Consider the following 110,056-nt stretch of genomic DNA (forward strand, 5'->3'; position numbering starts at 1 on the left):
GGTCGCCCAGCGTGACGACCACGGCGCCGAGCACCACCGTCATCGGCAGGACCAGCGGGAAATGCCGCCCGGCCAGGAACCGCGCCAGATGCGGCACGACCAGCCCGACGAAGACGATCGGCCCGACCACGCCGACGGCACTTGCCGCGAGCGCGCAGGAGACCAGCAGCAATATCGAAAACTGCCGCCGATAGGAGAGACCGAAGGAGCGGGCGCTCGCTGCATCGAACTGCAGCAGCACCAGTGGGCGATAGATCAGCGGCAACACGGCCAGCCCCGCGATGGTGAAGGGCACCAGGAAAAGCGCATGGTCCCAGCTGCGCGCATAGAGGCTGCCGGAAATCCATTCGAGGATGATCTCGATGCGCGCTGATCCCCAGCCGGCGATCAGGCCGATGGCGATGGCATGGAGGACGGCGCCGATGGCGATGCCGCACAGCGTAATGCGCAGCGGGCTGAGCTCAAGCCGGAAGGCAAGCAGATAGATGATGCCGCCGGCCGCCATGCCGCCGGCCATGCCGGCCAGCGGCAGCCAGGCCACGGGAAGTTCGGCCACGGTGTTCGAGCCCGGATTGAAGATATAGACGGTGAACAGCAGGAAGATCGTCACCGTCAGCGTCGCACCCTGCGAAACCCCGATCAGCGATGGGTCGGCGAGCGGATTGCGCGTGATCGTCTGCAGGATCAGTCCGGCAACCGCCAGCTGGATGCCGGCAAGCATGCCGGTGACGATGCGCGGCAGCCGGATGTCGAGGATGATCGATCGCGCCTCCGGCGAACCGGCTCCTCTCAATACCGAGACGACATCGGCGGCGGGAATGTCAACCACGCCGAGCAGCACCGCAGCCGCCAGGGACAGCAGAACCGCGGCGATGGCGGCCGGCAGCAGCCAGGTGTTCGGTTTGCCGGATGCCCGGGAGACTGCCGTCATGACGGCTGTGCCCTGAAGTCGAGCCGGTCGCGCTGGATCAGGTAGATGAAGATCGGTCCGCCCAGCAGTGCCGTCATGATGCCGACCGGCAGTTCCTTCGGGATCGCGACGGTACGGCCGACGAGATCTGCGCAAGTGACGATCAGCGCGCCGAGGGCCGCCGTGAGGGCGATCTCCCAGACGGCGCCTCTTGGGTTCAGGAGCCGGGCGATGTGCGGGGCGGCGAGACCGACAAAGGCGACGGGACCGGCGATCGGGGCGACGCCGGCCACGGGCAGGATCGCAAGGATGAGCAGCACGGGTTTCCAGACATCGAGCTGAAGCCCCATGCCGGCGGCGGCGTGGTCGCTCAGCGCAAACATCGCGACCACCCTGTGCAGCGACAGCGCGCCGGCCACGCCGAGCACGACCCATGGCAGCATGTGGGCAAGCTGCGCCCAGCTTCGCCCCTGGAAGCCGCCCGACAGCCAGAACAGCAGCGCGGTGGATTGCGGCCCTGCCAGCAGCAGCACGTAGATGGTGACGGCGCCGAGGAACAGCGAGACGCTGAGGCCGCCCAGCGCCAGATGCAGCGGACGTCCGGTTCCGCCGCGGGCTACCCAGAAGGTCACCGTCGAAGCGGCAAGCCCGCCTGCAAGGCCAACGAACGGGTACCAGGCAGACGAAAGCCAGGGCAGGAAGACGAAGCAGGCCACGATCGGGGCGATCGCGCCGGCCGTGGCGCCGGTGATGCCGGGATCGGCGAGCGGATTGCGGGTCAGCGCCTGCAGCAGATAGCCCGAGACGGCCAGTCCGGCCCCCGCCACTGCAGCCGCGAGGCTTCGCGGCAGTCTGAGCGTCCAGACCAGGATGGATTCGATCTTGCCGTCGGGAGCCCACAGAACGCGCAGGGCATCATCGAAGGACAACATCCTGGCCCCAGGCATCAGGCCAAGCAGGATGACCAGCAGTGTCGCGACGACGACGAGGCCGATGGCCAGGGCGTTTCCGCCTTTCGCGGAAACGCGGGAATGCTCAATCTCTTTGCTGCGCAATTCCGGACGCAAAGCCGCTGCTCACTTCCGGGCCTCGGCCGGGATGATCTTGGCGGCTTCCGCCTTCACGTCGACCGCCGGGAACACATCGGGATAAAGATAGTGGGCCGCTTCGCGCAGCACGATCTCGCGGGCGATCGGACCGTTCGTCTCCACCCACTGGTCGCCGACATAGAAGACCCGCTTGTTCTTCACCGCCGAGAGCTCCTGCCAGATCGGATTGTTCTCATGCGGCCGGTCGGGACCGGAATCGTAGATGAACAGGACTTCCGGATCCTTCTCGAGCATGGTCTCGAGGCTGAGATCGATGCCGAATTCGCCGCCCGGCGTCATCTTGCCGGCAATGTTGTCGCCGCCGATCGCCGCCACGATGGATGCGGCCGTGTTCTCGGTGTGGAAGGCGAAGGGAGTTTCGCCGCCCCACATGATCGCGAAGCGCGGGTGCAGGTCCTTCGGCGCCTTGGCGGTGAATTCCGCCAAATGTTCGCGGAATTCCTTGTTCAACTGCGCCCCGCGCTCAGGCTTGCCCAAGATCTTCGACAGCTCGGCGATCTCGCGGTCGCTGCCGTCCAGCAGTTCCATATTGTAGGCGACGTAGGGCGCGATCTTTTCCAGCTGCGGCGCGTTGCCGACCGTATAGCGCCGGATGGCAACGATAAGGTCGGGCTTTGCCTCTGAGAGCAGTTCGAGGTTCGGCTTGGCGCGCTGGCCGATCTGCTTCATGTCCTTGGTCAGGCCAAGCAGGAAATCGGGCTCGCGCCCGGCCGTCATATAGGTGCTCGCCACCGGCTTGATGCCGAGCGCGAGGGCGACATCGTCCGCGAAATAGGAGATCGAGGCGATGCGCTTCGGCTGCGCCGGAACCTCCACCGTGACGCCGCGATCATCCGTGACCTTGACGCTATCCTGGGCGCCGGCTGGAGCTGCGGCCGCAATGGCCAGGCCGATCAAAGCAATTCCAGCAAAAGTGCGCAGCGGTTTTGCGTCCGGAATTGCGTAAAAAGAACGAGCAACTCCAGCAAAAGTGCGAAGCGGTTTTGCGTATGGAGTTGCGCTAAAACAAAAAGTCAGAGCGTTTCCGCGTTTGCGTGAAAAACGGAAACGCTCAAGCGTTGCTAATTTCAGTACGCTCACCATCGCGATGCCCTTCGCATGAAGACCGACATCGCTTTAGTTGTTAAAGAGGAGCGCTACAATCCACTTTCCGTGCGCTCGCACCGGTAAATCGAAAACGCTTGTCCGCCGGCGGGCAATCCTTGGGGGCTGCGCCGGCGGCTTTGGGGCCGTATCCGGACGGTCGGGCGAAGTTTACCTCGTCAACTCACGACCCCGTTGGCGGACGACGGTGACAGGCCCCAACGCTGCCACTCGTCCCCATCGAGCCCTCTTGAAGCCATGTCACGAAGTTGTTCGGGTTTCAGTCGGTCGAGACCGACGGTCGTCTGTTAGGCGGTCGGGACAGTGCCTCCGTCGATCACGTGCTCTGTGCCGGTGATGGACGACGCTCGGTCGGAAGCGAGGAACGCGATGAGGTCAGCAACTTCTCCAGGAGCAGCCGGTCGTCCGAGCGGGATGCCGCCGAGTGTGTCCATTATCACCTGCACCGCTTCCTCGTAACCGATGCCGGACTGTTCGGCGATGCGCAGCGCCAGACCGTTCTTGCCCGGATCGGCGATCCAGCCAGGAGACACCCGCACGACGCGGACGCCTTTTGGCGAGACCTCCTTGGAAAGGCTCTTGCTGTAGGTGTTGAGCGCGGCCTTGGCGGAGGCGTAGCCGGTCGTTGCCTGGGGCAGTGGCATTCGACCCTGGATTGAGGTCACATGAATGACGACGCCTTTTCCCTGAGCCAGCATGCCGGGGATGAGAGCACGATCCAGCCTGACCGCCGGGAAGAAGTTCAAGTTAAACTCCTTATCCCATTCGGCATCATCCAGTGCTGCGAAGCCGCCGGATGGTGCGGAGGAGCCGCCCAGGACATTGACGAGAATATCGAGCCCGCCCAGTTCTCGCTGAACTGCATCCACGACCGTTGCAGCACCATCCCTGGTGGTGAGATCCGCAGCGACGAATGCAGCGCCAGCGAAGTCTGCGGGCTTGGTACGCGCGGTGGTCAACACGCGCGCCCCGAGCTCTTGAAAGAGCGCCACGGTCGCAGCGCCGGCTCCCATCGTGCCACCGGTGATCAAGGCACGGCGGCCCTCAAGCGTCAGGAAGGGGCTCATACCGTGATCTCCAGACCGGCGATCTTGTCGCCCTTGAGAACGAAGAAGTACCGCAGATCGACCGGGCTTCCGGGAAAGTCACCGGACACATGTCCCGTCACAAGGGTCTTTCCGTTCTCGGTGGCGATGAGAAAGGGCTCGGTCAGGGTATACGAATACTTCTGATCGGTCTCGACCTTCCAGCGCCGGATGGATTCTCGGCCGGCGCGGATTTCGCCTGCGTCCCGGACGACAGCATCGTCGGTGAAGGCTGCGGCAACGGCGTCGGGGCTGCGGGCGTTGTCGGCGTCGAAGTAGGCTTGGATGCTCGGTGGCAACTTGATCGTCATCTTGATTCTCCTGTGTATCCCCAAGCCCTTCTCGCTTGGGTCAGCGCATGTGCGGCTGGCAGGAGATAATCTACGGCTCGACGAATGATCCGATAACTGGGATAGATAAGGACGAGGAATTGCGAAAAGAAGGACAATGACGCGCGATATCTTGTCTGACATCGATGCTGTGATCAGCATTGCCCGGCATGGATCGTTTCGCGCCGCGGCACTTGATCTTGGCATGTCGACGACCGCCCTGAGCAATGCCATCGCCAAGCTGGAGCAGCGCTTGGGCATTCGGCTCTTCAATCGGACGACACGGAGCGTTTCCCTCACCGACGCGGGGAGGGCCTTCGTCGAACGAGTCGGCCCGGCGATGACGGATATCCACGATGCCCTGTTGGCCGCGCAGTCGCTACAGCAGACACCATCCGGCACGCTCCGCATCAACGCTTTTGCGTCGGCAGCGCGTGAAGTGTTGGCACCCCTCATGCTTCCGTTTCTGCAGCGTTACCCGCAGGTTCACATCGATCTGGTGACCGAAGGAAAGCTTGTCGACATCGTCGCCGCCGGCTTCGACATTGGTCTGAGACCAGCTGACCTCGTGCCCATCGACATGATCGCCGTGCCCCTTGGGCTGCATCGTCAGCACGCGGTCGTGGCGTCACCGGAGTTTCTAGCCAAACACGGCAAACCGAACGTGCCGACCGACCTCTATCGCTTCCGCTGCCTCCGCGCCCGTCTTCCAAACCACGCCTTGTTCCGATGGCGTTTCGCGAAAGACGGCGACGCCGTCCAGATAGATGTCCAGGGCTCGCTCACCCTGGATGAGCCGAGCCTCGTTCGGATTGCCGCACAGAATGGCGTCGGGCTCGGTTATCTCATGGAAGCCGAAGTCCGAGAGGACATCGCGGCCGGCAGACTGGTTCAGGTTTTGGGAGATTGGACACCCAGCCTACCGCCGCTGGCGCTTTACTACCCAGGCCGAAAGAATCCGCCCGCCGCCTTCACAGCGTTCATCCAGGCCGCTCGTGAGTTTGCTTCTTCCGCGAAATAGGCCTCAGCGCACATTCCCCGTTACCATCTGCACGAGATTCTGTCGTTGCGAGACTCCTGAAAAATTCGGCACGACAGCTCCTTGATGGCTTTGGCGGCACGAATTGCGGGATTGCGATTCCCCGCCGCTTGAAAAGCTCTGCCAACTTGCCTTCGATCTTGCGGCATCCGCAGTTGCGGACGTGGTCCAGGTGCCAAGCGATGCGTTCGTCCTCGCTCGCATTCCTCGGCATTCTGTGCGCGACGTGCCATTTGCGATTGATCTTCCCCATCGGCGGAACCTCCTGCAAGGGATGTTCGCACAGGCGCGCACTTTCCACCTTGCGCGAGATCAACGTCCCTCGTCTGGAAAGCACCTATCCTCTTGCCCTCGTCAGGACAGGAGACCTTCGATGGATACCGCACTTCGGACCAAGATTCTTGAGCTGCTCGCCGAGCACCGCATACTCACTCTCGCCACGCTTCGTCCGGACGGCTGGCCGCAGGCGACGACGGTCGGCTATGTCAGCCGTGGGCTGAGGCTGTGGTTCATGACGGGCAAGGACACGCAGAAGGCTAGGAACCTAGCGCGCGACAACCGCGTCTCGCTCACCATCGATCATGACACGACCGACCCGATGGCCATAGGCGGGCTTTCGATGGCCGCCCGCGCCTTTCCTGTCGCTGAGGAAGCGACGATCCGGGAGATCCTGTTTGTGGAGCTTCCAAAGAAGTACCCTGAATACGTATCGATGATGACCGGCCTCGACATCTCCGGCGTCGCCGTCTTCGAGCTCCAGCCCCAGGTGATCTCGGTTCTCGACTATTCCAAGGGTTTCGCCCACACGGATGAGGTGACCGTCACCGAAGCGGACCGCGCAGCGGCGTGACACTGCAGGCAGTGTAAGACCTTGGAGCAAGAAGGGGCCCGGTTGGTTCTAATCGCTGCGAACGGGGAGAATGAAGGTGCAAAGCTGCCGCGCGTTGTGTGAACCAGGAACCGCGCAAAAAAATTCGACGGGACCGGCCGGCCCATGGTCCCGTGGTGGCGTTCTGCCCAGGCGGCCCGGATTGCCCTCGATTGACAGGGCCGCGGAGTGTTCACCTGCCCTCGTTCTACCCACCCACGGGAGAAGCTTCGGGCAGCCGCTTCTTCGTGGTTTCCCGCAGATGCCTGAGGAACGTGGCCAGCACCTTTGAGCGATTGCTGCGGTCCCAGACGGCGGAGATGGGCAGTTTTTCCGTCAGGTCGCTGAGCGGGCGCACCGCGACACCCTGCCGGGCCATGTTTCCGATGCAATTGGAATAGATGGCGACACCCGCGCCGACGATGACGAGGCCAAAGATCCCGTCGCTGTTGGTTGCTTCCAGGACGATATCGGGAAAAAAGCCTCGCGCCCGGCATTTGGCAAAGACCTGCTGACGAAAAACCACCCAACTGTCACCGGTGCCGAACACGAACTTCTCATCCTTGAGTTCGGCCAATGTCAGCGTCTCCTTCTTTGCCAGCGGATGGTCGGAGGGGAGCACCACCACATATTCGTTCTCATCGAAAACCAGGCTGCTCGTCGATTGATGATCGAACTCACCATACATGAAGCCGATGTCGATGGAGTTCTGCAGGATCGCGACATGCTGGCGAACGGTCGGCATGAAGATCAGATCCAGATGAATATCCGGATGCGCCAGGTTAAAGTCGCGCAGGAATTCGGGCAGCTTCCCATTGATCGCAAAGTCGGTATAGGCCACGCGCAATTCGCCCTGCAGGCCGCGGGCTGCCTTGCGGGTTCGTGCGATCGCCAGTTCGATCTGACCTGTTACGCCTGAAATCTCGGTCAGGAACACCTTGCCGGCTTCGGTCAGTTCCACCCGCCGCGTCGAACGGGTGAGCAAAGGCGCACCGATTTCGGCTTCGAGCTGCTGAATGGTCTTCGAGAGCGCCGGCTGGGCTATGCGCAGATTGTTGGCAGCCCGCCCGAAATGCAGCTCGTTTCCAACCATCTGGAACGCGCGCAAATGGCGCAGATCGAGTGCCACCGGCAGTCCTCCATTGATATTTCGGGGTTATCAATAAAGCACCCATCAATATTTTACAAACGCGCCCTTGGCCATGATCCTTGGTTGCGAGGAATTGCAGCGAAGTCGACTGGAATTCCTCCGCGCCCGCCATCCATACGCATGGCGGGTCAAGGGCTGAACGCGAACAGCGGCGCTCATACGAACACCGGGAGACGTCGAAAAGACGCGCCGGCGTTTCGGCAAACTGGTCAGGCCAGTATGCCGGTGGGGGCCAAAGATCCGCGCAGCTCACAGTGTCAGATTCGGGAGGATATCTGCATGACAGGGCAGCCAGACCCAAAGGTTTCGCCGAATACGCTCAAGAAAGTGATCGGTGCCGCCGCCATAGGCAATTTCGTGGAATGGTTCGATTTCGCGGTCTATGGCTTTCTTGCGACCATCATAGCGAACCAGTTCTTTCCAAGCTCCAGCGTCAGTCTGGGCCTGCTCAAGACGTTCGGCGTGTTTGCCGTCGCGTTCGCGATGCGGCCGCTGGGCGGGATATTCTTCGGCATCCTCGGTGACAAGGTCGGGCGCAAAAGCATCCTGTCGCTCACCATTCTCATGATGGCGGGCGCCACAACCCTGATGGGCCTTCTGCCGACCCATGCCAGCATCGGTGTGATGGCGCCGATACTGCTGACCGTTTTGCGATGCCTCCAGGGCTTCTCGGCAGGCGGCGAATATGCCGGCTCCGTCGCCTACGTGATGGAGCATTCTCCAAATCACCGCAGAGGCTGGTACGGAAGCTTCGTGCCGGTCTCGACGTTCACCGCTTTCGCCTGCGCCGCCCTTTTGGTCTTTGCGCTTGAGAACAGCCTTTCCAGCGAGGCGATGGCATCCTGGGGATGGCGTGTCCCGTTCGTCATCGCAGCGCCCTTGGGCATTGTCGGATTGTTCCTGCGGTGGCGGATGGCCGAGACCCCCGCTTTCAAAGCGATGGCCGCCGAAGAGAACCCGCACGTGCATTCGCCTCTGCGCGAAACACTGCGAAGCCAGGGAGGCGCCATCCTGCGGCTGGGAGCCTTCATTTCGCTCACGGCGCTGTCTTTCTATACGTTCACGACCTACTTCGCGACCTATCTGCAGGTCGTCGGAAACCTGACCAGGCCGCAATCGCTCCTCGTATCGACCGTGGCCCTGTTCTTTGCCGCTGCCGCCTGTCCTGTCGCCGGACTGATTTCGGACAGTATCGGACGGCGCAAATCGGTCGGCCTGATCTGTGTCTGGGTGATCGTAACGGTACTGCCCGCCTTCGGATTGGCGAGTTCCGGCTCGGTGCTGTATGCGGTCGGCGGGGTGCTCCTGCTCGCAGTGGGCGCGCTGGCCTGCGGCGTGGTGACGGCGACGTTGATGTCTGAATCGTTCCCGACCCGCACGCGTTACACAGCCTCGGCATTCACCTACAACATCTCCTACACGATCTTCGGGGGAACTGCTCCCTTGATGGCGACGTGGCTGATCGAGCGCACCGGAAACAACCTTTCTCCCGCATTCTATCTGATCGCGATCGCGGTGTTTGCGATGGCTGGAGGCCTGGCGCTTCGCGAGACATCGAGGATCTCCCTGTCTGGGGAGATGCGCGAGACGGCGAATGCCAACCGGATCCGGGGTTCGGAAAAACGCATGGCCTTGTGACGCGGCGGCTCGCGGCGGGGGTGGCGCTTTCGCGCCGTCCCATTCGACGACACATCAGCAAAGGTGAGGCATGAAGCCATCGGTAGACATCGACGTGGACGAAGAGAGCGGGATCTGGCAGACGGACGGTCTGCCCATGCTCTATATCCCCCGCCACTTCATGGTGAACGTTCACCGGGAGGTCGAACGCACACTGGGCTTGTCCGCTTATCGCCAGGTGCTGACCGAGGCGGGCGCAAAATCCGCCTATTACTGGTGCCAGAAACAGACCCAAACCTACGACATGTCGGGGCTGCGCGTCTTCGAGCACTACCTTGAACGCCTGACCGCACGCGGCTGGGGCCAGTTCAGGCTGGAGCGCATCGATGAAGACTTCGGCGGCGCGGAGATAACCCTGAAGAACTCCATCTATGCGCTGGAGAGCCGAGGCGCTGCCGATCATCCCACCTGCTACATGTTCGAGGGCTTTTTCATTGGCGGGCTCAGATACGTCGCCGAGGCGCGGGGCCTCAAGCCGCTCGATATCGAATGCCGGGAAGTCGAGTGTGAAGCGATGGGCTTCGACCGCTGCCGGTTCGAGATCAAAATCAACCATGGTGCCGGCACGCATTAGCTGCCGGCACGCGAAAAACCACTGAACTTGAGAGTATGAGCACGATGAACGCGTCCGCGAGACAAGTTTACGACAATTCCATCGTCATCGACGGCCTTATCATCTCCAATTGGAGCGGCGAGATCTTCCGGGAGATGCGTCAGGCGGGCCTCACGGCTGCAAACTGCACCTGCAGCGTCTGGGAGGGATTTGAGGCAACCATCCAGAACATCGCCAAATGGAATGGATGGTTCCGCCAATATCCGGACGACATCGTAAAGGCGCAGTCCGTCGAAGACATCGTTGCGGCAAAGAGCGCGGGGAAGACGGCAATCATCCTCGGCATGCAGAACACCACTGCCTTCGAAGACCAGATCGGCTACGTCGAAATACTGAAAAATCTCGGCATCGGCATCGCGCAGATGACCTACAATACCCAGAACTGGGTCGGAAGCGGATGCTATGAGGGCAGGGATTCCGGCCTCTCGGATTTCGGGCGCGAGATCGTCGCGGAAATGAACAGGGTGGGGATGCTGTGCGACCTCAGCCACGTCGGTCCCGCGACGTCGAGGGACGTCATCGATACATCCAAGAAACCGGTGGCCTATTCCCACTGCCTTCCGGCAGGCCTGAAAACGCATCCCCGCAACAAGACCGACGACGAGCTCCGCTATATCGTCGACAAGGGCGGATTTGTGGGCGTCACGATGTTCCCGCCCTTTCTTTCCAAGGGGGCCCAATCGAACATCGACGACTACATCTTCGCGATCGACTATGTGATCAATCTCGTGGGTGAGGATTCGGTCGGGATCGGCACCGATTTCACCCAGGGTTATGGCGACGATTTCTTCAGATGGATCACCCACGACAAAGGATTCGGGCGGAAACTGACCGACTTCGGCGAGGTCAAAAATCCCGATGGTATCCGGCGCATCAGTGATTTCCCGAATCTGGCGGACGCCATGTCGCGGTCGGGTTGGAGCAATTCAAAGATCGAAAAAGTGCTGGGCGGGAACTGGCTCGGCCTTCTCCAACGGGTCTGGTCGGCCTGAAGCTGGGAGCGGGGCATAGGCCGCTCCAGCAGTGAACCGTCCCCGAGTTCATGGCCGCATCCGATCGTGCGGCCCATGGCGCGCCTGCGATGCTATGGGGCTGATGCGTCGATGACGGCGTGTCTCCTCGACGACGCTTCTACGATCACATCGACTGGGCTGCCCCGCTTCAGGATGTTGTAACAGGGCCGCCACCGCTTTACGGCCACACCGAGAAGGCGCAGCGCCCGATAGCGTTCGGTCGTCGGGTTCTCATCCACCGATATAGGCCGCCAATTCGTCAGGTGTGCCTTTCGGAAAGGCTTCCTTCAAATAGTCGAGGAAGGCCGAGACGCGAGCGCTCAGCAGGCGCCGGGACGGATAGAGAGCCCACAGCGTGATATCCGGTCCGTCTATGTCGCCCCAGCGCGCCAATGTGCCTGCGGCGAGATCGTGACTCACAAGCGAGATCGGGAGGCGTCCGACGCCGACGCCCGCCCGGATGGCATCGCGGATCATCAGGAGCGACGAAAGGCGAAGGACCGGCTCGGCCGCAACACGCGATCGTCCGGTTGAGGTCACGATATTCCAGGCTGTGGTCCGGTCGCCCGTTCCCCTCACCACGGCCGGAACGGCGCGAGTGTCGGCCGGTCGAGCGAGGGCTGGGCTTGCAACGACGACCAACCGGTCACGCAAGAAGATCCGTCCGACAAGGTTTTCATCCGGATCCGGGTTGACCCGGATAACCAGGTCATAGCCTTCCTCCACCATGTCGACGGATCGGTCTTCCGTCGTCACCTCGAGCCGGACCTGCGGGTATCGCAGCGCGAAGCCGGCCGCGAGCTTGCCCATCGCGATCTGGGAAAACAGCAAAGGGGCGCTGATACGCAGCTGGCCTCGCGGCATGTGTCCGCCCGAAGCTATCGCCGTCGCTGTCTCATCGATTTCGGCCAGCAACGCGCCCGTCCGTTCGAAGAGCGTCCGTCCCTCCTCGGTGAGCTTGAGGGTGCGCCCTCCGCGCTCGAACAGACGCAGGTCCAGGGCGGCCTCCAGCTCCGCGACCCGGCGAGACAGGGTTGCCTTCGGGCGTCCCGCGGCGCGCGCCGCCTTTCCGAAGCCTGCATGCCGGGCAACGAGATTGAAATCAGCGAGCGCCAGAAGATCCATGTGTTCCACCAGTGAGACGGTATGTCTAAATCTAGCATCTATTGGTGCAGATGTGGATCACTAATTTATGGGTGTCTTTCTGATCTCAAACCGGAGTGAACCCCATGACCATCCTCGTTACCGGCGCAACCGGCAAAGTCGGCAGCCAGGTCGTCGACCAGCTTGTCAAGCGCGGCGCCGACGTCCGCGCCTTGGTCCGTGACCCCTCGAAGGCGAATTTCCCTTCGGGTGTTTCCGTTGTGCAGGGCGACTTGCTCGACGTCGATTCCTTGCGCAACGCCTTCTCTGGCATCTCCACCCTGTTCCTGCTCAACGCCGTCACGCCCGACGAATTCACCCAAGCCCTGATCGCACTCAACGTTGCCCGCGAGACAGGCATCGAGCGGATCGTCTACCTGTCGGTGATCCACGGGGAGCTTTACGTGAACGTGCCGCACTTCGCCGGCAAGCTCGCGGTCGAGCGGATGATCGAGCAGATGGGTCTCGGCGCGACCATCCTGCGTCCGGCCTATTTCATCGACAACGAGTTGATGATCAAGGACGTGATCCTCAGCCACGGCGTCTATCCGATGCCGATCGGTCAAAAGGGCCTCGCCATGGTCGACGTCCGCGATATTGCCGAGGTCGCGGCGATCGCATTGCTTCGCCGCGAGCAGGCCGACATCGCCCTTCCGCTCGACCGGATCAACCTCGTCGGTCCCGATACGCTGACCGGCACGGACGTCGCTGCAATCTGGAGCGAGGTCCTGGGTCGCCAGATCCTCTACCTCGGCGAAGACCTCACAGGCTTCGAGCAGAACCTGCGGCAGTTCATGCCCAACTGGATGGCGTTCGACATGCGCCTGATGGGCGAGCGCTTCGTCAGCGAGGGCATGGTTCCCGACGCTGGCGACGTCGACCGCCTGACCGGACTGCTGGGCCGTCCACTGCGCAGCTACCGCGACTTCGCCGCGGAACTCGCTGCTTCCGCCTGACGTCAGAGGCAGGCTGCCACATCAATCCAGACAACAAAGGATACGATCATGATCTATTCGACCGCCACAGTGCCGGTGAATCCGGAAGGCGAGACAAGGCTGACCCGCGCACAGGCATGGGCCGGGCTGGAATTGAAGGCCCGCGACGCCCGCGAGTTTCTTCCGGCGGGTCTCTGCACACGCTGCGATGTCGTGGAGGAAAGCGCGACGCATTTCGTGCGCGAGGCAACCATCGCAGGCGCAGATCTCCGTGAGATCATCACGCTCGAACCAGAGAGCAAAGTCACATTCTTTCAGGCCGCCGGGCCGCGCGAGGGAGCAATCATCAACGAACTGTTCGAGGGCGCCGATGGCACGCTTCATCTGCGCTTCTATTGCTATCTCGGCCTCCGTGGCAAAGTACCGGACGGCCCCGAGGAGCGAGCTGAAAAGGCGCAGTTCGACAGCGACCAAGGCTACAAGGCCGCCCTGCTGTCTACGCTGAAGCGCACCCGCGATCTGCTCGCGGAAGGCCGGCTCCGAACCTCATCATGAACGTCGAGCACCGCCTCTCAGACATCAGCGCTCAAGGGTCCGAGGGCGGTCCCCATCCGCGATATTGCTGCGCCAGAGGCGGGGAGATCCCAGCTCTCCCCCGCCATTTCACCCGATCCACATCGTCTCGGCCATCCTCACTGAAGTCGGTGGGTCAGGCGGCTACATTGCCTTCTATGCGTTTCGATGCCGGTTTCTTGACGGCATCGGTATTGATGGCAATCCGGCGCGGCTTCATCTCCTCGGGAATTTCCTTCTTGAGGTCGACGACCAGCAGCCCGTTTTCCAGCCGGGCGCCCGTGACGGTTACGTGATCGGCGAGTTCGAAACGGCGCGCGAACGGCCGCAACGCCAGCCCGTGATGAAGGTACTGGAGTTCCGTATCTTCGGACTTCGCGCCATTGATCACCAGCATGTTCGGTTCATGCGTGATGGTGAGTTCATTTTCCCCGAAGCCGGCCACGGCGATCACGATGCGATAGGCATCCTCGCCCAGCTTGACGATATCGTAAGGCGGCCAGTTGTCCCCATTCTGGGGCGCTCCGGCATTTTCGAGCAGGTTGAAGATGCGGTCGAAGCCGATGCTCGACCGGTAGAAGGGGGAAAAGTCCAGGTTCGTTCTCATAGCTACATCCTCCGCAGAGCAACATAGGTACAAGAGAGCGCCAAGAAGCTTGGCGCTCCCCGACAGATCGGCCCCGTTTCGGCGGCCGACTGAAATGAGTTGGGAATCGAATTGCGCGACGTCAAGAGGTGTCGCACTGCGCGTCGTGCCGCGGCGGCACGCGCCGGCATGAACGTGATCCCGCCCCCTTTTGGGGACCACGCTTTAGAACAGGCTGAGCGCCAGATAGGTCAGGCCGGCGATCGCCGCGGTGGCCGGCAAGGTCACCACCCAGGCGATGACGATGTTGCCGGCGATGCCCCAGCGCACGGCCGAGACGCGGCGCGCTGCGCCCACGCCGATGATCGCGCCGGTGATGGTGTGCGTGGTCGAGACCGGAATGCCGAGCCAAGTCGCCGCGAACAAGGTGATGGCGCCGCCTGTCTCGGCGCAGAAACCCTGCATCGGATTGAGCCGGGTGATCTTGGAGCCCATCGTGTGCACGATGCGCCAGCCGCCGAACAGCGTGCCGATGGCAAGCGCGCTCTGGCACGTGATGACCACCCAGAACGGGACATGGAAGGTGTCGCCCAGCATGCCTTGCGAATAGAGCAGCACCGCGATGATGCCCATGGTCTTCTGCGCATCGTTGCCACCATGGCCAAGCGAATAGAGCGAAGCCGAGAAGAATTGCAGCACGCGAAAGGAACTGTCGACGGCGAATGGCGTCTGCCGCACGAACGCCCAGGACACGATCAGCACCAGGATGAGCGCCAGCACGAAGCCGGTGAGCGGAGAAAGCACGATGGCGGCCACCGTCTTCAGGAGGCCGCTCCAGACGATGGCGCTGAAGCCGGTCTTGGCAAGGCCGGCGCCAACCAGCCCGCCGATCAGTGCATGCGAGGAGCTTGACGGGATGCCGGCGAGCCAGGTGACGATGTTCCACACGATCGCCCCGGTGAGCGCTGCGAAGATGACGCCCGGCGTGACGATGTCGGCGTCGACGATGCCCTTGCCGATGGTCTCTGCGACATGCAGGCCGAAGACCGTGAAAGCGATGAAATTGAAGAAGGCAGCCCAGAGCACGGCATATTGCGGCCGCAGCACTCGGGTCGAGACGATCGTGGCGATCGAGTTCGCGGCGTCGTGCAGGCCGTTCAGGAAATCGAAGAACAGCGCGACGCCGATCAGCGCGACCAGGATCGGAAAGGCGATGGTCGGGTCCATGTCGATCAGACGTTCTCGATCACGACGCCGCTGATCTCGTTGGCGACGTCCTCGAAACGGTCGACGACCTTCTCGAGCTGTCCATAGATCTCGGAACCGATCATGTAGGCCATCGGATCGGACTTGCCGTGGCGGTGGAAGAGATCCTTGAGGCCCTGCTCATGCAGGTCGTCGGCGCGGCCCTCGACGCGCATCACCTGCTCGGCGATGGCGTTGAGCCGCGTCGAATGCGTGCCGATCTTGTTCAGCAAGGGGATGGCCTCGGCCACCAGCTTCGCCGCTTCGACGATGACGGCGCCCATCTCCTGCATGAGGGGATCGAATTCGCGCTTTTCGAACAGCTTCACCGTCTTGACGGTCTTGTGCATCATGTCGATGGCATCATCCATCGACTGGATCAGGTCCTTGATGTCGCCGCGGTCGAAAGGGGTGATGAAGGAGCGGCGCACGGCCAGAAGCACCTCGGCGGTGATCGCATCCGCCTTGTGCTCGAGATCGACGATCTCCCTGCACCAGCGCTCGACATCGTTGCCGGCCAGAAGCTGCTGCAAGGCCTCCGCGCCACCGACGACGGTCCGGGAGTGCTGTTCGAAAAGATCGAAGAAACGGTCTTCCCGCGGCAGCAGCCGCCTGAACCAGCCCAGCATGATTTTTCTCTCCGCATCGTCTGAACGCCGACAAAGGCAATAGCGCCATTATGCCGGATAACGCAAACAGATAGCCGGCTACGGGACGGTATTTTCTCTATGGCGGCTCGACGGCTTGCTTCGAGACCGCGGTGAACCTGGCCCAAACCGGCAACTATCCTGGGACGGCGCCATCCCGGTTCGACCCGAGCCGCAGCCGCCCGTCGTCTTCACCTTGCCAACCCGGGCATGCCGGCATGACGACGGGCGCCGGCGCTACGCGCGGCCCGATTTCATTCGGGGATCGGAATCCGATAGATGGTCCCATCGCCCCAGGCGGCGGTGAGCAAAGAGGCGCCGTCGGGAGCGACCACTAGGCCGACCGGGCTTCGCAGCCCGTCCGCAACCGCTCGCGATTGGCCGTCCGGCAGGATTTCGCGCACGGTCGTTCCGCCATAATCGACGACGAACACGCGGCCGTCCTTCGTCATGGCCACGCCGGGACCGGGCGTGCCGAACGCCCCGCCGGCCTCGATGCGCGCCCCGTCCGGGCGCAGGATCGTGACACCGCCGCCGATGTTGGACACGACATAACCCTTGTCCGGCGTCTGCACCGCCCCGACTGGCGTTTGCAAACCCTCGATGACCGGTTCCAGGTCGCCATTCCCCGTCACGGTCAGGATCTGGTTGGTGCGGCGGTTGGCGATGAGCAGGCGGCCTGCCTTGTCGAAGCTCAGCCCGGCTGGGGTCGCAAGACCCGTCACATGCACGCTGCGTTCCCCGGTGGGCGTGAACCGATAGACTTCATCGCGTGAATAGGACGCGACGTAGATCGCGCCGTCTCGGCCAACCGCCAGTCCGGAAGGGCCGGAAAGCCCGTCGGCGAAAGTGCTGCGGTTTCCGGCAGGATCGATGCGTGAGACGCGGCCCGCGCCCCATTCCGCCACGAACAGGTTGCCCGCCGCGTCGAAGGCCATGCCGACCGGCGAACTGAAGCCGGCCCACAGGTTCTCAGGCATAGCGGGGCTTGCATATGCGGTGCCCGGCGTTGCAATCGCGGCGCTGGAGATCGCGGCGGCCGCAAGGACGCCGGCGGTGGCCAAGATGCGAAGCAAGGTCATCATGCCGCTGCCTCCTCGCCCGCGGGAAACCGTGCGGCGAACACGTCCCTGGCCGCGAACAGCCCGTTGAGCGCTGCGGGAAAGCCCGCATAGACCGCCATCTGCATGATGGTTTCGATGATTTCGTCCCTGGTCAGCCCGACATTCAGACCCGCTTCGATATGCACCTTCAGTTGCGGGGTTGCGTTTCCCATCGCGGTCAGCGCCGCGATGGTGGCGATTTCGCGCGAGCGCAGATCGAGGCCGGGGCGGCTGTAGATGTCGCCGAACGGGAATTCGAGCACATAGGTCGCGAAGTCCGGGGCGATGTCGGCCAGAGCGGCGATGACGTTTTCGCCGGCCTCGCCATCGATTTCAGCGAGCGCCCGCTTGCCGCGTTCGAGCCGGCTTTCGTTCGGAAAATGATGCGTCATACTCTTTCATCCTCTGTTTGCTGCCGGCATATCCGGCAATCTTGGTGTCGAGGACGAGAAGGCAGGCTTGCAGTTCGGCCACATGCGCACGGACACGCTCGCGGTGCTGTTCGAGCAACGCCTTGCGCGCCGCTTCCGTGCCGGCACCGCCGCCACGCAGGGCGGCATAGTGCAGCATTTCCCGAATAGGCATCCCGGTCGTTTTGAGGCGGTCGAGAAATTCGATCCAGGTCAGGATCGATGCGTCGTAGTCGCGTTGGCCCGACCGGTCCCTGTCGGCATGGGGAAGCAGCCCGATCCGTTCGTAGTAACGGATGGTATGGGCCGAAAGTCCCGAACGCTTTGCCAGTTCCCCGATCTTCATGAACGCCCTTCTTTCGTCACGACGCACGGGAAGCTACCGGTTAGAGCGCACTCTAAGTCAAGAGGCGATGTGCGCTGAAAGCGGATTGCCTTGCCGAGCCGTGCCGCGAGCCGGCGGCAGACATCGGGTCATAAAATGGTCAAGTTCCGTATGGCACCATCGCCGCGACACTGGAGGGCATGAAAGCGCTCCTGCGGCCATGTGACGGCAACTGGCCGCGCGAAGTGTCGATTGGCGAGGCATGCGCCTTCCTGGGCTATGGGGCTTATCAAGGAGATGAGATCCACCATGGCTTACATTCCCGGCACTGAAAAAGACGACCAACTGTACGGCACCAATGGCCGTGACCAGATCCTCGGCTTTGGCGGCAAGGACCGTCTGTTCGGCTTCGGCGGTGACGACGTCATCCAGGGTGGCGCCGGCGATGACCGGATCGAGGGCAACGAAGGCAATGACGGCTTGTGGGGCGATGCCGGACGTGACGAGCTTTATGGCGGCACCGGCAACGATACGCTGCACGCAGGCATCGGCGGCGACCATCTGGACGGCGGCGCCGGTATCGACACCGTCAATTATGCCGATGCCCAGGGCTACATAACGCTCAATCTCGAGTTGGGGCGCGGTGTCGGCGATCCGGCATATTACCCCGACAGGGCGCAGGATACCTATGTAAGCATCGAAAACGCCGACGGGTCGGCTTTTGACGATTCCATGGTCGGCAGCGCAGTGGCCAATGTGCTGCGCGGTGGCGGCGGCAACGACTTCCTGAGCGGCGAGGTCGGCAACGACACACTCGACGGCGGCACCGGCCGCGACAGGCTCTATGGCGGCGATGGCGACGACATGCTCGACGGCGGCGCCGGCGGCGACAAGATGTGGGGCGGCACCGGCAACGACACCTATGTCATCGACCATATCGAAGACCGGGTCGACGAAGCCGACGATGGCGGGATCCCTCCCGACGGGATCGACACGGTGAAGTCGAGCTATTCCGTCTCGCTTTCGAACACGACGATCTTCAAGGGCGACATCGAGAACTTGACCTTGACCGGCAGCGGCAATCTGAACGGTAGCGGCAACGATCTCGACAATGTGCTGACCGGCAACACCGGAGCCAACAGGTTGGATGGCCGCGCCGGCGACGACACGCTTGCCGGCGGTTTCGGCAATGACACGCTGGTCGGCGGGGCCGGCAGCGACGGTTTCCTGTTCGATACGGCCCTCAATCCCCGCAGCAATGTCGACAGCATCGCCGACTTTTCGGTTGCGGATGACACGATCCGGCTCGACAACGCCATATTCGCCGCGCTGACCACGCCCGGTACGCTCGACGAGGATGCCTTCTACATCGGGGCCGCGGCACATGATGCCGACGACCGCGTCATCTACGACCCGATCACCGGCCATCTCATCTACGATGCGAATGGCGACGCCGCAGGCGGCTTCACCGACTTCGCAGTGCTCGATCCGGGACTTGCGCTGACCAATTCGGATTTCATCGTGGTCTAGCCGACCAGCCATGGCGTCGGCGCGTTCGCGGGCTGACGCCCTCTCAAACTTGTCGAAGCGCCTGCCGGTTCGCAGCGTGCTTGGCGGGACGCTCACAGAGGGTTCAGCCCTCCCGAAATCCGGCCGACCGTCGGCATGGCCGATTTTTAGAAACAGTGAAAAGTATCAATAAGTGACAACAGTTGTTAATTCAGGCGTCGTGACCTATAGAGTTGGCAACAGGAGTTCAGATGCCATGGCAAGTTTTGCGCTCAACGAACACTACGAGACTTTCATCAAGAAGCAGCTTGAATCGGGCCGCTACAACAATGCCAGCGAGGTCGTCCGGGCTGGTCTGCGATTGCTGGAGGATATGGAGGAAGCCCGCGAACGTTGGCTGAATCAGGAAATTCCTGACCGCTATGCCGAACTGATGAAGGGCCCGTCCACGGCGGTTCCGTTCGAAACGGCCTTTGCCCGTTTCGAGGCGAAGCACAAAACCAATACGGCGAAAGCCAAGTAGGGCATGGTTCACCGCATTGCCTTCCATGCAGGCGCCGAAGCGGAAATTGATGAACTCTATGAGCTGCTTCTGGCCAAGGCCGGTGCCACCGTTGCCGGGCATTATGTCGGCGGTATCTACAATCTCATCGAAAGTCTGCGGACGTTTCCCGAGCGAGGGAGTTTGCGGGAAGGCAAAGTACCGGGACTTCGTATCATCGGATACCGTCACCGCGTAAGCATCGCCTTCACCGTGCAAAAGGATGTCGTCTACGTCCTTGGGGTCTTCTACGGCGGACGAGATGTCCAGACCCTGCTTGAGGATCGAACATAGCTCTCAGATGGGTGGAAGCCGAATGAAAGTACCCGCTCTTTCTTCTTACGGAAGCGCTGTGTCGTCTGCGAGCCAGGATAGCTCATACTTCGTCAAAGTTGGAACAATACCCGAGAAGCTCTGAGCGATTGGTTTTGCAGATTACGTAATAAATTCATTTAGATGCGGGTTATGCTGTCGATTCGACCGGCCAGCATGTAGTCCGCGACGCTGTGGCTGTGGCTCGCCTGATAGGCGTTCCGCCCCCGGTTCATATGTGTGAGGTTGAAGGTGCGGATGGCGCGCAGCGCGCGGCGATCCGCGAGGAATTTGCGGATCGAGGCCGCCCCGCGCACTTTGACGCCGAACATGTCGGCGCCACGCGGCACGAAATAGCTGACATCCTCGGGCCCCACGACGCTTTGTTCCAGAAAGGCTTGATCCACCTGACCGGGCGTCGCCGAACCGTCGATGGTGAAATCCGAAAGATGCACGATGAACCGGGCACGGATATCTTCGCCATCGGCATAAAGCGTGAAAAGCTCCATCCAGCTCGCATTGACGCGCACGAGCGGCTTGTCCGAGGTCGACGGCAGGCAGGAGACCGACCAGTAAAAACGCTCGGTCTGGCGCGGTATCGGGATGCAGTTCGGGCCGTACAGTCCGAGGATATCCAGCACCTCTTTTGCCTGTGGGCGGCGGAGCAGATTGTCGAACCGGGCGGCATACTTGAAGCGGTGTTCCATGGACTCCGAACGCTCTTCCGCGTCGGCCAGGTCTATCTTGCCCTCGATCCAGGCGCGCTGCTGCTCGGGATCGAGGAATTGCCGCACACCGGTCAGGCGAGGGGCCTTGGCCATATCATTTGTCCCTTTGCGATTCGTGCAGTCGTCATCGGCAGGGTTCGCACATGGGCGGTTATGCATCCAACAGCGACAGAACGCTGATTGGGCCACCCGGATGCCAAGGTCAAGTTGGCGCCGAGAGTGGCCGGTCCGGTTGCAGATGATGTTGCCCGAGGAGAGCTGCCATTTCCGGTGCCGGCTCAAATCCGCCGGTCAGAGCGGGGCCGGACGTGTTGGCAAGCCGGGTCTGGTCGCCGGGTTCACGGTCCGAGCGCAGCGGCGAGCACGTCGACCAAGCCACGGCCGGCGCTGCCGTCTTCATCGAGGCGCGGATTGTAGATAGTGATCTCGATGCCGACGGCTTTTCCGCTCGCCAGGGCGATCCGCAGCGCGGTCCCCAACTCGTCCCAAGACAATCCGCCCGGCACGCGGAAGTCGACCGCCGGCATGATGGCGTCGTCGAGACAGTCGGCGTCGAGGTGGATGAAGAAGCCGTCCAGCTCCGGTCGCGTCAGGTGGTCGACCGCTTCGCGGGCAGTGGCCTCGATGCCAGCCGCACGCACGGCGGGAAGGTCAAGCACCTTGAGCTCTTCGGGCAGCGGCTGGCCTCCATATTCCTCCTGGTCCTCGTGATCGCGATACGCGAACGCGACAGCGTCTTCAGGGCGCACCAGCGGGCCTCGTCCTTCGATGTCGGTCAGGAGCGACGGACCGTAGCCGGCGACGAAGGCGAGATCCATCGAGGCGCCCTCGCCATTGGGTTCAGCTTCGGGCTGGAAGAAGTCGGCGTTGCCGTCGATGAAGAACAGGCCGTAGCGACCGCGCCGTCGTAATGCGAGCATCGAGCCCAACAGGATCGTGCAATCGCCGCCCAGCACTACCGGAAATTCCCCGGCGTCCAGCACTGCTTCCACGGCATCGGCGAGCTCGGGCGACCACGCAGCGATTGCGCCGGCGTTCAGGATACCGGTCTCTGGATCGGGTGTCGGATCCTTCGGGAGCACGAACAGCCGCCCGGCACGGCGCGCATGGATGCGCTCGGCAAAACCGAGCTCCAGGAGTCGATCGGACAGGCGCTCGACACCGTCGGTGGCAAGGCCCAGTGTGGAAGGGGCTTCGAGAATTGCATAGGGAAGGGTCGGCACGGGCGCCTCCGTGGCGGCTGATCGCGGAGCAGGGCACGGCTTTGATCTGGGACGTCGGGACTGCGTCGAACGCCTCGCAACTGCGACATCGTGTTCGATTGCAGCCCCGGCGCGCCACCATCGGTGTCACTCCGGCTTTGCTTCGTAACGGCTGCTTGGGGTCATTGTTCCCGCAAGCCGGTCGGTCTGCGGCTGATCTCTTCGGCACCTCGGCCGGTTCGAAAGGCATCGCGACATTGCAAATGCGGTCACCGATTTTCTGCGGTCACGAGCTGGCCGGCAGATGATCCAGGGGGAGCGACGCCTGCGCCTTCACGGTCTGGATCGCGAAGTTGCTGCGGATATCGCTGACACCGGGCAGCTTGAGCAGGGTTCCAAGCAGGAAACGTTCATAGCCTGCGAGATCGGGGACGACGACCTGCAACAGGAAATCGGATTCTCCGGAGACCAGATGGCACGATATCACCTCGGGCAGCGCCTTCACCGCGTCCCTGAACGCCGCGGCCGGCTCTTCGTGGTGACGCTCGACCTTGACCCCGACAAAGACGGTCAGGCCAAGCCCCAGGCCACCGCGATCCAGGGCAGCGTGATAGCCGCCGATGATCCCCGATTTTTCCAGGATGCGCACCCGGCGCAGGCACGGGGACGGCGAAAGCCCGACCTCCTCCGCCAATTGCACATTGGTCAGGCGGGCATCCCGCTGCAAGGCGGCGAGAATCCGGCGGTCGATGGCGTCCAGCGTCAGTGTTGGCATTTTCCGTCACATTCCAACTTGATATTGGCAGAGTACGCCACCGATATCCCAATTTGAAGCACAGGACGCAAGGACATGCCAACAGCTTCCGCGTTAAGCTTGCAGCCACAAGTGAAGGGACTGGCACATGGCTGATTTATGGATGTTCGCCGGCGCGCTCGCCGTCGCCTATCTCGTTCCGGGCCCGGATATGGTACTTGTCCTGCAAACCGGCGCGCTCCACGGGAGGGCACGGGCCCTCTCCGTCGCGATCGGCCTTGCCTTTGCCCGCGCTGCTCATGTGTTCCTGGCCGCGATCGGACTGGCAGCGCTGCTCAAAGCAGCACCCTGGGCCTTCGAGATCGTGCGCCTTGCCGGCGCGGCCTATCTCCTCTGGCTCGGCGTCGGAATCCTGCGCACGCGCTCCCTTTCTCCAGGGGAAATTCCGGTTTCAGCGGAAAATGGCGACCGCTCCGGCTACGCCGACATTCGGCGAGGTTTTCTCACCAACCTTCTCAATCCCAAAGCGCTGCTGTTCTGCTCGGTTCTGCTGCCGCAATTCATCAGCCCCGAACAGGCGAATGTGCCAGGGCAGTTCTTGGCATTGGGCGCGATCCTCGTCGGCATCGGTCTCGCTTTCGACTTCGCCTATGCCGGTGCCGGCACGCAGCTCAACCGCTGGCTGGCCCGGCATCCGCTCGGCGAAGTCTTTCGGCGTTGGACCTTTGCGTCATTGCTTTTCGGCTTCGGCATGCACCTGGCCCTGTCGCAGCGCCTCTAGCAGGGCCGCGAGCCGGCCGTCGGGTTTGATCTGCTTCTTCTGCACGGCTGCCGTCAAACGTCTCTGCTGCAATCCACGAGACAAATGGGCCGGACGCTGGCGGTCTGTCCATGGGCTATTGTTGCAGAACCGGACGTTCGTTTTGGAGGCCCGAAAGCGGACCTTCGCGGTCAGGTCGTCGCTGCCCCGAGTCAGTCGGGGCGCAGATTCGAGATCAGTGCCCCGTCGCGCCACCGCTCGCCAAGCCACAGGATGAGCATCAGCAGGAAAGGATTCGCCAGTTGCAGCAGGACAAGCACGGCTAGGTTCAAACCAGAATTGAGGAACAGCAACAATGGTGCGGCCAGAAGGATGTGAGCGATGACCCCGCCAGCCACAAGAAGCGCGAGCGCGCCGTAGCTCATCCGGCCTGGACCGAAACAGGCGCGGACGATCCATACAGCCAGGGCCGCGAACAGCAGTGACGTGAAAAATCCTCCACCGAAGTTGCCGCCAAGCGCGGCCACGATATGGGGCAGGGCGTTCACCATCATGATGCCGTAGACAGAAAGTCCGACGAGCGGGTGCCGCCTGCTCAGCAAGGCTGCAATGGGAGCCGCGACCCAGAACGCGGTTACATTGACCGCAAGGAAAAACACCGGTGGGATGGGGCAGTTCGGATAAGGCGGAAGACCGAGCTGTGCGCAGATGATGTCCGGAAACGCATGGAACGTCCCACGCAGATCGATGCCGTATTCCTCGACATTGTGAAGCAGGTAGACTGCTACTCCGAGCCAGGACAACCACACCCGGTCATGCCACCGTGAACGGCCTGGATCGCTGCGAAGACGGTCCGTCGCAAAAAGCAGGATTGCCAAGACGATGGCCCCAACGCCGCCGATCCAGGGGAAGGCGATGTCGAACCAGTGCCAGTGATGCATGCCGCCCCCTTGGACAAATAGAACCGAACTCCAGCGATACTCGCCGCAGCTCGGACCGAAATTCGATCGGGTCAATATCTGACAGGTGTCTTGCGCTGCGGAAACCCCGCTTCACCCCAAGACACGGAACAGCGAACATATGCCGGGAGCCGAGGCGGTCACCCGCGATAGATCGCCTGACCGCTTTCAACTGCACCCCAGCCTGGGAGCCTTGGGCTCGTTGTCGGCAGCGGCTGGGACTTGCAGGCCGCATTCGTGCGGGATCGAGGCATACCCGATCGTGTAAGGACCTGCTTGCGCCTCGCCGCCCGTGACTGCACGCTGCCCTGCTGCTGTTCAGGCGGGAGCGATCATGAGTCCGCGCCGCTGGACGGTGACTTTGCATGCTCTGTCGAGCGGAGCGCCTGCAAGAGCAGATCCTGCATCAGCCGCTGGAGCGCGTCTGTCGCGTCACGCACATCAGCCATCGCTTTCGTCACATGCTGCTCATCGAATGGCGAGGAACTGGCGACCGACGCCAATTGACGACGCGCCTCTCTCAGCCTGCCGAGCGCCGCGACGGTTCGCGGTCTGTCGTTACGGAGCAGCCGCCTGAATTCCAAGCGGACCTCTTCAGGATAGGCTGAGAAGGCATTCTCGGCGAGGATGGACATCGCTGGCGCTTCACGCTGGCCCTTCAGCAGATAACCGAGCGAAAAGAAGTTCCCGGCCAGCGATGCTGCAAAGACGGCCAACAGAACCGTTCGCAACCACGAGACTCGTTTCACAGGCGGCCTCCTTCGTTTCGTGTGCCGGCGATCCCTTCGGCAAGCTCGGATGGAGGGACGCCCACGGCAAAGGCCAAGAGGGCTTCATCGGAGTTCTCCCTATCCGCCCCTCCAGCCAGATAGCCGCAGATCCCCGAAACAGTAAGAACAAAGGCCATACACGCGGCGGTCGCCGGCATGGACCAAGGTCCAAGAGCGATCGGCAGGCCCAGGGTTCGGTGCTTCGGCTGCGCGATCTTGGCCATCACACTGCGAGCAAGCGCACACTCGTCCGTCGGTGCGATCGTCGCCTCGAATATAAGATGTTCGAGCCTTTCGTCCTGGCTGGCGGGAGCGGACCGATCCGCCGCAAGGAACAACATCGCCTCGCGGCGAAAAGGTGCCGGCCAGGACGCGACGTCATCACCAAATCGAGCTTTCAAGCCTTCGAATTCACCCCTGTTCATCTCGTTTTCCTTTCATCTTGTGTCTCAGACGCCTCGGTCTCGAAAAGCTGGGCGCGCAGCGTCCGCCTGGCTCGGACAAGCAGTTGCTCTATTGATCCGGCACTCGCTCCCATCACGTCGGCAATTGCGGGGACGTCGAGATCGGCGATTGCTCGCAGAAGCAGCGCCATTCGTTGCCGTTCGGGCAGTTTGTCGAGGCCGGCGCGGACGATCGCCAACTCCTGCCGCGCGCCCATCCATGCATCGGCATCGGGGTCCAGCGAAGGGAACCGTTCATGCGCCTCTTCGAACCCGATGAATGTGCGGAACTTGCGCCAACGCCTTACATCGATGCAGCGATTTGCTGCGATACGGTAGATCCACGTGGTGGCGCGTCCTTTCGATCGATCGAAACGCTTTGCGTTTTTCCAGACCGAAATGAATACGTCCTGGACGACGTCCTCGGCTTCGTCCGAACCGCCAAGATAACGGCCGGCGAACAGGCGCAGGCCACGACCGTGCCGGTCTATCAGTCGTCGCAGGGCAAGCTGTTCGCCCTCAGCCACCTGCGCGAGCAGCGCCTCGTCGTCGAGGCGCTCCGGCGGTCTCGCGATGTCCTGGGCACGCGCCTGGCTCACGCGGGCTTACCTCCAGTGGCGGCGAAAGCCGACGCCGACATTTCCGCGCGGCCCGGTGTGGACACCGATGGACCGCACGCCGTGGCGGCCGCGTGCCGTTACGGTATTGCCGGAATAGCTGCGGCCGTTCGGGCCAATCGCGGAATAGCTGCGCCGACACCGGTCGACGAAACCATCACGACAGGTCGATTGCGACGTGTAGGTCGCGCCATTCGGTCCGACGCGCGTCGTCTGACCGGAATAGATGTTGCCATCTCTCGTCACGTTGCGGGTGATCTGTCCACCATTGCGTGTCTCGCGCATCCACTCGGCCGACATGGCCGGCGCCGGACCAATCAGTATGGCAATTGCAAGCGCGGTGCAGGTCCTTTTCCAGGCTGTGATCATCATGCACTCCTCGGTACCAGTTCAATTTTTGCTCGCAGCGCAGGTCAACCTCAGCGGTTGAACACGATGCTGCGGATGGCGAGAAATTCGGCGGCCGACAGCGTTCCGTCTCCATCCCGGTCGGCAAGGTCGAAGAAGAGCGCGCGAGCGCGAAACTCGTCTTGCGACACTTTTCCATCGCCGCTCGTGTCGAGCCGGCGCATCTGGTTTGCCAGACGCGCCTGCATCGCCGTTGCACGGTCCATGATCGCATCGCGGAGCCGTTCCGTTTCGTGTTCGTCGACCACGCCATCGCTGTTCGCATCAAGGCGAGCGAAGAGCTTGGCGCGCGCCGCAAGGATCTCGTCGCGAGAGACAGCACTGTCGTTGTTTGCGTCGAGCCGCTGGAGAACGGGCGATGCCGTTTGCGCCTGGACTGGGAGCGCGGGCAGGGCGAGAGCGGCGGCTAGCGCTGCCGCGAGTGAGGCCTGTTTCATGGATGGTCTTCCTTCAGTTCCCTGGTTGCGTCTGCCAAAGGGCAGCTACGTCGACCAATACGAACCGCTGGCTCATCTCCTACGCATCTGTTCACGGATTTCGATGGTTGGCGTCCAGCGGCCGACTGATGGCTTTTGAATAGAAAAAGCCAGTCGGCGCGTAGGAGCCATCATCCCTGTGCGTAGAAGCTCGCGTTGATGCCGATCCCAATCCGAGGAGAAAAGAATGAATCCGAAAATGCTGGCCTGCGTGATGGTTGTCCTCACGACTAGCAGCGCGTGTGCGGCGGACGGGCAAAGAGCGCGCCAGGCTTTCCGCCAAATCGATCAGAACGGCGACCGAGCGCTTCAGTTCGGCGAGATACAGGCAGCGCGCGGGGGCTTGTTTGACCGCCTGGACGCAAATCGAAACGGCGTGCTCGACAAGGGTGAGGCAGAAGCCGCCCTTCAGCGTGCGAGAGAGGGCGGCAAGCTGCAAATGGCAACGGCGGAAGGCTTGGGCACTCAGGCCCGCCGGATGGATTTGAACGGCGACGGCCGAATTACGAAGGCGGAATTCACTCAGTTCATTCCCGATCGGCTTTTGCGTGCCGACAGCAACGGCGACCGCGCACTTTCGCTTTCGGAACTCAGGACGCTCCGTCAGCGCTAAGCGTCGTCTTGGTTCGCAACTAAAGGAAACAAATCTCAATGAATAAGGCAATTGCCTCCTTCGGCGCTGCAATGCTCCTGCTTTTCAGCCTCGCCGCTCCTGCATCAGCGAATTCGCTCAGCCGTCCTTCGGTGGCCGCGGGGAATGATGGCTATGTTCAGGAAATCGCACATCGGCACGGCTTCTACGTGATCCGCGGCGCTCACTATTACAACGGATATCGTGGCATCGTCGTCGCGCGTCCCGGCTACCGCTTTTATCGAGGATACTGGTTTCCGCCCGCAGCTTTTGCTGCCGGCGTGATTGTCGGTCAAACGCATCCGGTGCCATCGGCTCGACGACTCAATGCGGCTCATGTCGAATGGTGCTTCGATCACTACCGGTCCTATCGTGCCTATGACAACACCTACCAGCCATATGACGGTCCGCGTGAAGAATGCTGGTCGCCCTATAATTGATGCAGGCATTCACGAATGCCATGGCTACCGATCGGCGGCGCATCGCCGTTGGTCCTTGGTCGGAGGGCAGGCTCGCTGACTCCTCAACCGCAAGAGCATCTTGCACCGCGACTGCCTGCTGATCGCGCAGGGCATGCGACGGCCTGAAACTGCTCAGACGAGGAAGAAGACTGACTTTCACTTCCTCAGCGGCTTGGAGAGCGGCATCCAACCTGCAGCGGACGGTCGCTGTCGCGGTCTGTTCTCGAACGGCCGGTCAGGCAGCTTTCGAACGCTTGCACTTTCCGCCAGTGCTCTTATACTGAACTACATGGTTCAGTATTTAGACTCCCCCCTCGACCGCTCGTTCGCAGCGCTGTCCGATGCGACCCGCCGCGGGATAATCGATCAGCTAGGCCGGGCGGACGCGTCGATCACCAGTCTCGCGGACACGTTCCAGATGACACTGACCGGCATGAAGAAACACGTCCAAGTTCTGGAGCGAGCCGGGCTCGTCATCACGCAGAAGGTCGGACGGGTCAGAACCTGCACGCTTGGGAAACGCGGCCTCGAGGCGGAGGCGGAGTGGATCGAGGCGCACCGCAAGCTCTTCGAGGCCCGCTTCGAGGCATTGGACGAAATCATCAGCGAAATGAAACAGGAAGAAAACGATGGATCGGCAAGCTAGCAGTGCAGGTGGTGCGCAGAATCGCATGTCAATCGAGCGCAGAGGGGATCGCGAACTCATCGTAACGCGGACATTCGACGCGCCGCCAAGCCTGGTTTACAGGGCGTGGAGCCGGCCCGAACTGTTCCAGCGCTGGTGGATGCCGAAATCGTTGTCCGGCGTCTCGCTCGTCTCTTGCGACATGGACGTCCGCACCGGCGGCAAATATCGGCTGGAATTCGGCACCGGCGGTTCGGAGACCATGGCCTTCTACGGCAAATATCTCGAAGTGGTGCCGAACGAGCGCATCGTCTGGACCAACGATGAAGGCGAAGAGGGCGCGATCACGACCGTGACCTTCCAAGACCAGGGCGGCAGCACGCTGGTGACTTTCCACGAGATCTATCCGTCCAAGGAAGCGCTTGAGGAAGCACTCCAGGGCTCGGCGGCCGGACTGCCGGAACAGCTGGATCAGCTCGCCGAATTGCTTTCCGGCCTAGGCGAGTAGCGCGGCCGGGAGCTTCACCGAGAACAGGGGGAAAACAATTTCAGGAGAAGTCCGAGACGGTTTCTGCTCGCAAACGCGTGAAAACAAGGGTTAGAGCATTTCCGGAAAGGAAACGCTCTAACTGCGGTTGAGATTGATCTCGGTGATGACGACGTTTTTTCCAGTCGCCGGGTCCTTGTCGGTGGTCGTCAAGCGCATCCGGTTGTTTGCAACCTTTTCCAGCCTAAGCTGGGCGGCACGGTCGCCATTGACTTCTTTTGCCCAGCGAATGGCCAAGATCAGTGCATTGTCCGCGCGCTTGCCACGCAGACCGGCGGGCCCGGTTCGGGAACCGGTGTACACGCCCGTATAGGTTTTCCCATCGGTTTTGACATCGGCGCCGATCGCCCGGGAGAAGACGACATATCCGGTGCATTTGCCATTGAACGACAACGAGGTGTCAGTCGCATCCGACGCAAATTTGCAGTTGATGCTGATGGGCTTGGACCCGCTCTCGACTTTGACGGTGCCCTTGCCCGCCCAGTTTCCGGCAAGCGATTGGAGAAACGCCGCGTCCGCGGCATGCGCAGGCCCTGCGATACAAAGCATTCCGGCCGCCAGCCAGCCAATGGGTCTTGTCATGATCAACACTCCTTCAGGTACGTGGAGCACTCCGACATTTGAAACCGTGGTTTGACCCGATCCGATGCGTTGGACAATTCAGGGTCATGCTCGAAAACGGGGCGGATACCGCATGGTTCCGCTAATTTGTCGAACGGCCACATGCCTGAATGATGAGATGTCCCCCGGTAATCGAGCGATTTCCACGATCGGGGCACCGCACTTGGTTGCGAGGTTGAAGGATCGAGGTGCCACCTCGGCACCAGCTGGAGCGTTTCCGTTTTTCACGGAAACGCTCCAGCTCTTTGTGTTACGCAATTCCGGACGGAAAACCGTTACACACTTTTCCTGGAATTGCTCTGGCCCGATCCGCGGAGCTTGATTTGCTTATGGCTACGCTTCCGTCGCCGCTACCGCTTTTTTCCGTGCCGAGCTCGCCGCACGCGACCGTCGGATGCTTCTCTGCCTCTTGGGCTTAACGTGACGGGGCTTTTCGTCTGATAGTGCCGCCACGACGCAGTCCACGAGACTGAACGCAACGAAATCGGCCTCCAATTGCTCGGCGAGTTGCTTCTGATCGAACGGCGGCTCGCTCCCGGGCGACGTCCACAGGACGAGACCGATGCGTGACTGAGGAGCCAGTCGCCTTAGACGGCGCACCGCGAACCTGGAGTATTTCAGGGAATCGGGGTTCAGAAAGCCGATCACGATGGAATTGCGCCCTTCCAGCGGCAGACTGCGTATTCTGGCTGGAACAAGGTCACGGTGGCCGGCCGCTTCGCATTCGGCACCCTCGACGGAAATGACCTGCGCCAGCATCAGGGCCGCAACGTCGTCCAGTTCGCCATGTCCGCCGATGCAGAGGACCGATTTGCCGGAACCATCTGGAAGATCAATATCGAACCCGTGCTCCCCCTCATCGTCGACCTGGCTTCCATTCTTGCTCTCTTTGCCGCCCTCCTGGTGATCTTGCTCGCCCTCGTCTTCCTCTTCCGCTGCGATCTCGTTCAGATTGGCCACGAGTTGGCGCGCATTCTCGGCAAGATCTGCCGATTGGCTTCTCGTGAGCGCTCCCCGAACGCGATCTTGCTCGCCGAGCAGCAGGGCAGGTATGCCAACGGCACCGTGATACTCGATCAGATATTTCTCCTCGAGCATCCCTTCAGCGTTGTCGGTAGCTTCATCGACGTCGTCCGCCAGGAGGCGCTGATAGAGGCGTTCGTGAGGATCGAGAACCGGCTCGTCCCCCAGCAGGATCTGAAGGAACTCGAACTGGGGCACGTGCCGGCCCAGCACGACCAGGCACACCGTAAGCGGCGTTGAAAGCACCAGTCCGATCGGACCCCACAGCCAGGCCCAGAATACCGCTGCAACGATGATCGCAAGGGGCGAGAGCCCGGTGCGGGAACCATACAACCATGGCTCGATGACATTGTTGCTCAAGAGCTCGAGCAGTACGAACAATCCCGCTGTCCAGATCAGCAACGACCAATCGGGAGCCACCGCGAAGGCGAGGAACAAGGGGATGACGGCTGCAATGACCGGCCCGATGTAAGGAACGAAGCGGAAAACGATGGCCAGCATGCCCCACAACAGGGCGTTTGGAATGCCGAGTAGCCACAGGCCTGCGGCCAGCGGTAGGCCATAGGCGATATTCACGACCAGCTGCATCAAAAGGTATTTGCCCACGCGGCTGCCTGCGTCCTGCAAAGCTTGCGTGGTTCGGTGAAGATCGCTGTAGCCGACGAGCCGAATAAAGCGATCGCGCAGCTCTTCCCGCTCGAGAAGCATGAAGATCACAATGACGATCACCAGTCCCGTCGTGGCCAAGGGGCCGATCAGCGGCTCTATGATGTTCCGCAGCGTTTCGATCGGGCGCTGGGGAGAGAATATCTGAACCAGCAACGGCTTCTGTTCGCCCTGGACACGCGCATTCGCCGCGGTTGCCGGAGAAGCCGATTCGTTGATTTCGTTGTTCACGCGCTCGAACACGCGTCCGAGGCGGCTGATGATGCCGTCTTCCGACCCGGTCTCTTTCAAGACCCGGATCTTCTCCACGATATTCGACTGGTACTTCGGAATGTCCCCCGCGACCTGGCTGACCTGGGCGGCGACGATGAGACTGAAGATCGACATGACGGCGAAGGCGAAGGCAACCGCTCCGATCACGGCCGCCAACCGCGGCAGCTTCATTTTCCTGAGGAAGGATACGATCGGAGCCAGTGCGAATGTCAGCAACACCGCGATTGCGAGAGGCAGCAGCAGCTCCTTGCCCACATAGAGAACGACAATCGCGGCGATCATCGTGGCGACGGTCGCCAGCCGGGCGGTGATCAGGGAAGAGGTCATCATGGGGTCAAGCTTCAAATCCGGTGCGGTGAGCCATTCTTACCCTGAATCGGCGCGCTGGCTGTATAGTGGATAGGACAACGTCAAATTTAGGCACTTGTATCCCGAAATCAGCGTGACAACCTACCGAGGGCCGCGACTGGAGTGCGGCAAAGCTTTGGTTGAGCGACAAGCGATCTGTCGGTAGACGCTCGCTCAATGCAATTGAGAGCCCCGGAAGCACTCCGCTTGCAGGACGGCCAACTGTGAAAAACTCTGCCGTGGCGCCAATGTCAGACGTTGAGTGACGGTTCAAAACGCGAAATACTGGAGCATCGGTTCGCGGGATTTGGATTGAGGCTCGATCGCCTCAAGAAAGATGCCGACGAGTCTTCGGGTTGAGTCGGCAAGCCGGAAAGCTGAACGTTTCGCGGGAAAGCCGCGACTTCACGTCCTGGCCACGAGGGGGCGGAACCATGGAAATTGTAACGCTCGGCCATTTCGCCGGCTGTGTCGGCAGTGCGTTCGACCTCGAGCTCGGCGAGAGTTCGGTCGCGCTTACCTTGGCAGAGGCTCGCCCTCTGCCGGAAACGGGCTTTCCCGGCATGCGGCGCTCGCCTTTCTCGCTGATGTTCCGAAGCGGTTCGCAAGTCGTCCTGCCTCAAAAACTCTACAAGCTGAAGAATTCCACGCTCGGCCAGATGGACATCTTTCTCGTTCCGGTCGCACGGGACAAGGAAGGCATCGTCTATCAGGCGATCTTCAATTAAGACGCGCTGGCGAAGCGAAAACTCAGACTTCCGACCATTGCATCTGGATGTGCGTGTCGCCGGCGTCGGTTTCACGAAAACGCAGTCGGCGATAAAGCGATTGGGCGCGGATATTTCGACGCTCGACATGGAGCTTTATGCCGGAAACCGAATGGGCTCTGGCCTTGCGCTGCATCGTCTTCAGAACGGCCTCGCCTTTGCCGAGGTTGCGCCACTGCGGCAGGAAACCAATATCGATGAGGTGCCATTGCTCGGCGCTGGAATCGACATAGAGGCGTCCGATCGGCTCACTGCCTTCCAGCAGGATCAGGAAGTCCGCACTTGAGAACCTGGCCACATAATAGCGATGTTGCAAGTCGAACTGCTGGTCGATGAACGCTCGTTTCACCTCCGGCGGCCACGGCACAGGGTCCATCTCCTCCATGCGGAAAGACCAATAGAGGCGCCGCAGGAATGCGACATCTTCAGGCGTGGCGGCTCGCGATGCGCCACGAGGCAGCTTCAGCCGCGAGTTTGCTCCGGAAGGGAATGCCGGCAATTGCTCCGCACCGATAAGCACCATCAGTCGAAGGTGGGGAAAACGCCCGACAGCGCTATGCAGTAATTCACCGCAAGGTAGGGCTGCCGGTTCTCGTGCGGCTGACTGCTGCCCGTGAAACCTATCATGTTGGGTATGAACTGGGCGCTCACCGGCGCGCCCGCGACAAAGGCGCTGGTGTTCGCCGGCGACGTCAAGGAATTGCCATCCGAGGGGGTCGCTGCTTTTTTAGCCGGATCGCTCTGATTGTAGATCGTAAGCTGATGCATGTGCGCGGGCATCTCGGTCACCGTCAGCGTCTCGCTGTTTTCGCCGAACGTTTCGCCGATGGTGCGGAGCGTCAGCCCTGGACTCTGACCTTGATTGCAGCCGGCGCGGTTGGTGAAATTGGGCAGCTGAAAGTTGGTCGTGCCATTGCCGCCGTAATTGACACCCAACAATGCGAATACCGCCGAATACTGCTGGATCGGAACAAGCGAACCATTGCAGAACGCCCAACCGCGCGGAGCGAAGTTGAAACCGAAAATCTGTATCTCACCGATGAATGGCGTGGTCATTGGGACATTCCTGCGATCTTCATGGCGAACCGGTTCCGTTGTGGCCTTGAGGCACGGCTTAGCCCTGCATCGGGTAAATTCCCGCCCAGGCAATGCAGAACTGTACCGTCAAGGTCGGCATCGTATTGTCGTGAGGTGAATTCCCCCCGCTGGGTTGTGTCGATTGGGGAGCGGTTATGAAGGATGTCGCCCCGGTTATATCGGTCACGTACATCGTGTCGCTCGTGACGGCGCCAAGCTGCACCGTCGTGCTGACGGACGTGGCATTGGCGCTCGAAGGTGTCGCGGTCATCGAATGATTGTGCTGCGGTATCTGTGTCGGCAGCAGGGTCACCGATTCAGTTCCCGCCATCTGGCCGATGACGTAACTCGATAGGCCAGTCGCGGTCCCCTGATGTATCGGCACGCGGCCGGAAAGCTGGGGAGTGGCGAACGTGACCACGCCGTCGCCACCATAGGTGGTCCCGATCAGGTTGAACAAAGCGTCGTATTGCGAAATCGCATACAGCCCTCCCGTACAGGGCAGCCAACCAGTGGGTACGCGAGGAAAACCGAACATCCGGATCTCGCCGACATAGGGCTCACTCATCGATGATCTCCCTGCAGGATTTGTGCTGGCTGGCGGAATTCAGGAGCGCGACGGATAGATACCGGCCATCGCGATGTTGTAGTTGATCGTTTCGTAAGGCTGGATGTTCGGGTGCGGCTGGGTGCCACCCACGGAAGTAACGGTCGGAGCCGCCAAGGTAACCACGCGGCCACCCGGTGCGGCATAGATGGGATTCGTGGTGGCACCATAGAGCGCGTTGTTGGGATTGCGGCCCGCGCCCGCCGTGGTGGCCGCGTTGCCAACATGGTTGTGTGCAGGCAGTTGCTGGACCAGCAAGGTGACATTCTCGGTCCCGCCGATATCTCCCACCGTATAGGGCGAAGGCTGCCATGCCGGATCGACCGACGGCCCGGCCCCGACCGGCGTGCGGCTTTGCAGATTGGGCAAGGCGAAATTCGTGGTGCCATTGCCGCCATACATCGTGCCGAGAAGCGAGAACAGCGCCTGGTTCTGGGCGATCGAAATCAGCGATCCATTGCAAAAGGCGAAACCCTTTTGCGGGAAAGCAAAACCCGTCATCATGATCTGCCCGAGGAAAACTTCGGCCATTGGTTCCCCCAACTCTTCAAATGCCCGATGTTACATTAGAGATTGCTCACGATCTAAAAATTGTGCAAGTGTGTTTTTCGCTTGAGATCGACATGAAGAAGAGTCGCGATCTACTTCATCGGGGAAGCCTGCACAGAAATCGTACCGGCATTGCGAAGTCAGCGATCCATTTGACAAAGTCGAATTCAGCTTTTCGGCACTAGAGCGTAAAAATTCCGGCATTGGGGGGCATGCATTGATCTGGGGGGCAAAGTATCGCGCTGTGCCTGCGCATGTACTGGCAAGCGGCATCGTGCTGTGGCTGGCTGTGCTAGCCCTTGCTGGCCTTGCAGCCCTGGCTCCATCCTCCGCGCAGGCCGCCCCATCGCTCGGCTGCCCCGCTCCCATCGCTATAACCGTAGCGTCTGGCGGCAGCAGGCAAATCGATGCGTCGTCTTGCGACCCGTTCGGAACCAACCCCCAGGACAAAGTGGTGCAGCCAGCCCACGGCCACGTCACCATCGACAACGCGTCCGCAGGCTTGCTGACCTATGTCAACAATGGGGACGGCGCCACAACGGACACCTTCACATTCGAGGATGCTTCCGCGGGTGTCGTGACGGTCAACGTGACCATCACGCCCGCCGCCTCGCCCATCACCGTCACTCCGGCGAACCTGCCAACGCCCCAGATCGGCGTTTTCTACGACCAGACACTGTCTTCCGCCGGTGGGGTCGCGCCCTATACCTATAGCGATGGTGGCGGCAGCTTGCCGCCCGGGCTGAGCCTTGCGGCAAACGGCAGGATTTCCGGTACGCCGACCGGCTCGGGTCCCTACAACTACACCGTTCACGTAACGGATTCGACCTCGCCTACGCCGCTCACGGCAGACAAGAGCTACGGCTTCATCGTTCCAGGGCCGACGCTGGTCGTCTCGCCGGCGAACCCGGACGGGGGCACCCAGGGGATTGCCTACAGCCAGCAATTCACCACCAGCGGAGGCACTGCGCCCTATACCTACACGGTTGAGACAGGGCCCTTGCCCCCGGGGTTGAGCCTGTCTGGCACCGGCCTGCTTTCAGGCACGCCGAGTGCTGTGGGCAGCTACACCTTCACGATAAGGGTGCAGGACAGCACCACGATCTCGACCGGCGGCGTCTGGTTGAAAACCCACACGGTAACCGTCGTCATCAGCGCCGCGCCCGCCATCGTCATTGCGCCGTCAACGCTGCCGAACGGCGCTGTCGGATCGGCTTACAGCACCAGCCTCAGCGCCAGCGGCGGCACGTCTCCCTATACATATTCCATCAGCGCCGGAGCGCTTCCGGCAGGACTGGCACTGTCCCCGGGGGGCGCACTGTCCGGTACGCCTACAGCCGGCGGAACATTCAACTTTACCGTGAGCGCAACAGATTCCAGCGGCGCGCCCGGACCTTACAGCGGGACCCAAGCCTATTCGCTGACGATCGCACCGCCGACCGTCTCATTGCCGACGACAACGCTTGCCAATGGCACGATAGGCGTTGCCTATTCGGCAGCGATCACCTCGGCAAACGGCGGCACGGCACCCTATACTTATTCAGTCACGGCGGGCGCTCTCCCTCCAGGGACCACGCTGTCGGCATCGACTGGTACCATCTCAGGCACGCCGACCGCTGCCGGCACTTTCAACTTCGCGGTTGTCGCGACAGACAGCAGCACCGGAAGCGGCCCCTATAACAGCGCGCCGCGCGGCTACAGTCTGGCAATCGACGACGTTCCCCCTGTCGCCAACCCGGTCTCGGCCACCGTCGCTTATGGCAGCGGCGCCAATCCGATCACGCTCAACATCACCGGCGGCGCCCCGACTTCCGTCGCTATCGGGACTGGGCCAGGCAACGGCACGGCCATTACAAGCGGAACTTCGGTCACCTATCAGCCCAATCCGGGCTTCCGCGGGCTGGATTCCTTCACGTACACGGCGACCAATTCCGCTGGCACCTCCGCCCCGGCCACCGCGAGCGTTACGGTCGGCGACCCCACAATAACCGTCAATGCGTCTGGCCCCTCGACGGCGCAGATCGGTGTTGCCTACACCCAGACCTTCACCGCATCCGGCGGTGCGGCGCCATACACGTTAACGGTGGGCGGCTTGCCTGCCGGACTTTCGATCACCGGCACGACTTCCAACAGTGTCACCGTATCCGGGACGCCGACCGAGGCCGGTAGTTTCAATCTCGTAGTCACCGGCACCGACAGCAGCACCGGAACCGGCCCTGTTCCGATTTCTCAGAACTTCCCCCATTCCGTCAGCGCGCCGACGCTTGCCCTGACCCCGCCCGCGGGAACACTCAATGCAACCTATGCCGCACCCTACAGCCAGCAATACACCGCCTCCGGGGGCACGGCGCCTTATACCTACAGCGTCAACGCCGGAGCGCTGCCGGCAGGCCTCTCGCTCGACGCTGCGACAGGCGTGCTCTCGGGGACGCCGTCCGCGACGGGATTTTTCACCTTCTCGGTAGGCGCCACGGACAGCAGCACCGGCACTGGTTCGCCCTTTTCCAGAACACAGAATTACGTGATGCAGGTCGCAACGTCCTCCATCGTGCTGGCGCCCACAACCTTGGCGAACGCCACCGCTGGTTCGCCATATTCGGCCACGATCACCGCATCCGGCGGCATCGCGCCATACACCTTCTCGACAAATCCGGCCGGCTTGCCTGCCGGAATGTCGCTTAGCGCGGGAGGCGTGCTCTCAGGCACGCCAACGCAGTCCGGCACCTTTGCTTTCACCGTCGTGGCCACCGATAGCAATGGCCAGACGGGGCCGCGTGCATATAATCTGACGGTCGACTCGCCGGGCTTGACCCTGGCGCCGACCAGTCTTCCAGCCGGTACCGCCGGAAATGCATACAGCCAGACATTGACGGCAAGCGGCGGCAATGCTCCCTACGGCTTTGCCATCACCGCGGGCGCACTGCCCGCCGGACTTACGCTTTCGCCGACGGGAGCGCTTGCCGGTATCCCGACTGCTGCCGGCAATTTCAACTTCACGGTGACGGCGACAGACAGCACCTCCGGCACCCCGGGCAGCGGAAGCGCGAGTTATTCGCTGACGATCGCCGCGCCAAGCATAACGCTTGCGCCGGCAACCCTTGCACAAGGTCAGTATGGTGTCGCCTACAGCCAGACACTTACAGCCAGCGGCGGGACGGGCCCCTACAGCTTTGCGGTCACCGGTGGCGCCCTGCCGCCCGGGATTTCACTTTCGCCGGCAGGCGCGCTTTCGGGAACGCCCACGACCGTCGGATCGTCCAGCTTCACCGTGACCGCGACAGACAGTTTTGGCTTCACCGGATCCATCGCCTACACGCTGGATGTTGGAAGCAATCCACCGATTGCCAATCCCGATACAGCCGATACGCTCAGTGGGCAGCCTGTTACCATCAACGTGCTCAGCAACGACACTGGAACGATCACCTCGGTTGCGATTTTCGGCGCACCGACGCACGGCACCGCCACGCTGAGCGGCACCGATATCGTTTACACGCCGGGGGCATCGTTCGCCGGGTCCGACCAATTGCAATATACGGCGACAGGCCCTGGCGGGACCACGGCTCCAGCCACGGTTACCATCAATGTCAGGCCGCGCCCGGTTGCGGTCGCGCAAAATGTCACGACGATATCGGGCAAGGCCGTGGTCGTTGATCTGACAAAGGACGCCAGCGGTGGGCCGTTCACCGGCGCAAGCCTGGTCTCGGTGCCTCCGTCCTCGTCAGGCACGACGTCGCTCAACGGCTATCAGATGACGTTCACACCGCCGACGACCTTTTCAGGTACCGTCATGGTGACGTTCACGCTGAGCAACGCCTATGCCACTTCGACGGTGACCGCGATCACGATCAATGTCGAGGCGCGTCCCGATCCCACCCAAGACAGCGAAGTCATGGGCATCCTCAACGCAGAGACGGCCGCGACACGCCGTTTCGCCACCTCGCAGATCGGCAATTTCCAGCAGCGGCTGGAAGGCCTGCATGACAGCAGCGCCGGCCAGGAACCCACCGACACGCTAGCCTTCGTCCAAGGCATCGTGCTTTCCTTTGCAAGCACGTGCGGCAAGGATGATCTGGTGCCCCACGGCGAAATCTGCGGCAGCCGCAAGGCGGCTGACCGCGACTTGCCGTTCAAATCCTTCCTCGATGACAACACCACGGCGAGCACGCCCGGCGGTCTCGGCACCGGCAGCTTCGGCCACAGCAAGGTGACGATCTGGACGGGCGGCTCGATCAACGTCGGCGACCGGGAGGGCGATGACGGCTACAAGTTCGAGACAACGGGGCTCAGCGGCGGCATCGACTACCGCTTCAGCCGCGCCTTCGCGCTGGGCCTCGGCGTAGGCTACGGTCGCGATGTCAGCGACATCGGTGACAATGGCAGCCGCAGTACCGGCAAGGCTTACACGGCAGGCCTTTATGCAAGCTACCATCCCGGCCAGAATTACTTCATCGACGGCCTGGTCGGATATCAATGGCTTTCATTCGACTCGAAGCGCTTCCTGACATCAGGCGGGGGCTTTGCCACGGGCGATCGCGATGGCGGCCAGTGGTTTGCCTCCGTTTCGGCAGGCGCAAAATATCAGGTCGAAAACTGGCAGATCTCGCCTTATGCGCGGCTGGACATGGCACGTGCGACGCTTGATGCCTTCACCGAAGACGGTGATCCGTCATCGGCGCTTCACTACGGTGAACAGGAGATAGATACCTTCACCGGGAATCTCGGCCTCCGGCTCGCTTACAAATTCCCCGTCAGCTTCGGCGTGATCTCGCCACAGCTGCGGCTGGAATATCAGCATGACTTCCAGGGCGAGAGCGGGATCACCATGAACTACGCCGATATGTTCGGCGGACCGTTCTACCATACCTCCATCGATGGATCGGCCCGCGATCGTTTCATGCTCGGCCTGGGGATGAACATTCAGACGACACAGGATTTCGGCGTGCGGCTCGAATATCGCGGCCTGTTCGGCAGCAATGGTGACACCGACAACGGCTTCCTGATCAATCTTGGCAAGACGTTCTGATCTGAGGCCGAGGGACGTATTGCGCACTCTGGCGGCGAAGGGATCGCGAACCGGCGAGTGATCCCGTCTGGGTAAGACGTGTCGATCGCGGCCCAAGCACTCTCGCAACCTTGAGCATCTTGGACAGCAAGCGGCCTAATCGCTCCCATGGGAACGAGCGCCGTCTTGGCGAAAGCAAGGGGTGCCTGCCACGATCTTGCGACTGGAGACTGTGCGGCATCGCCGCAGAAGCTAAGGCTGCCGCCGCCGATCTATGGCTGCAAACTCAGCGCTCGCCGCGCACCGCATTTCCGCTGCTATCAAAGATATGAAGGTTTTGCCGGCGAACCGTGAAACAAATGCCTTGCATGCGCTCGAAAGTACTCTGACCTCCCGCCTTCATCAGGAATTTCTCACGAATGTCGGGCAGATCAAGATAAAGGATCTGTACCTCGCCGAGATGTTCGACAAGATCGATGGAACCGGTGAATGCCAGATCGGTCGCAGTCCCGTCGTGAAGCTCCACATCTTCCGGACGAATCCCGACGCTGATCGCCTCGCCCTGGGAAAGCCTGCCCGGTTCCACCTCCGTCTCGAAAGAAACGCCGCAGTCGAGCAGGCAACGCGCCGACGTTTTCGAACGCTCGACGACTTTGCCCTTCAGGATGTTCATGGCTGGGGAGCCGATAAACTGGGCCACAAACAGGTTGGCAGGTTTCCGATAGAGATCGGTCGGCGTGCCCACCTGTTCGATGCGCCCATCGTTGAAGACGACAATGCGATCGGCAAGCGTCATCGCCTCGACCTGGTCATGGGTGACATAGATCATCGTCGTGTCGGGCATGCTTCGCTTCAGCTTTGCGATCTCGATGCGTGTTCCGACGCGAAGCGCCGCGTCGAGGTTGGAGAGCGGTTCGTCGAATAGGAAGACCCGCGGATTGCGAACGATGGCACGGCCGATCGCCACGCGCTGGCGCTGGCCACCCGAGAGCGCCTTGGGTTGGCGGTGCAGGTATTTGTCGAGCTGAAGGATTTCGGCGGCCCTACGCACCCGCTCATCGATCTCGCTCTTCGGCGTTCCCGCGATGCGCAGCCCGAAAGCCATATTTTCGAAGACGGTCATGTGCGGATAGAGCGCATAGGACTGGAACACCATGGAAATGCCGCGCTTGGACGGCGCGACGGCATTCATTCGTTCGTTGTCTATGATCAGATCGCCAGACGTGATGGTTTCGAGACCGGCGATCGAGCGCAGCAAGGTGGACTTCCCGCAGCCTGAAGGGCCGACGAAGACGATGAACTCGCCCGAGCTTATCTCGAGATCGATCCCATGCAGGACTTCGAAATCGGCATAGGCCTTGCGGATGTTTCTTAGCGACAGATCGGCCATGGTTTCGGTCCGTTGTTGATTGCGGGTTGCACGGTCAGGGGGCGAGCCCGGCCAGGAACCGCGTTATCGGATCCGGCCTCTTGTTGACGATTTCGAGATCGTTCTTGCGCCGGATGGCCTTCCGCACAACGCGGGCGCCGAGGTAGCGAAGTGGTTCGGGTGGCAGCCGGCTGCGCTTGTCGATGCCGACCAGGCCGCAACGGCTCCACGTGTCGTTGCGACCGAGAACAAGACTGGCCATGATGTGGCCGGCAACCGGCGCTTGCGCGATGCCGGTACCGTTGAATCCCATGGCATAGAAGATGTTTGCGTGATCCTTCAGGTGACCGAAAACCGGCAGATGCTGCGCCGTGCAGTCGATCGGGCCGCTCCAGTCGTACAGCACCGGCACATCCTTCAACTGCGGATAGACCCGGTGCAGTTCCCGCATGTTGTCCGCGCCACCATCGATGCCGCGGTTGAAACGGGCATCGATACGGTCGCCATAGGCGATGCCGCCGGTGCCCCGCCCGAAGATGACCACGCCCTCGGGGGTGCGTTGGTAGTAGAGGACGTGATGTTGAGCGTCGCAGATCGAGGCCCCGTCCGTCCAACCGATCCTGTCGAGAATGTCGGGCGCAGGAGCGGTCGCGATGACCTGACTGCTGACCACATAAAGATAGGGGTGCAGTTCCGGAATGGCAGAAAGCCAGGCATTGGCGGCAAGAACCACCTTGCCTGCGGTCAGCGAACCGCTCGCCGTGCGCAATTGTGGCCGCTCGCCTGGAGCGATTTCGAGGACCGGGCTGCGCTCGTGTATGACCACTCCTCGGGCGAGTGCGAGCTTGCGCAGACCGAGTGCCAGCTTGGCGGGCTGCACCGTTCCCGCCCTTTCTTCCACGATGCCGACATAAGAAGCATCGGATCCGGTGCGACGCAGGATGTCGGCGCGTTCGAGCAGCCAGAAGCGCTCCTCGCCGAGCCTGCGGCAGAGGTCTGCGGCGGCCGCCCATGCGCCTTCCTGGGCAGTCGAGCTCGCTGTCCAAAGCCAGCCGTCCAGCCTCAGCTCCATGTCGATGGTGCCAGCGGATTGCAGGCCGTTCAGCTCTTCGATGGCATCGGCCGTCGCCCGGCACAGCATCAGTGCCTCGTCCTGGCCGACAAGCGCGCTCAACAGATCGATCTCGGCGAACCAGCTATGGACCTGGCCGCCGTTCCGGCCCGAGGCACCTGAACCGCAAAAGTCCGCCTCGAGAATGGTGATGCGCGTCTGCGGTGACTGCTCCTTGATCCGAAGCGCCGTCCAAAGGCCGGCATATCCGCCGCCGACGATCGCAACATCGCAGTCGGCGCTGTCCTGCAAAGGCAATGTTTCGGCGTCGGCGCCGATGCTCTGGAGCCAGAAGGAACGGTCGCTTGGCGCTGCCGCAACAGGCGGCCTCATCGTTATCGTGTTCATGTTGCTGCCTCGCCTGCGGTGCGGATGACGTCGTCATATTTTTCCAGCAGCCATTGCGGGATCGCCCTGATGGGCTGGGGGAAGCCGCCGAGGTGGGTGCAGGTTTCGGATGCCCTGGCGGCGGCGCGCTCGAGAGCGGCCTGTGCGGACCGGCCCTCGAAGAAGCGCGACACGATGAACGTCGCGATGAAACTGTCGCCGGCGCCGCAGGTGTCGACGACGGCGACCGGTACCGACTGCGCGCTCACCACCTTGCCATCCATGCCATGGAAGGAACCGCGCTTGCCGCAGGTGACCACGACTTCATGCGCGCCCGCCGCCTCGAACCGTGCGATCAGTGGTTCGACCGCCTCGTCCGGGTCGTCCGGACCCGAGGCGAAAACCAGAGGAACACCATCGAGGGGCAGGTCGAAATGTCGGGTTGAGACATCGACGCTGAAGGGTATGCGATCGGCGACAAGCCGACGGACCAGCCGATCGCTCGCATTCGTGCCGAGATGCACCCAGTCCGCCTCCCGGAGCGCCTGGTAGCGTTCAAGGTTGGGGACGTAATCTTCCCCCACGCCGAGGGACTCCAGGAGAAAACGCCGCTCGCCGGCATCATCCGCCAGCAGCGTTACGGCCGATGCGCCCGGGCGTATTTCGATGTCGTTTCGGTCGAGGCCGGCCTCCGCGATGGCACCGAGCATGATCTCGGCTTCCGCATCTGGCCCGAGCGCGCCGAAATAGCGTGCATTCAAGCCCAGTCGCCGCCATTGCACGGCGACATTGAGCGCATTGCCGCCAACGGTGACGAAACCTTTGCCCAGATACGCGTCGAGGCAATTGTCCCCGACGGCAACCAGTTTGGGGCTGGCCTTCTTCATTCTTCGTCTGCCTGGGTGAAATGGGGCGCAGCCGCGTCGAGGCATCGCCGCCAGGCGGAGACGGGATCGAGTGCATAGGAGCCGTTTCCGAAGGGCTCGAAGGTCAATGTGCCCGCGAAGCCCTGTGCGCGAAGGTCTGCAAGATAACCGTCGAGCGGCAGGGTGCCGTCCCCCAAAGCCAGGTGGCCCGCCGGCGTCCCGTCGACGACATGGACGTGCGCGACGCGTTTTCCAAAACGCTCGAAATAGCCTCCTACGCTGTCGCCTGCGGTCGCCATGGCAACGAGGTCGAGAACGATATCGGTGTCGTCGCCGTCGATCGCGCGCCAGAAGGTGTGAAGCTCGTCCGCGTTGGTGACGATGTTGCTCTCGAGACGCTGGAGTGGCTCGAGCAGGCAGGAGACGCCGAGCGTTCTTGCATGCGCCGCGATCCGATTGATCGAGTCGACCGAATGCCGCCATGCGGTTTCCCGGCTTTCGCATTCGAACCCGCGCCCCGGCGTCAGGAACAGATATTTTGCTCCGAGTTCCGCGCAGATCTCGGCTGCCTGCATGAAGCGCTCTACGCTCGCCTCGCGATAGGCGGGGTCCCCCGAGGCGATGTTGATCGGGTACAGAACCTGCTCGGGCGTGAAGCAGCGGACGGAAAGGCCGTTGTCGTCGAGAACCGCCTTTACCTCGGCGAGCCGCGCCCGGTTGTCGTGGAAAAGATCGAGATGCGGTGCGATGCCCCACAGTTCCATCCGGTCGAACCCCATGGCGCGCAGGCGCTCGACGGTCCAGCGGAAGGGGTGGTGCTGAAAGGAAAAATTCGCACCGATGAGCTGTTTGCGTTTCAAGATCCTCGCCCTATTTTCCGATGCCTTCGGCGAGACCCCGGATGAAGAAGCGCTGGGCCGCGAAGAAGGTGATGACGATGGGAAGTGCCGAGAGCGTCATCGCGGCGAAGACGACGGCATAATTCGTGCCGTGCTTCGCCATGATGGAGGTGAGCCCCACGGGCAGCGTCTGCAGGTCCGCTCCGCTGGTGAAGATCATTGCGAAGAGATATTCGTTCCATGCGAACAGCACGTGCAGGATCACGCAGGACACCAGGATCGGCTTGCACAGCGGCAGCGTCACCTTCCAGAAAATCTGGCGTTCACTGGCGCCGTCCATGATGGCGGCTTCGTCGAGATCGCGCGGCAGACCGAGCATGTAGGCGCGGATGAGAAAGGTCGTGAAAGGAATGCGGAAAGCGGTGTAGAGGATAATCAGCGCCCAGTAGGTGTTGTAGAGACCGAGATCCTGCATCATGCGCACGAGCGGGATGACGGCGACCGTCGGGCTCAGCATGAGCCCGCCCAGCACGATGCCGACGAAGAACGGCTTTCCCGGCAGCTTCGATCGGGTGAGGCCATAAGCGGTCCAGGCGCTGATCAGCACGGTGCAGATGGCCGATCCGACCGTGACGATGACGCTCGTGGCGATGTAATTCCGGATGCCCTGGTTCCACGCCGAGATGTAGTTCGCGACACCGAAGCCGCTCGGCAGCGCGAACGGATTGCCGAAGATCTCGGCATTGGTCTTGAAGCCGTTCAGCGCCATCCAGAGCAGCGGATAAAGAACGACGATGCCAAGGCTCGTGAGGAAGGTGACGAGGCAGACTTTCGCCAGCACGGCGAGGAAGTCTGTACGCTCCGCTTCGGGAGCATGACGAGCGCCGTTCACAGCTCTACCCTCCGTCTTTTGGTGTACCAGAGCTGCGCGAAGCCGGTCATGAGTGTGATGACGAAGATGACCGAGGCGATGGCCGCTCCATAGCCGAAGTCGTTTTCGATGAAACCCTGCTGATAGAGCCAGGTGCCGAGAACCTGGCTGCTGTTGTTCGGCCCGCCGCCGGTCATCACCATGACCTCGTTGAAGACCTGGAACGCGCCGGTGATGGTGACGATCACCATGAGGCCGGTCATCTCGCGGGTAAGCGGGAAGGTGATGTTCCAGAGACGTCGCCAGATCCCGGCTCCGTCCATGATCGCCGCGTCGTAGAGTTCGCGAGGAATTTTCTGGATGGCGATGGCGAACAACAAGGTCGAATAGCCGAAACCCTGCCACTGGCTCATCGCGATGATGGCGTAGATGGCTGTCTGTTCCTCGCCGAGCCAGGCGCGCGACCAGTCCGAGAGCCCGATATGGGTCAACGCCGAATCCAGGAGGCCGATGTCGGGTTGATAGATGAAGTAGAAAAGCAGGCCGGTGACGGTGATCGAAATGGCAGAGGGCACAAAGTAGACGGCGCGCCAGAACCGGCGCCATCGCTCTTCGCTCAGCCCCTCGATGAGCGCCGCCAGCACGAAGGCGCCGAAAACCTGGAAGACGACGGAGATGACGGCATAGAGGGTGTTGTTGACGATCGCCGTCCAGACGACGGGATCGCCCTGCAGGCGGCGGTAGTTGTCGAGCCCGACAAAAGAGGTTTCGCCGGTGAAGATATCCTGGTTTTTCGTGCTGACGACGAAGTTGTCGATGATCGGATAGTAGACGAACCAGAGGATCAGGACGAAGGCGACCAGGATCCAGCGGAACGACAGGATCGCCGAGAGTGGGCCGAGCCGGTCCCATTGGGACCGGTCCGGCCGGGCAAGGCCCGTTTTGATGGCGTCGCCCTTTTGCGTTGTGACCGTCATCGAGGGGACCGTTACTTGGAGGAGGCCGCAGCTTCCTTGACCCGCTCCATGACCTCGTCCGGCGTCATCGAGCCGCCGACCAGCGCCTGGAGACCGGAGAGCCACGCTGCCGCCACGCGCGGGGGATTGGCCGTGTCGAGCCAGGGCATGAGATAGGAGGAATCCGCGATCACCTTCAGCCCGTCGACCACCGCCGGGTTCATGCTATCAGCCGAATAGCCGCCGACCGTGGCGCTCGGCTGGCCGTAGGGAGGCGCCGACAAGACCTTGCCGTTTTCAGCGGAGGTGACAAAGCGCATGAAATCGATGGCGAGCGGGATGTTCTTCGAGGCCGTGTTGATCATGTAGCCCTCTGGCGCGCCTTCGATGGCCTTGACATCGCCCTTGGCGTCCTTCGGCACCGGCAGCTTGAAGAAGCCGAAGTCCTCTCGCTTCAACGCGCCATCGGCGGTCGCCTGATCGAATTCGATGATCTCCTGGTAGTACATGGCGGATTTGCCATTGCTGAACTGCTGCAGGGCCGAGGCATAGGAGGCACCGTTCGTGCCCGATCCGTCCGAACATTCGTCGACGATCTGCTTGAACTGTTTCAGGCTGGCGACATAACCGGGATCGGTATATTCGGCCGTGGCCGGCACGAAGTCCTTTTCGAGGGTGGCTTGCGGTACGTTGTAGGCAAGCAGCTGCCCGGCATAGTGAACGCCCGGCCAGCCTTCCTTGTTGCCGAACGAAACCGGCGTGACACCGGACTTCTTGAGCGCCGCGCAGGCGCTCAGCAGATCCTCGAAGGTCTTGGGCTCGGCAACACCCGCTTTTTTGAACAGGCTCTTATTGTAGCCCATGAACTTGGCATCGAGATAAAGAGGAATGCCGTAGAGCTTGCCGCCATATTGGAAGGCAGAGACAGCGGCGGGAGCCAGGGTCTTGCCCCATTCGGTGTCAGGCCCGATCACCGGTGTAAGATCGACGGCGCGCTTGCCCCGCACGAAGTTCTCGCCCCAGCTTCCCGTCCAGGTAAAGTAGACGTCCGGCAGCGAATTGGATGCGACGAGCGCTTTCGTCTTGCCTTTCACGCTGTCGTCGCTCTCCTGGATGAGCTCGACCTTCACGCCGGGATGAAGCTTTTCATATTGCTTGGCCGCATCGGTGAAGAAGGGAGAGAGCTGCTGCAGGCCGAACTTCGTCAACACGCTGATCGTGCCCGAATAATCGACTTTCGCATCGGGATCGGCGACAGCCGGCTCCGCGGCAGACCCAGCACCAACGCTGCCCATGAGGAGCGCAGCGGCAATGAGCGAAGAAAGGCTCGTCGTGCTCAAGAACATAGTGGCTTTCATTTCTCGGGTTCCTCTCTGTTGTTTTCGTTTTTTGGCGTGGTTGGGATCGGTCCCGGCCCGGCGGCACCGGGACCGGAAACCTCAATATTCGACGCGCTTGTAGTATCGACGCGTCGTCAGCGGATGGTCGCGCAGGACCTCCAGATGGGCGCTCAGGCGCTCCAGCATCGTTGCCAGGATGATCGGCGAAATGAGGCTCCGCGTCCGGGAGGAGACGCCGGGAAGCGAGACCGCGGCGGCGTCCAGCACGCGCACTTTATCGGTATAGCGCTTGGCGAAATTCTCGACCCTGTCGGTCAGCGGCCGGAAGGCATCTTCGCCCTTGAAGACGAAGAGGCTGACACCTGGCTCCACCAGTTCCAGCGTGCCGTGGAAGAAGTCGGATGCATGCACGGGGCGGGTGCGGATCCATTGCATCTCCTCGAGGATGCACATGCCGTAATAGTGCGCTTCGGGCCATACCGAGCCTGCGCCCGTGAAGATGTGATAGGTCTCGTCCTTGATCTCCTTAGCCAAAGCGGCAGCGTCGGCTTCGTATTCCTGCTTCACCGAAACAAGCAATTCCGGCAACAGCTTCAGTTCTGCCACGGTCGCGTCGAAATCGGGGTACTCGCCACGTTCGGCCAGGAGGGCGAGCACGATGAGGAAGGTCTGGAGGTAGAAGGATTCCGACGATGTGTCGTCCTCGGCGAAGTTGGTGAAGTTGTAGTCGGCGTCGCTGCCGAGCGGTGTATCCTTATGCCCGGTCAGGGACAGCGTCTTGACGCCGCGTTCTTTCAGGAACGACAGAAGCTGCACGCTTTCCTTGGTGGTGCCCGAAAGTGAGGGCAACACGACCAGCGCCTTTTCGTCCAGGCCCGCTGGCGGCTCCAGAACGACCTGCGCCGAATAGGCGGCAGACACCGGAAACAGCGTCGCGTTGCGCGCCAACTCGATGGCCGGCTGTGTGAGGAACTGCACTCCGCCTGTGCCCATGAAGAAAATGCGTTCCAGGCCATTCGCCAGCAGATCGCGCATCAGATTACGCACGTCCGGCGCTATGGCGACTGCGCCGCTTTGTATCCTCACAAAGCGATCTCTATCGAAGTTGAGCATGTAGAACCTTCCCGTTTTGCGCTTCGCATAATCGCTTCCGAGGCGAGGTGGCGTCTTCGCGCAAATGATGAATGAGACAATGTGAGATCGATCTCACATATATCTAGCGCACAAGAATTCGGTGCTGGCAAGTAGGGTCGAAAAAAATTGTCGGGAGGGTATCTGCCGCTCAGGCGGAGCTGTGGCGGCTCACTGAACCACGAACTATCAGCTTGGTTTCAAAGCGGATTTTTTGCGGGGCGTCGATCTTGCCCGAGAGACGCTCGAACAAAAGCCGCGCTGCTGTCCGCCCGATTTCCGAAACCGGCTGTGAGACGACGGTGATTTGCGGGTCGGTGAATGTCGCAAGATTGAAGTCGTCGAATCCGATCAAGGACACGTCGTGGGGAATGGAAATACCCATGGAGCGGAAGGCGAGAAGCGCGCCCTGCGTCATCAGGCTGTCCACGGTGAACAGCGCGGTCGGCGGCGTCTTCTGGCTGAAAAGACGGATCGTCGCGTCGACAGCATGCTCCACCGTTGATTGCGATACGGAAACCAACCGATCATCGAGCGCAATGCCGCTGGCGCCGAGCGCGGTTTGGTAGCCGCTCATACGCTCGCGCGAAGTGAAGATGCGCATGTCATCCTGCAACAGCCCGATCCGGCGGTGGCCCATCGAGATCAGATATTCGACCGCCTTGCGTGCTCCACCCTCATTGTCGACGACCACGCTGTCGCAATCGGCGCCCTCCGCCACGCGGTCGATCAGCACGAGCGGCACGTTCTCGGCGATCAGACCTTTCAGATGCGCGTTGTTACTGGCGGAGGTCGGCGCGACGATGAAGCCTCGTATGGAGAGCGACCGCAAGCTCGCCAGGAGCGAGATCTCCTGTTCAAGTTCCTCTTCGCTGCTGCCGATGACGAGGTTATGGCCATACTCGCGGGCAAAGGCCTCGATATCGTGAGCGATCCGGGCGAAAAAGGGGTTCTGGATATCGCCGAGGATGCAACCGACGATCGGCAACTGTCCGTTGCGCAGCGCCTGTGCCAGGCGGTTGCCGCGATAACCAAGCCTTTCCGCCGCCGCATGAACTTTCTGGGCGGTCTCGTCACCGACGTAACCGTAGCTGTTCAAGGCACGGGCAGCGGTTGCACGCGACACATTCGCCAGCGCCGCCACATCTTTCAAAGTCGGCGATTTGGGAACCATGTCACCTTCATCACATATGTGGACTCTCGTGTGGCCCTTGTAACTTCGGGTTATCGGTTCGCATAGGCCCGCAATGGAAGGCCGCAGAACGGCGCCTTGCGGTGCCTGAGCGGGAAGAGCGGGACGCCGGGTGTTATTAATCGCGGCCGCGATGGCGGGCTATCTTTTCGCGATTTCCGCACACCCGCATGTTGCACCAGCGGCGCTTTCCGCCGCGCGAGGTGTCCACGAACAGCCATCCGCAGCGCGGGCATGCATGCAGCTTCGCGCGCGGCAGTGTGAAGAATGCCTCGATCGACAGATGTGCAAGGAATGCGGTGACCGGGGCAGGGTCCTTCCATTGCAGGGAAGCGAGATCGAACCGCGTTCCGTGCCAGTCGACCTGCCGGCCTTCCAGCCCGCTGGCGGTGTGTGAGAAGAGAAGGCCGAGCGGTTCCGACGGGGTTCCCTTGTCGGCAGCGATCGCGGCAAAGAGTGCGTAGGACGCCTCCCGGATGTCGCGAACGCCGCCGAGGAAGTGCCGGTCGCGTATTTCGGCGACCGCTGCCGCGTCAGTCTCATTGGCCAATCCGGCCGAGAACAGCCAGTTCCCGATGTCCGCAGCCGAGTTGAACAGCTCATTGTGCGGCGGCGGATTGCGCCGGTCGAACACGGCGTTCGCAAGGTCGAGCGCCGGATGGCCGCCGATGAAGTGCTCCGGTACCCAGGCCGTATGATCGACAAACAAGGAACGTAACCTCTTAAAGGCCATTATATGGTTACAGGTATGTAACCTGATAAAGCATCTTATTGGGTTTCGTGTGGAGTGGCAAACCGAGGAGGAACGGCCATGTTGAATATTCAGAAAGCCAGGCATCACACGGTCAAGGTGGATGGAGTCGACCTGTTCTATCGCGAAGCCGGGCGGCGTAGCGCGCCCGGCCTGCTGCTTCTGCATGGCCAACCGTGCTCGTCATACGGCTTCCGCCATGTCATCGGCCCCCTGGCCGAGGTGGCGCGGGTCGTTGCACCGGATCTGCCGGGTTTCGGCTTCACCGAGGCGCCGGACGATTACGAATACACCTTCGACGCCATGGCGCGGACCATCGATGTTTTGACGCGGAAGATCGGGATGGAGTGGTTCTTCCTCTACGTCCATGATTTCGGAGCGCCGGTCGCCTACTACCTGGCGATGGCGCGCCCCCAGCGCGTGCTCGGCCTCATCATCCAGAACGGCAATGCCCATCAGGAGGGCCTCGGCCCGGACTGGGATGCCAACAAGGCCTACTGGGCGGATCCTACGCCCGAGAACCGTAAGAAATTGCCGGAGTGGCTGAATTTCGAGGGCGTGCGCCATACCTATGTCGGCGCCATCCCGGAGCGCCTCAAGCCGCTGTTCGCGCCCGAGGGCTGGCATCTCGACTGGGAGCGGATGAGCCGGCCGGGCCTAGTCGACATCCAGTTCCGCATCTTCGAGGACTATGCGCGCTACGTCGCGCGTTTTCCCGACATCTCGGCCTATCATCGGAAACACCAGCCGCGCGCATTGCTGCTCTGGGCAGGCACGACCCCTATTTCGAGATCGAGGAGGTGCTTGCCTATGCCCGCGAGCTCGAGCAGATCGAGATGCATATCTACGACGCGGCGCATCTGCTTCTGGAGACGCATCATCAGGAATGCGCGGCGCTCATGCGCGAGTTCATTCTGGATGTACAATCGGGTGCGGAAGAGGTGGCTCCCGCATCGTAACTCCCCGGAGCTATTCTGGCGATCGAGCCTCAGCGCTCTCCTTTCGTGCGCTCCAAACCGATTGCGGAATAAGAGCAGTCGATTTAACTTAAGACCGATTGCATGGCGCAATCGGACTTTGACGCGCCCGGGGAGGAAAATGTAATGGCCAAGCTCGTGTTCGGAATGAACCAGTCCCTGGACGGTTACGTCGATCATATGAGGTTTGCGCCGGATCCTACGCTCTTTCGCCACTTCATTGGGGAGGCCCAGCGGCAGGCGGGCAGCGTGTATGGTCGCCGGATGTACGAGATTATGCGTTACTGGGACGACGACCATCCCGAGTGGGATGCCGAGCGGCGGGCCTACGCCGCCGCATGGCGAAACCAGCCGAAATGGGTCGTCTCGCGATCCATGAAGTCGGTCGGCCCCAACGCGATGCTCGTCGAGGGTGACCTTGGCAGCGCGATCCGCAAGCTTAAGGACGAGCGCGACGGGGAGATCGAAATTGCCGGCCCGAATCTGGCGCGAAGCCTGACCGAACTTGGCCTGATCGACGAGTATCGGGTCTACCTGCATCCCGTCGTGCTTGGCCATGGCACGCCATATTTTGCCGGACCCCGGCCGCCGCTGCGTCTTGTGACCCATGATCGGGTCGGCGAGGATGTCCTCAGGTTGAGCTACATTCCCGCCTGAACGCGCCAGAGCCACCGGTCACGGGTAGAGATCGTATTTCGCCCAATCCTCTTTGAGGACCTTGTCCCCGATGCGGTAGCGGAAGTTCAGCACCTCCATGTGATCGGGCGCTGTCTCGCATTTGAACTTCAGCCGGTACCACTCGCCACGGCTGCGGAAGGCAGCCACTTTGCTCTTGATCGAGTTATCCGTCATTTCCGGCTGGCCAAACGCATAGGCGACGACACGGTCGGCCTTGTAGTGCGGGTCGTCATGCGAGATCCGGTCGAGCACCTCTGCATCGCAGCGCTGTTCCAGCCGCGTCTGCGGGTCGAGTTTCAGCAATCCGGCTTTGAGGCGACTGTCGAGGGCGTGGGCTGTCGAACTCGCCGCCAGGATGGCGAGCGCGGTGAGCAAAGCTGTTCTCATGGCCGCGGAAGCCACCACATTTTGTCCGACTAATCAACCCGTGATGAATTCGGTCGCTGCGTCTGCAGGTCGCAATACGCGCCCCTGAGAGCGGAACTCACCGCCCCTTGATCTGGATCAGGGAGAAAAGATCCTTCTCGATATCGCCGCTGCGAGGCTTGGTGCCGGTGCCCGGGCGATAGCGGCCCTTGTCAAAGGTCAGATCGATCTTTGCCGTCTTTCCCGGCCGCTCGTCGGTCAAGCATTCATCTCCGACCATCTTCGACGTTTCGTGAGTCGCGGTCTGCTCCACGTTGAGATCGCGGTAGCCCTGCTTGCCTTTGCGGCCAAGTCCGATCGTGCGCTTCACCGTGGTGATTTCGCCTTCGCAGGCGCCGTTGTTTTCGCCATTGCTGCGCTCGACGATCAGACCGTCCAGCACGCGCTCGATGCGGCCTTTGTCGAAAGTGTAGAGCCACAGGGACCGCTCCATATAAGGGTTGACCCGCGAACTTCCATATTGCGCGGTGCGCAGGCCAAAGGCGCGCAGGCCGTCGCGGACATCGTAGCGTGCGGTATCGAGGCTCATCTCGCCGAACTGGATCGCGTCCGAGAACGCCATGCCCCGCTCCAGCCGCCGCGCCAGCGGCTTGCCGTCGGGATCGGTGACGAGGATCTCGACATCGCCCTTGGTCTCGTCCGCGGCGGCCGATTTCGTTTCGACCAACGGCACGGCGGCCAGCATCAGTTCGGGCCGCCAGGGCCACGGCTTGCACACCACGTCGCGCGGCTGGATCGTGCGACCACCGCCTTTGACCAGCACGCCGTTCTCGCTTTGCTGTCCGTTCGGATAGGCCTGGGCAAGCAAGGGTTCCGTTATGGCGCATTGGGCGAGCGCCTGGGCAGGCAGCAGGAGGGCTAGGGCGGCGAGGGCGAGCTTCATGAAATGGTGCTCCTGGAAGACGGTCCAAGTGGTGGCAGTGTTATTTGCTTAGGGTGGTGATGTCGATCATTGGTTCCGCCCTCATAGGGCACTTCTCACGGTGAAGGCGGAGAAGGGGGCCGACCGCGACGACGGTGCCCTTTCCGCAAAGGTGGCGATCGGCAATTCTTAGCGGCGGCCTTCCTCTTTCCGTTCACGCAGAGAGGGGGCCGACAAGCGGGTGGGGGCGGCACCAACGCTCGACATAAGAAACTCAGGATAAAGAGCGTAGTCGCTACGCCGTCTTCTGCCGCCTCGGCGCCTCGAACAAGGGCCGCAGGCTCTCCGCCCGCGCCGGCCGGCCGACGTGGAAACCCTGGGCGTGATCGATGTCGAGTCTGCGGAGCAGTTCCAACTGCTCCTCGCTTTCCACCCCTTCGACCAGGATCTTCGGACCGCGGTTGCGGAGCAGTTCGACAATGTCTTGGAACATGGCGCGTCCGCGCGGCGTGACGCAGTCGTGCAGGAATGAACGGTCGATCTTCACCGTGTCGAAATCGATCAGCCTGAGCCAGGAGAGGCCGGCGAAACCGGTGCCGAAATCGTCGAGCCAGACCTTGATGCCCAGCAGCTTCAGGTCGCTGATGCAGCGCAGCACGTCGGAGTGCATCTCCATCTCCAGCCCCTCGGTGATTTCGAGGGCGAGACGGTCGCCGGTCACGCCGGCCTCGCCGAGCGCGGCGGCCACGGAAGCGGCGAAACCCGGCGCCTTGAGCTGGACCGGGGAAACGTTGACGCTGATCGTGCGGATGTGCTCGCTGGACATCAGTTCGCGGCAGGCGGTGCGGATCGCCCAGCGGCCGAGTTCCAGGATCATCCCCGTGCGTTCCGCCACCGGGATGAACAGGCTCGGTGGCACCGCCGTGCCGTCCGGCATGGTCAGCCGCATCAGGGCTTCCATCGCCTCGATCTTGCCGGTGCGCATGTTGATGATGGGCTGGAAGACCAGCGAAATAAGCTCACGCTCGATGGCGATCTTCAAAAGCGCGGCGACATTCTCGCTCTCGTCGCTGGTCTGCGGATCGTTCGGGTCGAACAGATGCACGCAGTTGCGGCCGTCGGCCTTGGCCAGATACAGCGCCCGGTCCGCCTCCTGGATGATCTTCTCGAGCTTCGTGCCGGCCTCGTCGCGCGTGAAAGCGGCGCCGACCGACACCGTCACCACCTGTGTCCCGTCACGGCGCTCATTATGGGTGATCGCCAGCGCCTCCACCTCCTGGCGGATGTCCTCGGCTAGCGTGACGACGTCTTCATGTCTTTTCGCCTGCGCCAGAACGATGAATTCCTCGCCACCGTAGCGACCGATCGAGGCGTTGTGCTGCTCCACAAGGTGACGCAGGCTGTCGGCAACCTCCATCAGGCAGCGGTCGCCTTTCTGGTGGCCGTAATAGTCGTTGAAGCGCTTGAAGAAATCGACGTCGATAAGCAGCACCGCGAAGGTTCTGCCATGGCGCTGCCAACTGCCCCACAGATCGCGCAGCCGCTCGTCGACGGCGCGGCGGTTTTCCAGCCCGGTCAGCGGATCGGTGCGCGAAAGCTTCAGCAGCGCCTTTCCGCGCTCGGTGGCTTCCCTGTGCTGGTTGCGCGCTTCCAGTGCGTTCAGGAAGACGTTGTAGCGTTCCCTGTTCAGCTTCCAGTTGATGTAGGAGGTGAAGACGAAACAGGAGATGTAGAAGGCGCCGAAAACCAGCTTGTAGGTCAGCGTCGACGGCACGAAATAGTTCACCGCATAGAGGATCAGCAGGATGATCGTCGACGTGATGACGGAAAAGCTGAACTGGAACGTGAAGAACAGGTTCGCGCTCATCATGAATATGGTGCCGAAGACCATATAGTACGAAACGCTTTCATGATTGGCGCTGGCGGCCGTCGGCACCAGCCAGCCGATATAGCCGAGGATGATCGCGCCGGCGCAGGTAATGTCCAGCCATTTGGTGGGCGCGTCGAGGCGCAGCAGGGTCTCCAGCGTCACAAGCGCCGTCACGCCGACCGCGAAGCGCGCCGCGATGGTGTAGGCTGCGACATCCGGCACCAGCAGAATGTCGGTGGCGGCAAACAGCAGGTAGATGATGACGGCGATGTAGAGCCCTGGCCGTGCCGCCGAGCGGCGTGCCGCCTGGGATTCTTCATGAAACTGCGTGCGCAATTTGGCGGGGTCGGGCAGGGCTTGCGTCTGGATAGCCGGCTCTACGGGCGCAAGTTCAGCCACTGCCGACATCGCATAACTGCTCATCGCCGAGAGACCTCTCAGGAGGGGCTTTTGCAACCCGTTTGCTTCCGGCCTCAACGCAGACAACTCCACCGTGCGCAGGGCGATCTTTGGCGCCTCGCAGACATTACGGGGCAAGGCAAGAAGGTTGGGTTAATCGCTAATGTAACCGGGCCTGAAATACCCCGCCGAAATTAAACTCGGTAAATGATGCGTTAACGATAACATTAGAATGCTCTCCAACATCGCTTTGCAGGGAAGCTGCTTCGCGCTATTAAGCACGCGGGTTGTTAACGAGTTGTTAACCATAGGGGTTTCGGGTGGCTACTGTTCTCGACGGTAAGAGTCTCATCACGGAAGCGACGATCGCGGCAGGGCTCGGAAAAAAGCTCGACGATCGAAGCGAGGCCTTCGAGACGGCCCGCGCTGAACTCGTGCTCATCCTCGCCACTACGCAGCAGCAGATCGCCCTGAAGAAGGGGCCCGCCGAAATCATCAAGCCGCTGATGGCACGTCTCGAGGCGATGCGTCTCAGGCTGCATGCCGATACCTGGAATGCGCTGGCGCCCATCATCCAGAACCATCCGGTGCTCGACTATTTCCTGGAAGACCCGCTGACGCGCTGGTCGTTCGAGAAGCCGCGCGGCTATTCCGGCGATGCCGAACTGCTCGACTACATCTATTGCGATCCGCATGTCGCCGACGCCGTTGCCGACTCTTCGGACATCGGCAAGGCGCTCTACGCCTATACCCAGAACGTGCCCTCCTGCGTGGCCGCGCGCGAGCGGCGCGACCTGCTTGCCCGCTATGTCGACGAGATCGCTGAAAAGCGCGGGCCTGAAACCGAGGTGCTGGCTGTCGCGGCCGGCCACCTTCGCGAGGCAAATCTGTCGAAAGCCTTGCGCGAGAAGCGCCTGAAGCGCTGGGTCGCGCTCGACCAGGATCCGCTCAGCGTCGGTCTCATCGCCCGCGATTTCGCCGGCACTGCGGTAGAGACGATCGACGGTTCGGTGCGCACCTTGCTGACGCGGGGCCACAAGCTCGGCAAATACGACTTCATCTATGCTTCCGGCCTCTATGACTACCTGCAGGACAAGGTGGCGGTGAAGCTCACCAAGACCTGCATGCAGATGCTGAAGCCCGGCGGCACCTTCCTGTTCGCCAACTATGCCGAGGGCAACCCGGATGCGGGTTACCGCGAAACCTTCATGAACTGGGTGCTCCTGCTGCGCTCCGAAGCCGACATGTGGAACGTCGTCAACGCCAGCGTCGACCGCAACACCGTCGACGTGAAGGTGTTCTTCGGCGAAAACCGCAACGTGCTCTACGCAGTGATCGAAAAGCGCGACTGAGTTTTAGGGGCGGCCGATCCGGACGCTCTCGATCATGATGGGGCATCCAACTGCCCCGCGTTTGTGCTGCCCCTCATCGCCCTGCCGGGGCACTGTACCGGGGCGAGCCGCGGGTCTCGCCCGTCCTTCGGACCCCCGTAGACGGGGAGAAGGAGGCTGTCGTCGCGGCTTTCGCCAATCACCAGCGTTGCAGAACGAGCGCCTTCCTTGCGGTCGGCTTCTTCTCCCCGTCACTATACGGGGAGAAGTGCCCCGGCAGGGCGATGAGGGGCGCCGCCGGCATCGGGCGAAGGATACTCACCGGAAAGTCGGCCTCATCCCGGCGAAGCTGCTAAGAAGGATCTCCTCCTGATTCTTCATAGCCGCCCTGATGAACTCCGCCGCCCTCGAAATCCTCAAGACTGTCTATGGCTATGATGCCTTCAGAGGCCCGCAGGCGCGCATCGTCGAGCATGTGATTGCCGGCAACAACGCCTTCGTGCTGATGCCGACGGGCGGCGGCAAGTCGCTCTGCTACCAGATCCCCGCCATCGTGCGCCCCGGCATGGGGCTGGTCGTGTCGCCGCTGCTGGCGCTGATGGCCGACCAGGTCACGGCACTGCGCCAGGCTGGCGTCAAGGCCGCGGCGCTCAACTCTGATCTGGAGCTGGACCAGCGCCGCGCTTTGTGGCGCGACATCCGCAGCGGTGCGCTCGATCTGCTCTATGTCGCGCCCGAAACCCTGGCTCGGCCCGACGTGCTGGAACTGCTGGAAAGCCTGCAACTGTCGCTGATCGCCATCGACGAGGCCCACTGCCTGTCGCAATGGGGGCATGATTTCCGCCCCTCCTACCGCCAGCTCGATGCCGTCGTGGCGCGCTTTTCCGGTGTTCCGCGTATGGCGCTGACGGCCACAGCCGACGAGCCGACGCGAGAAGAAATCCTGGCGCATCTCGACATCGACGAGGCCGATGCCTTCATCGCCGGTTTCGACCGCCCCAACATCCGCTATGCCATCGAGGAAAAGGACAATCCGCGTGCGCAGCTCAAGGAATTCCTCAAGCGCTACGAGGGCGAGAGCGGCATCGTCTATTGCCTGTCGAAGCGACGCACCGAGGAGATCGCATCCTGGCTGCAGGGGCTCGGCTATGACGCGCTCGCCTACCACGCCGGCATGGACAAGGCGGCGCGCGAGGCCAACCAGATGCGCTTCCAGCATGGCGAGGCGGTCATCATGGTCGCCACCGTCGCCTTCGGCATGGGCATCGACAAGCCGGACGTGCGCTTCGTCGCCCATGTCGACCTGCCGGGCAGCATCGAGGCCTATTATCAGGAAACCGGCCGCGCCGGTCGCGATGGCCTGCCATCCGATACGCTGATGCTCTACGGCTCGGAGGATGTCGCGCTGCGCAGCCGCTTCATCGAGGAATCCGAGGCGCCCGACCAGCGCAAGCGCATGGAGCGGCAGAAGCTCGATGCGCTGCTCGGGCTTGCCGAGACGGCGCGCTGCCGCCGGCAGGTGCTGTTGTCCTATTTCGGCGATCATTGCGAGCCATGCGGCAATTGCGACACCTGTACGGAGCCGCCGAAGCTGTTCGACGGCGCGATCGCCGCGCAAAAGGCGCTGTCCTGCATCTACCGCACCGGCGAGCGGTTCGGTCAGGCTTATGTCGTGGACGTGCTGCTCGGTGCCGAGAACGACCGCATCGCCCAATTCGGCCATGACAAGATCTCTACATTCGGCATCGGCAAAGAGCACGACAACCGCACATGGCGGGCGATCCTGCGCCAGCTGATCGCGCTGCGCTTCATCGAAGTCGACCTCGCTGGCCATGGCGGCCTGTCGATCGCGCCTGCCGGCCGCGACTTCCTGCGCGAAAAGCCGCCTCTGATGCTGCGCCTGCCTTCGCCACCGCGCGCCCGGCGCGGCAAGGTCGCGCGCAGCAACACGCAATCCGCGATTCCGGAGGCCGACAACGACCTGTTCCAGGCGTTGCGCCGCAAGCGCACGGAAATCGCCCGCCTGCAGAACGTGCCGCCCTATGTCATCTTCCACGACAAGACGCTGATCGAACTGGCCGCCGCCCGCCCGTCTTCGCGCGGCGAGATGGCTGGCGTGCCGGGCGTCGGCGAAGCCAAGCTCGATCGTTACGGGCCGGCGTTTCTGTCGGTGATCGCGGAGTTCGGGTGAAAGCCGTTCAAATCGTCCGCGCCCTTCACCCGCCTGCCGGCATCCTCTTCCCGTAAACAGGGAGAGGGGGGCTCCCTGCCGCGGATTTTCGCCAATCCAGCACGAGCGCCGTCGTCGATGTCGGCCCGGCAGGGCGATGAGGGGCAGCGCCAACGGTCGAGACACTGTCGTTGCGGATTTCGCCCGACCCTGGTCTCTACTGCCGCTCGGCAGCACTTTCCTCGCGCACTTTCTTGAATTCCGAGCCGTCGTGCCAGTCCGGCCATTTGTCCGAGTTGGCGAGGTCGGATCCCATCCGGTAGACAAGATCGACATCCTCGGCGACGCCGGACAGGTCCCAGTCGGCGCTCCATTCGTCGGCCGGCTGGTGATAGCGCTCGGCGACATACGTCTTGTACCACGCTTCGCCGGCTTGCCTGCCACCCTTCACGAGGTCTCTCGCGCCATCCAGCCCGAAGGACATGGCCGGAACACCAGCCTTGGCGAAGGAGAAGTGATCGGAGCGGTAGAACAGCCCCGCTTCCGGCTTCGGGTCGGGCGTGAAGACGCGGCCTTCCGCCTTGGCGTAGCCTGCGACCTCGTCCTCCAGGCTGACATCGCCATTGCCGAACGGGCTGATGTTCTTGGCCCTGCCATTGGTGGTCAGCGCATCGAAGTTCAGCACGGCGGCGGTCTTCGGCAGCGGATAGAGCGGATTGGCGGCGTAATACATCGACCCAAGCAGGCCGGTCTCTTCCGAGGTGACCGAGAGGAAGACGACCGAGCGCGCCGGCGGCGAGGCTTTGGCCTGCAGGCGCGCCACTTCCAGAAGCGAAGCAAGGCCGGTGCCGTTGTCGACCGCGCCATTGTAGATCTTGTCACCTGTCGCATCCGGCTCGCCGACGCCGAGATGGTCCCAATGGGCGGAATAGATCACGGCCTCGTCCTGCCTCTGTTTCCCGGGGACGAAGCCGACCACATTGTGGGTGACGATCTTCTCGTGCTTCGCCTTGAAGGCGACAGAAAGCGTGGCGCCGTCCAGAGCGACGGGCGAGAAATCGCGTGTCTGTGCCTTGGCCGTCAGCGCGTCGAAATCCTGGCCTGCATTCTTGAACAGTTCGACGGCGACGTCGTGCTGGATCCAGCCCTTGAGCGGAACATGAACCTCGGCCTTGTTGTCGCGGATGATGTCGAACTGATCGTCGGTGAACGAGTTCTTGACCGTCGGCCATCCGTAAGCGGCCGGTGCGGTTTCGTGCACGATCAGCAGGCCGAGCGCGCCCTGGCGGGCAGCCTCCTCATATTTGTAGGTCCAGCGCCCGTAATAGGTCATGGCCTTGCCGCCGAAATCACCTTTTCCGGCTTCGAAATCCGGATCGTTGATGAGCACGACGCCGATCTTCCCCTTGAGATCGACACCCTTGAAATCGTCCCATTTGCGCTCTGGTGCGCTGACGCCATAGCCCAGGAAGACCAGCGGAGCGTTCTCGATGGCGATCGTGGTGTCGTCGGTCTGGGCGGGCAGGATCGCGATCTCCTCGCCTTGGCTCAGGGGCCGCGGCGGCTGTTTTCCCTGGCCAAGCGTCGCGGTTACCGTACCGTCGAAAGACGACTTGATCAGCGGCACGGCCTGTGTCCAGCCGCGCTGGCCATCGTCGCCCTTGTCGCCGCCCGGCTGCAGGCCGGCCGCCTTGAACTGTTCGGACAGATATTGAACGGTCTTCTTCTCGCCCTCGGTGGCGATGCCGCGTCCTTCGAATTCGTCCGACGCCAGGACCTTCACATGGTTGGAAAGGCGTTCCGCATCCACTTTTTCCTGTGCATGCGCATAGACTGTTGGGATGGGTGCAGACACCATCGCCAGCAGCAAAGCCGATCTTGCAATTTTCGACATGTCATCCTCGATGAGCTTCTCGCTCTCCAGCGCGCCGCCCACCGCAGGAAGTGCGGATGGTTTCATCTTCCTCCAGGTCAGTCGACAAGATAGGATTGGACCAGACGGCGGTAGGAAAGCTTCACCTCAGAATGAGGAACAACCCGCTGACGACGGCAAACATCAGCACACCCAGGCGTAGCGCCTTGGGGCTGATGATATGGTGCGTCCTGCGCGCCAGCGCGGTTCCGACCAGAACAGCCGGCATCAGATAGAGAGCCGCCAGGACCTGATGTGTCGCAATGCGGCCGGCAAGGGCGAGCACGACAAGCGACATCACTTCGCCGACAAAGAAACACACGGCGACCGTCGAGCGCAGGACCGGGCCCTTGGCATGCTGGTAGAGCAGGGCCAGCGGCGGGCCGCCGATGCCTGTCGCCGTTTCCGTCACACCGGTGAACAGTCCGGCGCCGAGCGCGCTGCGATAGTCCGGCGAGAAGGGCGGTGCGACCAGCGCCACGACGGCCGCCAGCAGCGTGAACCAGCCCACGGCCTGATCCAGTTGTCCGGCCGAAAGCGCAGCCAGGAGCCAAAGGCCGAAGAAAGTGCCCGCAAAGCGGCCGACCGTGATCCACTTCGCGCCGGGCCAGTCGACGGCGCTCTTCTCATGCCAGGCGACGAGGAAGTTCAGCGGCAGCATCAGGAGCAGCAGCGTCACCGGCAGCAGGTCGGGTTGCAGGATGCCCAGGACCGGCGCGATGATGAGCGCGAAGCCGATGCCGACCGCCCCTTGCAGGAAGGCGGCGGCGAATGTGATCGCGGCCACGATTGCGAACAGGCTAAGACTCATCGATAAAACCCCAGGGCCTGGTGTTCGTGCGACACCGCATGCACCCGCTGGATCGGCGCCTTGGCGATCGCTGCGGCCGCGACGTCACGCACTTCGGCGAGCAGTGCCTTGGCATCCCAATCCACCGGCCATCCCTGCCAGAGCCGCAGACGCCCGGCAGTGAACACCGCATCGATCTGGTCGCGGTTACCGTAGCGCACGAGTTCCCAGGTCAAGTCGTGTGATGGCGTGAATTCGGGACGGTCGAGATCGACGAGCAGGAAATCGGCTGCGAGCCCCTCCTGGATTGCGCCCGTCGTCGTTCCCAGGCCGGCCACGTCGGCCGCACCCCGCGTGGCCCGGTCGAGCCACAGCCAGCCGCCGCCGCAGGAGGAATCGCCGATGGCCAGCCCGAAACAGGCGCGCTGCAAACTCTCGGCCGCGTCTGCCAGCCTGAAGCCGTCGGCGCGGGTGCCGTCGGTGCCGAGGCCGAAGCGGATGCCGAGCGCCGCCATCTGTAGCGCCGGCGCGGCAGCATTGCCCTTCCAGAGGCTCGCCACCGGATTGTAGGCAACCGCCGTACCGCTGTCACGCAGCAGGTTGAGTTCGTGCGGCGTCACCAAAGTGGAATGCGCGATCAGCACATGCGGTCCGAGCGCGCCGACATGGGCGAGATGTTCGAGCGGCCGGCGTCCGTTCGCGACCAGCGAGCGTTCGACGGCGACCAGATGTTCGTTGACATGGGTCTGGAAGATGGCGCTCGCCTCTGCGGCCAGCAGGGAGACATCGGCCAGCATGCCGTCGCTGGCGACCTCGGGAATGGAGATGGCGAGCGCGGGATGGACGAGCCCGTCTGTCTCGTAAGCGGCAAGATGGCTGGCGGCATTCTTCAGGATCGCGGCGCGATCCGCGACCACGGCGGTGCCGCCGAGGTCGTTGCAGATGTAGCCGACGACGCTGCGCAGGCCGGTCTCGCGTGCGGCTTGCACCAGGGCGCCGATATGGCCGTCCGAACGCGTGCCGGCATCGACGGCCGTGGTGAAGCCGCCGCGCAGGCATTCGAGTGCCGAAAGCTTGGCCGACAGGTAGACCATGCGCTCGTCGAGACTGCCTTCGAGCGGCACCCAGATGCGGCGGAAGATTTCGGACGGTTCGCCGAAGACCAGGGACTTGCCGAGCGATTGCGTCAGATGCGTGTGGGCGTCGACGAAGCCTGGCATCAGAAGATGGTCGGGCAGGTCGACCGGCACAAGGCCCGGATTGCGCCGGCTTACGATCTCCAAGGCGTCGACTTCGGCGAAGCGCCCTTCGCGCACGACCACGGCCATGCCGCGCTTCGGCCCTTCGGGCAAGAGCACCTGCCCGGGCCGGAGCAGCAATTCGGTTCTGCCGTGGAGCGCATCGCGCAAGGCATCTGCTTGGGCAGTCACTTGGGTCTTCTCCTTCATTCCGCCAAGGCCTCGCGGCCGGCCTCTTTCGTTGAGGGCTCAGCCTGTCCCGACGTCGCCCCGGACGTCGCCCCGAACATGGCATTGACGATGACGGCGGTGATGGTGCCCGCGGCGAGCCCGTTGCCGAGGATCATCTGCGCCCATTGCGGGAACTGGCTGTAGACGCCGGGCACCAGGATCGGCAGCAAGCCCATCGAAAGTGCCGAGGCCAGCGTGACCATCGGCCCATGTTCGCGCAGGTCGACACGACGCAGGAGATCGATGCCGATCACGCCGATGATGGAGAACACGATCACGGCGGTTCCACCGACGACAGGGCCGGGCAGCGCCGTCGCCAGGCGGCCGACCGGCGCGAAAAGCGCCATGAGGACCAGGATGACGCCGGCGGCCGCGGTGACGTAGCGCGACTTCACGCCGGTGGCGCGCACGATGCCGACATTCTCGCCACTGGTGATGATGAGCGAGGTTCCGAACAGGCCGCCGAGCAACGAGGCGACGGCATCGCCACGGATGGTCGAAGGCACGATGGCGTGGGCGTCGCCGCGGCGCCCGACGATGTCGGCCGTCGCGATGGTCTGACCGGTGGCCTCGGCCATCGAGATGATGGAAAAGACGATCAGCGGCAGCGCGGCGTAGAGGTCGAATTTCGGCATGCCGAAAGGGAACAGCTGCGGCAGCGCGATGACCGGTCCGTCCAGGACGCCGCCGACGCTCATATGGCCGAGCGCGAAGGCGAGCAGCGAGCCGGCGATGAGGCCGAGCATGACTGCGATGCGGCGCAAGGTGCCGGTGAACACGCGTGCGAACACCACGGTGAGCCCGATCGTCGCCAGTGCCAGCCCGACATTGATCGGATCCGCGAAGCCCTCGCTGCCCGGCTTGCCGGTGATGGTGCCGCCATAGATCCTGACAAGATTGACCGAGACGAGCAGAAGCATCGTCCCGACCACCACGGGCGGGAAATAACGCAGCAGCCGCCGGAAGACAGGCAGGGCCAGGAAATAGAACACCGCGGTCAGGATCACTGCGCCGACGGCCGTCTGCACGTCCGTCGCCTGTGCGATCGCCAGGAAAATGGCGATCGGCGCGCCGCCGGGCACCATGATGAAAGGCAGCCGCGCGCCGAAGCCGGCGGGGCCGAAACTTTGCAGGATTGATCCCAGCCCGCAGACCAGAAACGTCGCGCAGATCAGCGACGTCGTCACCGCGTCGGAAAAGTTGAGCGCCTTGCTGACCAGGAAAACGGCTGTGATCGGCGAGGCCGCCATCACCAGCACGTGCTGGAAACCGAAAAGCAGAAGGCTGCGCGTCGGCAGCACCTCATCGACCGGATCGCCGGTCCAGGCATTTTTGCGTGTCATTTTGGCTCCTCCTCCCGGCACTCCCATACCGGCATGCAAATCGTTTTGCATGGCGTCTCATACCACGATTTTTCGATCGTGCAAATCGTTTTGCCTTTCGCGGAACCGGGTGGTATGTGCAGAAGGGTTCATGGGCAGGAGCAGAAACGGGAGCGCGATGCCAGCGAGGGGGCTGATATGACCAGGCCGACCATCGTCCAGTTGGCTCAGGCCGCGGGCGTGTCGCCCACCACCGTCTCACATGCTTTCAGCGGCCGACGCTATGTCGACCCCGACACGAAGGCGCGCATCGTTACGCTCGCGCAGGAAATGGGCTATCGGGCCAATCCCACCGCGCGCCGCCTGCGCAGCGGCGGCGGCGGCTCCATCGCGCTGGTGTCGTCAATGCCTTTCGCCGTCGCCGCAGGTCCGTCTCGTCTCGGCTTTCTCATGGAGATCGCCGCTGCAGCGGCGGTCACCGCGCTGTCGCGCAGCACGACCTTGTGCCTGGTGCCGCCATTGGAGCGCGGCTCGCAGCTCGAAGCGCTGGATGTGGACGGCGCCATCGTCGTGGAACCTGCGCTCGACGACAGCGTGCTGGATTTCTTCTTCGAAAGGGGCGTGCCGGTGGTCGCCATCGGTCACGCGCCCGGCAGGCCCGATCTGCCGGCCGTGGATCTGCGCAGCACCGAGACCGCTCGCCTGCTGCTCGACCATCTAGGCGGGGCAGGCTGGCGCGTCGGCCTCGTCACTGGCTTGCAGAGGCGCAACTCCTATATCGAGACGGAAGCAGCCTATGCTGCCTTCTGCGCGGAGAGGGGCTTGGCGTCGGCCGCCATACGCATCGACGAGCGCGGCGGCGAGGATGAAGCTGCCGTCGCTGTCGAGGCGTTTCTGCGTCAGAATCGGGATATCGGCGCGCTTTGCGTGCCGGTCGACGCCTTTGCTGCCGGCGCGTTGCGTGCTGCAGCCGCGCTCGGCCTTTCCGTTCCGGACGATCTCAGGCTCGCCACGCGCTATGACGGCATGCGTGCCAGGCTGGCCTCGCCGCAACTGACGGCGGTCAACCTGCATCTCGACCAGGTGGCCGAAACGGCCATCGACATGCTCACAGGCTTGATCGAGGGAAGGGCGGCATCACCGAAGCCGATTGCGCCGCCGCTGCTCGTCGAAAGGGCGTCGTCGGCTCGCTCATCCAGCTGAGCTCAAGCCGAACCGCGCATGATCAGCTTGGCTTCCAGCTGCTTGACTTCCGGTCTGCCGGCAGACGCATCCGGACCGCCGGCAATGCGCGTGAAAAGCATGTCGACGCCGGCAGCGGCGATGCCTTGGTAGTCCTGTGCCACCGTGGTCAGCGGCGGGCAAGTGAAGCGGCTGAGCGGATGGTCGTCATGACCGGCGACGCGCAGTTCGCAGCCTTCGTCACGTCCCACCTTGAGCTTGCGTTCGAAGGCCGCCGCAATCACGCCGAAGGCGAGGCGGTCGTTGGCGCACAGCACGGTGCGGGTCGGAAAGCCGCCATTGTCGAGGATGCGGCCGGCCTCGCGGTAGCCGAGTTCCTCGAACTCCCAGCCCTTGGCCGAGATCGGCAGCACGATGGGCTCGAAGCCGAGCCGTTCCATGGTGGCGACATAGGCAGTGCGCCGTTCCAGCGCATTCTGGTTCACTGCCGGCATCTCCAGGAAGCAGGGATGTTCGCCGGTGCGGCACAGGTATTCCGTGATCATGCCCATGCTCTGCCGGTTGTCGGTGCCGACGAAGGACTGATCGTTATTGACCCGGTTGTCGACGAAGACGATCGGCATGGTGCTGACGAGGCTGGCCAGCAGGGTGGCGTCGGTCTCGAAGCCGAGCGGCGCCATCAGCACGCCGGCGATGTTGAGCGACATCAGCGTGCGCATCGCGCGCGCCTCCAGTTTGCGCTCGCCATGCGAGGACAAAACGATCGCCCAATAGCCTTCGGCGAGACAGCGCATCTCGATCTGGCGCACGACCTCGGCATAGAAGGGATCGGAAATATGCGGCACGATCACGCCGATGTTTTTCGGCTGCTTGCGGTTCAGGCTGACCGCGAAGATGTTGGGCCGGTAGTCGTAGTCCTTGAGCGCCTTTTCGATGCGGGCCCTGGTCGACGGCTTCACATTTTCGGGATTGTCGAAGTATTTCGAAACCGTCGGGCGCGACAGGCCGGTCGCCGCCGCGAACTCTTCCATAGTCCGGATCTTCTGCTCGTTCATGCTCGGCTTCCTCGCCTGTGGCGGTGCGCCCCGAACGGGATAAATCGATTTATTTCCATGCGTAAATTTATTTTTTGACCGAGGCAAGCCGAAGCGCCATGCGGAGCCAGCGTTTCCTGTGCGTTGCGTTCCAATTGACACAATAGTTGCTGCATTTGTAGCGCATCGCAAGTTTTTATCGCGTGTAAAAAAATAAGTTGACACGCAGGAGGTAGTGCGTCATCTCAGTGACGGCTCGATATCGGGCCCAATTCCTGCCTTGGAGGTAGCGGCCGACAATGGTCCGCAAGGCGGGAGGCGCATCTTTCGCGTTCAGATCAACAACGGGCCGGGCAGCGCCGGCTTCACGGAGGAACTCATGTTTCGCAAAACGCTTGGCCGTATTCTCCTGTCGGGTGCCGCCCTTGCCATGATGGCCGGCATCGCTTCCGCCGAAGGCATCGGCGCATCGCTGCTCACGCAGCAGCATCCCTTCTACATCTCGCTCGCCGACGCGATGAAGAAGGAAGCCGAAGCCGAGAAGGTGCCGCTCGAGATCGCCATCGCCAACCAGGATCTCTCCAAGCAACTCGCCGATGTCGAGGACTTCATCACCAAGGGCGTGAGCGTCATCATCATCTCGCCGGTGGATTCCAAGGGCGTGAAGGCAGCCATCAACAAGGCCGAGAAGGCCGGCATCAAGGTCATCACCGTCGACGTGCCCGCCAACAATGTCGACGTCACCTCCTTCGTAGGCACCGACAATTTCGCCGGCGGCGAGAAGGCTGCGGAACTGATGGCCAAGTCCATCGGCGGCAAGGGCAATGTCGCGGTCATCGACTACCCGACCGTGCAGTCGGTGGTGGATCGCGTCGAGGGCTTCAAGAAGGGTCTGGAGAAGCATCCCGACGTCAAGATCGTGGCGATCCAGCCGGGCATCACCCGTCCCGAGGCGCTCGCCGCCGCGCAGAACATCCTACAGGCCAATCCCGACATCGTCGGCATCTTCGGCTTCGGCGACGATGCCGCCCTTGCCGCGGCCGCTGCGGTCAAGGCCGCCAAGCTCGACTCGCAGGTCAAGGTGATTGGCTTCGACGGCATGGAAGAGGCCCGCAATGCGGTGAAGAACGACCCGGTGATGGTGGGCGTGATCGCCCAGTATCCTGACCAGATGGGCAAGGTCGCGGTCGAGACCGCTGCCAAGGTCATCAAGGGCGAGACGGTCGAGGCCAAGCAGCCGATCGTCCCGGGCGTCGTCACCAAGGACGGTGAAACCAAATAGTCCGTCCAGGACGGTGGCGGGAGGGCGTCGCCGTCCTTCTTTGGGGCGAGTTGGAGCGCAACCCGCCCTGAAGACAGGCAAGCGTCTCGCCCGCCACCATCTGACATCTTGGTGGGCGGATCGCATGGTCAGGAGGAAAAATCCGTGACAGCCACCGCGCAGTCAGCCACCACCCGGGCAGTCGAGACCGCCGCCGCCGGCGACGTGGTGCTCGAGATCCACGACATCGCGAAATCCTTCGGCCCGGTTGCCGCACTCAAGCGTATGAACCTCACTGTGCGGCGCGGCCGCGTGCACACGCTGCTCGGCGAGAACGGGGCCGGCAAATCCACTTTGATGAAGATCCTGGCCGGTGTGTTCACGCCGACCGCGGGCAGCATCGTTCTGAACGGCAAGGCCTACGCGCCGCGCAATCCGCGCGACGCGCGTGCGCACGGCATCTCCATTGTCTTCCAGGAGCTCAGCCTCAGCCGCAACCTGTCGGTGGCCGAGAACATCTTCGCCAGCCATGAGCCAAGCCGTTTCGGCTTCATCCGCGACCGTGCGCTGAATGAAGCGGCAGAACGGCTGATCCGCGAACTCGGCCTGCCGGTGGATGTGCGCGCCAAGGTCGGCGACCTGTCGATCGCGCAGCGCCAGCTGGTCGAGATCGCCAAGGGTCTCAGCCTGCCGGCCGACGTGGTCATCCTCGACGAGCCGACCTCGTCGCTGTCCGACAGCGAAGCCGAAATCCTGTTTGCGATCATCGAGCGGCTGAAGAGCCAGGGCAAAGCGGTGATCTACATCTCCCACCGCATGGAAGAGATCATGCGGCTTTCCGACGACATCACCGTCATGCGCGATGGCGAATATGTCACGACGACCGAGAAGAGCGAGACCAGCATCGACAGGCTGATCACGCTGATGGTCGGCCGCGCCATGAACGACATCTATCCGCCGCGCGAGGCGCCGCGCCCGTCGGCCGACACGCCGCCGGTGCTGGCGACGAAGAACCTCTCCTTCGCCGGCAAATTCCGCGACGTCTCCATCGACGTGAAGCCGGGCGAAGTCGTCGGCCTGTTCGGCCTCGTCGGCTCGGGCCGCTCCGACGTCATGAAGGCGCTGTTCGGCATGCTTGCGCCGCAGGGCGAAATCCTCCTCGACGGCAAGCCGGTCACCTTCCGCTCGGCCGCGCAGGCGATCCGCAGCGGCATCGCCTTCGTCACCGAAAACCGCAAGGAAGAAGGCCTGGTGCTGCTGCACAGCGTCGAGCGCAACATCAACATGGTCGGGCTCGGCCAGCTCACCGGGCCGCTCGGCCTGATGCGGGGCGGGGCCGAGCGGGAGGCGGCGAGGGCCGAGGTCAAGCGCCTTGCCATCAAGACCGCCTCGATCGACACCAGCGCCGGGTCCTTGAGCGGCGGCAACCAGCAGAAGATCGTGCTGGCCAAATGGCTGCAGATCAAGCCGCGCGTGCTGATCCTCGACGAGCCGACCCGCGGCGTCGATGTCGGCGCCAAATTCGAAATCTACCGCATCATCCGCGAGCTCGCCGCCAACGGCACGGCGATCCTGATGGTCTCCTCCGAGCTTCCGGAGGTGCTGGGCCTCAGCGACCGCGTCGTGGTGATGCACAACAAATCCGTTGCCGCCGTGCTCGATGCCGACGGCCTAACACCCGAAACCGTCATGACCTATGCAGCGGGGATACACGCATGAGCAATGTTCAGGACATCCAGAAGAAGGCCGCCGACGTCGAGGTCCGCCGCTCGTTCCTGGCCTCGCCGACGGTGCGCCAGTATGGCGGCATCATCATCTCGCTGGCGGTGCTGTGCGTCGTGTTCTCGGTGATGAGCCCGCGCTTCCTGGCCTTCAACAATTTCATGAACATCATGCAGCAGGTCGCCGTCATCGCGGTCGCCGCCTACGGCATGACGTATGTCATCCTGCTCGGCGACATCGATCTGTCGATCGGCTCCATCATCGCGGTCTCCGGCATGGTGGCGGCGCAGGCCTTCGCCATGGGCTTCGGCTTTGTGCCGGCGGTGGCGCTGACGCTGGCCGCCGGCGCGCTGATGGGCGCGCTCAACGGCGCACTTTCGGCCAAGCTGATGCTGCCGTCCTTCATCGTCACGGTGGCGACAATGGGCATCTATCGCGGCATGGTCAGCCTGCCGACCAACGGCGCGCCCGCCATGATCGAGAACGACACCTGGCTCGCCATCGGCGGCGAAAGCTTCCTCGGCATCCCGATCATCATCTGGATCATGGCCGTGCTGTTCGTGGTCAACCACATCATCCTGTCGAAGACGATCTTCGGGCGGCAGGTCTATCTCACCGGCGGCAACCGCGAAGCGGCGATCTATTCTGGCATCCGCGTCGACCGCATCAAGATCATTGTCTTCACCATTTCGGGCATGATGGCGGCGATCAGCGGCATGCTTTTGTCCTCGCGCCTGTCGTCGGCGCAGACCAATGCCGGCACGGGTTATGAACTCGACGCCATCGCCGCGGTAGTCCTCGGCGGCACCTCGCTCGCCGGCGGTGTCGGCACCATCGTCGGCACCATCCTTGGCGCGCTCATCATCGGCGTCATCAACAACGGCATGAACATGCTGTCGGTGCCGTATTTTTACCAGCTCATCGTCAAGGGCGTCGTCATCCTCGTCGCCGTCTGGCTCGACGTGCGCAGCAAATCGGCTCGGGCTTGATTGCGGGCATTGCAGTATGAGGCACTCTCCTACCTTGGCGCTGCCCCTCATCGCCCTGCCGGGCACTTCTCCCCGTATAGTGACGGGGAGAAGGACGCTGTCGCCCCGGATTTCGCCAATCGCCAACGTTGCAGAATGGACGCCAGCGTTGCGGCCAGCTTCCTTCTCCCCGTTCACGGGGAGAAGTGCCCGGCAGGGCGATGAGGGGCAGCGCAGACGGTCGCCATCCATCGGCCCCATCCCCATCGGCCCCATCCCTATCGGAATGCATTCATGAAAAAGATCATCACCATCGGCGAGATCGTCGTCGAGATCATGGCTGTCGAGCCGGGGCACGGGTTCACCAGCGCCATCCCGCTCATCGGTCCGTTCGCTTCCGGTGCGCCGGCGATCTTCATCGACCAGGTTGCCAAGCTCGGCCAGCCCTGCGGCATCGTCAGCGCCGTCGGCAATGACGACTTCGGCGTGCTCAATGTCGAGCGGCTGCGCCGCGACGGCGCCGATGTCTCGGCCATCGGCATCCATCCGACGGCGGCCACCGGCAGCGCCTTCGTGCGCTACCGGCCGGACGGCAACCGCGATTTCATCTACAACATCCGCCACAGCGCTTGCAGCGCCATCGGCTTGACGCCTGAGGCCGAAGCGCTCATCGACGGCGCCGACCACCTGCACATCATGGGCTCCGCGCTGTTCTTCGACGGCATCGTGTCGGCGATCTTCGCGGCGACGCGGCGCATCAAGGCCAAGGGCGGCACCGTCTCCTTCGATCCCAACATCCGCAAGGAGATGCTGGACCTGCCCGGCATGCGCGAAGCGCTCGCCCATGCGCTCGAAAACACCGACCTGTTCATGCCGAGCGGTCCGGAGATGTTCCTGTTCACCAAGGCAATCGACGAGCCGGCGGCGATCGCCGAACTGCTCGAGCGCGGCATCAAGGCTGTTGTCATCAAGCGCGGTGCCGACGGCGCCAGCTATTTCGACCGCAACGGCGAAATGTCCGCCCCAGCCTTCAAGGTCGAGGAGGTCGACCCGACCGGCGCCGGCGACAGCTTCGGCGCAGCCTTCGTCACCTGCTGGCTGCGCGGCATGGCGCCCGGCAAAGCGCTCACCGTCGCCAACGCTACCGGCGCGCGCGCCGTCAGCGTCAAGGGACCGATGGAGGGCACCTCCACCATGGCCGAGATCGAAACATTCCTGACCAGCCAAGGAGTTGCGGCATGAGCGCGACAAGCAGGTTAGCCGGCCTTCCGGCCCGCTTCGCGCGAGGCGAACGCGGTGGCATCACCTCGATCTGCTCGGCCCATCCAATTGTCATCGAGGCTGCCCTGCTGGAAGGCATCGCCACCGGCTGCGACGTGCTGATCGAAGCCACCTGCAACCAGGTCAATCAGGAAGGTGGTTATACCGGCATGACGCCGGCCGACTTCCGCCAGTTCGTCGAGGACATCGCAACGCGTCTCGGTTTCGACACCAGCCGCCTGATCCTCGGCGGCGATCATCTCGGTCCCAATCCGTGGAAACACTTGCCCGCCGACGAGGCGATGCAGCGCGCCGATGTCATGATGGACGCTTTCGTTCGCGCCGGCTTCACCAAGATTCACCTCGACACCTCGATGGGCTGTCTTGGCGAACCGGTGGCGCTGCCGGATGCGGTCACGGCGGAACGCGCCGCACGGCTTGCCAGGATCGCGGAACAGGCGGCGGTCGAGGCAGGCTACGACCTGCCGGTCTACATCATCGGCACCGAGGTGCCGATCCCGGGAGGCGCGATGGAAGCGCTCGACCATCTGGAGCTCACCAAGCCGGCTGCCGCCATCGAGACGGTCGAGGTCCATCGCCGCGCCTTCGCCGCACTCGGGCTTCAGGATGCTTTTTCCCGCGCCATCGGCGTGGTGGTGCAGCCGGGCGTCGAGTTCGGCAACGAGAATGTCGTCGTCTATGACAGCGCCAAGGCGACGGCGCTGAGCGGCGTGCTCAGGCAGATGCCGCAATTCGTCTTCGAGGCGCATTCGACCGACTACCAGCCGCAGCAGGCGCTGGCGGCTCTCGTCCATGACGGCTTCGCCATCCTCAAGGTCGGCCCCGGCCTCACCTTCGCGCTGCGCGAGGCGCTGTTCGGCCTCGACCAGATCGCTGCCTTCCTCGATCGCCTGCCGGAAGAGGAGACCTTGCGCGGCAAGATGGAGAAGCTGCTCCTGGCCGAGCCGAAGAACTGGGAGAAATATTATCATGGCGATGCCGACGACCTGCGTCTGCAGCGCCATTTCTCCTACAGCGACCGCATCCGTTATTACTGGCCGCATCCGCAAGCTTCGGCAGCCGTCGACGCCTTGCTGAAGCGACTGGAGGGCCGCACCATTCCCGAGACCCTGATCAGCCAGAACCTGGCGACGCTCTATCCCGCCGTGGCGGCCGGCAAGGTCAGCGCAACCCCTCACGCCTTGATGGTCGAGGCCGTGCGCAATGTCGTGCGCAGCTACAACCGCGCTGCTTTGTCGCTGCAGCCGGCGTGACCTCTCGTCATTCCACGGTCTGGAGCACTGCGGCTACGATCGTGTTGACTTCCGGGGGAACGCGCTCCGTTCGTCCGGGGTCGTAGAGGTCGAGGACAGTCACGGTGATCTCGCTCAATCCGTCGAGGTCGATGAGCCTGGGACCGGGCAGTATGTCGCTCAGCATCTGCTCAAGGACGTCCGCCTCGACCCGCTCTGCTTCGAGCTCAGCCGCCTTGACGTGCTCTCGCAGGCTGGGCACGCGTGGCTGGGACGCGAGCCACTGGTGGGACTTCATAGTGCGCCTTGCTTCCCGCAGAGGTAGTATAGCAGCTTCGCGCCAGATGCGGCAGTTCCGGTCGAATGCCTGGATTTGTTCCAGGCCCGGAACGCGACCGGAGACGCCGCCATGCAGCACCGCCAGCATTAGGGGAATGTCCAGCCCATGGGCTTCCTGCAATCGAAGGCACGCCGCGGCGATACCGGGACGCGCGTAGACGCTGAGCATGAATGGCCAGAGATCAAGCCGGGTTTTGTCTGTGTCGGCCTTTTCCATGGCTTGGGCCCCTGGCATATCGGGCTGGACGATTTCGTCCGGCCGCCGTTTTTCTCATTGCGCAAGCAGCGTGTCGCGAACGCTCTCCTTGAGCCCGCCCCATCGCTTGATAGCACCCGTATCGATGTCGAACAGGTCCAGCGCCCGCGCGATGGAGTGGCTGACGATGTCGTCGACACTCGCCGGCTTGGTGTAGAAGGCCGGGACGGGCGGCATGATGATCGCACCCATTTGCGTGAGGCGGACCATCGTTTCCAGATGCCCGAGATGAAGCGGGGTTTCGCGCACCATCAGGACAAGGCGTCGGCGTTCCTTGAGCACGACATCGGCGGAGCGGCTCATCAGGCTGGAGGTGATCCCGGTGCTGATCTCCGACATGGTCTTCACCGAACATGGAGCGACGAGCATTCCCATAGTGCGAAACGATCCCGAGGCGATGGTGGCGCCTACATCGGCCACCGGATGGATCACATCGGCGCGCCCCTCGAGGCCGGCCTTGTTCAGGCCGAGCTCCTGATGAAGCGTCAGCATGGCTGAGCGGGAGACCACGAGATGTGTCTCGACCCCGGCGGATCGCGCCATCTCCAGCGCCGCGAGGCCGTACGCTGCCCCCGATGCGCCGGAGATGCCGATGATGAGTCGCCGCGAGGTCACGGCTACCGGCCCGGGAACCAGTCTTCGGACCGCACCGTGTCAGCCAGCCGCAGGCGCTTGCGTTCAAACTCGGCTTCACGCCCCCAGGGCTTCGTTGCATCCACGAGCAGCCGGCCCCAATGGTCCTTCTGCTCGTCGCGATAGAAGGAAGGTGTTTCCGGGATGATCATCATGTCCTTGTCGGGGCGGCAGCGGGTCAGGATGGCCCATTGCACATCGTCCATGCTGTAGATGTTCACATCGGTGTCGACGACGGTGATCTGCTTGGCCCAGATCGGTTCTGCGCCGATCGTCGCCAGCATGACCTGGCGAGCATGGCCCTCGAACCGCGGCTCGATCTGCACGATTGCATGGTTGACGAAGGGCTGGCACGTCACATTGACGATTCCCGGCAGCGCGGCGCTGAGGCGCTGGTAGATATTGGCCGACACCGAAAGTTCCAGCGTCAGCACCTCCTCGGGCGAGCCGCAGAGGATCGAGTGGAACAATGCGTCCTTGCGCACGGTGACGCCCAACACTTCGAAGACGGCGTTGGGGCCAACCGGCACGTAGTAACCCATGAACTCGCCGAAAGGACCTTCCGGACGACGCTCGTTGGGCAGGAAGCGGCCTTCGATGACGACTTCGGTCTCGGCAGGCACCTCGAGATCGATGTGGTTGCATTTGCGCATCGCGATCGGCCGCCCGCGCAGGCGGGCTGCCACTTCGAGCTCGTCCACATCGTAAGGCAGCGGCGCCGCCGCGGTCAGGAAGGCGTGGGCAGGCGGACCGATGAGCATGGCAGCTTCAAGCGGCTTGCCCATCTTCTCGGCCTTCTCATGGTAGATGGTCAGATGATGACGCGGGGCGAGGCGGCAACGCAGCTCGCTGTCGTTGATATACATCGACCGGTGGTAAGACAGGTTGCCGACCCCGGTCTCGGGGTCCTTGGCGATGAACATGGCCGAGGTGAAGTAGGCAGCTCCGTCCTTGTCGGAATAGGTTATGAGCGGCAGGTCCGAAAGCTTGACTTGTTCGTAAGCAGGAAGCTCCGTTGCCGGAACGAGCGGCTCCTTTAACTCCGACGTGCCCAACGAGGCGAGCTTGCTCCATTGACGGCAGAAGTCGCCGGCATCGATGCCGATGACCTCGCCCAGCCGTTCGCGCGTGCTGTAGACATTGGTCACGACGGGGAACCGGGTTCCCTTCACATTGGTGAACAGCACCGGCTTGGCCCATTTTTTCTGGGCCAGCTGGGTGACCGCGGCAAGCTCATGGGCGGGATCGACCTCGCGATCGACCCGCAGGACATCCCCGCGCTCTTCAAGCTTGCGGACAAACTCTCTCATACCAACCTCCGAAATCAGCGACCCTTGCCTGGCGCGCTAAGAATGCGATTCGTTCGCGCTTCATGGGTCGAACGCAGGCGATAGCGGTCGCCGGGATAGATGAAGCGGCTGCGGGTGACCGGAATGCCGTCACGCCATGTTGAGCGATCGAGCAGCAGGCAGGGCTGGCTCGCGTCGATCTGCAGGAAGTTGCGCACGTCTTCATCCGGGCGGATCGCCCGGATGGTGTTGTCGATCGTCGTCACCGTGGTCTCGCGCAGCAGCCAGTTGTGCGGCGTGACGTTGGTGAAGTCCTGCTCGATGTAGCCGGGCGCTTCCGCCCCGTTGACGTAACGATCTTCGAGCTGGATCGGTGTCCCGTCTTCGAGGTGGATCAGTCGCGAGAAGAAGACCACGTCCTCGGGGGGCAGCTGCAGCATGTTGCGGCCGGGACTGTCCTTGCCGAGGATCGAGTGTTGCAGGACCCGGCAGCTGTGGGCTCCGCCGGATACCGAAATCTCCTCCGTGATGTCCGGCAGGCTGAATATCGCGCATTGCATGCGCGGCCCGATGACAAAGGTGCCACGGCCCTGAACGCGCACGAGCAGGCCATCGGCCTGCAGCTCGCGCAGCGCCCTTCGCACCGTCAGCCGGGAGGCTCCGAATTCCCCGGCGAGATCTCCCTCGGACGGAACCTGGAAGTTGGCGGGCCATTCCTCCGTTTCGATGCGGCGATCGATGGCTGTCTTGATCTGCTCGTAGAGGGGTTGGTCGTTGGTCACGCGCTTGTCCATAATGATATCATTATTCCTTCGATAACTCTCATATACACACCGCCAACATCAAGCCCAATTTTCGATCGATTTCGTCATGGCAACCCGACATAGCTCAAAATCGGCCACTTTCCATGCTTTTTTGCGAATTTCTGCCGTTTCCCATTATTTTTCGACCTTCATAATCTTGCCGGTTGACATCTAAAAAAATATCAGATCACTTTTAAAGTGATATCACTAATTGGCTGATTGCATCTGGCAATGGTGCCCGAAGCAATCCGCCGGCGCAGAAGTCAGTACCAAGGAGGGGTCATGCCGACCGAAAGCCTGCCAAAACTATCCATGTATATCGGCGGCGAATGGGTGGCCCCTGCCTCAGGGGCGTATATCGAAACCGTGGATCCTTTCACCGCGAAGCCATGGGCCCTGGTGCCGCGCGGCAATGCGGAGGACGCCGACCGAGCCGTCCGCGCCGCACACAAGGCATTTACTGAAGGTCCCTGGCGTACGATGCATCCGAGCTTGCGCGGCCGCATCATCCAGCGCTTCGCCGAGCTGATCGAGGAAAACGCCGACGCGCTTGCCGAGATCGAGGTTCGCGACAATGGCCGGCTGCTGGCCGAGATGCGGCACCAGATCCGTTATATCCCGCGCTGGTATCACTACTATGCAGGCCTTGCCGACAAGATCGAGGGTGCGGTCCATCCTTGCGACAAGAACGCGTTGAGTTTTTCGCGCCACGAACCGCTCGGCGTTTGCGTCGGCATCGTGCCGTGGAACGCGCCGCTCTTCCTCTTCTCTCTCAAGGCGGCGCCGGCTCTGGCTGCCGGCTGCACATTGGTTATGAAGCCGGCCGAATATACATCGGCAACCGCGATCAAGCTGATGGAACTGGTCGAGAAGGCGGGCTTTCCGGCGGGCGTGATCAACGTCGTCACCGGTTATGGATCGGAGGTTGGTGAGCCGCTGGTGACCCATGAACTCACACGCCATGTCGGCTTCACCGGCTCCACCAGGACAGGCGCGCATCTCTATTCGCTGGCGGCAAAGGACATCAAACGCGTCAGCCTGGAGCTCGGCGGCAAGTCTCCGAACATCGTTTTCGACGATGCCAATCTGGACAATGCCGTTCGTGGCGTCGTGGGCGGCATCTTCGGCGCAGTGGGTCAGACCTGCATCGCGGGCTCGCGCCTTCTGCTGCACCGCAAGGTCCATGACCAGTTCCTCGAGAAGCTTGCGGCCTTCACGAAGACAGCACGGATCGGCGATCCCAGGCACGCCGACACGCGCATCGGTCCGATCGCCAATTCTATGCAATATGAGAAGGTCCTCGGCTATATCGACATCGCCGTCCAGGAAGGCGCCCACCTGATCCTCGGAGGCAAGCGTCCCGACATCGCCGAATGTGAGGCCGGATACTTCGTGGAGCCGACGATCTTTGCCGGCGTCAACAACGACATGCGCATCGCGCGTGAGGAAGTCTTCGGTCCCGTCCTTGCGGCGATCCCGTTCGATGAGCCGGAAGAAGCCATCGCGGTCGCGAATGACAGCGAGTTCGGCCTGGCGGCCGGCGTCTGGACCGCGGACATGCGCCGCGCGATCCTGATGTCCGAGCGCCTGGAAGCCGGCAGCGTGTGGGTCAACACTTATCGGGACGTGTCCTACACCACCCCCTTTGGGGGCTACAAAAAGAGCGGTATCGGCCGCGAGAACGGCATCGAGGGGATCCGTGAGTTCTTGCAGACCAAAGCCGTCTGGCTCTCGACCGCGGAAGAGATCGCCAACCCCTTCGTCATCGGCTGATGGCGATGGGTCCGGCAGCCGCAGGCGGCCGGACAGAATGAAGCAGGTCCCGGCTGCGAACGGGCAGGCGGGGGCATAACAACAATGGGAGACTGGTAATGAAGAAGAGCAATGAATGTTGGCGCGGCAAAACCGCAGCCAGTTTCGCGATAGCCGTTTCGGGGTTGATGCTGGCAGCAGGCGCCGCCCAGGCCGAGAGCGTGGCCGACCTCCTGCCCAAGAAATATCGTGACGCCGGCGTCATCAACCTGGTGACGGACGCCAAGTATCCTCCGTTCCAGTATATCGACGACGCCGGCAAGATGGTCGGTTTCGAGGTCGATCTGTGGAACGCGATCGCGGAACGGCTGAAAGTGAAGATGAACGTGACGTCGGTGTCGTTCGACTCGATGATCCCGGGCGTCCAGTCCGGCCGCTGGGATATTTCCATGGAAGGAATCACCGACAACGCCGAGCGCCAGGCGGTCGTAAGCTTCGTCGACTACGGCTATACGACGTCGTCCGCCTATGTGCTGGAGACGAAAGGCGCCGACATCAACGACCATCTGGCACTGTGCGGCCTGAAGGGCGCGGCGCAGAGCGGAACCGAATGGGTGGGAATGATCACCGCGGAATTGGCGACGGCCTGCACCGAAGCCGGCAAGCCCGCGCCGACAGTTTCGGAATTCGGAACATCGGACGCGACGCTTCTCTCGGTCTATTCGGGCCGCACCGATTTCGTGCTGACTTCCGCGGCGTCCGCACAGGAGATCAAGAAGGCAGCACCGAACCCGGTCAAAGTCGTTCCGATGCCCATCCTGCCGCGCAAGCCGAGCGGGATCGCTTTCCGCAAGAATGAGGAAGATCTGGGCAAGGCGTTGCTGGCCGCGCTCAAGGAGGTCCGCGCCGACGGCACCTATGACAAGATCTATTCCACCTGGAGCGTCGATCCGATGAAGATGGAGCACGAGCCCGGTATCAACCTCGAGACCGTGCCGGCTAAATAGTGCCAGCGGGGCGGGAAGACCGCCCCTTTCCCGCACAATTGTTTGAGCGACCATGTCCATAGCCACGCAAGATGATCAAGCGCCCACCGGCTCCGGCCAGTCGGACGAACCAATGCTGACTTACGTGCCCGCCCGCGCCTGGGGAACCCGGGCGGCTGCGGTGCTGCTATCGTTGGCGGTAGTCTATTTCCTGGTTTCCATCGGAGGAAACGCCAACTTCGGCTGGTCTGTCGTCGGCGAATATCTCTTCGATGCCCGCATTCTTTCCGGGCTCTACCTCACCATCTGGCTCACCATCGTCACAATGGTAATCGGGGTCGTGCTGGGGACCATCTTCGCGGTCATGGCGATGTCCAGGAACATCGTGATCTCGACCGTGGCCGACGCCTATATCTGGTTCTTTCGCGGCACGCCGGTGCTGGTCCAGCTGATCTTCTGGTACAATCTGGGAGCTTTGTTTCCCGAACTCTCCATCGGCATACCCTTCACCTCATGGGGGATGTCGGTGCCCACCAACACGCTCATTTCGCCGATTACCGCAGCCGTGCTGGGGTTGGGCCTGAACGAGGGTGCCTACATGTCCGAGATCATCCGCAGCGGCCTGCTTTCGGTCGATCCAGGCCAGCGGCAGGCCGCGACCTCGCTGGGCATGACGTCGAGAAAGGCGCTGTGGCGCATCGTGCTGCCGCAAGCCATGCCCGTGATCATTCCGCCGACTGGAAACCAGACGATCGGCATGTTGAAAACGTCGTCGCTAGTCAGCGTGATTTCGCTCTCGGACCTGCTCTACTCGGCGCAGACGATCTACTCCCGCAACTTCCAGACCATTCCGCTGCTGATCGTCGCCTGCCTTTGGTACCTGCTGGCGACGACCATCCTCAGCTGGGTTCAGAACCGGATCGAACGGCACTTCGCCCGTTCGCGAAACGCCTCGACATGATGCACACCCCACCGGAAAACAGACCCGCCATGCGTGCTCCCATGATTGTGTTCGACCGGGTGTCCAAGAATTTCGGCGACCTGCCCGTTCTGCGCGACATCAATCTCACCGTGTCCGCGGGCGAAGTGATCAGCCTGATCGGGCCGTCCGGGTCGGGCAAGTCGACGCTTCTGCGCTGCGTCAATCACCTCGAGCGGATCGAAAGCGGCAGCATAACGGTCGATGGGGACCTGATCGGATACAGGCGCGTCGGCAATCTCGCCCACGAACTGCCCGAGAAGCTGATCGCAAGGCAGCGCGCGCGCATCGCGATGGTCTTCCAGAATTTCAACCTGTTCGGCCACAAGACCGCACTCGAGAATGTGATGGAAGCGCCCGTCCATGTGCTGCGCATTCCCCGCAAGGAGGCCGAAGAGCAGGCGGTCAAGCTCCTCACCCGCGTCGGGCTGTCGGATAAGATGAACAACTACCCCCGCATGCTTTCCGGTGGGCAGCAGCAACGCGTCGCCATTGCTCGCGCCTTGGCCATGAAGCCGAAAGTCATCCTTTTCGACGAACCGACCAGCGCTCTCGATCCGGAACTGGTCGGGGAAGTGCTCGATGTGATGCGCGATCTCGCTTCCGACGGCATGACGATGATGGTCGTCACGCACGAAATGTCGTTCGCGCGCGAGGTCTGCCACCGCATCGCCTTCATGGAAGGGGGCAGGATCGTCGAATGCGGCAAGCCTGCCGAGGTTCTCGACAGTCCGGCTTTCGAACGGACCCGGGCGTTCCTTTCCAGGGTGCAGTGACACGGCATGTCGATGGCAATGCAATCCACCCGCGACTGGGATGTGATCGTCATTGGCGGGGGTATCGTCGGATGTTCGGCGGCCTATTACGCAGCTGGGAAAGGCATGCGCGTTCTGCTTGTGGAGCGCGACGCGCCGGGATCGGCGCAGTCCGGCCGTAATCTGGGTTTTGTCCGCCAGCAGAACCGGGACTTCCGCGAGCTTTCGCTGATGATCGGCGCCTTGCGAATCTGGGAGGGCATCGAAGCAGAACTGGGACGCCCGGTCGGGTGGCGACAGGGCGGCAACCTGTCGCTGGCGTTCGATGAGGCCGACCTTATTTCCCGGCGCGATTGGCAACGGCGCGCGGTTGATGAGTTCGGGCTCGATACGCGCATGCTGTCGGCATCCGAAACCTATGCCCTGGTGCCTCAGCTGGCCACGGGTCGTGGCGTCGTCGGCGCGATGTACACGCCGACCGACGGGAAAGCCGAACCGGCGCGCGCGACCCGTGCGTTTTTCGATGCCGCACTCGGATTGGGCGTCTCTGTCAGCTTCGGCGACCCTGTGACCCGCATCGATGTGAGTGCCGGCAAAGTCTCCGGCGTTCAGATCGGTGATCGGCTGCACCGGGCAGGAATGGTGATCACCGCCGCCGGCGCCGGCAGCGCTGCCTTATTGCGAAAGATCGGACTGAACCTGCCGCAGGAGTTCATAAGGGCAACGGTCGCGCGGACGGTCGCCAGTCCCGGCGAGCGGGTCGCTGCCTGCGTATCAGGCCAGCAGACCGGGATCCGCCAGGACGTGAACGGAGCCTATGTGATTTCGGTGGCGGGCGGCGAATACGACCTGCGCCTGGATTCCTGGCGTCACATGCGCTGGTATCAGGCCACGCGAAAGTCCAATCCCGATGCGGCGCGTATAGATTATCTCGCTCCGGTGAAGCGGCTGCTGCCGCACAGGACAAACTCACCGCTGGCGGATTTCCCCCCAAGCCGGGATCATCCGCGGCCGGAGGCCTTTCGCGTCGAACAGGCGCGGCGCGAATTTGCCGAACTATTTCCGGTGCTGGCGGACCTGGAAATCGAAACGTCCTGGGCTGGGATCATCGACGTCATGCCGGATGTCATTCCGGTCCTGGGAGCTGTCGATGGCGTGTCGGGCCTGCTCGTCGCAACGGGGTTCAGCGGTCATGGCTTCGGCCCAGGTCCGATGGCTGGGAAGGTGCTCTCGGATCTGGCGGCGGGGCAGCAGTCGCCTGTCGACATAACGAGACTCTCGCCGATGCGCTTTGAGCGAAAATAGACCCTTCCGGCCTGTCGCCAGGCTGTGCCCAGGCCGTGAGCAGCCGGCTCATGCTCCCGCAGCGATCTTTCCGTCGACGATGTGGATGCGGCGGTCCATGCGTTCGGCCATGTCGAGATCGTGCGTCACCGCAACCACGCTCTTGCCGCGCTGGTGAACCAGTTTTTGCAGGATCGTGAAGACCTGTTCGGAGTTCTTGGAATCCAGGCTGCCCGTTGGTTCGTCGGCGAGGATCAGCGGCGGATCGTTGGCGAGCGAACGCGCCACGGCGACACGCTGCCGTTGTCCGCCTGAAAGCTGATCGGGCCGCTTGTCCAGATGGTCTCCAAGGCCGAGGGACGAGAGCAGTTCATCGGCGCGCCCACGCATCTCGGACCGCGTCAGCCGGCCAAGCTTGCGCATCGGGATCTCGACATTCTCCCGCGCCGTGAATTCGGGCAGGAGGAAGTGGAACTGAAACACGAAACCCAGCATAGAAAGACGCGTTCTCGCGCGCTCCCGTTCGTTCATCGGCTCGGCGGCGCGTCCGCCTATCTTAATCGTTCCCGTGGTCGGCTGGTCGAGCAGGCCCAGCAGATAGAGCAGGGAGGATTTGCCGGAGCCGGACGGGCCGGTGATCGCGACGAATTCCTTTTCCGCGATGGTGAGCGTCACATCCTTGACCAACGTCACCGGCACGGTCTCCGGCAGGACGCGGGTCAGCTTTTCCGTTTCGAGAAGGGCGCTCATGTCGCGCCTCGTATGATGTCGACGGGATTGAGGCGGGCGGCGCGCCTGGCCGGCAGATATCCGGCCACCGCCGCCGAACCCAGCGCGAAGGCTGAGGCGATGATGTAGTGGAGCAGGCTCCAGGCGATCGGCAGGTGCGTCATCTCCTGACCTGTCGCGGCGATTTCGAAACGCACCAGCGACAAGGCATAGATCATGGAGAAGCCGAGTGCCCAGCCGAGGGCCGAACCCGCGCCCCCGATCGCCAGGCCCTCCAGCAGGAACAGCCGGCGCATGTCGGCTTCGGGAAAGCCGAGCGATTTCATGATGGCGATGTCGCGCGCCTTCTCATGGGTGATGGTGGAAATGATGTTGTAGATGCCGAAGCCGGCGACAAGCATGATCGCGCCGACCACGGTGTACATGATGACGTTGCGCACCACGAGGGCCTGGAGGATCGATTCATTCGCCTCCTGCCAGGCGACGGCCTTGTAGCCGAGCTCCGCTTCGGCTCTGTGCGCCACCACCGGTGCACGGTTTGGATCGTCGAGCTTGATGCGGATCTCGTTGATGGCGTTCGGCCGGGCAGAAAGAATCTGGGCGTTCTTCAGCAGGACATAGGCTTCGCCTTCGTCACGCGCCGTCGTGCCGGTATGGAAAAGGCCGGCGATCTTGAAGTCGCGGGTCAGCCCTTCCGAGGACACTGCGGTGATGGTGTCGCCAAGCCCGGCGCCGAGCCGTCCGGCCATGGTGTCGCCGATCAGCACATTGTTGCCCCCGGCATTCAACGCCGCGAAGCTTCCCTTGACGAAATCCTCGACGATGGGCGACACGCCTCGCTCCCGCTCGGGTTCGACGCCGATGATCGCCGCGCCGACCTCGCGGCTGGAATAGCGGATCACGCCTTGCGTCTTCAGGCTCTCGGCGAAGCGGCCGGGGATCCAGCTCTCCAGCCAGGCTGTCGCAGCGGTGGGATTGATGATGCCGCGGCGGTCGTCGCGCGGCCTCAGTCCCGAGATGGCGACGGTCGAGAAGATGTCTTCCGCCGGCTGTCGCCGCGCCGTGCGCTGCTCGTCGGTGATGTCGACATGCGGCATGGTGTCGACGAGCTGCTTGACGAAGTCGTCCTGACCGCCCTGCATCAGTGCGGCCATCGCGATCGAAAAGCCGACGCCGACTGCGACGCCGATCACGGCCACGAGCGTCTGCCGGCCACGACCGGCGATATGGGTGACGGCGATGTCGAGAATGAGCGGCATCGTCGGCTCACTCCTTGTTGCCGGCTGCGATGGTGACCCGCGCCCCGTCGGCGAGATCGGCGGGATAAGGCGAGATGATCCGACTCTTCTCGTCGATGCCGGACAAGACCTCGATGCCGTTGAGGCCGCGAATGCCGGTGCGGATTTCACGCAGTCGTGCGGTTTCTCCATCAACCACGAAGACTTTGTTTCCGTCGGCCGCAGTGGATGGGATCTGAAGCGCGTTCCTGGAAACGCGGATGACGATGTTCACATCCGTCGACATGCCGATCCTGAGCGGCGTGTCGTCAGGAAGGCGGAAACGGACACGATAGGTCTTCGTTACGGGATCGCCCTTCGGCGTTATGCTGTCGACCACCGCTTCGAGGTTCCGGTCGGGGAAAGCATCGGCCTTCAAGACTGCACGTTGCCCTACCTCGACGCGCGGAATGTCCTCTTCATTGACCTCTGCCTCCACCAGCAGCGGTCGTGGCTCGCCGACCCAGAACAGGACGCTGCCGAGCTCGGCAACCTCGCCGACCTCGCCATCCTGCCTCAACACCACACCGGGGCTGGGAGCACCCAGCACATAGGTCTCGAGCCGCGCCTTCTGGGCGGCGTACAAGGCCTCGGTCTGGGAAAGCTCGCTGCGGGCACGATCGAGTGCCTGCTGGCTTGCTGCGTTCCTTTCAGCCAGCACGGAGCTGCGTTGGTATTCCTGCTCGGCAAGTGCCCGGCGTGCTGCCAGCTCGCTGAGGGCGGCCTTTGCCTCGCTGTCATCGAGGCGGGCGAGCACGTCGCCCTGCGCAACCCTCGATCCTTCGCAATTGCACTGCTCGACAATTCGCTCGCGCACCACGGGCGCCACTTTCGCCCAGATGCGAGGCTCGACCGAGCCGCTCGCATAGACGATTTCCGCGGCATCGCCGCGCGAGGGGACGACGACGGAAACCACACTCGGCCGCCACAGATACCAGGCGATGGCACCTGCCAGGACCAAGGCGATCGCGATGCCGACAATCCAACGGACCAGCCGCATGAAACGCTCCTCAAGGATTCGGGCGTGGTGAGCTATAACATCAGACCGACCGTCGGTCTATACGGTTGCGTGAGACGACCGTTCGTGCTCCTTTGTAGCAACGCCGCGCTGGGGCGTTTCGGCTTGCGGGAAAAGCGGAAACGCTCCAGCCAATTGTTTTCATTCAATTGCGGACGCAAAAGCGCTGTACGCTTTTACCGGAACGCTCGAGCGAGGGTCCTATTGTCTAAGCCGGTCAAGCAGCGGGTGATCAAGCAACCTGAGATACGGTTTGCGGAGCTTTTGAACTGCGCCCAGCGCCTCTTCTTCGAGCATGGCTACGAGGACACGACGGTCAACGACATCATCCGCGAGGCCGATCTCTCGAAAGGGGCATTCTATCATTACTTCGCTTCGAAAGAGGCGCTGCTCGAGGCGCTTGCGGCACGGGTGGCGCGCGACAGCCTGGCCGAACTCAGGCCGATGATCGAAGATCCGTCGCTCGACGCGATCGGCCGTATCAATGCGCTCTTCTCGAATGCTGGTCGGCTGAATGTCGAATTGGCGCCGCAGATGCGCAAGACGTTTTCGGTGCTTTTCCGGCCCGAGAACCTGATCCTGTTCCACCGTATCGAACAGTCGGTCCGCGAACTCGTCCGGCCGATGTTCACCGATCTTCTGAGGGAAGGAGTGGAAGAAGGGGTCCTCGACGTGCCGGACCCGGAAATCTTTGCAGACATGCTCCTGCAGTTCAGGGTGATCTTCCGCGAAGTCATGTACCAGGCCATGCGCAAGGCCGAGCAGGGACACGTCGACGAGGCGGTATCGATGCTCGAACAACGATTGGAACTCTATGGCGTCGCCTTTGAGCGGCTGCTGAAGCTTCCCGGCGGAACGATCCAAACCGTGCAGCCGGGCTTTGCCCGAGCCTTCCTGGAGACGGACCCGAAGGGTTAAACGAACTGCCGGCAAGCTGCCGGGTCTGGGCGCGCCCGGCAGCGGTTGGCAAGGTTTTCAAGCCGGTCGGTTTGAAGGCTGGATTTTCCTCGGCGGAAGGAGCTGGTCATGACCGAAAGATCCATTGAGACGGGACAGCACGTTGCGCGCGGTGACAGCGACGCCCGCATCGCATTCATCTATCAGGAGGCAGTCCGGGGCCTGACACAGCAACAGGGCGTCGTCGAGAACATGAACACGCGCGCCGGGAGCCTGATCTTCGCGACCGCCTTTGCGAGTTCACTGCTCGGCGGCCGTGCGCTGGCGGACGGCCTTGGCACTTGGGATTGGGTCGCCGTTGCTTTGCTGCTCGGCATCGGCGGCCTCATCGTCTTCTTGCTGTGGCCCTACCACAAATACACGTTCCGCTTCGATCCGGAGGAATTGTTCAGCCAGTATGTCGACGGGGACAAGGCGACGACCATGTCGGCGATGCACCGAGCGCTTGCCCTTCGCATCAAGGCCGACATGGCGGCCAACTGGCGTGTTATCCAGCGGCTCCGTGTCGCGCTGCAGATCGCGCTGGTTCTTCTGCTGCTGAATATCCTTGCCTGGCTCTTTGCGATCGTTCAAGCCGGCCGGTAGCCGGCGGCAATCAGCAGGCGTTCCGGCCGCGTTGAAGGCCGCTCTGCCGGCTCAACCGCGCGAGGTCAGTTCCCCGCTGCCATATCCGTCGCTGCCGCGACGATGGTTCGTCGCAGCCATATATGCCGGGGCGCATCCTGCTGGCGGGCATGCCAGGCAAGGCTCATCGTGAAGAGTCCGAGGTCGAGCGGCGGCGGCATCGCCACGAAGCGTCCCAATGTAACAGCCGCCTGCGCCAGGCTCGATGGCAGCGTCATGACGAGGTCGGACCGGGCGGCGATTTCGGCGGCGGCGAAGAAATTCGGCACGCGCAGCTTCACCCGCCGCGTCTGCCCCATCCGCGCCAGCGCCGTATCGACGGGTGCAGGTCCGAGACCGGTAACGCTCACCACGATATGTTCGAGCGCCAGGAAGCGTTCGAGCGTCAGCTTCCGGCCAAGCGCCGGGTGCTGCGCCCGCATCAGCGTCACCAGTTCTTCGTCATAGAGGCGGCGTCGCTGGATGCCGGCAGGCGCATCGTCGATCAGCGCCACCATCGCGTCCGCGCCGCCATGCTCCAGCGCCTCGAAACCGGTGGCGCCGAGTGCAGCGATGTCGAGATCGAGCAACGGCGCTTCGCGGGTGAGGCGGGCGAGCAGATGCGGCGCCAGCACGGCGGCTTGAAGGTCGGGCATCAGAAGCCGGATGCGCCCCGTCGCGGTGGCGGGGTCGAACGCATTGGCTTTCAGCATGTCCCCGACACCTGCCAGCAGGGTGGCGAGCTGCGGGCGCATCTCCTCGGCGCGGGCGGAGAGGATATAGCCACCCGGCGCATCCACCAGCAGCGCATCCGAAAACAGGGCGCGCAAGCGTGCCAGGGCGCGGCTCGCCGCCGGCTGGCTCATATTCAGCCGCTGCGCCGCCCGCGTGACGTTCTTCTCCTCCAGCAGTGCTTCCAGCGCCACCAGGAGGTTGAGATCGATTCGGCGTAAATCCACTTCGTGCATGGTAACCATATAAACCATGCATTGGACGCATGTAAGCCGGGCATCTATCCCTTTGCACGTCCACCAAAGGAGGCAATCATGTATGTCGTGCTTGGAGCAAATGGACGCGCCGGCGGCGAAGTCGCGCGCGCCCTCATCGAACGCGGCGAGGCCGTGCGTGTCGTCCTGCGCCGCAAGGAGCAGGCTGAAAACTGGAAGGCGCTCGGCGCAGAAGTGGCCATCGCCAGCATCGCGGATGGCGATGCAATGGTCGAGGCGCTGAGGGGGGCGTCGGCCGCCTTCCTGCTCAATCCGCCGCCGGTGAGCGGCGATCCTTATGCCGTGACGGAAGAACTCGGCGCGGCATTGGCCACGGCAGTGCGGCGGGCGCAGCTGCCCAAGGCCGTGGTGCTGTCGTCCATCGGCGCACAGCATACGGCCGGCACCGGCTTGATCGCCACCCTTAACCGGTTCGAGGCGCTGCTCGACGGTGCCGCCCCGACCATCGCGTTCCTGCGCTGCGGCTACTTCGTCGAGACCTGGGGCGAGGTGGCGGAAGCGGTCATGTCGGAAAACATCCTGCCGAGCTTCATCGAGCCTTCTCTGAAAATCCCGATGGTCAGCACCATCGATGTCGGGCGCATGGCGGCAAGCCTGCTGCGCGAAGAATGGATGGGCAGGCGCATCGTCGAGATAGCGCAGGATTGGAGCGCTGCCGACATCGCCTCGGCTTTTGGCGAGGTCCTCGGCCGTCAGGTGAGGCCGGTATTCGTACCGCGGGAAGATCGCGCTGCGCTGCTGGCCGACGAAGGCGTGCCGGAGGTGGTCGCGGAAGCACTGATCGGCATGTATGAAGGCATCGCCAACGGTCTGTTCACGCGTGAGCAAAACAACGAGCATCGCCGCGCCACGGTTCCGCTGACGACGGCGACCGGGCGGCTTGTCGCCACCATGGGCGCGCCTGATCGTCGGAGAGCCGCGTCGCTCGATCGGCGGTGGAGCGGCGCAGACCCTCTATCCCGCCGGCGCAGTTTCGACGTATCAGGCGAGAATAAAATCGTCGGGCGACGGGAGGATCCATGATCGTTACATCGCGCAGCGACACTGCCTTCGGCGGCAGGTCCGGAGCCTGGACTGTCTGGTCGCTCAGCGACGGATATGTCGATATGCCCGCCACCCTTGTCAGGGATAAGGACGACAACCCGGCGTCGCCGGCCCTGCAGGAGACGGTCCGGCTGTCCGTCAACTGCTATGCCGTCACCAGCCCGGACACCGGCACCATCCTGATCGATTGCGGAGCAGGCGGCAGTTGGGAGCCAACCATGGGGCATCTCAAGAAAGCCATGGCGCAGGCCGGTATCGATCCGGCATCGATTGCGGTCATGGCGCTTACCCACACCCACGCCGATCACGTCAATGGGCTTCTCACGCCCGATGGACGTGTCCTGCTTCCCAATCTGAAGTCGATCGTCATTTCGGCCGCGGCGGTCGACGGCTTTTTGAATGAAGCGCATCTCGAGCCGTTTCACGCGCTGCTGAATCCGGTTCGCGATGGGGACCAGATCGAGGGAGAGCTTCAGGCGGTCGACCTGCCAGGGCATGCCCTCGGCCACACAGGCTACGCGCTCGATACGGGCGAGGACCGTTTCCTGTTCTTCGGTGACGTCGTCCATGTCCCGGCGCTGCAGTTCGGCGACCCTACGGTGAGTTGGGGCTACGATCACGATCAACCGGCTGCGCGCGCGACCCGGCTGAAGGTTCTGGAGCGTGCCGCCAGGGAGGGATCGTGGATCGCCGGTGCGCATCTCGGCAGGCCGGGAATCGGACGCGTCGCCGCGAAGGAAGGCGCGTACGCCTATGAACCTGCGGCGTGATCGACGTCAGGCCGGGTAAAAAGCAGTCTGGGGATAAGGGGAGCGCCAGGCAGCTTGGTCCGGTGCCGTCGGTATGGCGCGCAACGAAACATATCGCCCCCGCCATACCATACATATGGCGCACAACCCTCTTGCTTCAAGGCCCCGACCACACTGTAGAAGACGAGCCCCTGTTGATTCCGAGAGGTGGCAAATGTCCGAACATGAGATCATCATTGCCGGTGGCGGCCCGACCGGCCTGATGCTGGCAGGCGAACTGGCGCTCGCCGGTGTCGATGCCGCGATCGTCGAGCAACGGCTGACCATGGACGTGCCTGGCAGGCGGGCGGGCGGGCTGCATGCGCGCTCGCTGGAAGTGCTCGACCAGCGCGGCATCGTCGACCGTTTCCTTGCCGAGGGGCAGGCCTATCCGAATGTCGGCTTTCACGTCGCGCTCGACATCACCGACTTCCCGACCCGGCACAACTATATGCTGGCGCTGCGCCAGGAACGCATCGAACGGCTGCTTGCCGACTGGGTCGAAGACCTGAAGGTGCCGGTCTATCGCGGCCGGGAAGTCTCGCGCGTCGCCGAAATCGAAGGCGGTGTCGAAGTCTCGACCACCCAAGGCGAAACCATGCGGGCCGGCTGGCTGGTCGGTTGCGATGGTGGCCGCAGCACGGTGCGCAAATCGGCCGGCGTCGGTTTCTCGGGCTGGGAGGCTTCGACGAGCTGGCTGATCGGCGAGGTAGGCATGAAGGAGCCGCCGCAACTCGGGTTTCGCGAGACCGCCTCGGGCCGCCACGCCATGACCATGCTGGAAGACGGCAAAAGGGTTGGCGTGGTATTGGCCGGACAGGATCCCCGCGCTGCCGGCGTGCCGTCGTTGCATGAATTTGCTGTTGCCCTGAAAGCGGCCTACGGCAGCGATTTCGGTGTGCATACGCCGGGTTTCCTGTCCCGCTTCAGCGATGCGGCGCGTCAGGCGGAAACCTACCGCAGGGGACGCATCCTGCTGGCCGGCGATGCTGCGCACATCCACTCGCCGATGGGTGGGCAGGGGCTCAATCTCGGCGTCCAGGATGCCGTCAATCTCGGCTGGAAGCTCGCGCGCGTCGCGAAGGGCCTGTCGCCGGAAGCGCTGCTCGACAGCTATCACGCCGAGCGCCACCCGGTGGCGGCGCGCGTGCTGCGCAACACCATCGCGCAAGGCGTGTTGCGCTATCCAGGCGAGCGTATCGCGGTGCTCGGCGACTTCGTCTCCGAACTGCTGGCGATGGCGGAGCCGCGCCGGCATTTCGCTGCGATGATGAGTGGCCTCGACATCCGCTACGCGCTCGGCGAGGGGCATCCGCTGCTCGGCCGCCGCATGCCCGATCTCGACATCGTCACCGCGGAAGGGCCGACCCGTGTCTTCGCGCTGCTCAACGAAGCGTGCCCGGTGCTGCTCAATTTCGGCGAGGCGCTTTCGCTGGATAAATGGGCCGATCGCATCAAAGCGGTCGACGCGACGTTCAACGGGGCGTGCGAACTTCCCGTCGTCGGTACGGTTCCGACCCCCGCTGCCGTCCTGATCCGGCCCGACGGACACGTGGCCTGGGTCGGTGACGGAAGTTCCCGAGGCCTGCCCGAAGCGCTTTCCCTCTGGTTCTAATTCATGCGTCGCACGTCGCCCCGGAAGTTTATGCAGGTCAGACTTCCGGGTTGGACAGCAGCCACGCCCTGACCGCCGCAACCGGCGATGGGAAACGCGGCTTGCGGGGCGTGACGACATAATAGGCGCGGTCGCTCTGCATCGTGACCCCAAATGCGTCCACCAGCCGCCCGGCGGCAAGGTCGGCCTCGACGAAAGCCCGGCTTGCCAGTGCGATCCCCTGGCCGCCGAGGGCCGCGTCGATTGCCAGCGCGGTCTGGTTGAAGTGCACGCTCCTGCTGCCACCGAGATCGAGGCGCCCGGATAGTGTCTCGATGAATTCCGGCCAACGACTGTGAGCGTCGTGAAGGAGGACGTAGCCATCGAGGCGGCCAGCCGATAGCGGTGCTTCTGCACCTGCCAGCAGCGATGGACTGCAGACGCCGACAAGTTCCTCCTTGAAGAGAAGGTCGGCCTCGAGCTGAGGTCCGGCCGGCTCCGGCCCATAACGAACGGCGATGTCTATGCCGTCAGGCTGGAAGCTGGAGATCCGGTCGGTGGCAACGATTCCGAGGCTCAGCTCGGGATGGAATGCCGAAAAGCCGGGCAGGCGCGGCAGCAGCCACTTCGAAGCGAAGGTCGGCGTGACGCTGATGGAAAGACGCACCGGCTGCGGCCGCAACGCGGCCGTGCCTTCGACAATGAGCTCGAAAGCGCGCCGGATGGTTCCCGCATAGCCTCGGCCCTGGTCGGTCAGCGCAAGTGTCCGCGGCAGCCGGTGGAACAGTTTCAGGCCAAGCGAATCCTCCAGCGCGCGCACCTGTTGCGCGACAGCGCCCTGCGTCACGCCGAGTTCCTCGGCGGCAAGCCGGAAGTTCAAATGGCGGGCGGACGCTTCGAAGGCCCGCACGGCGTTGAGTGAAGGAAGCTGGCCCGATTTCATTCAGTAGTTTTTCTATTGGCAAATCAAAAGGAAAATGGCTCGAACTATAGGAAATAAAAGCGTATCAGATGAGAGAGGGTTTCGGAAGGAAGCACAATGCCTGTAGAAAAAGTAGCAATCATCACCGCTGGCGGCAGCGGCATGGGCGCCGCTGCGGCCAAGCGCCTGGCAAAGGACGGTTATAAGGTCGCCATCCTATCGTCTTCCGGAAAGGGCGAGGCGCTCGCGGCCGAGCTCGGCGGCCTCGGTGTGACCGGCTCCAACCAGTCGAACGACGACCTCAAGCGGCTGGTGGATGCCACCGTCGCCAAATGGGGACGCGTCGACGTGCTGGTGAACAGCGCCGGTCATGGCCCACGTGCGCCAATCCTGGAAATCACCGACGAACAGTGGCACCAGGGCATCGATGTCTACTTCATGAACGTGGTCCGTCCGGTCCGCATAGTCGCGCCGATCATGAAGGCGCAGCGCAAAGGCTCGATCGTCAACATCTCGACCGCCTGGGTCAGCCAGCCGTCGGCGATGTTCCCGACGTCTGCGGTCGCCCGCGCCGGCCTTGCCGTCTACACCAAGATATTCACCGACACTTTCGCCGCCGACAATGTCCGCATGAACAATGTCCTGCCGGGCTGGATCGACAGCCTCCCGGCGACCGAGGAGCGCCGCGACAGCGTTCCCATGCAGCGCTACGGCACCAGCGACGAGATCGCCGCCGCGATCGCCTTCCTGGCGTCGGACGAAGCCTCCTACATCACCGGCCAAAGCCTCAGGGTCGATGGTGGCCTGATCCGGTCGGTATGACGCCGGCCGCTGCGTCCTAGTTCTCGCCGCTGGCCGGCCCGTTCGAGCCGCCAAGCCACAGGCTGAGATCGTGCTCGGCCTTTTCGAGGGCGCTGTAGTTGATGAGCTTGCGCAGCAAGGCCACCGTCACGGCGCGAGCCCGCAGATTGTAGCGGCCTTCGTCGTCGTCGCCGGGATTCTGGTAGACGTCCAGCTTTTCGTAAAGCTGCTGGAGGCGGTTCTGCACGCTGCGCAGCGACAGGTTGCGCCTGCGGGCGATCGTCCTGTCGGTCAGGCCGAGCGCTATGTCGATCAGGATTTCATATTCGGCGTCGGTAAAGCCCTTGATGCTGCCCATGCTTTTCTGCTGCAGGCCGCGCACCTCGCGGTCTATGACGCATTGCGCCTCGATGAAGATGCTGCGCAACGCCAGCCGCAGACGGTCGTCGGAGGCGGATTTGAGCACATAGCCATAGGCAGCGCCTTCCGGCACGATGCGGGAGACGCCGCGCACATAGGCCTCGTCGGCATAGTTGGACCAGAACAGGATGCGCGTATCCGGCCGCTCCTTCCAGATGGTTCGAGCCGCCTCGATGCCGTTGCGCTCATTCATCTGGAGATCCATGACGATATGGGCCGCGCGGTATTCGCGAGCCAGCCGTTCGCCGGCGCGGCCGTTCTCGGCTTCCACCACCATATCGCATTCCGGCAATGCCGCCCGGACCGCATCATGCAGGTAGGAGCGGTGAAGCGGGTCGTCTTCAACGATGAGAATTTCCATCCCGGTCCTCCGAATGGCGGGGCGGCACCGGTGTGCTGACCCGGATGCGCGTGCCTGAGCCGCCCTTGCCGCCGCTGATCTCGAAACGGGCCGATATCAGCCGTGCCCGCGTCTTCATGTTGTCGATGCCTTGTCCCATGCGGCCGCGGGGGCGATCGTAGCCGCTGCCGTCATCGACGACCTCGATCAGGAGATTGCCGTCGGCGATGAAGATGCGGACGCCGATGTTCTGCGGCTGCGCATGCCTGATCGCGTTGTTGATGGCCTCCTGCCCGATGCGGAAGAGGGCGGTTGCGATCGTCTGCGGCAGGCCGTCGGCTGCACCGTCCGTCTCGTCCGTCAGGCTCCAGGCGATCTGCTGACCGCTCTCGCGCACGGAGCGGTCCAGATGGTTTTCGATCGCCTGCGCTAATCCGAAAAGCTGCAGGACGGAAGGCTTTGCCTCCTCGATGATCTGGCGCAGGTCGTGCATGCATTGCTGGAGCGTCCGGAACAACGGCTCTATCGCCTCGGCGGCCATGTCCCGCCGCATATGCGTAAGTCGCTCCATTCGGCGCGACAGCCGCGTGAGATCAGCCAGTGTCTGGTCGTGCAGGTCCATGCCGATGCGCTGTCGCTCCGCTTCCAGCGCTTCCGTGAGCTTCAGGGCTCCGAGGCGCAGACCTTCCTCGCGCGCCCGCGCCTCGGCTTCGACGATTGCCGACTGCTTCGCCTGCTCGGCGGCGCGAATGGCGAAGAAATAGGGGGCCAGCAGGTCGGCGATCGAACGTGCGTTGGCAACATCCTGCAACGTGTAGCAGTCCGCGGTCTTGCTCGAACAGCTCAGCGCGCCGATGATATCGCCCTGTACCTTCAAGGGTACATGCAAGCGCCCACGCAGCGAAAGGGCGATGATCGGGCTGGAGAACGCCCCTTCGAAATGGAAGCGCTGGTCGGTGCAGGCATCCGCCGCGAGGAGATATTCTTCCTCGCCCGACAGCACGGCGCGGATGGGGCTTCCGGTCAACGGGGCAGGCGGCAAACGGCTCCACGCCGTCTCCTCTCCGCTTTCGTAGGCGATGTGGAACTTGCCATCCATGGTCTTGATGCAGACGTCCAGATGGTCGTGCGGGATGATGTGCTGGATCTTTGCCGCGACAGCCCGAATGATCGAATTGAAATCGAGCTGGCCGGCCAGCAGCCTGGATATGCCGAGATAGTGGTCGAAAAGCGAATTATGCGCCGCGTTCAGCATATGCGGCGTCCTCCCGGCGCCGGCAGGTTTGCGCGGAACCCATCAAACACCCCGCAACCGCGGTCATTAAGCGCCGCCCGGCTGCGTTAGTCTTGCGGGAACCCGCAAATTTTACACGGAAACCCGCAGCGTCTCTGCTGCGATGCGCCTGTGCAGCGGTTCTGTTCTTGGTCATTCTGGCTTTACTGGGAGAACAAACCTCAGTGCAACATGAATTTCCGGCAAGCCGTTGAGGAGCGGAACCGGATGCACATTCTGCTGGACTGTAACGGGAGGAAATCATGACTATCGGCAAGATGCTGCTGGCATCGGCAGCAATCGCATGTGTATTCGGCCCCGCCGCCGCGCTGGCGGATACTTCGGGCAAGAAGATCGCGCTTTCGAACAATTACGCCGGCAATTCGTGGCGCCAGGCTATGCTGACGAGCTGGGACAAGATCACCAAGGAAGCAGTGGCCAAGGGCGTCGTGGCCGCTGCCGACCCTTTCACCACGGCCGAGAACCAGGCGACCGAGCAGGCCGCGCAGATCCAGAACATGATCGTGCAGGGTTATGACGCTATCGTCGTCAACGCAGCGTCCCCGACCGCTCTCAACGGTGCGATCAAGGAAGCCTGCGATGCGGGCATCACAGTCGTATCCTTCGACGGCATCGTCACGGAACCGTGCGCCTGGCGCATAGCGGTCGATTTCAAGGGGATGGGCGAAAGCCAGATCGAATATCTCGCCAAGAAGATGCCGCAGGGCGGCAACCTGCTCGAGATCCGCGGGCTGGCCGGTGTTTCCGTCGACGACAACATCCATGCCGGCATCGTGGCCGGCGTTGAGAAGAACCCGCAGTTCAAGATCGTCGGTTCGGTCAATGGCGACTGGGCGCAGGATGTCGCGCAACGCGCCGTCGCAGGCATCCTCCCAAGCCTGCCCGACGTCGCCGCCGTCGTCACCCAGGGCGGTGACGGCTACGGCGCGGCGCAGGCCTTCGCCGCGGCCAAGCGGCCGACACCCACCATCATCATGGGCAATCGCGAGGACGAACTGGTCTGGTGGAAGCAGCAGAAGGACGCCAGCAATTACGAAACCATGTCGGTCTCGATCGCCCCGGGCGTTTCGACGCTCGCTTTCTGGGTGGCGCAGCAGATCCTCGACGGCAAGGAGGTCAAGAAGGACCTGACGGTGCCATTCCTGCGGATCGATCAGGATAATCTCGAGGCGAACCTCAAGACCACGCAGAAGGGTGGCGTCGCGAATGTGGAATATTCGCTGGAGGACGCTCAGAAAGTCATCGCGTCCGCAGACTGATCGAGGCGTATTCATGGCCGTCGCTTCGGCGGCGGCCGTTTTCCTTCAAGACGCCGATCCGGGGTTTCATGGCTGATGCAATGAGTGCGCAGACGATTGTTGCCGCCCGTGGCATCAAGATTCAATTCGGCGCCGTGAAGGCTCTCGACGGCGCCGACCTGGAGATCAGGCAAGGCGAGTGCATCGGCCTTGTCGGCCACAACGGCGCCGGGAAATCGACCATCGTCAATGTCATAAACGGCGGCTTGACACCTCACGCCGGCGACCTGGTCTATGGGTCGGGGCAAGGCCACGGCATCGCGCTGGCACGCCAGAACGGCGTACGCTGCGTCTTCCAGGAACTTTCGCTCTGCTCCAACCTGACCGTGGGTGAGAACGCGCGCATAATGAACCGCAATCTTGGCGGCTGGAACTGGCGCAGACGGGCGCTCGCACTCGTCAGGAACAAGCTGGACGAGATCTTTCCCGGCCATGGCATCGATTGTGGCAGCACGGTTGGCGATCTTTCCATCGCGCAGCGCCAGATGGTCGAGATCGCCATCAGCTTCACCGATGCCGAAACGCCTGCACGGCTGGTGATATTGGACGAACCGACCTCCTCGCTCGACTCCGGGCTGGCGGCGCAACTCATGGCCTATGTGCGGCGCTTCGCGGCCGGCGGCGGGGCGGTGCTGCTCATCTCGCACATATTGGGTGAAATCCTTTCGACCTCGAACCGCATCGTCGTGATGAAGGACGGAAAGGTCGTGGCGGATCGCCCGACCTCGGCTTTCACCACGCGCAGCCTCGTCGAGACGATGGGCAGCGTCGTCAAGGACCGGCAGCGCTCCACACGGCAGCATACGGGCGAGCGCCGGCTTTCGCTGCCTGCACGCAAAGGCGAAGGGCTCGCCTTCGAAGCTTTCGGCGGCGAGATCGTCGGCTTTGCCGGTCTCGGTGGGCACGGGCAGACGCAAGCGCTGCTCGATCTCTATCTCTCCGAGAACGGAAACTGGCTGCCGAACCGCTCCCCGGTCGCTTTCGTCGCGGGCGATCGCGGCTTGAACGGCATCTTTCCGCTCTGGAGCATCCTGCGCAATCTCAGCATCGCCTCACTCGGCGCGCTTTCGAAGCGCACGCTCGTCGATGATGGTCGCGAGGCCGAGCTTGGCGAATACTGGAAGAAGAAGATCGAAATCCGCACGCCCGATACCGGGAATTTCATCCTCTCCCTGTCGGGCGGCAACCAGCAGAAGGTGCTTTTCGCACGTGCACTGGCAACATCCGCCTCGATCGTGCTGATGGACGACCCGATGCGGGGCGTCGATGTCGGCACCAAGCAGGAGGTCTATGAAATCCTGCGCTCCGAGGCGGCGTCGGGCCGGACATTCGTCTGGTATTCGACCGAGATGGACGAGATCGAGCTTTGCGACAGGGTCTATGTGTTCCGCGACGGCGTCATCGTGGCTGAGCTTGCCGGCGACGAGATCACGGAGGAGAAGGTCCTGGCATCGTCCTTCGCCGGAGGAGAGCACTGATGCGCATCTCCGCAGAAACCTTCCGGCAGATCATTCCTGCCGTGTCGCTCGTGCTTCTGCTGGGCGCCGTCTTCTATATGCAGCCGCGCGCCATGAGCTATACGGGGCTCAACCTGTTGTTCAATCTCGCCGTTCCGATCGCGCTGGCCACGGTGGCGCAGATGCTCATCATGTCCGTCAACGATCTCGACCTTTCGATGGGCACCTTCGTCAGCTTCTCGGCCTGCGTGGCGGCAACCTATCTTCAATCCGCGCCCTTGATCGGGGTCGCGATCCTCCTGGCGGCAATCGCCGTCTACGCCACCATCGGCATGCTGATCCACATGCGCGAGCTGCCTTCCATAGTCGTCACGCTCGGCATGAGCTTCGTTTGGGGCGGGCTTGCCGTCCTGATGCTGCCGCAGCCGGGCGGTCAGGCGCCGGGCTGGGCGCGGTGGCTGATGACAGCCAAGCCGCCCCTCGTTCCGCTTGCGATCGTCGCCAGCGTCGTCATCGCCGTCGTCACCCATCTCATCGTCAGCCGCTCTTCTTTCGGCGTGCTGGTCCGCGGTATTGGGGGAAACACGCGGTCGGTCGCGCGTGCCGGCTGGTCGGTCCTGGGACTTCGTGCCGCCACCTATGCGCTGGCAGGCTTCTTCGCCATTCTCTCGGGCATCGCACTTGTCGGCCTGACGACATCGGCCGATGCGAACATCGCCTTGCGCTATACGCTGCTGTCGATCGCCGGCGTCATTCTCGGCGGAGGCGAATTCGTCGGCGGCCGCGTTTCGCCGGTCGGGGCCGTCATCGGCGCCCTGACGCTGACACTCGCCGGCTCGTTCCTGTCCTTTATGCGGATATCGCCCGACTGGCAGATCGGCGCGCAGGGGGCGATCCTGATCATCGTGCTGGGCCTGCGGCTGGCATTCAATCTTTTTGAGAAACGCCGGAGGACGCGGTGAACCGCCTGCATCTGGTTTTTGCGCGGCCATGGATCTGGTCGTTCATCGCAGCAGTGATCGTCTGGTTCGCGACGGTGCTGGTGACGGGCGGGGCAGGTGCGCTCGGGCTCTCCCACGCAGCACTCACCTTCGCCGCCTTTTCCGTCATCGTCGGCCTCGGCCAGATGTTCGTCATCACGCTCGGCCCGGGCAATATCGATCTTTCGGTTCCCGCAACGATGACGCTTGCCGGAACCGTTGCCCTGAAGCTGATGGATGTGCAGGACGGCATGATAATCGCCGGCCTTGTTATCGCGATCCTGCTCGGGATCGCCATCGGCATCGGCAACTATGCTCTCATCAAGCTGCTGCGCATCCCGCCGATCATCGCCACGCTGTCGATGAGCTTCATCGTGCAGTCCACCGCGATCTGGGCCAATCGCGGCCTGCGCATCAAGCCGCCGGACATGCTGGCGAGCTTCACCACATCGAGCTTCCTCGGTATTCCGAACATCGCCATCGTCGCTGTGCTGCTTTCCCTCGCTGCCTGGGTGCTGCTCGAACGCACGATCTACGGGCGCTGGATCTCGGCGATCGGCCAAAGCATCTTCGCCGCGCGCATGACCGGTATTCCGGTGGATGGGACGCGCCTGGTGACCTATACGCTGTGCGCCGTGCTGGCCGCCGTCTGCGGCTATCTCCTCGCCAGCTTCTCGGGCGGCGCCGCGCTCAACATGGGCGCTGAATATCTCTTGATGTCGATCGCCGTCGTGGTCATCGGCGGCACGGCGGTGGCGGGCGGTGACTCCAACATTCCAGGAATCTGGGGAGCGTCGCTGTTCATGTTCCTGGTCGTGTCGATGCTCAACACCTACGGATTCGGCGCCGGCGTGCGGTTGATCCTGACGGGCCTGATCATCCTGGCGGTCATCCTTGCCGCTGGAGGCCGGAAGGTCGTGCGATGAGCGCGTTCCATGCGTTTTCAATTCCCGACAGGACATGAGACATGCCGCACGAAACCCCTTCGATCTATGAAATCCACGACGAACGGTTTCGCCATCTGATCGTCGAAAGCGCCGCGCTCGAAGAACTCTATGCCGAGTGCCGCTGGGCCGAGGGACCGGTGTGGTTCGCCGATGCCAATTGCCTGCTGTGGAGCGACATTCCCAACCAGCGCATCCTGCGCTGGGCACCCGACAGCCTTGCCGGCAGCGTCTCGATCTATCGGGCGCTCTCCAATTTCACCAACGGCAACACGCGCGACCGCCAGGGCCGTCTGATTTCCTGCGAGCATGGCGGCCGGCGTGTCACCCGCACCGAAATCGACGGCACGATCACTGTTCTCGCCGACGGCTATGAAGGCAAACGCCTCAATTCCCCGAACGATGTGGTCGTCCGTTCCGACGGCAGCATATGGTTCACCGATCCAACCTACGGGATACTTTCCGACTATGAGGGCTTTCGCGCCGAACCGGAGCAGCAGTGTCGCAACGTCTACCGTCTCGACCCGGGCAGCGGCAAACTCGAGGCAGTCGCCGATGATTTCCGCCAGCCCAACGGATTGGCGTTCTCGCCGGACGAGAGCAAACTCTACATTGCGGATTCGGCCTACAGCCATGACCGTTCCGCGCCGCGCCATATCAGGGTCTTCGATGTCGTCGACGAAAGGCGGCTGGGCAACGGCCGCGTGTTCTGCGAAATCGATGCCGGTCTGCCCGACGGCTTGCGTGTCGATACCAACGGCAATGTCTGGACCAGTGCCGGCGACGGCGTCCACTGCTTCTCCCCGGAGGGAAAGCTGCTGGGCAAGATACGCGTGCCGCAGACCGTAGCGAACCTGACTTTCGGCGGCCCGCGCCGCAACAGGCTGTTCATCACCGCGACGAAATCGCTTTACGCCGTCTATGTCACCACCACCGGTCTTGGTGTTTGACCCTGAAGCAATTCCGAAGCGGATCGTCGCCGCCGTGAGCACCGCGCTGGAGCCGGTGCCGGGACTCTCAGCGGTGCGACAAGCGCACGTCTAGGTTTCAGCAGCAGTCGCCGGCGCCGTATAGCGACGCCGGATTGCATCGAGCACGATCTTGCGGCTTTCCTGTGCCGAGAGGGTTTCGTCCTTTTCCGCAGCCGCGGTCTCTTTCGCGAGGTCCTTGTCGCGGATCTGGTGACGGAACCATTTGGAGTAGTCACCGGCGCGCAAATGATGCTCCCAGGTCGCGTCGTCCACGCCCTCGGCCATCCGGGTGAAGATGATCAGGTTGTGCGCCCGCAAATGCATGGCCTTCTCGGGGCCGGTGAAATAGAAGCTGCCGGCCTCGTCCAGTTCGCCTTCCGCATATTTGCGGCTATGCCGCTTGAGCGACTGCTTTGGCTCGATCGCCTTGACGGTAATCGCTTTCTTCTTGTCGCGCGGGCGCCAGAACAGCACCTCGTCGTCGTCAGGCTTCGGCATGCTCTTCGGCGGCGGGATATCGGCCTCGCGGGCAAAAGCCTTCACCACGTTTTTCGCTTTTGGGCCGAGCGCGATAACGGCCGTCACGAGCTTCAGGGCGTCGGCGGAAATCGCTTCGGGATGCACGGTGATCATGACGGTTCCCGGCAGCTCCAGGGACAGGATCGTACCGGTACCTTCCCGACGCTGCGGCAGGAGATGATGGGCCTCGTCGATGATCAGCCAGTGGGGGCGCGCCGTCCGGTAGCGGGAATTGCCGAGATCGGGCAGCAGCTCGGCAAAATAGTCGGGCCGCTCATGAACGCGCAGGGCAAGTCCGTTGACCACGACATTGGTGTCGGGTTTCTCGATCAGATCGAAGATCTGTTCCTTGGTCGGGGCGTTCGAAGCATCGCCGACCCGCACGGCGCCCTGCAGCCCGTCATAATCGCCCTCGGGATCGAAAGCACAGAACTGGAAGCCGGATTCGACCATGCGTTCGGTGAGCGCCGTCGCCAAGGTGGACTTGCCGATGCCGGAACTGCCGGCAATGAGCACCGTATCCATCGGCGACAACCGGATCTCGTCTTTTCCCGACGTGCCGACCAGGATGCCCTGGCCACCTTTTCCGACAAGGGCACTGTCATGCTTGATGATCTTGCCGATCAATTCCCGCACGCCCTTGCCGCGGGCGCCGCGCGTGACAAGGTCGGCGGTGTCCTTGACCGCGGGGAGGGCATTGTCGACCGCAACGCTGCAGCCGCAGGCTTGCAGGAAGGCGTGGTCGTTCTCGGCATCGCCGACGGCCACGACATTGTGCGGTGACAGCTTCAAGTCCGCCAGCGCGGCATTCAGCCCCGTCGCCTTGTTCACGCCGCTCGGCAGCACCATCACCGCACCCTTGTTGAAGATGATTTCCAGGCCGAGGCCCAGTTGCTTGATCGTCTCCAGAACCGCGGCCTGATGCGGCTCCCATGTCGCCACGATGGAACGGCCGACCGACAGTGGCTTCACCCTGCGTTTTTTCAGCAGCGCTATGAAATCGGCGGATGGGGGCTCCGAGATCACGCGCTCGGCTTCGGCGGCGGGCGTATAGATCAACGCGCCGTTCTCGGCGACGATCTTGTCGAACAGTCCGAATTCGGGGAAACAGCGCTTGAGATCGGGCAACTCGCGGCCAGTCACCAGGATGAGCTTGCGGCCGGTTTTCTTGAACTTTTCCAGCGCGGAAAGCGTGCTTTTGGTGACCCGGCCATCCTCCGCCAGCGTCCCGTCATAGTCCGTCGCCAACGCGATGAAGAACATCTCGACCTCGCTTTTGGTTGCTCACGGCAAACGCACAGGCTCGGCAAAAGGCTCCGAAACAATGTGGCTCCTGGCCGGGCCTGCAACAGCCGCCGGCGGCTCCATCATCTTCAGGAGATCCCCTTCGCTTTGCCCGGCATGAAGTCGTTTTCGATGGCCGCCCAGTGCTCCATGCGCACGATCGTTTCGAATTCCGGCAGATCGACGCTGGCATCGGCGTCCAAGGGCTTGCCGGCGAGCAGATCGGCAAGGCCGAGCTGGATGGCACGCACGGCCCTGAACAGGACGGTCGTGGGGTAGAGGATCATGTCGTACCCCAAGGCGTGCATTTCCGCTGGCGGCATCCAGGGCGTCTTTCCACCCCTTTCCAGCAGGCTGGTCGCCAGCGGCACGTCCCTGAAGGCTTCGCCCACCCGCTGCAGTTCCTCGTTTGTGCGCGGGCCCTCGACATAGATGCCGTCGGCGCCCGCATCGAGATAGCGTTTGCCTCTTTCGATGGCGTCGTCCAACCCGTGCGGCTCGATGGCATCGGTGCGCGCCAGGATGAAGAAGTCCGGCGTGGATCGTGCAGCTGTCGCGGCCTTGATCTTGGCGACCATGAAATCGGCCGACACGACGATCTTTCCAGACATGTGACCGCAGCGTTTGGGCGGTTTCTGGTCCTCGATGAAGAGTGCGGACGCTCCGATCCGTTCATAGCCCTGGACGGTGCGGGTGACATTCTTGACGTCGCCATAGCCGTCGTCGCCATCGACGAGCACCGGCAGGTCGCAGGCCTGGATGATCTCGTCCAACTTCGTGTGGTTTTCGGCGAATTGCTCGAGGTCGATGTCTGGATATGCGTGCATGGCGGCAGTCAGGGCAAAGCCGCCGACCTGATAGGCGGGGAAGGCCGAAAGCTGGATCAGGCGCGCCGTCAATGCATCCGCGGCCGACGGTAGGATCAGCGGCTTGTACTGTTTTAACACGTCGCGCCACGGTGCTCTGGCAGTCATGGAAGCATCGCCTTGCAGTTCATTGGTGCGAAACGCCCCAGCTCCGACAGCGTTCCTCCAAACTCGCGCCTTCAGCGCCGTCGGCCTTGCCGGACGCAGCTCTCGATCGCTTGGCGATTGCGGCAGCCTTGGTCGATGTTTACTCCTCGGCCGCGGCGGCTCGAACGGGATGCCTGAGCCGGGTTGGCGTGACGCCGGTGTGCTGGCGGAACACCCGGCTGAAATGCCCGGCATTTTCGAAGCCGCAGCGATAGGCGATTTCCCCGATCTGCAAGTCGCTGCCTTCCAGCAAGGATTTCGCGTAATGCACCCGCAGCGCGAGATAGGCGGCCATCGGGCTGGTGCCCAGCTCCGTCGAAAAGAGACGCTCGAGCTGGCGCCTCGAGCAGTTCAGCCGGCTTGCGATCTCTTCGACCGGCACTTTCTGCTCCAGATTGCTTTCCATCAAAAGCAGGGCCCGCTTGACCGCGCGGCTTGACGCCTCGGGAAACAGGTCGCCGACGGGCTGCACGTCCCCGACATTGCGGATGCGATCGAGCACAAGGATCTTGGCGGCTTTCTCCGCCGCCTTCTGGCCGATGGATTGCGACACGAAATAGCCGGCGAGGTCGGCCGCACCGGTGCCGCCGGCGCAGGTCGCCCGGCCGCGGTCGACCGAAAACAGGCTGTCGGCATGCGCGTTCACATCCGGGAAGCGGGCGCGGAAATCCTTGATGTGGAACCAACTGACCACGGCGCTGTAGCCATCCAGCAATCCATAGCGTGCAAGCACGAAGCTGCCGGTGCAGAGCGCGGTTATCGGCACGCCTCTTTGTGCTGCCCGCAACAGGAATGCTTCCTTTTCCGAGCTCAGGCTGCGGTTGGTGTCGAGCAGGCCGCCGACCACCACGACATTGTCGAAGTCCTCCGGATTGCCGAGCGCCCTGGTCGGCAGCAATTCGACGCCGCAGCTTGCGCGGATCGGCAGGCCGCGTTCGCCGACGATCTGCCAATCGAATTCCACCCGTCGGCTGCGGTCGCCCTCGTCGCCCGCCAGCCGCAGCGTGTCGATGAAAAGCGACAGCGGCGACAGGGTGAAATCGTGGACGAGGAGGAACGCAAATTTCTTGGCCATTCTTTCCAGTACTGCCTTTCGCACCCTCCGGAACCGACGCCATCGGACCCGGCCGGTGGACGATCTCGGTGGAGCCACGTCTTTTATCGGAGCCCCGGTTCCACCGGAAGCGATTGCCTGGCCGCTAGAGCATTTTGTAGCCAAGTGGAATCACTTGGCGTTACGAAAATGCGACGAAAACAAAACCTTAGAGCGTCTCCGCTTTTCCGTGAAAAACGGAAACGCTCTAGGTGTCCAGATAGCGACGAAACGTACGATTTCGGCCCGGGTTTGCGCCAAGCCGGGAACTGCCCGTTCGCGATGGGCGAACACTGTGTCCGGCTCACCGTGCTTGGCGCCGTGGCGGCCGCATGCAAAGGTCGGCGCATGGCCACGAGGATTCCCATGCCGATGCATCGTCCCTTCACTCACCCTGCCTTGGCGGAACGCCCTGGGGGCCTGCGGCATGGATAACCCGCTTTCCGACGGCATCCACCACGTCACGCTGATCACGCGCGACGTGCAGGCCAATGTCGATTTCTACGTTGGCTTCCTCGGCCTCAGCCTGGTCAAACGCTCCGGCGGCTTTGAGGACGGACAGCAATTGCACCTTTTCTACGGTGACGCGCACGGCTCACCCGGCTCGCTCGTCACCTTCCTGGTCTGGCAGGACGGCGCGCCGGGTCGTGCCGGCCTCGGCCAGGTCTCGGAAATCGCCTTTGCCGTGCCGGCGGCTGATATCGGCGGTTGGCTGGTGCGAGCGCTTGACAAAGGGGTGCGGGTGGAAGGGCCCTTGCGCGAGTTCGGCGAACCGGTGCTCAGACTGAAGGACCCGGACGGCTTCATCGTCAAGCTGGTGGGCGTGACCGAAGGCGCGACCGGGTCCGAAAGCGCGGTCGGCCGGCTGCGCGCGGTCACCATCCTGACCGGCGACGCCGAAGAAACGGCGGCCTTCGTCCGCCGTTTCGGCTATAGGCCGGGGCCAGTCGCCGAAAACATCCAGCGCATGGTGTCGAAGGAAGATGCCGTCGATGTACGCAATGCCGCCGGCTACGTGCCCGGCCTGCCGGGAACCGGTACTGCCGATCATGTCGCGTTCCGGGCTGCGGATGTGGCGGCCCTGCAAGACGTCGAAGCCGCCCTGTCGCGTTTGAACTCGTCGCCGACAAACGTCCACGACCGGAAATATTTCACTTCGCTCTATGTCCGGGAGCCGGGCGGGACGCTGTTCGAGCTGGCGACGGACGGCCCAGGTTTCGCGATCGACGAAGCGCCCGGACATTTGGGAGAAACCCTGTTCGTGCCGCCGCATGATGCCGCGCGGGCCGAAGATCTGAAAGTGATGCTGCCGCAGTTCTCCATGCCCGGCGAACCACGCCCGCCGCGGCGCGACCTGCCTTTCGTGCATCGCTTTTTCTCACCGGAGGATCCGGACGGAAGCACTGTCATTCTGCTGCATGGGACGGGCGGCAGCGAGGCGGACCTGATGCCGCTGGCGCATCGCATCGCGCCGCGCGCCACCTTGCTGGGCGTTCGCGGACGCAGCCACGAGGAAGGCATCGCGCGCTGGTTCCTGCGCATGTCGATGAAGGTTTTCGACCAGGCCGATATCCGCTCCGAGGCGGAAGCCTTCGAGGCGTTCATGGAAGGGGCGATTTCGGGCTATGGCCTCGATCCGGCGCGGATCACCTTCCTCGGCTATTCGAACGGCGCGAACTTCGCCGCTGCCGTCATGGCCCTGCATCCGGCGGTGATCCGCCGCGCCATCCTGCTGCGCGCGGTACCCGTGCTCGACCAGTTGCCCGAGGCCGATCTGGCGGGAGCCGAAGTTCTCGTCGTCAGCGGTCAGCAGGACCCATTCGGCGACGACGCCTCTTTGCTCGTCGAATGGTTTCAAAAGCACGGCGCGGACACCGAGCACCGCGAGCTTGCCGTTGGGCATCAATTGACGGTCGATGACGAGACGGTCGCGCGGGGCTGGCTGGGAACAAGGATTCCCGTCGAGCACTGACGACCGGCGCGGTGGCAAAAAAGAGCCGTCTCCAAAGCCGTCAGCGGATAGCGCTGGTCGTTCAAACCTATCCTTGGTGCTTTTTCTCTTTGGGCGATTGCTGTACTTGCGGTGCTGAAGTGAAATGAATCCGCGTGAGGCAACCGCATAAATGGCCATCTCCGAAAGGGCGAGCCGGATCCTCTACGGTATAGAGTTTGTCATATTTGCCTTGATTCCCATATGCGCGCTCGCGGCATGGGCGCTCTTCTACGGAGCGGGTTCCATTTTGATGTTTCTGTTCGCGCTCATGATGTTGGTGAGCAGCAACGACTCGGCGTCATTGTTGGAAGCGCTCCGGAACCTGGCCATCTTCGCAGCAATCGTCGCTTTGACGGGTATGGGATTGATTGCAATCTGGAAATTTCTTCGTCTGTCGGCGGCATTCGGGAATCATGGCTCGAAGGCGCTGCAGGAATTGCGAGAAACCTATTGGCGTTGCCTCGCATGGGCGGCGCTTCCGCTTCTCGCTACCACCGCGTTGTTCCCATATGCCGATCCTGATTTCAGTGGCGGCCTGCTGTTGTTCAGCGGCGTGACGCTCTGCGTGCCATTGTTCCATCTCTGGCTCGAACTGCGGTACCGCGGAAATCAGGGCTGAGCTCGTCTCAGCTTTCGATGAATTCCGCGAAACCGGCCATGAAATCGCCGAGCCGTGCCAATGTCGCCTCGTCGGTCAGGTTGCCTTCGCGGTCGAACACCGTTCCGGCGCGCGCGACGAGCATGCGTCCGGCCGACCAGTGACGGGTCCCAAGCGTGCGTAGTACCGGCAGCCAGTCGTTCTGCGACAGCACCGTACCGAAGCCGCCCGGCGAGGCGCCGAGCAAAGCCACGGGCTTGCCGCCGAAATGGAGAGGGATGTCGCTGGCCGGCCGGCTCATCCAGTCGATGGCATTCTTGAAAACGCCCGGAATGCCGTTGTTGTACTCCGGCGTGACCAGGAGAAGGCCGTCTGCCGCCTGCAGGCTGGCCTTCAGCGCTTGCACCGCAGGCGGAATGCCGTGCGCGGCCTCGTCGTCGGCGTTGTAGAGCGGCACGTCGTGGATCGAGCCGATGACGACTGTCGTTGACGGCGGGGCGAGTTCGGCCGCCGCCCGGAGCAGGCCCGCATTGAACGAGGCCTTTCGCAGGCTGCCGGACAGTCCGAGGATGGTGGTCATGATCGGTCTTCTCCCAAGGGCAATCTCTCGCGGCATCGCCGCGAGAGATTGCTTCGACTGCAGTTTAATCCAATGGCTTCAGGTTAGCCTCGATCGAGGCACGCTTGCCTTCCAGGAAGGGCGGCAGCGAAAGACGCTCGCCGAGGCTTTCCAGAGGTTCGTCGGCGGTGAAGCCGGGACCATCGGTGGCGATCTCGAACAGATTGCCGCCGGGCTCGCGGAAATAGAGCGAGCGGAAATAATAACGCTCGACCTCGCCCGAACTCGGAATCCGGAACTCCGAAAGCCGTGCCGCCCAGTCACGGATTGCCGGGACATCGGGCGTGCGGAACGCGACGTGGTGGACCGCGCCGGCGCCCTGCCGCGCGATCGGAAGATCGGGCTGCACGGCGACATGCAGTTCGGCCGCCGGACCGCCGTCTCCCATGGCGTAGACATGGACGTCGCCCCGTCCGTCGGGGGAGGCGTAGACCCGTTCCTGCTTCATGTTCAGCACGCGCGTCAGTACCGCATCGGTCGGTCCGAGCGTCGGCACCGAGATGGTGATCGGGCCGAGACCGCGGATCTGGTTTGCGGCTGGCACCGGGCTGCGATCCCAGGCATGGGAATCGCCACGGCCGCCATCGTCGATCAGGCGGAAACGCTGCCCTTCAGGATCTTCGAATTCGATCGCGGCGCGACCGTCGATCGTCTTGATCGCATCGGCATTCACGCCTGCGTCGCTGAAGCGGGCCGCCCAGTAGTTCAGGCTTTCCTCGCCCGATACGCGCAGGCCCGTGCGGCTGATCGAATGCGTGCCGCGCCGCTCTGGCGAGACCGGCCAGTCGAAGAAGGTGAGGTCGGTGCCCGGCGTCGCTTCGCCGTCGGCATAGAACAGGTGGTAGGCGCTGGTGTCGTCCTGGTTGACGGTCTTCTTGACCAGCCGCAGGCCGAGCGTCTCGGTGTAGAAACGCTTGTTGGCGGGTGCGTTTGCTGTGATCGCCGTCAGGTGGTGGATGCCGGTCAGGTTCATCTCGGTCATTCCTTTTCAGTTGCGACCACAATGATCGCTTCGTTGCCGCCAATATGAGCGTCTTGAGCGGTGCTGTTTAGCCGCCATCCGGCGGACCCGGGGGGGGGGGGGGTGGGGGGGGCCCCCCCGCGGGGCGGGGGGGGGGGGGGGCGCGCGGCGCCGCGCCCCCCGCCGCCCCCCCCCCACCCCCCCCCCCCCCCCCCCCCCCCCCCCCCCCCCCCCCCCCCCCCCCCCCCTTGTTGGGGGGGCCCCCGAGACATTGATC

Annotated in this window: 108 protein-coding genes; 46 read left to right on the plus strand and 62 right to left on the minus strand. The window is 62.7% G+C overall.

Annotated elements, in window-relative coordinates; translation table 11 throughout:
• The 5 genes from L4923_RS17425 to L4923_RS17445 form a co-directional block, all read right to left on the minus strand.
• Window positions 1-931, minus strand: a 931-nt coding sequence (locus L4923_RS17425) for a FecCD family ABC transporter permease (protein WP_239367334.1), incomplete at its 3' end; no start/stop codon positions are given.
• A complete protein-coding gene (locus L4923_RS17430; protein WP_275448454.1) occupies window positions 928-1,965 on the minus strand; it encodes a FecCD family ABC transporter permease in 1,038 nt (345 codons plus the stop codon). The genes L4923_RS17430 and L4923_RS17425, both read right to left, overlap by 4 nt.
• A 21-nt stretch (window positions 1,966-1,986) precedes the next feature.
• Window positions 1,987-2,916: an ABC transporter substrate-binding protein gene (locus L4923_RS17435; protein WP_425530963.1), complete on the minus strand. Its 930-nt coding sequence runs from the start codon at window positions 2,914-2,916 to the stop codon at window positions 1,987-1,989.
• Between the two features lie 494 nt (window positions 2,917-3,410).
• The gene (locus L4923_RS17440) at window positions 3,411-4,190 is read right to left on the minus strand and encodes an SDR family oxidoreductase (RefSeq protein WP_239367336.1); all 780 of its coding nucleotides are present in this window, start codon (window positions 4,188-4,190) and stop codon (window positions 3,411-3,413) included.
• Window positions 4,187-4,519: a nuclear transport factor 2 family protein gene (locus L4923_RS17445; protein ID WP_239367338.1), complete on the minus strand. Its 333-nt coding sequence runs from the start codon at window positions 4,517-4,519 to the stop codon at window positions 4,187-4,189. Before L4923_RS17445 ends, L4923_RS17440 begins: the two co-directional genes overlap by 4 nt.
• 136 nt (window positions 4,520-4,655) lie before the next feature.
• Here L4923_RS17445 and L4923_RS17450 point away from each other — a divergent pair, with 136 nt between their 5' ends.
• Both L4923_RS17450 and L4923_RS17455 read left to right on the plus strand, forming a co-directional pair.
• Window positions 4,656-5,558 carry a LysR family transcriptional regulator gene (locus L4923_RS17450; RefSeq protein WP_239367340.1) on the plus strand — a complete coding sequence of 301 codons (903 nt, stop codon included), beginning with the start codon at window positions 4,656-4,658 and terminating at the stop codon, window positions 5,556-5,558.
• A 391-nt stretch (window positions 5,559-5,949) separates the two neighbouring features.
• Window positions 5,950-6,426 carry a pyridoxamine 5'-phosphate oxidase family protein gene (locus L4923_RS17455; protein WP_239367342.1) on the plus strand — a complete coding sequence of 159 codons (477 nt, stop codon included), beginning with the start codon at window positions 5,950-5,952 and terminating at the stop codon, window positions 6,424-6,426.
• Window positions 6,427-6,652: 226 nt separating this feature from the next.
• On the opposite strand, the gene L4923_RS17460 is transcribed toward L4923_RS17455, so the two are convergent.
• Window positions 6,653-7,573: a LysR family transcriptional regulator gene (locus L4923_RS17460; protein WP_239367344.1), complete on the minus strand. Its 921-nt coding sequence runs from the start codon at window positions 7,571-7,573 to the stop codon at window positions 6,653-6,655.
• A gap of 300 nt (window positions 7,574-7,873) precedes the next feature.
• Here L4923_RS17460 and L4923_RS17465 point away from each other — a divergent pair, with 300 nt between their 5' ends.
• From L4923_RS17465 to L4923_RS17475, 3 genes are all read left to right on the plus strand, one after another.
• A complete protein-coding gene (locus L4923_RS17465; RefSeq protein WP_239367346.1) occupies window positions 7,874-9,232 on the plus strand; it encodes an MFS transporter in 1,359 nt (452 codons plus the stop codon).
• Between the two features lie 70 nt (window positions 9,233-9,302).
• Window positions 9,303-9,845 carry a 4-vinyl reductase gene (locus L4923_RS17470; RefSeq protein ID WP_239367348.1) on the plus strand — a complete coding sequence of 181 codons (543 nt, stop codon included), beginning with the start codon at window positions 9,303-9,305 and terminating at the stop codon, window positions 9,843-9,845.
• 35 nt (window positions 9,846-9,880) lie between these two features.
• Entirely contained in the window at window positions 9,881-10,876 is a 996-nt protein-coding gene (locus L4923_RS17475; protein ID WP_239367350.1) for a dipeptidase, read from the plus strand.
• 252 nt (window positions 10,877-11,128) lie between these two features.
• On the opposite strand, the gene L4923_RS17480 is transcribed toward L4923_RS17475, so the two are convergent.
• Complete coding sequence (locus L4923_RS17480; protein ID WP_239367352.1) at window positions 11,129-12,022, minus strand: LysR family transcriptional regulator; 894 nt, start codon at window positions 12,020-12,022, stop codon at window positions 11,129-11,131.
• Window positions 12,023-12,126: 104 nt separating this feature from the next.
• Between L4923_RS17480 and L4923_RS17485 the strand changes: the two genes are divergently transcribed.
• Together L4923_RS17485 and L4923_RS17490 are read left to right on the plus strand one after the other, a co-directional pair.
• Entirely contained in the window at window positions 12,127-12,996 is an 870-nt protein-coding gene (locus L4923_RS17485) for an SDR family oxidoreductase (RefSeq protein ID WP_239367354.1), read from the plus strand.
• 48 nt (window positions 12,997-13,044) lie between these two features.
• Window positions 13,045-13,530 (plus strand): SRPBCC family protein, encoded by a 486-nt coding sequence (locus tag L4923_RS17490; RefSeq protein WP_239367356.1) that lies wholly within the window; start codon window positions 13,045-13,047, stop codon window positions 13,528-13,530.
• 154 nt (window positions 13,531-13,684) lie between these two features.
• Here L4923_RS17490 and L4923_RS17495 read toward each other — a convergent pair whose 3' ends face one another.
• The 6 genes from L4923_RS17495 to L4923_RS17520 all read right to left on the minus strand — a co-directional run bounded on the left by L4923_RS17495 (window position 13,685) and on the right by L4923_RS17520 (window position 17,885).
• On the minus strand, window positions 13,685-14,155 hold the full coding sequence (locus L4923_RS17495) for an Hsp20 family protein (protein ID WP_239367358.1): 471 nt from the start codon (window positions 14,153-14,155) through the stop codon (window positions 13,685-13,687).
• Between the two features lie 204 nt (window positions 14,156-14,359).
• A complete protein-coding gene (locus tag L4923_RS17500; RefSeq protein WP_239367360.1) occupies window positions 14,360-15,361 on the minus strand; it encodes an inorganic phosphate transporter in 1,002 nt (333 codons plus the stop codon).
• Between the two features lie 5 nt (window positions 15,362-15,366).
• On the minus strand, window positions 15,367-16,008 hold the full coding sequence (locus tag L4923_RS17505) for a DUF47 domain-containing protein (protein WP_239367362.1): 642 nt from the start codon (window positions 16,006-16,008) through the stop codon (window positions 15,367-15,369).
• Between the two features lie 272 nt (window positions 16,009-16,280).
• Entirely contained in the window at window positions 16,281-17,111 is an 831-nt protein-coding gene (locus tag L4923_RS17510; protein ID WP_239367364.1) for an NHL repeat-containing protein, read from the minus strand.
• Window positions 17,108-17,521, minus strand: coding sequence for a carboxymuconolactone decarboxylase family protein (locus L4923_RS17515; RefSeq protein WP_239367385.1), 414 nt, complete (start codon window positions 17,519-17,521; stop codon window positions 17,108-17,110). The genes L4923_RS17510 and L4923_RS17515 overlap by 4 nt, the downstream gene beginning before the upstream one ends.
• Complete coding sequence (locus tag L4923_RS17520) at window positions 17,463-17,885, minus strand: MerR family transcriptional regulator (protein WP_239367387.1); 423 nt, start codon at window positions 17,883-17,885, stop codon at window positions 17,463-17,465. The genes L4923_RS17515 and L4923_RS17520 overlap by 59 nt, the downstream gene beginning before the upstream one ends.
• Before the next feature lie 288 nt (window positions 17,886-18,173).
• On the opposite strand from L4923_RS17520, the gene L4923_RS17525 reads away from it, so the two are divergent.
• From L4923_RS17525 to L4923_RS17535, 3 genes are all read left to right on the plus strand, one after another.
• Complete coding sequence (locus tag L4923_RS17525; RefSeq protein ID WP_239367389.1) at window positions 18,174-19,394, plus strand: calcium-binding protein; 1,221 nt, start codon at window positions 18,174-18,176, stop codon at window positions 19,392-19,394.
• A 235-nt stretch (window positions 19,395-19,629) separates the two neighbouring features.
• Complete coding sequence (locus tag L4923_RS17530; RefSeq protein WP_239367391.1) at window positions 19,630-19,896, plus strand: type II toxin-antitoxin system ParD family antitoxin; 267 nt, start codon at window positions 19,630-19,632, stop codon at window positions 19,894-19,896.
• 3 nt (window positions 19,897-19,899) lie between these two features.
• Window positions 19,900-20,208, plus strand: coding sequence for a type II toxin-antitoxin system RelE/ParE family toxin (locus L4923_RS17535; protein WP_239367393.1), 309 nt, complete (start codon window positions 19,900-19,902; stop codon window positions 20,206-20,208).
• Window positions 20,209-20,366: 158 nt separating this feature from the next.
• Here the strand turns inward: L4923_RS17535 and L4923_RS17540 are convergent, their stop codons facing one another.
• The 3 genes from L4923_RS17540 to L4923_RS17550 all read right to left on the minus strand — a co-directional run bounded on the left by L4923_RS17540 (window position 20,367) and on the right by L4923_RS17550 (window position 22,931).
• On the minus strand, window positions 20,367-21,047 hold the full coding sequence (locus L4923_RS17540; protein ID WP_239367395.1) for a hypothetical protein: 681 nt from the start codon (window positions 21,045-21,047) through the stop codon (window positions 20,367-20,369).
• Window positions 21,048-21,292: 245 nt separating this feature from the next.
• Complete coding sequence (locus L4923_RS17545) at window positions 21,293-22,177, minus strand: arginase family protein (protein WP_239367397.1); 885 nt, start codon at window positions 22,175-22,177, stop codon at window positions 21,293-21,295.
• A 265-nt stretch (window positions 22,178-22,442) separates the two neighbouring features.
• A complete protein-coding gene (locus tag L4923_RS17550; RefSeq protein WP_239367399.1) occupies window positions 22,443-22,931 on the minus strand; it encodes an Lrp/AsnC family transcriptional regulator in 489 nt (162 codons plus the stop codon).
• A 127-nt stretch (window positions 22,932-23,058) separates the two neighbouring features.
• Between L4923_RS17550 and L4923_RS17555 the strand changes: the two genes are divergently transcribed.
• Complete coding sequence (locus L4923_RS17555) at window positions 23,059-23,691, plus strand: LysE family translocator (protein WP_239367401.1); 633 nt, start codon at window positions 23,059-23,061, stop codon at window positions 23,689-23,691.
• Between the two features lie 191 nt (window positions 23,692-23,882).
• Here the strand turns inward: L4923_RS17555 and L4923_RS17560 are convergent, their stop codons facing one another.
• The 6 genes from L4923_RS17560 to L4923_RS17585 all read right to left on the minus strand — a co-directional run bounded on the left by L4923_RS17560 (window position 23,883) and on the right by L4923_RS17585 (window position 27,304).
• On the minus strand, window positions 23,883-24,611 hold the full coding sequence (locus L4923_RS17560; RefSeq protein WP_239367403.1) for an HXXEE domain-containing protein: 729 nt from the start codon (window positions 24,609-24,611) through the stop codon (window positions 23,883-23,885).
• A 350-nt stretch (window positions 24,612-24,961) separates the two neighbouring features.
• The gene (locus L4923_RS17565) at window positions 24,962-25,378 is read right to left on the minus strand and encodes a periplasmic heavy metal sensor (protein ID WP_239367405.1); all 417 of its coding nucleotides are present in this window, start codon (window positions 25,376-25,378) and stop codon (window positions 24,962-24,964) included.
• A complete protein-coding gene (locus L4923_RS17570) occupies window positions 25,375-25,824 on the minus strand; it encodes a hypothetical protein (protein ID WP_239367407.1) in 450 nt (149 codons plus the stop codon). The genes L4923_RS17565 and L4923_RS17570 overlap by 4 nt, the downstream gene beginning before the upstream one ends.
• A complete protein-coding gene (locus L4923_RS17575) occupies window positions 25,821-26,441 on the minus strand; it encodes an RNA polymerase sigma factor (RefSeq protein ID WP_239367409.1) in 621 nt (206 codons plus the stop codon). The genes L4923_RS17570 and L4923_RS17575 overlap by 4 nt, the downstream gene beginning before the upstream one ends.
• 6 nt (window positions 26,442-26,447) lie before the next feature.
• A complete protein-coding gene (locus L4923_RS17580) occupies window positions 26,448-26,828 on the minus strand; it encodes a hypothetical protein (protein WP_239367411.1) in 381 nt (126 codons plus the stop codon).
• A 50-nt stretch (window positions 26,829-26,878) separates the two neighbouring features.
• Window positions 26,879-27,304 (minus strand): EF-hand domain-containing protein, encoded by a 426-nt coding sequence (locus tag L4923_RS17585; RefSeq protein WP_239367412.1) that lies wholly within the window; start codon window positions 27,302-27,304, stop codon window positions 26,879-26,881.
• 226 nt (window positions 27,305-27,530) lie between these two features.
• Between L4923_RS17585 and L4923_RS17590 the strand changes: the two genes are divergently transcribed.
• The 4 genes from L4923_RS17590 (at window position 27,531) to L4923_RS17605 (ending at window position 29,568) form a co-directional block, all read left to right on the plus strand.
• Window positions 27,531-27,956, plus strand: coding sequence for an EF-hand domain-containing protein (locus L4923_RS17590; protein ID WP_239367414.1), 426 nt, complete (start codon window positions 27,531-27,533; stop codon window positions 27,954-27,956).
• A 38-nt stretch (window positions 27,957-27,994) separates the two neighbouring features.
• Entirely contained in the window at window positions 27,995-28,414 is a 420-nt protein-coding gene (locus L4923_RS17595; RefSeq protein WP_239367416.1) for a BA14K family protein, read from the plus strand.
• Between the two features lie 310 nt (window positions 28,415-28,724).
• Window positions 28,725-29,081 (plus strand): ArsR/SmtB family transcription factor, encoded by a 357-nt coding sequence (locus L4923_RS17600; protein ID WP_239367560.1) that lies wholly within the window; start codon window positions 28,725-28,727, stop codon window positions 29,079-29,081.
• A complete protein-coding gene (locus L4923_RS17605; RefSeq protein WP_239367418.1) occupies window positions 29,065-29,568 on the plus strand; it encodes an SRPBCC family protein in 504 nt (167 codons plus the stop codon). Before L4923_RS17600 ends, L4923_RS17605 begins: the two co-directional genes overlap by 17 nt.
• 117 nt (window positions 29,569-29,685) lie before the next feature.
• On the opposite strand, the gene L4923_RS17610 is transcribed toward L4923_RS17605, so the two are convergent.
• Both L4923_RS17610 and L4923_RS17615 read right to left on the minus strand, forming a co-directional pair.
• Window positions 29,686-30,189, minus strand: a complete 504-nt coding sequence (locus L4923_RS17610; protein ID WP_239367420.1) for a hypothetical protein — start codon at window positions 30,187-30,189, stop codon at window positions 29,686-29,688.
• A 372-nt stretch (window positions 30,190-30,561) separates the two neighbouring features.
• Window positions 30,562-32,520, minus strand: coding sequence for an AI-2E family transporter (locus L4923_RS17615; RefSeq protein WP_239367422.1), 1,959 nt, complete (start codon window positions 32,518-32,520; stop codon window positions 30,562-30,564).
• A 452-nt stretch (window positions 32,521-32,972) separates the two neighbouring features.
• Here L4923_RS17615 and L4923_RS17620 point away from each other — a divergent pair, with 452 nt between their 5' ends.
• Window positions 32,973-33,266: a DUF6916 family protein gene (locus L4923_RS17620; RefSeq protein WP_239367424.1), complete on the plus strand. Its 294-nt coding sequence runs from the start codon at window positions 32,973-32,975 to the stop codon at window positions 33,264-33,266.
• A 22-nt stretch (window positions 33,267-33,288) separates the two neighbouring features.
• Here L4923_RS17620 and L4923_RS17625 read toward each other — a convergent pair whose 3' ends face one another.
• From L4923_RS17625 to L4923_RS17640, 4 genes are all read right to left on the minus strand, one after another.
• Window positions 33,289-33,672: a GNAT family N-acetyltransferase gene (locus tag L4923_RS17625; RefSeq protein WP_239367426.1), complete on the minus strand. Its 384-nt coding sequence runs from the start codon at window positions 33,670-33,672 to the stop codon at window positions 33,289-33,291.
• Between the two features lie 155 nt (window positions 33,673-33,827).
• The gene (locus L4923_RS17630) at window positions 33,828-34,361 is read right to left on the minus strand and encodes a phage tail protein (RefSeq protein WP_239367428.1); all 534 of its coding nucleotides are present in this window, start codon (window positions 34,359-34,361) and stop codon (window positions 33,828-33,830) included.
• Window positions 34,362-34,419: 58 nt separating this feature from the next.
• Window positions 34,420-34,950: a phage tail protein gene (locus L4923_RS17635; protein WP_239367430.1), complete on the minus strand. Its 531-nt coding sequence runs from the start codon at window positions 34,948-34,950 to the stop codon at window positions 34,420-34,422.
• A 39-nt stretch (window positions 34,951-34,989) separates the two neighbouring features.
• Window positions 34,990-35,520 (minus strand): phage tail protein, encoded by a 531-nt coding sequence (locus L4923_RS17640; RefSeq protein ID WP_239367432.1) that lies wholly within the window; start codon window positions 35,518-35,520, stop codon window positions 34,990-34,992.
• 235 nt (window positions 35,521-35,755) lie between these two features.
• On the opposite strand from L4923_RS17640, the gene L4923_RS17645 reads away from it, so the two are divergent.
• Entirely contained in the window at window positions 35,756-40,561 is a 4,806-nt protein-coding gene (locus tag L4923_RS17645) for a putative Ig domain-containing protein (RefSeq protein WP_239367434.1), read from the plus strand.
• A 265-nt stretch (window positions 40,562-40,826) separates the two neighbouring features.
• On the opposite strand, the gene L4923_RS17650 is transcribed toward L4923_RS17645, so the two are convergent.
• From L4923_RS17650 to L4923_RS17695, 10 genes are all read right to left on the minus strand, one after another.
• Entirely contained in the window at window positions 40,827-41,930 is a 1,104-nt protein-coding gene (locus L4923_RS17650) for an ABC transporter ATP-binding protein (protein ID WP_239367436.1), read from the minus strand.
• Between the two features lie 34 nt (window positions 41,931-41,964).
• Entirely contained in the window at window positions 41,965-43,368 is a 1,404-nt protein-coding gene (locus tag L4923_RS17655) for an NAD(P)/FAD-dependent oxidoreductase (RefSeq protein ID WP_239367438.1), read from the minus strand.
• Window positions 43,365-44,234, minus strand: a complete 870-nt coding sequence (locus L4923_RS17660; protein ID WP_239367440.1) for a PfkB family carbohydrate kinase — start codon at window positions 44,232-44,234, stop codon at window positions 43,365-43,367. Before L4923_RS17660 ends, L4923_RS17655 begins: the two co-directional genes overlap by 4 nt.
• A complete protein-coding gene (locus L4923_RS17665) occupies window positions 44,231-45,073 on the minus strand; it encodes a sugar phosphate isomerase/epimerase family protein (protein ID WP_239367442.1) in 843 nt (280 codons plus the stop codon). The genes L4923_RS17660 and L4923_RS17665 overlap by 4 nt, the downstream gene beginning before the upstream one ends.
• Window positions 45,074-45,083: 10 nt before the next feature.
• Window positions 45,084-45,944 (minus strand): carbohydrate ABC transporter permease, encoded by an 861-nt coding sequence (locus tag L4923_RS17670; protein WP_239367444.1) that lies wholly within the window; start codon window positions 45,942-45,944, stop codon window positions 45,084-45,086.
• Window positions 45,941-46,900, minus strand: coding sequence for a carbohydrate ABC transporter permease (locus L4923_RS17675; RefSeq protein ID WP_239367446.1), 960 nt, complete (start codon window positions 46,898-46,900; stop codon window positions 45,941-45,943). The genes L4923_RS17670 and L4923_RS17675 overlap by 4 nt, the downstream gene beginning before the upstream one ends.
• Before the next feature lie 11 nt (window positions 46,901-46,911).
• Window positions 46,912-48,237 (minus strand): ABC transporter substrate-binding protein, encoded by a 1,326-nt coding sequence (locus tag L4923_RS17680; RefSeq protein WP_239367448.1) that lies wholly within the window; start codon window positions 48,235-48,237, stop codon window positions 46,912-46,914.
• A gap of 81 nt (window positions 48,238-48,318) precedes the next feature.
• Window positions 48,319-49,332 carry an SIS domain-containing protein gene (locus L4923_RS17685; protein WP_239367450.1) on the minus strand — a complete coding sequence of 338 codons (1,014 nt, stop codon included), beginning with the start codon at window positions 49,330-49,332 and terminating at the stop codon, window positions 48,319-48,321.
• 169 nt (window positions 49,333-49,501) lie between these two features.
• Window positions 49,502-50,524, minus strand: coding sequence for a LacI family DNA-binding transcriptional regulator (locus L4923_RS17690; protein ID WP_239367452.1), 1,023 nt, complete (start codon window positions 50,522-50,524; stop codon window positions 49,502-49,504).
• Between the two features lie 136 nt (window positions 50,525-50,660).
• The gene (locus L4923_RS17695) at window positions 50,661-51,251 is read right to left on the minus strand and encodes a CGNR zinc finger domain-containing protein (RefSeq protein WP_239367454.1); all 591 of its coding nucleotides are present in this window, start codon (window positions 51,249-51,251) and stop codon (window positions 50,661-50,663) included.
• A 102-nt stretch (window positions 51,252-51,353) separates the two neighbouring features.
• On the opposite strand from L4923_RS17695, the gene L4923_RS17700 reads away from it, so the two are divergent.
• Together L4923_RS17700 and L4923_RS17705 are read left to right on the plus strand one after the other, a co-directional pair.
• Window positions 51,354-52,397 (plus strand): alpha/beta hydrolase, encoded by a 1,044-nt coding sequence (locus L4923_RS17700; protein ID WP_239367456.1) that lies wholly within the window; start codon window positions 51,354-51,356, stop codon window positions 52,395-52,397.
• The gene (locus L4923_RS17705; protein WP_239367458.1) at window positions 52,397-52,927 is read left to right on the plus strand and encodes a dihydrofolate reductase family protein; all 531 of its coding nucleotides are present in this window, start codon (window positions 52,397-52,399) and stop codon (window positions 52,925-52,927) included. Before L4923_RS17700 ends, L4923_RS17705 begins: the two co-directional genes overlap by 1 nt.
• Window positions 52,928-52,945: 18 nt before the next feature.
• On the opposite strand, the gene L4923_RS17710 is transcribed toward L4923_RS17705, so the two are convergent.
• From L4923_RS17710 to L4923_RS17720, 3 genes are all read right to left on the minus strand, one after another.
• Window positions 52,946-53,353, minus strand: a complete 408-nt coding sequence (locus L4923_RS17710; protein WP_425530964.1) for a DUF930 domain-containing protein — start codon at window positions 53,351-53,353, stop codon at window positions 52,946-52,948.
• A 79-nt stretch (window positions 53,354-53,432) separates the two neighbouring features.
• Window positions 53,433-54,257: a PA3715 family protein gene (locus tag L4923_RS17715; protein ID WP_239367462.1), complete on the minus strand. Its 825-nt coding sequence runs from the start codon at window positions 54,255-54,257 to the stop codon at window positions 53,433-53,435.
• Between the two features lie 274 nt (window positions 54,258-54,531).
• Complete coding sequence (locus L4923_RS17720) at window positions 54,532-56,529, minus strand: putative bifunctional diguanylate cyclase/phosphodiesterase (RefSeq protein ID WP_239367464.1); 1,998 nt, start codon at window positions 56,527-56,529, stop codon at window positions 54,532-54,534.
• A 296-nt stretch (window positions 56,530-56,825) separates the two neighbouring features.
• Here L4923_RS17720 and L4923_RS17725 point away from each other — a divergent pair, with 296 nt between their 5' ends.
• Window positions 56,826-57,857, plus strand: coding sequence for a class I SAM-dependent methyltransferase (locus tag L4923_RS17725; RefSeq protein WP_239367466.1), 1,032 nt, complete (start codon window positions 56,826-56,828; stop codon window positions 57,855-57,857).
• A 370-nt stretch (window positions 57,858-58,227) separates the two neighbouring features.
• Window positions 58,228-60,027 carry a DNA helicase RecQ gene (gene recQ / locus L4923_RS17730; protein WP_239367468.1) on the plus strand — a complete coding sequence of 600 codons (1,800 nt, stop codon included), beginning with the start codon at window positions 58,228-58,230 and terminating at the stop codon, window positions 60,025-60,027.
• A gap of 196 nt (window positions 60,028-60,223) precedes the next feature.
• On the opposite strand, the gene L4923_RS17735 is transcribed toward recQ, so the two are convergent.
• Genes L4923_RS17735 through L4923_RS17750 form a run of 4 tightly spaced genes read right to left on the minus strand, consistent with a single transcriptional unit; the run spans window position 60,224 to window position 65,520 of the window.
• Entirely contained in the window at window positions 60,224-61,966 is a 1,743-nt protein-coding gene (locus L4923_RS17735; protein WP_239367470.1) for a M28 family metallopeptidase, read from the minus strand.
• A gap of 55 nt (window positions 61,967-62,021) precedes the next feature.
• The gene (locus L4923_RS17740; RefSeq protein ID WP_239367472.1) at window positions 62,022-62,729 is read right to left on the minus strand and encodes a sulfite exporter TauE/SafE family protein; all 708 of its coding nucleotides are present in this window, start codon (window positions 62,727-62,729) and stop codon (window positions 62,022-62,024) included.
• Complete coding sequence (locus L4923_RS17745) at window positions 62,726-64,138, minus strand: amidohydrolase family protein (protein ID WP_239367474.1); 1,413 nt, start codon at window positions 64,136-64,138, stop codon at window positions 62,726-62,728. The genes L4923_RS17740 and L4923_RS17745 overlap by 4 nt, the downstream gene beginning before the upstream one ends.
• Before the next feature lie 14 nt (window positions 64,139-64,152).
• Complete coding sequence (locus tag L4923_RS17750) at window positions 64,153-65,520, minus strand: uracil-xanthine permease family protein (RefSeq protein WP_239367476.1); 1,368 nt, start codon at window positions 65,518-65,520, stop codon at window positions 64,153-64,155.
• Between the two features lie 177 nt (window positions 65,521-65,697).
• Between L4923_RS17750 and L4923_RS17755 the strand changes: the two genes are divergently transcribed.
• Complete coding sequence (locus L4923_RS17755; protein WP_239367478.1) at window positions 65,698-66,702, plus strand: LacI family DNA-binding transcriptional regulator; 1,005 nt, start codon at window positions 65,698-65,700, stop codon at window positions 66,700-66,702.
• A 2-nt stretch (window positions 66,703-66,704) separates the two neighbouring features.
• On the opposite strand, the gene L4923_RS17760 is transcribed toward L4923_RS17755, so the two are convergent.
• A complete protein-coding gene (locus tag L4923_RS17760; protein ID WP_239367480.1) occupies window positions 66,705-67,736 on the minus strand; it encodes a LacI family DNA-binding transcriptional regulator in 1,032 nt (343 codons plus the stop codon).
• 358 nt (window positions 67,737-68,094) lie between these two features.
• On the opposite strand from L4923_RS17760, the gene L4923_RS17765 reads away from it, so the two are divergent.
• From L4923_RS17765 to L4923_RS17785, 5 genes are all read left to right on the plus strand, one after another.
• Complete coding sequence (locus tag L4923_RS17765; RefSeq protein ID WP_239367482.1) at window positions 68,095-68,997, plus strand: substrate-binding domain-containing protein; 903 nt, start codon at window positions 68,095-68,097, stop codon at window positions 68,995-68,997.
• Window positions 68,998-69,141: 144 nt separating this feature from the next.
• Window positions 69,142-70,695, plus strand: a complete 1,554-nt coding sequence (locus L4923_RS17770) for a sugar ABC transporter ATP-binding protein (RefSeq protein ID WP_425530965.1) — start codon at window positions 69,142-69,144, stop codon at window positions 70,693-70,695.
• Window positions 70,692-71,687 (plus strand): ABC transporter permease, encoded by a 996-nt coding sequence (locus tag L4923_RS17775; RefSeq protein ID WP_239367484.1) that lies wholly within the window; start codon window positions 70,692-70,694, stop codon window positions 71,685-71,687. Before L4923_RS17770 ends, L4923_RS17775 begins: the two co-directional genes overlap by 4 nt.
• Window positions 71,688-71,960: 273 nt before the next feature.
• Window positions 71,961-72,908 (plus strand): tagatose kinase, encoded by a 948-nt coding sequence (locus tag L4923_RS17780; RefSeq protein ID WP_239367486.1) that lies wholly within the window; start codon window positions 71,961-71,963, stop codon window positions 72,906-72,908.
• Window positions 72,905-74,200 (plus strand): D-tagatose-bisphosphate aldolase, class II, non-catalytic subunit, encoded by a 1,296-nt coding sequence (locus tag L4923_RS17785; protein WP_239367488.1) that lies wholly within the window; start codon window positions 72,905-72,907, stop codon window positions 74,198-74,200. The genes L4923_RS17780 and L4923_RS17785 overlap by 4 nt, the downstream gene beginning before the upstream one ends.
• 7 nt (window positions 74,201-74,207) lie before the next feature.
• Here the strand turns inward: L4923_RS17785 and L4923_RS17790 are convergent, their stop codons facing one another.
• From L4923_RS17790 to L4923_RS17805, 4 genes are read right to left on the minus strand one after another with little or no spacing between them, the layout of a single operon-like run.
• Window positions 74,208-74,735 (minus strand): TIGR02444 family protein, encoded by a 528-nt coding sequence (locus L4923_RS17790; protein WP_239367490.1) that lies wholly within the window; start codon window positions 74,733-74,735, stop codon window positions 74,208-74,210.
• A 54-nt stretch (window positions 74,736-74,789) separates the two neighbouring features.
• Window positions 74,790-75,389, minus strand: coding sequence for a UbiX family flavin prenyltransferase (locus tag L4923_RS17795; protein WP_239367492.1), 600 nt, complete (start codon window positions 75,387-75,389; stop codon window positions 74,790-74,792).
• Between the two features lie 2 nt (window positions 75,390-75,391).
• Window positions 75,392-76,717: a UbiD family decarboxylase gene (locus L4923_RS17800; RefSeq protein ID WP_239367494.1), complete on the minus strand. Its 1,326-nt coding sequence runs from the start codon at window positions 76,715-76,717 to the stop codon at window positions 75,392-75,394.
• Between the two features lie 14 nt (window positions 76,718-76,731).
• Window positions 76,732-77,490: a histidine utilization transcriptional repressor HutC gene (locus tag L4923_RS17805; RefSeq protein WP_239367496.1), complete on the minus strand. Its 759-nt coding sequence runs from the start codon at window positions 77,488-77,490 to the stop codon at window positions 76,732-76,734.
• 291 nt (window positions 77,491-77,781) lie between these two features.
• Between L4923_RS17805 and L4923_RS17810 the strand changes: the two genes are divergently transcribed.
• The 5 genes from L4923_RS17810 (at window position 77,782) to L4923_RS17830 (ending at window position 83,276) form a co-directional block, all read left to right on the plus strand.
• Window positions 77,782-79,272, plus strand: a complete 1,491-nt coding sequence (locus L4923_RS17810; RefSeq protein WP_239367498.1) for an aldehyde dehydrogenase — start codon at window positions 77,782-77,784, stop codon at window positions 79,270-79,272.
• A 98-nt stretch (window positions 79,273-79,370) separates the two neighbouring features.
• On the plus strand, window positions 79,371-80,258 hold the full coding sequence (locus tag L4923_RS17815) for an ABC transporter substrate-binding protein (protein WP_239367500.1): 888 nt from the start codon (window positions 79,371-79,373) through the stop codon (window positions 80,256-80,258).
• Window positions 80,259-80,370: 112 nt separating this feature from the next.
• Window positions 80,371-81,198, plus strand: coding sequence for an amino acid ABC transporter permease (locus L4923_RS17820; RefSeq protein ID WP_425530966.1), 828 nt, complete (start codon window positions 80,371-80,373; stop codon window positions 81,196-81,198).
• A 29-nt stretch (window positions 81,199-81,227) separates the two neighbouring features.
• Entirely contained in the window at window positions 81,228-81,992 is a 765-nt protein-coding gene (locus tag L4923_RS17825) for an amino acid ABC transporter ATP-binding protein (protein WP_275448456.1), read from the plus strand.
• Window positions 81,993-82,004: 12 nt separating this feature from the next.
• Entirely contained in the window at window positions 82,005-83,276 is a 1,272-nt protein-coding gene (locus L4923_RS17830) for an NAD(P)/FAD-dependent oxidoreductase (protein ID WP_239367504.1), read from the plus strand.
• A gap of 48 nt (window positions 83,277-83,324) precedes the next feature.
• Here L4923_RS17830 and L4923_RS17835 read toward each other — a convergent pair whose 3' ends face one another.
• Genes L4923_RS17835 through L4923_RS17845 form a run of 3 tightly spaced genes read right to left on the minus strand, consistent with a single transcriptional unit; the run spans window position 83,325 to window position 86,261 of the window.
• Window positions 83,325-84,005 (minus strand): ABC transporter ATP-binding protein, encoded by a 681-nt coding sequence (locus tag L4923_RS17835; protein WP_239367506.1) that lies wholly within the window; start codon window positions 84,003-84,005, stop codon window positions 83,325-83,327.
• Window positions 84,002-85,243, minus strand: a complete 1,242-nt coding sequence (locus tag L4923_RS17840; RefSeq protein ID WP_239367508.1) for an ABC transporter permease — start codon at window positions 85,241-85,243, stop codon at window positions 84,002-84,004. The genes L4923_RS17835 and L4923_RS17840 overlap by 4 nt, the downstream gene beginning before the upstream one ends.
• Window positions 85,244-85,250: 7 nt before the next feature.
• On the minus strand, window positions 85,251-86,261 hold the full coding sequence (locus L4923_RS17845; protein ID WP_239367510.1) for an efflux RND transporter periplasmic adaptor subunit: 1,011 nt from the start codon (window positions 86,259-86,261) through the stop codon (window positions 85,251-85,253).
• A 222-nt stretch (window positions 86,262-86,483) separates the two neighbouring features.
• Between L4923_RS17845 and L4923_RS17850 the strand changes: the two genes are divergently transcribed.
• Both L4923_RS17850 and L4923_RS17855 read left to right on the plus strand, forming a co-directional pair.
• The gene (locus L4923_RS17850) at window positions 86,484-87,197 is read left to right on the plus strand and encodes a TetR/AcrR family transcriptional regulator (protein ID WP_239367512.1); all 714 of its coding nucleotides are present in this window, start codon (window positions 86,484-86,486) and stop codon (window positions 87,195-87,197) included.
• A 108-nt stretch (window positions 87,198-87,305) separates the two neighbouring features.
• Window positions 87,306-87,821: a hypothetical protein gene (locus tag L4923_RS17855; RefSeq protein ID WP_239367514.1), complete on the plus strand. Its 516-nt coding sequence runs from the start codon at window positions 87,306-87,308 to the stop codon at window positions 87,819-87,821.
• A 65-nt stretch (window positions 87,822-87,886) separates the two neighbouring features.
• On the opposite strand, the gene L4923_RS17860 is transcribed toward L4923_RS17855, so the two are convergent.
• Window positions 87,887-88,807 (minus strand): LysR family transcriptional regulator, encoded by a 921-nt coding sequence (locus L4923_RS17860; protein WP_239367516.1) that lies wholly within the window; start codon window positions 88,805-88,807, stop codon window positions 87,887-87,889.
• Window positions 88,808-88,885: 78 nt separating this feature from the next.
• On the opposite strand from L4923_RS17860, the gene L4923_RS17865 reads away from it, so the two are divergent.
• From L4923_RS17865 to L4923_RS17875, 3 genes are all read left to right on the plus strand, one after another.
• Complete coding sequence (locus tag L4923_RS17865) at window positions 88,886-89,869, plus strand: NmrA family NAD(P)-binding protein (protein WP_239367518.1); 984 nt, start codon at window positions 88,886-88,888, stop codon at window positions 89,867-89,869.
• Window positions 89,866-90,660, plus strand: coding sequence for an MBL fold metallo-hydrolase (locus L4923_RS17870; RefSeq protein WP_239367520.1), 795 nt, complete (start codon window positions 89,866-89,868; stop codon window positions 90,658-90,660). Before L4923_RS17865 ends, L4923_RS17870 begins: the two co-directional genes overlap by 4 nt.
• 193 nt (window positions 90,661-90,853) lie before the next feature.
• On the plus strand, window positions 90,854-92,293 hold the full coding sequence (locus L4923_RS17875) for an FAD-dependent monooxygenase (RefSeq protein ID WP_239367522.1): 1,440 nt from the start codon (window positions 90,854-90,856) through the stop codon (window positions 92,291-92,293).
• 37 nt (window positions 92,294-92,330) lie between these two features.
• Here the strand turns inward: L4923_RS17875 and L4923_RS17880 are convergent, their stop codons facing one another.
• A complete protein-coding gene (locus L4923_RS17880) occupies window positions 92,331-93,215 on the minus strand; it encodes a LysR substrate-binding domain-containing protein (protein WP_239367524.1) in 885 nt (294 codons plus the stop codon).
• Window positions 93,216-93,311: 96 nt separating this feature from the next.
• Between L4923_RS17880 and L4923_RS17885 the strand changes: the two genes are divergently transcribed.
• Window positions 93,312-94,016 (plus strand): SDR family oxidoreductase, encoded by a 705-nt coding sequence (locus tag L4923_RS17885; RefSeq protein ID WP_239367526.1) that lies wholly within the window; start codon window positions 93,312-93,314, stop codon window positions 94,014-94,016.
• A gap of 16 nt (window positions 94,017-94,032) precedes the next feature.
• Here the strand turns inward: L4923_RS17885 and L4923_RS17890 are convergent, their stop codons facing one another.
• Complete coding sequence (locus tag L4923_RS17890; protein WP_239367528.1) at window positions 94,033-94,776, minus strand: response regulator transcription factor; 744 nt, start codon at window positions 94,774-94,776, stop codon at window positions 94,033-94,035.
• Complete coding sequence (locus tag L4923_RS17895; protein ID WP_239367530.1) at window positions 94,757-96,010, minus strand: GAF domain-containing sensor histidine kinase; 1,254 nt, start codon at window positions 96,008-96,010, stop codon at window positions 94,757-94,759. Before L4923_RS17895 ends, L4923_RS17890 begins: the two co-directional genes overlap by 20 nt.
• A 281-nt stretch (window positions 96,011-96,291) precedes the next feature.
• On the opposite strand from L4923_RS17895, the gene L4923_RS17900 reads away from it, so the two are divergent.
• The 5 genes from L4923_RS17900 (at window position 96,292) to L4923_RS17920 (ending at window position 101,678) form a co-directional block, all read left to right on the plus strand.
• Window positions 96,292-97,308 carry a substrate-binding domain-containing protein gene (locus tag L4923_RS17900; RefSeq protein ID WP_239367532.1) on the plus strand — a complete coding sequence of 339 codons (1,017 nt, stop codon included), beginning with the start codon at window positions 96,292-96,294 and terminating at the stop codon, window positions 97,306-97,308.
• Window positions 97,309-97,376: 68 nt separating this feature from the next.
• A complete protein-coding gene (locus tag L4923_RS17905; RefSeq protein ID WP_239367534.1) occupies window positions 97,377-98,825 on the plus strand; it encodes a sugar ABC transporter ATP-binding protein in 1,449 nt (482 codons plus the stop codon).
• Window positions 98,825-99,766, plus strand: coding sequence for an ABC transporter permease (locus L4923_RS17910; protein ID WP_239367536.1), 942 nt, complete (start codon window positions 98,825-98,827; stop codon window positions 99,764-99,766). Before L4923_RS17905 ends, L4923_RS17910 begins: the two co-directional genes overlap by 1 nt.
• On the plus strand, window positions 99,763-100,710 hold the full coding sequence (locus L4923_RS17915) for an ABC transporter permease (RefSeq protein WP_239367538.1): 948 nt from the start codon (window positions 99,763-99,765) through the stop codon (window positions 100,708-100,710). The genes L4923_RS17910 and L4923_RS17915 overlap by 4 nt, the downstream gene beginning before the upstream one ends.
• A gap of 41 nt (window positions 100,711-100,751) precedes the next feature.
• Window positions 100,752-101,678, plus strand: coding sequence for an SMP-30/gluconolactonase/LRE family protein (locus L4923_RS17920; protein ID WP_239367540.1), 927 nt, complete (start codon window positions 100,752-100,754; stop codon window positions 101,676-101,678).
• A 90-nt stretch (window positions 101,679-101,768) separates the two neighbouring features.
• Here the strand turns inward: L4923_RS17920 and L4923_RS17925 are convergent, their stop codons facing one another.
• The 3 genes from L4923_RS17925 to L4923_RS17935 all read right to left on the minus strand — a co-directional run bounded on the left by L4923_RS17925 (window position 101,769) and on the right by L4923_RS17935 (window position 105,590).
• Window positions 101,769-103,481: an HAD family hydrolase gene (locus L4923_RS17925; RefSeq protein ID WP_239367542.1), complete on the minus strand. Its 1,713-nt coding sequence runs from the start codon at window positions 103,479-103,481 to the stop codon at window positions 101,769-101,771.
• A 110-nt stretch (window positions 103,482-103,591) separates the two neighbouring features.
• Window positions 103,592-104,476 (minus strand): isocitrate lyase/PEP mutase family protein, encoded by an 885-nt coding sequence (locus L4923_RS17930; RefSeq protein WP_239367544.1) that lies wholly within the window; start codon window positions 104,474-104,476, stop codon window positions 103,592-103,594.
• 139 nt (window positions 104,477-104,615) lie between these two features.
• Window positions 104,616-105,590 carry a GlxA family transcriptional regulator gene (locus L4923_RS17935; protein ID WP_239367546.1) on the minus strand — a complete coding sequence of 325 codons (975 nt, stop codon included), beginning with the start codon at window positions 105,588-105,590 and terminating at the stop codon, window positions 104,616-104,618.
• Between the two features lie 445 nt (window positions 105,591-106,035).
• Here L4923_RS17935 and L4923_RS17940 point away from each other — a divergent pair, with 445 nt between their 5' ends.
• Window positions 106,036-107,580, plus strand: a complete 1,545-nt coding sequence (locus L4923_RS17940) for a VOC family protein (protein ID WP_239367548.1) — start codon at window positions 106,036-106,038, stop codon at window positions 107,578-107,580.
• A gap of 151 nt (window positions 107,581-107,731) precedes the next feature.
• A complete protein-coding gene (locus L4923_RS17945; protein WP_239367550.1) occupies window positions 107,732-108,220 on the plus strand; it encodes a hypothetical protein in 489 nt (162 codons plus the stop codon).
• Between the two features lie 7 nt (window positions 108,221-108,227).
• On the opposite strand, the gene L4923_RS17950 is transcribed toward L4923_RS17945, so the two are convergent.
• Both L4923_RS17950 and L4923_RS17955 read right to left on the minus strand, forming a co-directional pair.
• Window positions 108,228-108,779 carry an NADPH-dependent FMN reductase gene (locus L4923_RS17950; RefSeq protein WP_239367552.1) on the minus strand — a complete coding sequence of 184 codons (552 nt, stop codon included), beginning with the start codon at window positions 108,777-108,779 and terminating at the stop codon, window positions 108,228-108,230.
• Window positions 108,780-108,843: 64 nt separating this feature from the next.
• The gene (locus tag L4923_RS17955) at window positions 108,844-109,791 is read right to left on the minus strand and encodes a ring-cleaving dioxygenase (RefSeq protein ID WP_239367566.1); all 948 of its coding nucleotides are present in this window, start codon (window positions 109,789-109,791) and stop codon (window positions 108,844-108,846) included.
• A 69-nt stretch (window positions 109,792-109,860) separates the two neighbouring features.
• Here L4923_RS17955 and L4923_RS17960 point away from each other — a divergent pair.
• Window positions 109,861-110,056 (plus strand): hypothetical protein (locus tag L4923_RS17960; RefSeq protein WP_239367554.1); only part of this gene is annotated, 196 nt, incomplete at its 3' end.

The organism is Terribium retamae (genome assembly GCF_022347545.1).
In the GTDB taxonomy this organism is placed as follows: Bacteria; Pseudomonadota; Alphaproteobacteria; order Rhizobiales; family Rhizobiaceae; genus Mesorhizobium; species Mesorhizobium retamae.

Excerpts from the sequence above, each read along its gene's own strand:
- L4923_RS17870 (WP_239367520.1), top strand. The coding sequence starts at position 89,866 with ATGATCGTTACATCGCGCAGCGACACTGCCTTCGGCGGCAGGTCCGGA.
- L4923_RS17610 (WP_239367420.1), bottom strand. The coding sequence starts at position 30,189 with ATGACAAGACCCATTGGCTGGCTGGCGGCCGGAATGCTTTGTATCGCA.
- L4923_RS17885 (WP_239367526.1), top strand. The coding sequence starts at position 93,312 with ATGCCTGTAGAAAAAGTAGCAATCATCACCGCTGGCGGCAGCGGCATG.
- L4923_RS17950 (WP_239367552.1), bottom strand. The coding sequence starts at position 108,779 with ATGACCACCATCCTCGGACTGTCCGGCAGCCTGCGAAAGGCCTCGTTC.
- L4923_RS17635 (WP_239367430.1), bottom strand. The coding sequence starts at position 34,950 with ATGAGTGAGCCCTATGTCGGCGAGATCCGGATGTTCGGTTTTCCTCGC.
- L4923_RS17685 (WP_239367450.1), bottom strand. The coding sequence starts at position 49,332 with ATGCTCAACTTCGATAGAGATCGCTTTGTGAGGATACAAAGCGGCGCA.
- L4923_RS17820 (WP_425530966.1), top strand. The coding sequence starts at position 80,371 with ATGCTGACTTACGTGCCCGCCCGCGCCTGGGGAACCCGGGCGGCTGCG.
- L4923_RS17815 (WP_239367500.1), top strand. The coding sequence starts at position 79,371 with ATGAAGAAGAGCAATGAATGTTGGCGCGGCAAAACCGCAGCCAGTTTC.
- L4923_RS17845 (WP_239367510.1), bottom strand. The coding sequence starts at position 86,261 with ATGCGGCTGGTCCGTTGGATTGTCGGCATCGCGATCGCCTTGGTCCTG.
- L4923_RS17750 (WP_239367476.1), bottom strand. The coding sequence starts at position 65,520 with ATGACACGCAAAAATGCCTGGACCGGCGATCCGGTCGATGAGGTGCTG.
- L4923_RS17470 (WP_239367348.1), top strand. The coding sequence starts at position 9,303 with ATGAAGCCATCGGTAGACATCGACGTGGACGAAGAGAGCGGGATCTGG.
- L4923_RS17765 (WP_239367482.1), top strand. The coding sequence starts at position 68,095 with ATGTTTCGCAAAACGCTTGGCCGTATTCTCCTGTCGGGTGCCGCCCTT.
- L4923_RS17835 (WP_239367506.1), bottom strand. The coding sequence starts at position 84,005 with ATGAGCGCCCTTCTCGAAACGGAAAAGCTGACCCGCGTCCTGCCGGAG.
- L4923_RS17895 (WP_239367530.1), bottom strand. The coding sequence starts at position 96,010 with ATGCTGAACGCGGCGCATAATTCGCTTTTCGACCACTATCTCGGCATA.
- L4923_RS17540 (WP_239367395.1), bottom strand. The coding sequence starts at position 21,047 with ATGGCCAAGGCCCCTCGCCTGACCGGTGTGCGGCAATTCCTCGATCCC.
- L4923_RS17930 (WP_239367544.1), bottom strand. The coding sequence starts at position 104,476 with ATGACTGCCAGAGCACCGTGGCGCGACGTGTTAAAACAGTACAAGCCG.
- L4923_RS17450 (WP_239367340.1), top strand. The coding sequence starts at position 4,656 with ATGACGCGCGATATCTTGTCTGACATCGATGCTGTGATCAGCATTGCC.
- L4923_RS17955 (WP_239367566.1), bottom strand. The coding sequence starts at position 109,791 with ATGAACCTGACCGGCATCCACCACCTGACGGCGATCACAGCAAACGCA.
- L4923_RS17615 (WP_239367422.1), bottom strand. The coding sequence starts at position 32,520 with ATGATGACCTCTTCCCTGATCACCGCCCGGCTGGCGACCGTCGCCACG.
- L4923_RS17515 (WP_239367385.1), bottom strand. The coding sequence starts at position 17,521 with ATGACGCATCATTTTCCGAACGAAAGCCGGCTCGAACGCGGCAAGCGG.
- L4923_RS17860 (WP_239367516.1), bottom strand. The coding sequence starts at position 88,807 with ATGCACGAAGTGGATTTACGCCGAATCGATCTCAACCTCCTGGTGGCG.
- L4923_RS17660 (WP_239367440.1), bottom strand. The coding sequence starts at position 44,234 with ATGAAGAAGGCCAGCCCCAAACTGGTTGCCGTCGGGGACAATTGCCTC.
- L4923_RS17495 (WP_239367358.1), bottom strand. The coding sequence starts at position 14,155 with ATGAGAACGAACCTGGACTTTTCCCCCTTCTACCGGTCGAGCATCGGC.
- L4923_RS17550 (WP_239367399.1), bottom strand. The coding sequence starts at position 22,931 with ATGCCAACACTGACGCTGGACGCCATCGACCGCCGGATTCTCGCCGCC.
- L4923_RS17585 (WP_239367412.1), bottom strand. The coding sequence starts at position 27,304 with ATGAAACAGGCCTCACTCGCGGCAGCGCTAGCCGCCGCTCTCGCCCTG.
- L4923_RS17605 (WP_239367418.1), top strand. The coding sequence starts at position 29,065 with ATGGATCGGCAAGCTAGCAGTGCAGGTGGTGCGCAGAATCGCATGTCA.
- L4923_RS17555 (WP_239367401.1), top strand. The coding sequence starts at position 23,059 with ATGGCTGATTTATGGATGTTCGCCGGCGCGCTCGCCGTCGCCTATCTC.
- L4923_RS17690 (WP_239367452.1), bottom strand. The coding sequence starts at position 50,524 with ATGGTTCCCAAATCGCCGACTTTGAAAGATGTGGCGGCGCTGGCGAAT.
- L4923_RS17445 (WP_239367338.1), bottom strand. The coding sequence starts at position 4,519 with ATGACGATCAAGTTGCCACCGAGCATCCAAGCCTACTTCGACGCCGAC.
- L4923_RS17580 (WP_239367411.1), bottom strand. The coding sequence starts at position 26,828 with ATGATCACAGCCTGGAAAAGGACCTGCACCGCGCTTGCAATTGCCATA.
- L4923_RS17535 (WP_239367393.1), top strand. The coding sequence starts at position 19,900 with ATGGTTCACCGCATTGCCTTCCATGCAGGCGCCGAAGCGGAAATTGAT.
- L4923_RS17865 (WP_239367518.1), top strand. The coding sequence starts at position 88,886 with ATGTATGTCGTGCTTGGAGCAAATGGACGCGCCGGCGGCGAAGTCGCG.
- L4923_RS17910 (WP_239367536.1), top strand. The coding sequence starts at position 98,825 with ATGCGCATCTCCGCAGAAACCTTCCGGCAGATCATTCCTGCCGTGTCG.
- L4923_RS17715 (WP_239367462.1), bottom strand. The coding sequence starts at position 54,257 with ATGAAGCTCGCCCTCGCCGCCCTAGCCCTCCTGCTGCCTGCCCAGGCG.
- L4923_RS17705 (WP_239367458.1), top strand. The coding sequence starts at position 52,397 with ATGGCCAAGCTCGTGTTCGGAATGAACCAGTCCCTGGACGGTTACGTC.
- L4923_RS17785 (WP_239367488.1), top strand. The coding sequence starts at position 72,905 with ATGAGCGCGACAAGCAGGTTAGCCGGCCTTCCGGCCCGCTTCGCGCGA.
- L4923_RS17650 (WP_239367436.1), bottom strand. The coding sequence starts at position 41,930 with ATGGCCGATCTGTCGCTAAGAAACATCCGCAAGGCCTATGCCGATTTC.
- L4923_RS17510 (WP_239367364.1), bottom strand. The coding sequence starts at position 17,111 with ATGATGACCTTGCTTCGCATCTTGGCCACCGCCGGCGTCCTTGCGGCC.
- L4923_RS17800 (WP_239367494.1), bottom strand. The coding sequence starts at position 76,717 with ATGAGAGAGTTTGTCCGCAAGCTTGAAGAGCGCGGGGATGTCCTGCGG.
- L4923_RS17680 (WP_239367448.1), bottom strand. The coding sequence starts at position 48,237 with ATGAAAGCCACTATGTTCTTGAGCACGACGAGCCTTTCTTCGCTCATT.
- L4923_RS17760 (WP_239367480.1), bottom strand. The coding sequence starts at position 67,736 with ATGAACGAGCAGAAGATCCGGACTATGGAAGAGTTCGCGGCGGCGACC.
- L4923_RS17840 (WP_239367508.1), bottom strand. The coding sequence starts at position 85,243 with ATGCCGCTCATTCTCGACATCGCCGTCACCCATATCGCCGGTCGTGGC.
- L4923_RS17905 (WP_239367534.1), top strand. The coding sequence starts at position 97,377 with ATGGCTGATGCAATGAGTGCGCAGACGATTGTTGCCGCCCGTGGCATC.
- L4923_RS17890 (WP_239367528.1), bottom strand. The coding sequence starts at position 94,776 with ATGGAAATTCTCATCGTTGAAGACGACCCGCTTCACCGCTCCTACCTG.
- L4923_RS17830 (WP_239367504.1), top strand. The coding sequence starts at position 82,005 with ATGGCAATGCAATCCACCCGCGACTGGGATGTGATCGTCATTGGCGGG.
- L4923_RS17900 (WP_239367532.1), top strand. The coding sequence starts at position 96,292 with ATGACTATCGGCAAGATGCTGCTGGCATCGGCAGCAATCGCATGTGTA.
- L4923_RS17940 (WP_239367548.1), top strand. The coding sequence starts at position 106,036 with ATGGATAACCCGCTTTCCGACGGCATCCACCACGTCACGCTGATCACG.
- L4923_RS17720 (WP_239367464.1), bottom strand. The coding sequence starts at position 56,529 with ATGAGCAGTTATGCGATGTCGGCAGTGGCTGAACTTGCGCCCGTAGAG.
- L4923_RS17925 (WP_239367542.1), bottom strand. The coding sequence starts at position 103,481 with ATGTTCTTCATCGCGTTGGCGACGGACTATGACGGGACGCTGGCGGAG.
- L4923_RS17600 (WP_239367560.1), top strand. The coding sequence starts at position 28,725 with ATGGTTCAGTATTTAGACTCCCCCCTCGACCGCTCGTTCGCAGCGCTG.
- L4923_RS17755 (WP_239367478.1), top strand. The coding sequence starts at position 65,698 with ATGACCAGGCCGACCATCGTCCAGTTGGCTCAGGCCGCGGGCGTGTCG.
- L4923_RS17560 (WP_239367403.1), bottom strand. The coding sequence starts at position 24,611 with ATGCATCACTGGCACTGGTTCGACATCGCCTTCCCCTGGATCGGCGGC.
- L4923_RS17500 (WP_239367360.1), bottom strand. The coding sequence starts at position 15,361 with ATGGACCCGACCATCGCCTTTCCGATCCTGGTCGCGCTGATCGGCGTC.
- L4923_RS17775 (WP_239367484.1), top strand. The coding sequence starts at position 70,692 with ATGAGCAATGTTCAGGACATCCAGAAGAAGGCCGCCGACGTCGAGGTC.
- L4923_RS17655 (WP_239367438.1), bottom strand. The coding sequence starts at position 43,368 with ATGAACACGATAACGATGAGGCCGCCTGTTGCGGCAGCGCCAAGCGAC.
- L4923_RS17945 (WP_239367550.1), top strand. The coding sequence starts at position 107,732 with ATGGCCATCTCCGAAAGGGCGAGCCGGATCCTCTACGGTATAGAGTTT.
- L4923_RS17475 (WP_239367350.1), top strand. The coding sequence starts at position 9,881 with ATGAGCACGATGAACGCGTCCGCGAGACAAGTTTACGACAATTCCATC.
- L4923_RS17790 (WP_239367490.1), bottom strand. The coding sequence starts at position 74,735 with ATGGAAAAGGCCGACACAGACAAAACCCGGCTTGATCTCTGGCCATTC.
- L4923_RS17630 (WP_239367428.1), bottom strand. The coding sequence starts at position 34,361 with ATGACCACGCCATTCATCGGTGAGATACAGATTTTCGGTTTCAACTTC.
- L4923_RS17920 (WP_239367540.1), top strand. The coding sequence starts at position 100,752 with ATGCCGCACGAAACCCCTTCGATCTATGAAATCCACGACGAACGGTTT.
- L4923_RS17875 (WP_239367522.1), top strand. The coding sequence starts at position 90,854 with ATGTCCGAACATGAGATCATCATTGCCGGTGGCGGCCCGACCGGCCTG.
- L4923_RS17735 (WP_239367470.1), bottom strand. The coding sequence starts at position 61,966 with ATGAAACCATCCGCACTTCCTGCGGTGGGCGGCGCGCTGGAGAGCGAG.
- L4923_RS17455 (WP_239367342.1), top strand. The coding sequence starts at position 5,950 with ATGGATACCGCACTTCGGACCAAGATTCTTGAGCTGCTCGCCGAGCAC.
- L4923_RS17740 (WP_239367472.1), bottom strand. The coding sequence starts at position 62,729 with ATGAGTCTTAGCCTGTTCGCAATCGTGGCCGCGATCACATTCGCCGCC.
- L4923_RS17675 (WP_239367446.1), bottom strand. The coding sequence starts at position 46,900 with ATGACGGTCACAACGCAAAAGGGCGACGCCATCAAAACGGGCCTTGCC.
- L4923_RS17525 (WP_239367389.1), top strand. The coding sequence starts at position 18,174 with ATGGCTTACATTCCCGGCACTGAAAAAGACGACCAACTGTACGGCACC.
- L4923_RS17440 (WP_239367336.1), bottom strand. The coding sequence starts at position 4,190 with ATGAGCCCCTTCCTGACGCTTGAGGGCCGCCGTGCCTTGATCACCGGT.
- L4923_RS17530 (WP_239367391.1), top strand. The coding sequence starts at position 19,630 with ATGGCAAGTTTTGCGCTCAACGAACACTACGAGACTTTCATCAAGAAG.
- L4923_RS17490 (WP_239367356.1), top strand. The coding sequence starts at position 13,045 with ATGATCTATTCGACCGCCACAGTGCCGGTGAATCCGGAAGGCGAGACA.
- L4923_RS17880 (WP_239367524.1), bottom strand. The coding sequence starts at position 93,215 with ATGAAATCGGGCCAGCTTCCTTCACTCAACGCCGTGCGGGCCTTCGAA.
- recQ (WP_239367468.1), top strand. The coding sequence starts at position 58,228 with ATGAACTCCGCCGCCCTCGAAATCCTCAAGACTGTCTATGGCTATGAT.
- L4923_RS17485 (WP_239367354.1), top strand. The coding sequence starts at position 12,127 with ATGACCATCCTCGTTACCGGCGCAACCGGCAAAGTCGGCAGCCAGGTC.
- L4923_RS17640 (WP_239367432.1), bottom strand. The coding sequence starts at position 35,520 with ATGGCCGAAGTTTTCCTCGGGCAGATCATGATGACGGGTTTTGCTTTC.
- L4923_RS17825 (WP_275448456.1), top strand. The coding sequence starts at position 81,228 with ATGCGTGCTCCCATGATTGTGTTCGACCGGGTGTCCAAGAATTTCGGC.
- L4923_RS17520 (WP_239367387.1), bottom strand. The coding sequence starts at position 17,885 with ATGAAGATCGGGGAACTGGCAAAGCGTTCGGGACTTTCGGCCCATACC.
- L4923_RS17855 (WP_239367514.1), top strand. The coding sequence starts at position 87,306 with ATGACCGAAAGATCCATTGAGACGGGACAGCACGTTGCGCGCGGTGAC.
- L4923_RS17595 (WP_239367416.1), top strand. The coding sequence starts at position 27,995 with ATGAATAAGGCAATTGCCTCCTTCGGCGCTGCAATGCTCCTGCTTTTC.
- L4923_RS17700 (WP_239367456.1), top strand. The coding sequence starts at position 51,354 with ATGTTGAATATTCAGAAAGCCAGGCATCACACGGTCAAGGTGGATGGA.
- L4923_RS17505 (WP_239367362.1), bottom strand. The coding sequence starts at position 16,008 with ATGCTGGGCTGGTTCAGGCGGCTGCTGCCGCGGGAAGACCGTTTCTTC.
- L4923_RS17780 (WP_239367486.1), top strand. The coding sequence starts at position 71,961 with ATGAAAAAGATCATCACCATCGGCGAGATCGTCGTCGAGATCATGGCT.
- L4923_RS17935 (WP_239367546.1), bottom strand. The coding sequence starts at position 105,590 with ATGGCCAAGAAATTTGCGTTCCTCCTCGTCCACGATTTCACCCTGTCG.
- L4923_RS17480 (WP_239367352.1), bottom strand. The coding sequence starts at position 12,022 with ATGGATCTTCTGGCGCTCGCTGATTTCAATCTCGTTGCCCGGCATGCA.
- L4923_RS17805 (WP_239367496.1), bottom strand. The coding sequence starts at position 77,490 with ATGGACAAGCGCGTGACCAACGACCAACCCCTCTACGAGCAGATCAAG.
- L4923_RS17810 (WP_239367498.1), top strand. The coding sequence starts at position 77,782 with ATGCCGACCGAAAGCCTGCCAAAACTATCCATGTATATCGGCGGCGAA.
- L4923_RS17620 (WP_239367424.1), top strand. The coding sequence starts at position 32,973 with ATGGAAATTGTAACGCTCGGCCATTTCGCCGGCTGTGTCGGCAGTGCG.
- L4923_RS17465 (WP_239367346.1), top strand. The coding sequence starts at position 7,874 with ATGACAGGGCAGCCAGACCCAAAGGTTTCGCCGAATACGCTCAAGAAA.
- L4923_RS17590 (WP_239367414.1), top strand. The coding sequence starts at position 27,531 with ATGAATCCGAAAATGCTGGCCTGCGTGATGGTTGTCCTCACGACTAGC.
- L4923_RS17570 (WP_239367407.1), bottom strand. The coding sequence starts at position 25,824 with ATGAACAGGGGTGAATTCGAAGGCTTGAAAGCTCGATTTGGTGATGAC.